63 protein-coding genes and 3 pseudogenes (1 of these 66 running past the window's edge) are annotated in these 94,275 nt (G+C 71.4%); 38 read left to right on the top strand and 28 right to left on the bottom strand.

Features of this window, described 5'->3' with window-relative positions; genetic code table 11:
• Positions 1-254: 254 nt before the first annotated feature.
• The 4 genes and pseudogenes from ACGFIO_RS22410 to ACGFIO_RS22395 form a co-directional block, all read left to right on the top strand.
• Positions 255-707 (top strand): hypothetical protein, encoded by a 453-nt coding sequence (locus tag ACGFIO_RS22410; RefSeq protein ID WP_392828230.1) that lies wholly within the window; start codon positions 255-257, stop codon positions 705-707.
• Positions 708-2,423: 1,716 nt separating this feature from the next.
• A complete protein-coding gene (locus ACGFIO_RS22405) occupies positions 2,424-2,987 on the top strand; it encodes a tyrosine-type recombinase/integrase (RefSeq protein ID WP_392828229.1) in 564 nt (187 codons plus the stop codon).
• 151 nt (positions 2,988-3,138) lie between these two features.
• Entirely contained in the window at positions 3,139-5,349 is a 2,211-nt protein-coding gene (locus ACGFIO_RS22400; RefSeq protein WP_392828228.1) for an ATP-dependent RecD-like DNA helicase, read from the top strand.
• A 181-nt stretch (positions 5,350-5,530) separates the two neighbouring features.
• Positions 5,531-5,997, top strand: a pseudogene (locus ACGFIO_RS22395) (transposase family protein); the annotation flags it as partial.
• Between the two features lie 117 nt (positions 5,998-6,114).
• Here the strand turns inward: ACGFIO_RS22395 and ACGFIO_RS22390 are convergent.
• The 3 genes and pseudogenes from ACGFIO_RS22390 to ACGFIO_RS22380 form a co-directional block, all read right to left on the bottom strand.
• Positions 6,115-7,323: a nucleotide disphospho-sugar-binding domain-containing protein gene (locus ACGFIO_RS22390; RefSeq protein ID WP_392828227.1), complete on the bottom strand. Its 1,209-nt coding sequence runs from the start codon at positions 7,321-7,323 to the stop codon at positions 6,115-6,117.
• A gap of 302 nt (positions 7,324-7,625) precedes the next feature.
• Positions 7,626-8,252 (bottom strand): annotated as a pseudogene (locus ACGFIO_RS22385) (transposase family protein); the annotation flags it as partial.
• Between the two features lie 48 nt (positions 8,253-8,300).
• Positions 8,301-8,999, bottom strand: a complete 699-nt coding sequence (locus ACGFIO_RS22380; RefSeq protein WP_392828226.1) for a hypothetical protein — start codon at positions 8,997-8,999, stop codon at positions 8,301-8,303.
• A gap of 557 nt (positions 9,000-9,556) precedes the next feature.
• On the opposite strand from ACGFIO_RS22380, the gene ACGFIO_RS22375 reads away from it, so the two are divergent.
• From ACGFIO_RS22375 to ACGFIO_RS22365, 3 genes are all read left to right on the top strand, one after another.
• Positions 9,557-10,216 carry a GntR family transcriptional regulator gene (locus ACGFIO_RS22375; protein WP_392828225.1) on the top strand — a complete coding sequence of 220 codons (660 nt, stop codon included), beginning with the start codon at positions 9,557-9,559 and terminating at the stop codon, positions 10,214-10,216.
• A gap of 438 nt (positions 10,217-10,654) precedes the next feature.
• Complete coding sequence (locus ACGFIO_RS22370) at positions 10,655-11,662, top strand: 1-aminocyclopropane-1-carboxylate deaminase (protein WP_392828224.1); 1,008 nt, start codon at positions 10,655-10,657, stop codon at positions 11,660-11,662.
• 58 nt (positions 11,663-11,720) lie between these two features.
• Positions 11,721-12,290 (top strand): hypothetical protein, encoded by a 570-nt coding sequence (locus ACGFIO_RS22365; protein WP_392828223.1) that lies wholly within the window; start codon positions 11,721-11,723, stop codon positions 12,288-12,290.
• A gap of 376 nt (positions 12,291-12,666) precedes the next feature.
• On the opposite strand, the gene ACGFIO_RS22360 is transcribed toward ACGFIO_RS22365, so the two are convergent.
• A complete protein-coding gene (locus tag ACGFIO_RS22360) occupies positions 12,667-14,145 on the bottom strand; it encodes an amidohydrolase family protein (RefSeq protein WP_392828222.1) in 1,479 nt (492 codons plus the stop codon).
• Positions 14,146-14,270: 125 nt separating this feature from the next.
• Between ACGFIO_RS22360 and ACGFIO_RS22355 the strand changes: the two genes are divergently transcribed.
• Both ACGFIO_RS22355 and ACGFIO_RS22350 read left to right on the top strand, forming a co-directional pair.
• On the top strand, positions 14,271-15,629 hold the full coding sequence (locus ACGFIO_RS22355) for a gamma-glutamyltransferase family protein (RefSeq protein WP_392828221.1): 1,359 nt from the start codon (positions 14,271-14,273) through the stop codon (positions 15,627-15,629).
• Positions 15,630-15,773: 144 nt separating this feature from the next.
• Complete coding sequence (locus ACGFIO_RS22350; protein WP_392828220.1) at positions 15,774-15,932, top strand: hypothetical protein; 159 nt, start codon at positions 15,774-15,776, stop codon at positions 15,930-15,932.
• A 217-nt stretch (positions 15,933-16,149) separates the two neighbouring features.
• Here ACGFIO_RS22350 and ACGFIO_RS22345 read toward each other — a convergent pair whose 3' ends face one another.
• The gene (locus tag ACGFIO_RS22345; RefSeq protein ID WP_392828219.1) at positions 16,150-17,208 is read right to left on the bottom strand and encodes an acyl-CoA dehydrogenase; all 1,059 of its coding nucleotides are present in this window, start codon (positions 17,206-17,208) and stop codon (positions 16,150-16,152) included.
• An 86-nt stretch (positions 17,209-17,294) separates the two neighbouring features.
• Here ACGFIO_RS22345 and ACGFIO_RS22340 point away from each other — a divergent pair, with 86 nt between their 5' ends.
• Genes ACGFIO_RS22340 through ACGFIO_RS22330 form a run of 3 tightly spaced genes read left to right on the top strand, consistent with a single transcriptional unit; the run spans position 17,295 to position 20,402 of the window.
• Positions 17,295-18,164: an AraC family transcriptional regulator gene (locus ACGFIO_RS22340; protein WP_392828508.1), complete on the top strand. Its 870-nt coding sequence runs from the start codon at positions 17,295-17,297 to the stop codon at positions 18,162-18,164.
• Positions 18,165-18,222: 58 nt separating this feature from the next.
• Positions 18,223-19,845 carry a serine/threonine-protein kinase gene (locus tag ACGFIO_RS22335; RefSeq protein ID WP_392828218.1) on the top strand — a complete coding sequence of 541 codons (1,623 nt, stop codon included), beginning with the start codon at positions 18,223-18,225 and terminating at the stop codon, positions 19,843-19,845.
• Entirely contained in the window at positions 19,842-20,402 is a 561-nt protein-coding gene (locus ACGFIO_RS22330) for a hypothetical protein (protein ID WP_392828217.1), read from the top strand. The genes ACGFIO_RS22335 and ACGFIO_RS22330 overlap by 4 nt, the downstream gene beginning before the upstream one ends.
• Here the strand turns inward: ACGFIO_RS22330 and ACGFIO_RS22325 are convergent.
• The 5 genes from ACGFIO_RS22325 to ACGFIO_RS22305 are packed head-to-tail and all read right to left on the bottom strand — an operon-like array spanning position 20,390 to position 25,665.
• Positions 20,390-21,811, bottom strand: a complete 1,422-nt coding sequence (locus ACGFIO_RS22325; protein WP_392828216.1) for a pyridoxal phosphate-dependent decarboxylase family protein — start codon at positions 21,809-21,811, stop codon at positions 20,390-20,392. The genes ACGFIO_RS22330 and ACGFIO_RS22325 overlap by 13 nt on opposite strands.
• A complete protein-coding gene (locus ACGFIO_RS22320; RefSeq protein ID WP_392828215.1) occupies positions 21,799-23,127 on the bottom strand; it encodes an LLM class flavin-dependent oxidoreductase in 1,329 nt (442 codons plus the stop codon). The genes ACGFIO_RS22325 and ACGFIO_RS22320 overlap by 13 nt, the downstream gene beginning before the upstream one ends.
• The gene (locus tag ACGFIO_RS22315; RefSeq protein ID WP_392828214.1) at positions 23,124-23,816 is read right to left on the bottom strand and encodes an ABC transporter ATP-binding protein; all 693 of its coding nucleotides are present in this window, start codon (positions 23,814-23,816) and stop codon (positions 23,124-23,126) included. Before ACGFIO_RS22315 ends, ACGFIO_RS22320 begins: the two co-directional genes overlap by 4 nt.
• Entirely contained in the window at positions 23,792-24,622 is an 831-nt protein-coding gene (locus ACGFIO_RS22310; RefSeq protein ID WP_392828213.1) for an ABC transporter permease, read from the bottom strand. Before ACGFIO_RS22310 ends, ACGFIO_RS22315 begins: the two co-directional genes overlap by 25 nt.
• A gap of 2 nt (positions 24,623-24,624) precedes the next feature.
• Positions 24,625-25,665 carry an ABC transporter substrate-binding protein gene (locus ACGFIO_RS22305; RefSeq protein WP_392828212.1) on the bottom strand — a complete coding sequence of 347 codons (1,041 nt, stop codon included), beginning with the start codon at positions 25,663-25,665 and terminating at the stop codon, positions 24,625-24,627.
• Between the two features lie 61 nt (positions 25,666-25,726).
• On the opposite strand from ACGFIO_RS22305, the gene ACGFIO_RS22300 reads away from it, so the two are divergent.
• Positions 25,727-26,203 carry an NADPH-dependent FMN reductase gene (locus tag ACGFIO_RS22300; RefSeq protein ID WP_392828211.1) on the top strand — a complete coding sequence of 159 codons (477 nt, stop codon included), beginning with the start codon at positions 25,727-25,729 and terminating at the stop codon, positions 26,201-26,203.
• On the opposite strand, the gene ACGFIO_RS22295 is transcribed toward ACGFIO_RS22300, so the two are convergent.
• Positions 26,160-27,215, bottom strand: coding sequence for an LLM class flavin-dependent oxidoreductase (locus tag ACGFIO_RS22295; protein ID WP_392828210.1), 1,056 nt, complete (start codon positions 27,213-27,215; stop codon positions 26,160-26,162). The two genes, ACGFIO_RS22300 and ACGFIO_RS22295, sit on opposite strands and share 44 nt — an antisense overlap.
• A gap of 153 nt (positions 27,216-27,368) precedes the next feature.
• Here ACGFIO_RS22295 and ACGFIO_RS22290 point away from each other — a divergent pair, with 153 nt between their 5' ends.
• Positions 27,369-28,481, top strand: coding sequence for a serine hydrolase domain-containing protein (locus ACGFIO_RS22290; protein ID WP_392828209.1), 1,113 nt, complete (start codon positions 27,369-27,371; stop codon positions 28,479-28,481).
• Between the two features lie 115 nt (positions 28,482-28,596).
• On the top strand, positions 28,597-29,253 hold the full coding sequence (locus ACGFIO_RS22285) for a M50 family metallopeptidase (RefSeq protein WP_392828208.1): 657 nt from the start codon (positions 28,597-28,599) through the stop codon (positions 29,251-29,253).
• A gap of 13 nt (positions 29,254-29,266) precedes the next feature.
• Here the strand turns inward: ACGFIO_RS22285 and ACGFIO_RS22280 are convergent, their stop codons facing one another.
• Together ACGFIO_RS22280 and ACGFIO_RS22275 are read right to left on the bottom strand one after the other, a co-directional pair.
• Positions 29,267-30,541, bottom strand: coding sequence for a macro domain-containing protein (locus ACGFIO_RS22280; protein ID WP_392828207.1), 1,275 nt, complete (start codon positions 30,539-30,541; stop codon positions 29,267-29,269).
• Between the two features lie 29 nt (positions 30,542-30,570).
• Positions 30,571-32,613 (bottom strand): prolyl oligopeptidase family serine peptidase, encoded by a 2,043-nt coding sequence (locus ACGFIO_RS22275; protein ID WP_392828206.1) that lies wholly within the window; start codon positions 32,611-32,613, stop codon positions 30,571-30,573.
• 269 nt (positions 32,614-32,882) lie between these two features.
• On the opposite strand from ACGFIO_RS22275, the gene ACGFIO_RS22270 reads away from it, so the two are divergent.
• Positions 32,883-34,115 carry a M20 family metallopeptidase gene (locus ACGFIO_RS22270; RefSeq protein WP_392828205.1) on the top strand — a complete coding sequence of 411 codons (1,233 nt, stop codon included), beginning with the start codon at positions 32,883-32,885 and terminating at the stop codon, positions 34,113-34,115.
• A 99-nt stretch (positions 34,116-34,214) separates the two neighbouring features.
• Here the strand turns inward: ACGFIO_RS22270 and ACGFIO_RS22265 are convergent, their stop codons facing one another.
• Positions 34,215-34,337, bottom strand: coding sequence for a hypothetical protein (locus ACGFIO_RS22265; protein ID WP_392828204.1), 123 nt, complete (start codon positions 34,335-34,337; stop codon positions 34,215-34,217).
• A 159-nt stretch (positions 34,338-34,496) separates the two neighbouring features.
• On the opposite strand from ACGFIO_RS22265, the gene ACGFIO_RS22260 reads away from it, so the two are divergent.
• Genes ACGFIO_RS22260 through ACGFIO_RS22250 form a run of 3 tightly spaced genes read left to right on the top strand, consistent with a single transcriptional unit; the run spans position 34,497 to position 37,229 of the window.
• A complete protein-coding gene (locus ACGFIO_RS22260) occupies positions 34,497-35,903 on the top strand; it encodes a serine hydrolase domain-containing protein (protein ID WP_392828203.1) in 1,407 nt (468 codons plus the stop codon).
• A 12-nt stretch (positions 35,904-35,915) separates the two neighbouring features.
• Positions 35,916-36,353, top strand: a complete 438-nt coding sequence (locus ACGFIO_RS22255) for a GNAT family N-acetyltransferase (RefSeq protein WP_392828202.1) — start codon at positions 35,916-35,918, stop codon at positions 36,351-36,353.
• Positions 36,354-36,410: 57 nt separating this feature from the next.
• The gene (locus ACGFIO_RS22250) at positions 36,411-37,229 is read left to right on the top strand and encodes an SDR family oxidoreductase (protein ID WP_392828201.1); all 819 of its coding nucleotides are present in this window, start codon (positions 36,411-36,413) and stop codon (positions 37,227-37,229) included.
• A 330-nt stretch (positions 37,230-37,559) separates the two neighbouring features.
• Here ACGFIO_RS22250 and ACGFIO_RS22245 read toward each other — a convergent pair whose 3' ends face one another.
• From ACGFIO_RS22245 to ACGFIO_RS22220, 6 genes are all read right to left on the bottom strand, one after another.
• Entirely contained in the window at positions 37,560-38,438 is an 879-nt protein-coding gene (locus ACGFIO_RS22245; protein ID WP_392828200.1) for a sulfotransferase domain-containing protein, read from the bottom strand.
• A gap of 279 nt (positions 38,439-38,717) precedes the next feature.
• Complete coding sequence (locus ACGFIO_RS22240) at positions 38,718-39,380, bottom strand: hypothetical protein (RefSeq protein ID WP_392828199.1); 663 nt, start codon at positions 39,378-39,380, stop codon at positions 38,718-38,720.
• Between the two features lie 55 nt (positions 39,381-39,435).
• The gene (locus ACGFIO_RS22235; protein WP_392828198.1) at positions 39,436-41,424 is read right to left on the bottom strand and encodes an alpha/beta fold hydrolase; all 1,989 of its coding nucleotides are present in this window, start codon (positions 41,422-41,424) and stop codon (positions 39,436-39,438) included.
• A gap of 21 nt (positions 41,425-41,445) precedes the next feature.
• On the bottom strand, positions 41,446-42,105 hold the full coding sequence (locus ACGFIO_RS22230; protein ID WP_392828197.1) for a hypothetical protein: 660 nt from the start codon (positions 42,103-42,105) through the stop codon (positions 41,446-41,448).
• A gap of 109 nt (positions 42,106-42,214) precedes the next feature.
• Positions 42,215-42,691 carry a hypothetical protein gene (locus ACGFIO_RS22225; protein WP_392828196.1) on the bottom strand — a complete coding sequence of 159 codons (477 nt, stop codon included), beginning with the start codon at positions 42,689-42,691 and terminating at the stop codon, positions 42,215-42,217.
• 11 nt (positions 42,692-42,702) lie between these two features.
• Positions 42,703-43,137 carry an OsmC family protein gene (locus ACGFIO_RS22220; protein ID WP_392828195.1) on the bottom strand — a complete coding sequence of 145 codons (435 nt, stop codon included), beginning with the start codon at positions 43,135-43,137 and terminating at the stop codon, positions 42,703-42,705.
• A 204-nt stretch (positions 43,138-43,341) separates the two neighbouring features.
• Here ACGFIO_RS22220 and ACGFIO_RS22215 point away from each other — a divergent pair, with 204 nt between their 5' ends.
• The 8 genes from ACGFIO_RS22215 (at position 43,342) to ACGFIO_RS22180 (ending at position 64,363) form a co-directional block, all read left to right on the top strand.
• Positions 43,342-44,115 carry a hypothetical protein gene (locus tag ACGFIO_RS22215; RefSeq protein ID WP_392828194.1) on the top strand — a complete coding sequence of 258 codons (774 nt, stop codon included), beginning with the start codon at positions 43,342-43,344 and terminating at the stop codon, positions 44,113-44,115.
• A gap of 35 nt (positions 44,116-44,150) precedes the next feature.
• Entirely contained in the window at positions 44,151-45,674 is a 1,524-nt protein-coding gene (locus ACGFIO_RS22210) for a diguanylate cyclase (protein ID WP_392828193.1), read from the top strand.
• A gap of 33 nt (positions 45,675-45,707) precedes the next feature.
• Positions 45,708-46,868 (top strand): acyltransferase family protein, encoded by a 1,161-nt coding sequence (locus ACGFIO_RS22205; protein ID WP_392828192.1) that lies wholly within the window; start codon positions 45,708-45,710, stop codon positions 46,866-46,868.
• Between the two features lie 92 nt (positions 46,869-46,960).
• Positions 46,961-56,968: a LamG-like jellyroll fold domain-containing protein gene (locus tag ACGFIO_RS22200; RefSeq protein ID WP_392828191.1), complete on the top strand. Its 10,008-nt coding sequence runs from the start codon at positions 46,961-46,963 to the stop codon at positions 56,966-56,968.
• 14 nt (positions 56,969-56,982) lie between these two features.
• A complete protein-coding gene (locus ACGFIO_RS22195) occupies positions 56,983-57,321 on the top strand; it encodes a hypothetical protein (RefSeq protein ID WP_392828190.1) in 339 nt (112 codons plus the stop codon).
• Positions 57,322-57,452: 131 nt separating this feature from the next.
• Positions 57,453-59,693, top strand: coding sequence for a hypothetical protein (locus tag ACGFIO_RS22190; protein ID WP_392828189.1), 2,241 nt, complete (start codon positions 57,453-57,455; stop codon positions 59,691-59,693).
• A gap of 78 nt (positions 59,694-59,771) precedes the next feature.
• Positions 59,772-62,045 carry a hypothetical protein gene (locus ACGFIO_RS22185; RefSeq protein WP_392828188.1) on the top strand — a complete coding sequence of 758 codons (2,274 nt, stop codon included), beginning with the start codon at positions 59,772-59,774 and terminating at the stop codon, positions 62,043-62,045.
• Positions 62,042-64,363, top strand: a complete 2,322-nt coding sequence (locus ACGFIO_RS22180; RefSeq protein ID WP_392828187.1) for a hypothetical protein — start codon at positions 62,042-62,044, stop codon at positions 64,361-64,363. Before ACGFIO_RS22185 ends, ACGFIO_RS22180 begins: the two co-directional genes overlap by 4 nt.
• Positions 64,364-64,631: 268 nt before the next feature.
• On the opposite strand, the gene ACGFIO_RS22175 is transcribed toward ACGFIO_RS22180, so the two are convergent.
• A complete protein-coding gene (locus ACGFIO_RS22175) occupies positions 64,632-65,567 on the bottom strand; it encodes a DMT family transporter (RefSeq protein ID WP_392828186.1) in 936 nt (311 codons plus the stop codon).
• A gap of 327 nt (positions 65,568-65,894) precedes the next feature.
• On the opposite strand from ACGFIO_RS22175, the gene ACGFIO_RS22170 reads away from it, so the two are divergent.
• The 6 genes from ACGFIO_RS22170 (at position 65,895) to ACGFIO_RS22145 (ending at position 75,580) form a co-directional block, all read left to right on the top strand.
• Entirely contained in the window at positions 65,895-66,188 is a 294-nt protein-coding gene (locus ACGFIO_RS22170) for a hypothetical protein (protein ID WP_392828185.1), read from the top strand.
• Complete coding sequence (locus tag ACGFIO_RS22165) at positions 66,185-66,775, top strand: hypothetical protein (RefSeq protein ID WP_392828184.1); 591 nt, start codon at positions 66,185-66,187, stop codon at positions 66,773-66,775. The genes ACGFIO_RS22170 and ACGFIO_RS22165 overlap by 4 nt, the downstream gene beginning before the upstream one ends.
• A 30-nt stretch (positions 66,776-66,805) precedes the next feature.
• Positions 66,806-67,102 (top strand): WXG100 family type VII secretion target, encoded by a 297-nt coding sequence (locus ACGFIO_RS22160; protein ID WP_392828183.1) that lies wholly within the window; start codon positions 66,806-66,808, stop codon positions 67,100-67,102.
• 7 nt (positions 67,103-67,109) lie between these two features.
• On the top strand, positions 67,110-71,429 hold the full coding sequence (locus tag ACGFIO_RS22155) for an RHS repeat-associated core domain-containing protein (protein WP_392828182.1): 4,320 nt from the start codon (positions 67,110-67,112) through the stop codon (positions 71,427-71,429).
• Positions 71,426-71,719 (top strand): hypothetical protein, encoded by a 294-nt coding sequence (locus ACGFIO_RS22150; RefSeq protein ID WP_392828181.1) that lies wholly within the window; start codon positions 71,426-71,428, stop codon positions 71,717-71,719. Before ACGFIO_RS22155 ends, ACGFIO_RS22150 begins: the two co-directional genes overlap by 4 nt.
• Before the next feature lie 78 nt (positions 71,720-71,797).
• Positions 71,798-75,580: a hypothetical protein gene (locus ACGFIO_RS22145; protein ID WP_392828507.1), complete on the top strand. Its 3,783-nt coding sequence runs from the start codon at positions 71,798-71,800 to the stop codon at positions 75,578-75,580.
• Here ACGFIO_RS22145 and ACGFIO_RS22140 read toward each other — a convergent pair.
• Positions 75,566-79,792, bottom strand: a complete 4,227-nt coding sequence (locus ACGFIO_RS22140; protein WP_392828505.1) for an FtsK/SpoIIIE domain-containing protein — start codon at positions 79,790-79,792, stop codon at positions 75,566-75,568. The genes ACGFIO_RS22145 and ACGFIO_RS22140 overlap by 15 nt on opposite strands.
• Positions 79,793-79,863: 71 nt before the next feature.
• Between ACGFIO_RS22140 and ACGFIO_RS22135 the strand changes: the two genes are divergently transcribed.
• The gene (locus ACGFIO_RS22135) at positions 79,864-81,375 is read left to right on the top strand and encodes a protein kinase (protein WP_392828180.1); all 1,512 of its coding nucleotides are present in this window, start codon (positions 79,864-79,866) and stop codon (positions 81,373-81,375) included.
• Between the two features lie 5 nt (positions 81,376-81,380).
• On the opposite strand, the gene ACGFIO_RS22130 is transcribed toward ACGFIO_RS22135, so the two are convergent.
• From ACGFIO_RS22130 to mptB, 6 genes and pseudogenes are all read right to left on the bottom strand, one after another.
• Positions 81,381-83,492 carry a transglutaminaseTgpA domain-containing protein gene (locus tag ACGFIO_RS22130; RefSeq protein WP_392828179.1) on the bottom strand — a complete coding sequence of 704 codons (2,112 nt, stop codon included), beginning with the start codon at positions 83,490-83,492 and terminating at the stop codon, positions 81,381-81,383.
• Complete coding sequence (locus tag ACGFIO_RS22125) at positions 83,489-84,607, bottom strand: DUF58 domain-containing protein (RefSeq protein WP_392828178.1); 1,119 nt, start codon at positions 84,605-84,607, stop codon at positions 83,489-83,491. The genes ACGFIO_RS22130 and ACGFIO_RS22125 overlap by 4 nt, the downstream gene beginning before the upstream one ends.
• A gap of 1 nt (position 84,608) precedes the next feature.
• A complete protein-coding gene (locus ACGFIO_RS22120; protein ID WP_392828177.1) occupies positions 84,609-85,583 on the bottom strand; it encodes an AAA family ATPase in 975 nt (324 codons plus the stop codon).
• An 11-nt stretch (positions 85,584-85,594) separates the two neighbouring features.
• Positions 85,595-88,255 (bottom strand): fibronectin type III domain-containing protein, encoded by a 2,661-nt coding sequence (locus ACGFIO_RS22115; protein ID WP_392828176.1) that lies wholly within the window; start codon positions 88,253-88,255, stop codon positions 85,595-85,597.
• A gap of 325 nt (positions 88,256-88,580) precedes the next feature.
• Entirely contained in the window at positions 88,581-89,717 is a 1,137-nt protein-coding gene (locus ACGFIO_RS22110; protein WP_392828175.1) for a glycosyltransferase 87 family protein, read from the bottom strand.
• Positions 89,714-91,198, bottom strand: a pseudogene (gene mptB, locus ACGFIO_RS22105) (polyprenol phosphomannose-dependent alpha 1,6 mannosyltransferase MptB); the annotation flags it as partial. The pseudogene mptB and the gene ACGFIO_RS22110, both read right to left, overlap by 4 nt.
• A gap of 47 nt (positions 91,199-91,245) precedes the next feature.
• Between mptB and ACGFIO_RS22100 the strand changes: the two are divergent.
• The 4 genes in view from ACGFIO_RS22100 to ACGFIO_RS22085 are tightly spaced (at most 35 nt apart) and all read left to right on the top strand, a layout consistent with a single transcriptional unit that may run on beyond the window.
• The gene (locus tag ACGFIO_RS22100; protein WP_392828174.1) at positions 91,246-91,812 is read left to right on the top strand and encodes an RNA polymerase sigma factor; all 567 of its coding nucleotides are present in this window, start codon (positions 91,246-91,248) and stop codon (positions 91,810-91,812) included.
• The gene (locus ACGFIO_RS22095) at positions 91,809-92,873 is read left to right on the top strand and encodes a hypothetical protein (protein WP_392828173.1); all 1,065 of its coding nucleotides are present in this window, start codon (positions 91,809-91,811) and stop codon (positions 92,871-92,873) included. Before ACGFIO_RS22100 ends, ACGFIO_RS22095 begins: the two co-directional genes overlap by 4 nt.
• 32 nt (positions 92,874-92,905) lie before the next feature.
• The gene (locus ACGFIO_RS22090; RefSeq protein WP_392828172.1) at positions 92,906-94,222 is read left to right on the top strand and encodes a helix-turn-helix domain-containing protein; all 1,317 of its coding nucleotides are present in this window, start codon (positions 92,906-92,908) and stop codon (positions 94,220-94,222) included.
• Positions 94,223-94,257: 35 nt separating this feature from the next.
• Positions 94,258-94,275, top strand: the beginning of a protein-coding gene (locus tag ACGFIO_RS22085; protein WP_392828171.1) for a peptidase. 1,122 nt of this gene lie beyond the right edge of the window; the window shows 18 of its 1,140 coding nt (coding positions 1-18); its start codon is at positions 94,258-94,260; the stop codon falls past the right edge of the window.

Here is a 94,275-nt window from a genome sequence, read left to right as displayed (position 1 = left end):
GGCGGGTCTCGGGTTTGCGGCCGGTCGGGTGACGGGTTCTGGTCCGGCGGCGGGTCTCGGGTTTGCGGCCGGGTGGGGGATGGGGTTGCGGTCGGGCAGGCCGAGTGGGGGATGGGTCCCGCTCACGCGAGACTCGCGTTCACGGCCTTGCGCCTTGATGAGGTCGCGGTGTGCCCCGGGGCGGGGTGTTGCGGTTGGGGACACGGTCGAGCGTACCCATCGGATGGTTTTGATCCTGGGGTTAGCCTGGAGCGATGATTGGCGTGCTGGCTCGGATCGCTGCCGCGGCCGCGGGTGCTCTTGCGGGTGCCGCGGTCGCCAAGGAACTCGACAAGCCTGATCAGGAGCGGGATTGGCACGGTGAGATCGCCGGGGTGCCGTACGATTTCCGGGCGCCCGATCTCGACAAATTCCGGCGCGCGGCGTGGGATCCGGACAATCCGAGCGTGGTCGGGCCGCCCGCCTTCGGTGTGGGCTGGAGCATCAACCTGGCCCAGATCGCCGCCATGGTGCAACCGCCGACCGTCACGCCCGCGCCGGTGGGGCCGCGTGAACTGCCGGCAGCCGCGCGACCGGAGCTGCCCGCCGCCGGCACTCCAGCGCTGCCCGCCGCCGCGTCGTCAGAGTCGCCCGCGGCCGGCCGCCCGGAGTCGTCTTCGGCTCCAAGCCACCCGGAGCCGCCCGAGGGCCCGCCACCGTTGAGCTGACGGCCACGGGCTGCTACAGCCCGTTTGCTGTACCAACCGCCGGTTGCAAACGCGCGATAGCAACCGGTGGCTTCGTTTCGTGATTTTGAAGCGCCAGACGTTAGCGACTTTCGGCGCATAGCTGCCGTAGCATGCCAACACGTCCGCGAGAACCGGCACCACTGTGAATCTCCACCGCCGATGGTTCTGGCGGTGACTCGGAGCCGTTCACTCTCTGTGTAGACGATCGTGAAGCGACCGAGGCCCGCGTGCGCGGATCTGGCCGATGTGAGTCGCTTTCGCCGCGAGCCGTGATGAGGCGGACTTCGCTCCTTCCCGGCTTCAGCAATTGCCGGCCGATGACAGCAATACACGCCGCCCGAAGCCGGCTGGCGGATTCGGGTTGTCAGATTGTTTCTGTAGTTTCGGGCGGGTCCGGGTCGGCGTTTGACGCGGTTCCGGATGCACGTAACAGCTTTTCTTCGAGACAGGCCGGTGGGGGTTCGTCCTGTGTGGATGGGTAAGACATTTGCGTCGCCGCTGGGTTTTGCGATTGTCGCCGGTGAGGTCGCTGGAGTCGGCACGGCGAGGTCCGGCATTGCGGGTCCAGTCGCAGCAACGCTAGGCGTGGCGGCTGGGTCGGTCAGGGTGAGGTGGGGCGCGGTGGCCGGGTCGGTCACGGGGACGCTGGTTGTGGCCGCTGGGTCGGTCACGGTGAGATGGGGCGCGGCCGCTGGGTCGGTCACGGCGACGTGGGGCACGGCCGCCGGGTCAATCATGGGGACGCTGGGTGTGGCCGCCGGTTCGGTTACGGCGGCGGTCGCCACCGTTGGCGCGTCCTCGCACGCGGCCGTTTGCTCCGGCGGCCCAACTCCCATCGGCGTCGCGACGTTTGCCTCGGCCGTATGAGTCAGGTCCGGCGACTCCGCCGCCTGGTGTCGAGCCGAAGGTGTTGGGTCCGGCACCCGTGGTGACCGATCTGTGTCTGCTCCAGACCGCAACCGGCGCAGCTTCGTGGCATGCCTCTGTGACAAGCCCCAGACCCGATGACGGGCGTGCTCCCGGCGGAATTCCTCGCCCTCGACAGAATAGTGACGCGATGCAGTTCGATCACGCATGGCGGCCAATCCCGCCGCCGTGAACAATTGAAGCTGTCGCATACCAAGAATTGTTCCGCACGCCGCTCGAACCATCACACTGAACGATCACCCAGAAAGAGCGACGATTCTCACCTCCACACAGACTCGGCCGCCACAGGGGCCGCCTTCGTGCAAAGAAGGGCGCCCCATCTGGCCGCGATCCGCGCCAACGCGACGGGACGATCTTGCGCTGCGAGCCGCACTCACCGCGTCGAGGGCGTTGGTGCTCTTGCTGGCGGTGACGCACCGTGAAGTATGGCTATCTCCTCTGTTTTCTGGGCAGGTCGTTGCCGCTGACGACGAGCGGGTTCTCCGGGTGGCGGTCGCCGCGTACCTGGGCCGGTACCGCGGCGAGTCCCGCGTGCACACCGGCTCCGACCTTAAGGCTTTCCTGACCTGGTGCATGGGGCCAGGAACCTGATCCGCTGAACCTTGGTCGGGTCGAGGTCGAACGCTATGTGCGCTGGTTGCAGGAGGTCCGCTGCTACCAGCCATCGACCGTCTCCCGCCGGCTGTCGGTCGTGGTCGGTTTCTATCGGGTCTGCGTCATCGACCAGATCCTGCCCACTTGCCAGCCGACTAGGTGCGCCGGCGGCTGATGCCCACCGACTCGCCTACTCTCGAACTCGGGCACCTGCAGTTCGAGGCCCTGCTGACGACCGCCCGGCTGTCGGCCAACCGTAATGACTTCGCCCTGACCGCGATGCTCGGCCTGCTCGGGTTACGGATCTTCGAAGCTTGCGGCGCGAAGATCACCGACCTCGGCGAGGAACACGGCCATTGCGTCCTGAAGGTCCGCGGCAAGGGCGACAAGACGGTGCTGGTCCCGTTGGCCCGGTCGATCGAGCACGCCACCGAAGGCCGGGAGCAAGGGCCGATCCTGCGCAACACGCTCGGTCGGCGAACGGACCGGCATGCCGCGACCCGCCGCCTGCAGCACCTGTCCGCGACAGGCGGGATCCGGATGGCGCGGATGCACCCCAATATGCTGCGGCACACGTTCGTCATGACCATGCTGGACGCAGGAGTCAGCCTCCGCGACGTGCGGATCGCCGCCGCGCACGCCGACCCTAAGACCACGATGCGTTACGGCCGAGCACGCAAGAACCTCGACCGGCACCCCAACTACATCCCCGCCGCCGATATGGCCTCCGGTACCTGAACGCCCTGGTCACAGGTGCAGCATCCGCTGATGCCCGACGCCTGCGACGAAGGGACAAGGGCCAGGGGTCACCGGCGTTACGGCGGTTGGGGTACTCCGGTCGTGCGGGTCCGACGCCCGACGCTTCCGGTGGGGTGGGCAGAATGGTCGGGTGTCGGCGGGTGGGGTGTCTCGTCCGGCGCCGCAGGTGTTGGAGGCGGTGCTGGAACGGTTGACGTTCGTGAACGAGGAGACCGGTTATACGGTGGCCCGGGTGGCCACCGGCCGGGGGTCCGACCTTACGACGGTGGTCGGGTCGCTGCTCGGGGCGCAGCCGGGTGAGAGCCTGCGGATGCGGGGCTGGTGGTCGTCGCATCCGCAGTACGGCCGCCAGTTCGAGGTGCTCTCCTACACCACGGTGCTGCCGGCGACCATCCAGGGCATCCGCCGCTACCTCGGTTCGGGGTTGATCAAGGGGATCGGGCCGGTGTTCGCCGAACGCATCGTCGACCATTTCGACGTAGACACCTTGCGGGTCATCGAGGAGGAGCCGGGCCGGTTGGTCGAGGTGCCGGGGCTCGGCCCGAAACGTACCGCGAAGATCACTGCGGCCTGGGTGGAGCAGAAGGCCATCAAGGAGGTGATGGTCTTCCTGCAGGGCGTCGGGGTGTCCACGTCGATCGCGGTGCGGATCTACAAGAAGTACGCCGAGAAGTCGATCGATGTGGTCAAGACCGAACCGTACCGGCTGGCCTCCGACGTGTGGGGCATCGGGTTCAAAACCGCGGATGCGATCGCGCAGGCCGTCGGGATCCCGCACGACAGCCCCGAACGGGTGAAAGCCGGCCTGCAATACACCCTGTCGCAGGCCACCGACAGCGGCCACTGTTATCTACCCGCCGATCAGCTGATCGCCGAGGCCACGAAGATCCTGGACGTCCCGGGCGGACTGGCCGCCGGCTGCCTGGACGATCTGGTCACCGAAGAAGGGGTCGTCCGCGAGACACTGCCGGGCCTGGACGGGCCGATCGCGGCGATTTTCCTGGTGCCGTTCCACCGGGCCGAGATGTCCCTCGCCAACGCTCTGCTGACGCTGCTGCGCGACCGGGCCGACCGAATGCCCGCCTTCAACGGCGTCGACTGGGCCAAGGCCCTGACCTGGCTCAAGAAACGCACTGGCACCGACCTGGCGCCCGAGCAGGAACAGGCCGTCCGGCTCGCACTCACCGCGAAGGTCGCGGTCCTGACCGGCGGGCCGGGCTGCGGCAAAAGCTTCACGGTCCGCTCGATCGTCGAACTCGCCGCCGCGAAGCAGGCGAAGATCCAGCTGGTCGCGCCGACCGGGCGGGCCGCGAAACGCCTCGCCGAACTGACCGGCCAACCCGCCGCGACCGTGCACCGCCTGCTCAAGCTGCAGCCAGGCGGCGAGGCGTCCTACGACCGGGACAACCCCCTCGACGTAGACCTGCTGGTCGTCGACGAGGCATCCATGCTCGACCTGATCCTCGCCAACAAACTCATCAAAGCCGTCCCACCCGGCGCGCACCTGCTGCTGGTGGGTGACGTCGACCAGCTTCCCTCAGTCGGCGCCGGGGAGGTGCTGCGGGACCTCCTCGCCGCCGACACCGTGCCCCGGGTCCGCCTGACCCAGGTGTTCCGGCAGGCCGCCGACTCCGGAGTGGTCACCAACGCCCACCGGATCAACGCGGGCCGCCCGCCGCAGCTGACCGGCATGAGCGACTTCTTCCTGTTCCCGTGCGACGACACGGAAGCCGCCGCGGCCCTGACCGTCGAGGTCGCCTGCACCCGCATCACCCGCAAGTTCGGCCTCGACCCGCGCCGCGACGTGCAGGTCCTCGTCCCGATGCACCGCGGCCCAGCAGGCGCGGGCGCCCTGAACACGCTGCTACAGCAGCAACTCACCCCGGGCCGGGAAGGTCTGCCCGAACGGCGCGCGGGTGGCCGGGTGTTCCGGATCGGCGACAAGGTCACCCAGGTCCGTAACAACTACGACAAGGGCCAGTCCGGAGTCTTCAACGGCACCATCGGCGTGGTCACCGCCCTCGATCCTGACGAGCAGACCCTGACCGTCCGCACCGACGAGGACGAATCCATCACCTACGACTTCGACGAACTCGACGAACTGGCCCACGCCTATGCGATGACCATCCACCGCTCCCAGGGCTCCGAATACCCCGCCGTCGTCATCCCGATCACGACCAGCGCCTGGATGATGCTGCAACGCAACCTGCTCTACACCGCCGTGACCCGCGCCAAGAAACTCGTCGTCCTCGTCGGCTCCCGCCGCGCCCTCGCCGCCGCCATCCGCACCGTCAGCGCCGGGCGCCGCCACACCGCCCTCACCCACCGCCTCACCACCTGAGCGAAAGGCGTAACGCCCGGCGGCCAACCACCTGTCGCCAGCCACTCCCGGACATGCCGAGAACAATGAGCGTTTTCCAACTGGCTTGCGCAGCTGAGGATGCATCTCGGGGTGGGCTGCCGGGCGAGGTGAGGCTCCTGGTAAGACCAGCAATCGATCAAGAAAGTTCTCCTCCCGGGTCACCCGGCTGGCCGCCGGCTTCCAGATCGGTGTGGCCACCGCTTGGCGCTACGTCCGCGAAGCGGTCGTCCTGCTCGCCTCGACCACCGACGATCTGCAGGGGGCCATGGCCCGGATCCGCGTCCTGGCCTACGCGATCCTTGACGGAACCCTGATCCCGATCGACTGCGTCCACCACCAGAAGCCCTACTACTCCGGAAAACACCGCAGGCACGGCATGACGTCCAGGTCATCGCCGACGCGGCAGACCGCCTCGTCTGGACCTCGGCGGCACTGCCGGGATCGACGCACGACCTGACCGCCGCCCGCACACAAGACATCACCTCCGCGCTGACGGGCGCGGAGGTGATGACCTTCGTCGACAAGGCATATCAAGGCGCCGGAGGTGCCATGCGGACGCCGTTCAAACGCCACCGCTACCGGCCGAAACTGTCAGCCCGGCAGAAGGCCGTCAACAAAGCCCGTTCCGGAGGCCTTCATCTGCGGGATCGACCCCGCCTTCAGCCGGGCGGACAGCACCCGGACCGCGATGTCACTGGTGCAGATCTTCCGTGTCCGGGACGGCCGGATCGCGATACTGCGCGACTACTTCGCGCCGCCGGCCGCCGCCGTCCCGTGAGCCGTCAGCTCGGCAATGGCGTTCTCGAGTTCGACGGCTGCGTCGAGGTTGGCGATCTCGGCCTGGAGGCGCCGGGCGGCGTCCCGGTAGGAGGGTTCTTTCAGGACCGCATCCACGGCCTCCCGGACCGCGGCGTCGGTGGGACGTCCGGTGTGCAGGTTGATCCCGGTGCCGGTCCACTCCACCCGGTTAGCCACGCCCGGCTGGTCGCCAGAGTCGGCGGCGACCACCACCGGCACGCCGTGGCTCAGCGCCTGCAGCACGCCACCCAGGCCGCCGTTCGTGACGAGCACGTCGACGTGCGGCAGCAGCAGGTTGAACGGGACGTAGGTGGACACCCGCACATTGGCCGGGACCCGGTCGAACGCCGCTTCGGCGCCGCCAGTGGTCACCACTACCAGGGCGTCGAGTTCCGCCAGGGCGTGCATGGCCGGCTCCAGCAGGGCGGAGTGGTCCTTATTGGCGAGCGTCCCCTGCGTCACCACGACGACCCGTTCGGCGTCCACCACGTCCGGCCACCACGACGGCAACTCGTCGGCGGACGGGGCGGGCCCCGGGACACCGGCGTAGCGGAACATCGCCGGCAGGTCGCTGCGCGGGTACTCGAAGCCGGGCGGGCACAGTTGTAGGACCCGGTCCGGGACATGCGCCATGCCGTCCAGGTAGAACGGGACCGGCGGGGTCACCCCCAGACCCGCCATCTTCTCCTCCAGCCGCTGGTGCGGGGCGGCGAACATGTCCCGCAGCATGGCGGCCATCGCCAGATACCGGGCCCGGGCCTCCGTCGTGTCCTCGGGGAGGGTCATGTCGGTTGGGTCGGCATCCACGCTGGGAATGACCTGGGTGGAGGTGAGGAGCACGATGAACGCGGCCGGGCGGATGCCTGGCGCTCCCAGGGCGATCGGCCATCCGCCGATACATGCCGCGTCGGTGACCAGGACCACGGGTTCGCCGGCCGCTGCCAACTCCTCCTGGATCTGCTGGTGCTCGGCGGTCATCCGATTGACCATTAGCCGTTCGAAATACCAGATCGACACGTCCGGTCCAGGCTCGTGCTCCGCCAACTCGGCAGTGAACTGGGCCGGGTGGACCGCGGCGTCGCCGACGAACGGCACAAACCGGATTCCCGCCTGTTCGATGGCCGGCCGGAAGAACTCGTGCGTCAGGAACGTCACATCGTGTCCACGCTGGACCATCCCGGCGGCAACGTCGCGGACCGGCCGGACATGACCCACCAACGGCACAGTGACGAACACCAGACGCGCCACGGAACACTCTCCTCGCAATAGGTTCCGATCATGCTAATCGACCACGTTGGTCGGGCTGGTGCCATCGAGCCTTCCGCGCAACGTGGGGTGCCCGGACGCCCCAAACACGAGGAATTCCTCCTGGACGGTGGCCCGGCGGGGGTTCTTACCAAGATCGGTGCTTCCGGCTTTTGATCAGTGAGCTTTTTCAACCTCGGTAGATCGGGGTTCTGGAGGTGGTGCAGGGTGAGGATGGCCTGCACGATCGTGGTTGTGCGGGACGGGCTGTAGCGCAGCTTGACCAGCAGCTTCCAGGTCTTGAGGGTCGCGAGGGCTCGTTCGCCGCGGGCGCGGATGCGGGCGTGTGCCTCGTTCACGGCTTTCTGCCGGGCTGACAGCTTCGGCCGGTGGCGGTGGCGCTTGAACGGTGTACGCACGGTGCCACCGGCGCCTTGGTAGGCCTTGTCCGCGAAGGTCATCACCTTCGCGCTGGTTAGCGCGTCGATGATGCCGTGGGTGCGGGCGCCGGTCAGGTCATGCGTCGAGCCCGGCAGCACCGCCGAGGCCCAGACCAGACGGCCTGCCGCGTCCGCGATGACCTGTACGTTCACACCGTGACGACGATGCTTGCCGGAAAAGTAGGGCTCCTGGTGGTGGACGCGGTCGATCGGGATCAGGGTGCCGTCGAGGATCGCGTAGGCCAGCAGGCGGATCCGGGTCATGGCCGTGTGCAGGTCGTCGGCGGTCGCCGCGAGCAGGGTGATCGCTTCGCGGACGTAGCGCCAGGCGGTGGCCACACCGATCTGGAAGCCGGCGGCCAGCCGGGTGAACGTGTCACCGTTGCGAAGGTGGGCCAGCCCGCCAGATTGGGCGATCGCTGGTCGCCGAAATTTCGGCTGTGCCGGTCAAAGGGGCACGATTTGGCCGTGCTCGATCGTGACCGCTACGCCGGTTCTGGCGGTTAGTGCCCGTGTGAGCGCGGTGTCCGCGGCCGCGATGCCTTCGGCCGGTGGATGAATGTATTCCCCTATTACTGTTACGCCGTCGAATTCGATACTGAAGGGGGCGGCGCCGCTGATTCTGAAGTTGTGGAACTCGCCGGTGCCCGACTCGATGGCGAAGATCTGGTTGGCGGCCCGTTCGAGGTCAGCCATGGTGTGTTTGCGTTGCTGGACGGCGATGGGGATGTGCCGGCGCCTGGCCTCGTCGATGATCTGCCGTTGCACGGGGTCGGGCGGCCCGTGCCACACCAGGACGACGGAGCCGTCGACCGGCTCGTTGTTGATACTGGTGACGTAGCCGCTGGTCTTGAGGCCGGGCAGGTCTTCGGTCCAGCCCCTCAGATCGACGAGCCGGTCCTGGCGGTGCCAGAAGGCCGCGTCGAAGCTCGTCGCGGTGGGATCGGGCTGCTTGAGAGCCGGTTCACTGACCGCGGTGGTCGCAGCGTGTGCTGCGGTAACACCGGTGGTGGCCGTGAGGACAACAGCTGCGCACGTCAGGAGTCGACGGCGCTTCATCAGGCCGGCATCGGGCTTCATGCCGGTCGGTGACTCGTCCGCGCTCGCCGGCTCAGGATGTGCCGGGCCGGCATTGCGGACAGTCATGTCGTTCCTTTGATCGGCCAGGCGCGGTTGATCGGGATGGTAGCGCGGGTTTCGTTGATCAGTTACGGTGCGTTTAGTGCGCCGATGCCATAACCGGACGTCAGTGCTTTGCGCCGGTGTAGGTCCACCTGACCGGCTTGAAGGTGGAGGCGAACAGCCGATAGCGGTCATCGTTCACTCGGCTATCGAGTAGGCGCACCTGATGGCGCGTTTACCTCGACCGCCTCAACTCATTTAGCCGCGATCCGCACGGTAGCCCAGGCCCACCGATACTCATCGTGAGCAACTGACGTGTGCTGCCGGGGGCGGTGCAGTAACGCCCCCTCAGCACTACTCGCCAGGGCCACTGCATGCCCGCCGACCCATCCAGCAAGACTGGGCCGTCGCGGCGGTCGCGACGACAACCCCTACCGCGTGACATTCAGATGCGCCGCGACCCTCGCTGCCCCTCCTTACCGGCATATCCAGTGGCATCCCATGAAGCCAGCTCAGCCGCCAGCAACAACACCTTGCGCCTGCCCTTGACTTCGGCGGGTACGCAACGTGCAATATATTGCATGCCGGTACCTGAGAGCCGTGGCCTGATGGCGCGATCGCTCCTGCGCGACGACGCCTTTCGGGCAATCCGTGACGCCATCGTCGACGGCACCCTCGCCCCGGGCGAGCGCCTCAACGATGTCGAGCTCGCCCGCTGGCTGGGGGTCAGCCGCACCCCGGTGCGGGAGGCTCTGGCCCGGCTCGACGAGGCCGGTCTGGTGCAGACCCGGCCGGGGCGCTACACGATGGTCAGCCCGCTCGACGTCCGCGCCGTCCATGATGCCCAGCTCGTCACCGCCTCGATGCACGAGCTCGCGGTGCGCACCGCGCATCTCACCGACACCGACCTCGACCTGATGAGTACGGCCAACGCCCGCTTCGCCGAGGCCCTGCGGGTCAACGACGTCGACGCCGCGATCGAGGCCGACGACGACTTTCACGGTGTCGCGGTCACCGCCTGCGCCAACGTCGCCGTGCGCAGCGTGCTCGACCAGTTCACCCCGGTGCTGCGCCGGCTCGAACGGGCCCGATTCGGTTCACTCAGCGGGCGCGGCTCGGTCGCCCAGCACGACCAGATCATCACGCTCTACGAGGCCGGCGACACCGACGGCGCGGCCGCCGCGACTCGCGCCAACTGGATGACCCTGGCGCCCCTCCTCAACACGGGGCCGACCGGATGAGACTCACGCCCGTCGTAACGACCGTCCCGCCGAACAGCACCTCGGCGGAGGGAAGCGCGGCGGCGGAGGGAAGCGCGGCGGCGGAGGGAAGCGCGGCGGCGGAGGGAAGCGCGGCGGCGGAGGGAAGCGCGGCGGCGGAGGGAAGCGCGACGGCGGAGGGAAGCGCGACGGCGGAGGGAAGCGCGGCGGCGGAGGGAAGCGCGACGGCGGAGGGAAGGCGCTGCGGCGCAAGGACGTCGCCGCAGCGCAGGGAAGTCGTGGCGGTGCAGGAATGGGGTTGCGGCGTAGGTAAGTCGCCGCAGCGTGGAAGGAGCGGGCGCCATGAGGGGGCGCGGCGGCGTGAGGGGGCGCGGCGGCGTGAGAGAGCGCCGCGATGCAGAGAACGGCCCGCTGAACACTGCGGCGCAATGACCCACACCTCGAACACCGGAGAGTGACATGGCCCTGGACGACTTCGCGCGCTACCCGCTGCTCTTCGGCCCCAGCCCGATCCACCCGCTCGACCGGCTCAGCGCCCACCTCGGCGGCGCCCGGGTTTGGGCCAAGCGCGAGGACGTCAACAGCGGCCTGGCCTACGGCGGCAACAAGACCCGCAAGCTGGAATATCTGCTGCCCGACGCGCTCGCCCAAGGCGCCGACACGCTGGTCAGCATCGGCGGTGTGCAGTCCAACCACACCCGGCAGGTCGCGGCGGTGGCGGCCAAGGCGGGGCTCAAGGCGGTGCTGGTGCAGGAGAGCTGGGTCGACTGGCCCGACCCGGTCAACGACAAGGTCGGCAACATATTGCTCTCCAGGATCATGGGCGCGGACGTACGGCTGGTGCGCGACGGCTTCGGCATCGGCTTCAAGGACAGCTGGCGGCAGGCGCTCGACGACGTGACCGCGGGTGGTGGGGTGCCGTACGCGATCCCGGCCGGCGCCTCCGACCACCGGCTCGGCGGGCTGGGCTTCGCCAACTGGGCCTACGAGGTCGAGCGGCAGGAGCGTGAGCTGGGCGTCTTCTTCGACACGATCGTGGTCTGCAGCGTCACGGGAAGCACCCAGGCCGGCATGATCGCTGGGTTCGCGGGGCAGGAGCGGCCGCGGCGCGTACTCGGCATCGACGCCTCGGCCCGGCTGACCGAGACCACCGAGCAGGTGGCGCGCATCGCCCGCGACACCGCCGCCCTCATCGATCTTGGCCGGGACCTGCGCGACGACGAGATCACCGTGCTGGGGGGCTGGGCCGGCGACCGCTACGGCATCCCGGTCGAGTCCACGATCGACGCCATTCGCCTGACCGGCCGGCTCGAAGGCATGATCATCGACCCGGTGTACGAGGGCAAGTCGATGGCAGGGTTGATCGACCTGGTCCGGCGGGGCGACATCCCCAAAACCGCAAACGTGTTGTACGCCCACCTGGGCGGCCAGCCGGCCCTCAACGCGTACAGCGGAGTGTTCTCCTGACACGTTCGGCGGACACCTGGGAACCGGGCGGCGCTTCGCGGCGACTATGGTCACGGGGGTGTCGATGGGTGAGCGGGCGGGTTACGTACGCCGGTGCAGCGTCACGAGGCGCCGCACGGTGCGGGCCCGCGCACGCCTGATCACCCGGCACACCCCGGACGGGGCGATTCTCACCGTACGCCGGCGGTCACCGGCCCGGCCGGCGCCATCGCGCGGGCTGTCGCCGTACCTCATGGTCCTCATTGCTCTGTTGATCTTCGTTGGCAGCGCGGCCGCCCTGCGCAGCGGCGTGACCGCCGCCCCACCCGCGGGTGACTGCCCGGTCCGGATGTCGGCCGTGACGTCCGCCGCCGGTGGTCACACGTTGCGGTTGCGGGCCGAACCCGATCGCGGCGGTAGCTCCGTCGTCCATCTCTGCGCGGACCCGTCGACCGGGCCGATCCGGCACTGGACGATCACCGCCTTCCCGGGCGCGACGGAGGTCGCCGCGGTCCAGCCGGTCGGCGAGCGCCTGGCCTTGGCGGTCATCCCGCTGCCACCGGACCGGTCCCTCGACCTGACTGTCGACCTGATCACCACGGCCGGCGCCTGGCTCCGCTTCACCTGCGACCTGCCCGCCCCGGCCTGACGCACCGCGCGCGACCTGTGGACAGCCGCGGCCGCTCGCCCCGTTTTCCGGCTATGGTCGGCCGCCCACCCAGAGGGTGGGGGAGGAGGTGGTGGCGGCGCGATTTTGAGATCAAGCGTGCGGGGGGAGGTGGTGGCGGCGCGATTTTGAGATCAAGCGTGCGGGGGGAGGTGGTGGCGGCGCGATTTCGAGATCAAGCGTGCGGGGGGAGGTGGTGGCGGCGCGATTTTGAGATCAAGCGTGCGGGAGGGGGTGGTGGCGGCGCGATTTCGAGATCAAGCGTGCGGGAGGGGGCGGTCGTGGCGCGATTTCAAGATCAAGGGTGGGGGAAGCGGAGGCGGTGCGACTTCAAGATCAAGGGCGGGATGTGTACGGGCTATCGGATGGCGACACCGGAGCGGGAGCCGGTCCAGGAGCCGGACGACCAGGCGAGCTCGCCGTTGACGAAGGCCAGGCGCAGTCCCCGCGACCGGGCGGTCGGCTGCTCGTAGGTGGCCGGAGCTTCGATCGCGGCCTCGTCGAACACCGCGAGGTCAGCGGCGTACCCGGGCTGGATGTCGCCCCGCCCGGCCAGCCCGAAGACCTCGGCCGGCCGGGCGGCCAGATGGTCGGCCGCGGTGAGCCAGCCGCCGCCGTCGTCGAGGTAGATCCGCAGCAGTGACGTGAAGGCGGCATAGCCTCGCGGGTGCGGCCGGGAACCCAGGTAGATGCCGTCGGAGCCGCCGCAGTGCCGGTCGCCGGTCGCGATCCGGACGATGTCGTGGCTGGTCGCCGCGCCCCCGGTGACGATCACCGACACCTCGAGCCGGGAGTCGTACAGCAGCGCGACGACGAAGTCGGCCACCGGACGGCCGGCGCGCGACGCGGCTTCGGTGATGGTGAGGCCCTCGTACGCCCGATAGCTGGGATGCCGCGCGTAGCTGATCGTCATCCGGGACAGCCGTTCCCGGTCGAACGGCGGCGTGGTCGTCCGCAGGTCGTCCCGGCCCATCCGCGGCGGCAGGACGTACATGCGAAGCAGGCTCATGGCGGCCAGATACGGGTACGAGTCGTAGGTCAGCGTGACACCGCGGGCGTCGGCCCGGGCCAGCGCCGGCTCGACGCGGTCCCAGCGGGCTCGCAGATGCGAGGCGTGCACCCGGACACCGGCCCGCGCACCGACGTCGATGAGCTCGCCCATGGCCCGGTCGACGTCGGCCGTGGCGGCGCGCAGGTGGGACGCGTACACCTTGTCGCCGGCCCGCAGCGGTTCGCACAGCGCCGCGAGTTCGGCCGTGTCCCCGTACCGGCCGGGAATGTAGTCGAGCCCGCTCGACAGACCGGCCGCGCCGCCCTCCAGCCCCTGCTCCAGCAGCCGCACCGCCCGCACGAGCGCAGCGGCGTCCAGCGGCGCCGAGGACGAGGTGACCAGGGAACGCAGGTTTCCGTGCGGGACCAGGTAGGCCACGTTCTGGGCGCAGCCGTCGAGGTCGTCGAGCAGTTCCCGCACCGTCAGGTCCCGTGGCGGACCGGCCGCCCGCCCGTTGATCGCCGCGAAGTAGTCCTGCGTGACCGCCCAGGTGTCCGCGCTGACCGGCGCCCACGAGCAGCCGTCCTGGCCGAGCACCAGCGTGGTGACGCCCTGGGCCAGCGCCGGTTCCAGGCCGCCGGTCTCGGCCAGCACGCCTTCGGCGTGCACGTGGGCGTCGACGAACCCGGGACACACCACCAGCCCGGACACATCGATGACCTCGGCGTCGGCCGGGCCGAACCGGCCGACGCCGACGATCAGCCCGTTCTCGATCACCACGTCGGCGCGTTCCGCGACCCGGCGGCCGACCTGCACGACAGTCCCGCCCCGGAGGATCGTCCGCATACCCAACCGTAGAGCGGACAACGATTGAGAGCACACCGCGACAGTGGTTGTCTGGGAGCATGTTTCGCTTTTCGCCGGGGCGCGGGCCGGCCGTAGCCGCGCAGGGAATGGTCGCCAGCAGTCAGGTGCCCGCTACGCTCGCGGGTCTGGAGATGCTCCGGGCCGGTGGGTCGGCGGCTGACGCCGCGATCGCCGCCGCGGCCGTGTGTTGTGTGGCCGAGCCGATGTCGACGGGTGTCGGCGGGGACGCGTTCGCGATCGTGTGGGACGGCAGCGCGGCCACCGGGCTCGATGCGGCGGGGCCGGCCCCGGAGGACGCCGAGCCGCTGCCGGTGCCGGTGCGCGGGCCGCGGGCGGTCGACGTTCCGGGGGCTGTGCGTGGGTGGGCGGCGCTGAGTGAGCGGTACGGGCGGCTCGGGCTCGACACCTGCCTGCGGCCGGCGATCGACCTGGCCGAGCGGGGCGTGGCCGCCGGGTTCCACTGCGCGCGGGCGTGGCAGGGCACGGGTCACGCGCCCAAGGAGTTCGGGGCGGCGCCCCGGGCCGGTGAGGTCTATCGGCTGCCCGAGCTCGGTGCCACGTTGCGGGCGGTCGCCGAGGGCGGGCCGGACGCGTTCTACCGGGGGCGGGTCGCGGCCGCCATCGCCGAGGCGAGCTGGCTCACCGAGGGTGATTTGGCGGCGTACCGGCCACGGTGGGTTGATCCGATGCGCGTCACCTACCGTGGGGTGGAGGTCCTCGAACTGCCGCCGCCGACCCAGGGGGTGGTCGCGCTCGAGGCGCTCGGGCTGATCCGCGAGAACAGCTTCGAGGAGCAGGTCCGGGCCGTCGCGCTCGCGCTGGAAGACGCGTTCGCGTACGTACGGGACGACGCCGACGTGTCCCACCTGCTGACGCCGGCGCACCTGGCCGCCCGTACCGGAGAAACAGCGCGACTGGCCCGCGAACCGCAAGGGGGCACGGTCTATCTGTGCGCGCTGGACGCGGACGGCATGGCCGTGTCGTTCATACAGAGCCTGTACGAGAACTTCGGCTCGGGCATCGTCGCCCCCGGCACCGGCGTCGTGCTGAACAACCGGGCCGAGGGCTTCGGCGTCGCCGGTGAGGTGACTCCGGGTAAGCGGCCCTACCACACGCTGATGCCGGGCATGCTTCTCGAACACGGCCGGCTGCGCGGACCGTTCGGGATCATGGGCGGGTTCATCCAGGCCCAGGCCCACGTGCAGTACGTGACCTCGGTGGTCGACGACGGGCTGGACCCGCAGGAGGCGCTCGACCGGCCTCGTTTCCGGATCGAGCCCGAGGGGGTACGCCTGGAGGAAGGCCACTGGCCGCGGGCGTCGGCGCTGCGTGCGGCCGGGCTGACCGTGGTCGAGGACCCGGACCGTGAGATCTTCGGCGGCGGCCAGGCGATCGAGATCCGCGACGGCCGCATCCTCGGCGGCTCCGACCCGCGGAAGGACGGCATGGCCGCCGGCTGGTGAGCGACACCTGCGGCGGCTGATCCGGCGGAAAGGCCGGGGAAAAGGCTCAGGCGGCCCGGGCAGTATCCGTACCGGAAGCTTCGTACGACGCCGTTCGGCGGCCCGCAGCTCGACCTCGCGACCGGCGGTCCGGTTCGCAACCGGGTGCGGGTGTGGCTGCCGCCGGCCTACACCGGGCCGGCGACCGGCTTCGACGTCGTGGCCGATGCGGCCGGCCTGGTCTCCACGGCCACCCCGGTCGGCGGGGGCGTGCTGGTCGACGTGCCCACGGTGGCGTTCGGCTCGGCTCCGGCGCCGCGCTGACCGGCTACCGGGCCGAACTGTGGACCGCCGCGCTCGCTGCACCGCGGCGGCGACCGGTCGCTCGTGCGTGACGCCGGCGCTCACCCCCGGCCGCGCCTACTGGGCGACGGTGAGCGCACTGAACCCGGCCGGGGTGTCGCCACAGCCGGCCCGGATCAGGGTGGTCGTCCGTCGGCCGTGACGGTCGACGCAGCGACCAGGCGGCCGCCCCGCTGCGTCAGGAAACATCACCGGCCAGTAGCGCGCCCGAGCGCTCGACGGCCAGGTAGGGGTTCAGGTGCGGGTGGCGGCTGGCCACGTTGACGTCGCGCCAGAAGCGTTGCAGGGGGTTGCCGGTCGCGAAGCCGCTCGCGCCGTGCAGGTCGAGCATCAGGTCGACGGCGGCGCGGCAGTCGCGGGCCGCGTCGGCCAGATCGACGTGCAGGCGTACGCCGTCCTGGCTGGTCAGGGTCGTGCCGGCGGCCGGGGTGGCGGCGCCGGGCGGGATCGCCCGCTCGGCGTCGATCTCGGCGGCCACGGCGAGCATGGTGCGTTCGGCTCGCTGCACGAGGCGGGTCGCTTCGGCCAGCCAGTGCCGCGCGCCGGGGGATTCGCCCATTTTCGTGTACGCCGACATGAAGGGTTTGCGATCCGAAGCGAACATTCGGGTGATCACGTCGAGCGCGCCGAACGTGCCGCCGACCACCGGGCCGAGCACCGTGAGCCCGAAGAGCAGCATGTCGCTGGTCTTCCCGGGCAGTTGCAGCGGCCCGATCCGGCCGGCCGGCACCAGCACGTCGGTGGCGACCACGGTGTGGCTGCCGGTGCCGCGCATCCCGGCCATCTTCCAGGTGCGCTCGATGGTCAGGTCGGCCGTCGGGATCGCCGCGAACGAGAAGACGCCGTCGACGACCACGCCCAGGCCCGCCCACTCGGCGTCCTCGCAGCCGGAGACGTTGGCCCAACGGCCGGTGACCCGGACGCCGTCCGGCGTGGGTGTTCCGGTGCCGGTGGGGGTGCCCGACCCGCAGACCAGCGTGTCCGGTGCGGCGAAGGGCACCTCGGCGACGGTGGCGGCGACCAGCGTCTTGCCGGTCAGGCAGGCGCCGGCGATCCACGACGTGGACGGGCAGCCCCGGCCGAGTTCGGTGAACAGGCGCGCGGCCTCGGTGGCGCCGCGGCCCACGAGCGCGAAGCCTCCGGCCTCCCGGGCGGCGCGCAGGCTGTCGGCCGTCGGCCGTTCCTGTTCGTCGGTCTTCTCCGCGTTCGAGGTCAGGGTGGCGAGCGTGTCGATCATGAATCAACCCCAGCAGACCACGATGCGGTACGGCCATGTGCGATCGTCCCGCTTTCATACGCATCGCTACCATCCGGACCGTGGACATGATTTCGGCAGCGCTCGGCAGCGTGCGGCTCGACCCGGCCAAGGGCCGCCGGATCCGGCAGTCGGGAGCCTGGGGTGTACGCCTGCCACCGATCGCCGCGCTGGGCTTCCACGTCCTGCTGGCCGGCGAGGGCTGGCTGATCACGGCCGCGGACGAGCCGGTGCGGGTACGCCCGGGGGACGTCGTCTTCACGGCCGCCGGCACCGAGCACGGCCTGGCCCGTACCCCGTGCCGGCTGGCCGAGTTGCCGCCGATCGAGCTCGGTGACCGGCCGGTCGCCGACGAGCCGTGCGACTTCGAGTTCCTCTGCGGCTCGTACTCGATGCGGCCGGGTCAGACCCCGGCCTTCCTGCGCCGCCTGCCGGGCGTGGTGGCACTGACGCCGCGCGACGACCCGACGCTGACCGCGTTGGTCGAGATGCTGCGGGCCGACCTGACCAGCCCGGGCGCGGGCACCGAGGCCGGCCGGTCGGCGCTGGTCGACCTGATGATCGTGCACATCCTGCGGCAGATGCGCGACGAGTGGCCGCTGGCCGCCGACCCGCGGATCGCCGACGCCCTGCACGAGATTCACGGCCGCCCGGAGCGCCCCTGGACGGTCACGCAGCTCAGCGGCGTGGCCCGGATGTCGCGTACGTCGTTCGCCCGGCGTTTCACCAACGAGGTGGGCGTGCCGCCGATGACCTACCTGACCGACTGGCGGCTGAGCTCGGGCGCCCGTCTGCTGCGCCAGACCTCCGACCCGCTGGCCAGCATCGCCCGGCGGGTCGGCTATTCGACCGAGTTCGCCTTCGCGGCCGCCTTCCGCCGCCGGTACGGCCTGCCCCCGGGACGTTTCCGCAGCGCCGGCGCGATGGCCGCCGGCTGACCGGCGGGAGCATCGGGGCGCCGTCGCGGTTCAAAGGACTCGATGTATCGTCCTGCGGGTGACTGATCCGCTGCGCCCGGGGGACCCGGTCGAGCTGGGCGGCTACCAGCTGCTCGGCCGTCTCGGCCAGGGCGGCATGGGCAGTGTCTACCTGGGGCGCGGGCCCGGCGGCAGGCTGGCCGCGGTCAAGGTCATCCGGTCCGAGTACGCGTCCGACCCGAGATTCCGGGGCCGGTTCCGCAGCGAGGTCAACCGGGCCCGGCAGGTCCCGCACTTCTGCACGGCCGAGGTGATCGACGCCGATCCCGACCACCCGACGCCGTACCTGATCGTCGAGTACGTCGACGGCCCCAGCCTGTCGCAGGTCATCGCCGACCAGGGCCCGCTGGCCGCCGGCAACCTGCACAGCGTGGCCGTCGGGGTGGCCACCGCGCTGGCCGCGATCCACGGCGCCGGCGTCATCCACCGCGACCTGAAGCCCGCCAACGTGCTGTTCGCGCTGGGTACGCCCAAGGTGATCGACTTCGGCATCGCGCGCGCGTTCGAGGCGACCAGCCAGCACACGCGGACCGATCAGATGGTCGGCACTGTCGCGTACATGGCGCCGGAGCGCTTCGACACCGACCATCACACGCCGGTCGGCCCGGCCGCCGACGTGTTCGCCTGGGGCATCGTGGTCGCGTACGCGGGCACCGGCCGTACCCCCTTCCAGGCCGACTCGCCCGCCGCGACCGCCGCGCGCATCCTGACCCAGCAGCCCAACCTGGACGGGCTGCCCGCCGCGTTGCAGCACGTCGTGGCCCGGGCCCTGGCCAAGGACCCGGTCGAGCGACCCACCGCGCACGAGCTGCTCGACCTGCTGCTGGACGTGGATCCGGCCGAGACGACCCAGGTGGTCCGCCCGGAGCTGCTGCGTCAGGCCAAGGCGGCGCAGCGCATCAAGCCGCGGAACCGGGTCGCCCGCCGGGTCGTGCTGGCCTCGGTGCTCGCCCTCGCGCTGGCCGGCGGTGGCCTGTTGACGGCTCATTCGCTCAGCCCCCGGATCCGCGACGCGCTCAGTGCCGCGCCGGCGGCGGTGCGGAGGAGTTCGTCGCCGCCGTCGTCGCCGGCGCCGGCCCGGCCGACGCAGCGGGTGCTGCAGGGTCCGTCGTTGTTCGACCGGCTCGACCGGCCGGGCCAGTGGCGGTCCTACCGGGATTCGGGGGTCGGCCGCTGTGGGTTCGCCAACGACCGGCTGGAGGCGGCTACCGACGGCTCGAACTGGTTCGCCTGCCCGGGCCCGACGGACACGTTCGCCGGTGACCAGTCGATCGCGGTGGACGCCGCGGTCCTGAAGAAGGGTTCGTGCGCGGCCGTCTGGTTCCGGAAGGTCGACGAGTCGGGCTATCTGGTGCTGGTCTGCGAGAACGAGGTCCGCGCGGTGCTGGACAACGAGGGTGAGTTCGCCGGTGAGGTCAAGGCGGCGGTCCCGCCGACCGCGCTCGGTCACGCCCGCCGCATCGAGATCAATCTGACCGGCGCCGAGGGCACCGTTCATGTCGACGGCATACAGCAGCTGAACTTTCCGGTCGACGAGCCGTCGTTGGCGGCGGGCCGGGTCGAGATCGGCCCGTACCACGACGATCTGGAGCAGGGCGACACGGGCGTCGCCTTCGCGAACATGGAGGTACGGACGCAGTGAAGCGGGTTCTGGTGGCAGTTGCCCTGGTGTTCCTGGCCGCCGGCTGTGGCACGGAAACGCCGGCCGCCGCGCCGCCGCCCAGCTCGGCGCCGCCGTCGAGCACCCCGTCGATCGCGCCCAGCAGCGCGGCGCCGACGCCGTCGAAGACAACCCCGGCCCCGAAGAAGACCAAGCCGACCTTCACCGACCTGACCCAGGGCAACTCGCGGTCGGTGGTCAAGCTGGTCCGGTTCGACCCGGACAACTCGTCGACGGTCGTGGAGCCGATCAAGTTCCTGACCAACGTGTGCAAGGACGACCCGGAGTGCCACCGCGAGTGGGATTCCGAGGACAGCCACAGCAAGGTCACCGTCCCGCTGGCCGACAAGGTCAAGTACTTCGAGATGTTCGACAAGGACGGCAACCCCTGCGTCACCGACAAACCGGACGACGGCGGCACCTGCCCGACCAACGAGGGCAAGTTCACCGCGTGGGCCAAGGAAAACCCGAAGGGGATGGTCAACGTGACCATCGTCAACGGCGAGATCACCAAGATGGCGCAGATCTACACGCCCTGAACCGCCCGCCGCACGGTGTCGATCGAGGTGGCCACGTCCTCGGCGGTGGTGGCCCAGTTGCTGACCGAGATGCGGATGACCGCCCGGCCCCGCCACCGGGAACCGGACATCCACACTGTGCCCGAGCGGATCAGGGCCGCGGTGACGGCTTCGGTGGCGGCGTCGTCGGCCATGGCGAAGCAGACCTGGGTGAAGGCCACGTCGTTGAGGACCCGCACGCCGGGCAGGGCGCCGATGCCGTCGGCCAGCGCCCGGGCGTTGGCGACGAGCCCGTCGACCAGGGCGGCGACGCCGTCGCGGCCGAGCGATCGCAGCACCGCCCAGACCGGGACGCCGCGGGCGCGGCGGGAGAACTCGGGGGTGAGCTCGACCGGGTCGGGCGGGCCGGCGGCGTCGGCCGGGTCGAGCATGTAGCTGGCGCGCACGCCGACGGCGGTGCGCAGCGCGGCCGGGCGGGTGACGATGGCGATGCCGCAGTCGTACGGCACGTTGAGGGTCTTGTGCGCGTCGGTGGCCAGCGAGTCGGCCCCGGCGACGCCCGCGGTCAGGTCGCGCAGGCCCGGTGACGCGGCCGCCCACAGGCCGAACGCGCCGTCGACGTGCACCCAGGCGCCCCGGGCGTGGGCCAGCTCGATGGCTTCGGTGAACGGATCGTAGGCGCCCGAGTGCAGGTTGCCGGCCTGCAGGCAGACGATGACCGGCCGGTCGCCGGCCTCCGGACATGTCGCGAATTCGGTCCCCGCAGAGGCGCCCTGAATCCGAGTCTGAGACCTGTCATCGAGGGCCGCGGCCAGCGCGTCGACCCGGATCCGGCCCTGGTCGTCGACGTCGACCGGGGTGGGCCGGCCGAGCCCGAGGTAGCGCAGCGCCAGGTCGACCGTGTCGTGGCGTTCGGCGCCGACCAGCACGCGCACTGGCGGTGCCCCGATCAGGCCGTCGGCGGCCACGTCCCAGCCGTGGTCGGCCAGCACCTGGTGGCGGCCGGCGGCCAGGCCGGTGAAGTTGGCCATGGTCGCGCCGGTCACGAAGCCCACGGCCGAGCCGGACGGCAGCCCGAGCAGGTCGAGGAGCCAGTCGCCGGCCACCGCCTCGAGCGCGGCGGTGGCCGGGGTGACCGCCCGCAGGCAGGTGTTCTGGTCCCAGGCGCTGGTCAGCCAGTCGGCGCCGAGCCCGGCCGGGTGCACGCCGCCGATCACCCAGCCGTAGAACCGCCCCGAGTTCATCCCCATCAGCCCCGGCTCGGCCTGCGACAACAGGTCGATCACGGCCGCCGGGTCGGTCGGGCCGGCCGGCAACGCGGAGAACCGCGCGGCGAGCTGATCAAAGCCCAGACGCGGCGGTATGGGCCGGGTGTTGCGCTGGTCGAGCCATTGCCGGGCGTGCGCAGAGGCTGCCTCTAGTGCGTCCACTCCGTCAAGATACGAGGTCGGTCCAGCCCATAGTGCGAGCGCAACGTCGTGCCGGAGTACGAGGTCCGGAAGAGCCCCCGCTCCTGCAGGATCGGCACCACCTCGTCGACGAACCGGGCCAGCCCGGACGGCAGCACCGGCGCCATGATGTTGAACCCGTCGGCCGCCCCGTTGTCGAACCAGTGCTGGATGGCGTCGGCCACCTGCTCCGGCGTCCCGGCGAAGGTCCGGTGCCCGCGCCCACCGCCGAGCCGCCCGATCAGCTGCCGGACGGTCAGCCGTTCCCGCCGGGCCAGCTCGACGATCAGTGTGTACCGGCTCTTCGCCCCCTCGATCTGGTCCTCGTCGGGCAGCCCGTCCGGCAGTTCTTGATCGAGCTGCAAGAGAGTAGGCGAAACATTGAGCGTCTGAGCGAGCTGACGCAGCGCGTACTCGGGCTTGATCAGCCGGTCCAGTTCCTCTTCGAGAGCGAGCGCCTCCCGTTCGGTGGCGCCGATCGCGGGCACGATCCCGGGCAGGATCTTCACGGTGTCCGGGTCGCGGCCGAACGCCAGCGCCTGACGCTTCAGGTCGGCGTAGAAGGCCTGGGCTTCCGAAAGGGTCTGCTGCGCGGTGAACACGGCGTCGGCGTACCGGGCGGCCAGCTCCTTGCCGTCGGTCGACGAACCGGCCTGGACCAGCAGCGGGTGGCCCTGCGGGGAGCGCGGCACGTTGAGCGCTCCGGCGACCTTGAAGAACCGGCCGGCGTGCGCGGGCGGGTGCACCTTGGTGTCGTCCCCCCAGACGCCGGACGCCTTGTCGCCCAGCGGCGCGTCGTCCTCCCAGCTGTCCCAGAGCTTGCGGGCCACGTCGATGAACTCGGCCGCCCGCTCGTACCGGTCGCGGTGCGACGGCAGCTCGTCCAGGTTGAAGTTGCGGGCCGCGTCCACCCCGGCCGTGGTGACCACGTTCCAGCCGGCCCGGCCGCCGCTGATGTGGTCGAGCGAGGCGAACCGGCGGGCCAGGTTATAGGGCTCGTTGTAGGTGGTCGAGGCGGTGGCGATCAGCCCGATGTGCTCGGTCGCGCCGGCCAGCGCGGTGAGCAGCACCGTCGGTTCGAGGCCGCCGGCCGGGCGCCGGCCGATGCTGTTCCAGAGCACTGGGCTGTCGGCCAGGAACAGCGAGTCGAGCTTGCCGCGCTCGGCGATCTGGGCCAGGCGTACGTAGTGCCGGACGTCCACGTGCGCGAAGGGGTCGCTCTCGGGCAGCCGCCAGGCCGCCTCGTGGTGCCCGACCGTCATCAGGAAGGCGTTCAGGTGCAGCTTGCGGCCGGTCATGCGGTGACTCCCAGGGCTCGGAGCAGAAGATCACGAACATCGGAGACATCCGGGCGTACGTCCAGAGCGATCCGCCCCGCGTCCAGCACCACGATCCGGTCGGCCAGCGCGATCGCCTCGTCGACGTCGTGGGTGACCAGCAGGACCGCGGGCGTGTGCCGCCGGCAGAGGTCGCGCAGCAGGTCGTGCATCTTGAGCCGGGTCAGCGCGTCCAGGGCGCCGAACGGTTCGTCGGCCAGCAGCAGTTGCGGCGCGCCGACCAGGGACCGGGCCAGCGCCACGCGTTGCTGCTCGCCGCCGGAGAGCTGGTTGGGCCAGGCCCGTTCGCGCCCGCTGAGACCGACCTCGGCCAGGGCGTCGATCCCACGGGTACGCGCGTCCCGGTCCTTGTGGCCGAGGACGACGTTGTCCAGGACCCGCCGCCAGGGGAGTAGCCGCGAGTCCTGGAAGACCACCGACACCCGATCCGGGATGCGCAGCTCGCCGTCCCCGTCGACGTCGTAGTCGAGCCCGGCCAGCGCCCGCAGCAGTGTGCTCTTGCCCGAGCCGCTGCGCCCGAGCAGCGCCACGAACTCGCCGTCGGCGATGCTCAGGTCCAGCCGGTCGAGCACCACGTGCTCGCCGAAGCGCCGGGTCAGCCCGCGGATCTCGACCGCCTCGCCGATCAGCTGGTCAGGGTTCGGCGCCACGACAGCACCCTCCGTTCGACGAGGCGGAGCAGGGTGTCGGATGCGAACCCGAAGATGCCGTAGACGACCAGGCCGACCACGATCACGTCGGTCTGCGCGTACATCTGGGCCTGCGACATCATGTAGCCGATGCCGCTGAGCGCGTTGATCTGCTCCACGGTGATCAGGATCAGCCAGGAGAACGTCAGCGACAGGCGCAGGCCGACGAACAGGCCGGGCAGCGCGCCGGGGAAGACGACGTGCCGCAGGAAGTCCCACCGGGTGTAGTTCTGCACCTCGGCCAGCTCGACGAAGCGGTGGTCGATGCCGGTCAGCCCGGAGTGCACCGATACGTACATGTAGACCAGCGCGGCCAGCGCGATGATCACGACTTTGAAGGTCTCGCCGATGCCCAGCCACAGGATGAGCAGCGGGATCAGGCCGATGGTGGGGATCGCCCGCTTGATCTGGATCGGCCCGTCGATGACGGCCTCGCCGATCCGGCTGACCCCGGCGATGACGGCCAGCGCCGTGCCGGCCGAGGCGCCGATCAGGAAGCCGAGCAGGGCCCGCTGCAGGGACGCCAGCATGTGCTCCTGCAACTCGCCGGTGGCGATCAGGTGCCCGGTGCTGCTGAAGATCGTCCAGGGCGCGGAGAGCAGTCGCGGGTCGAGCACGCCGGTGGCCGACGCGATCGACCAGACGGCCAGGACCAGCAGGGGGCCGATGGCCCGGCCGTACGGGATGGGCCGTCCGGGCCCGAGCCGCCGGCGCCGGACGTGTCCGGTCGCCGGGGCCGCGTTGCGGGTGAGCACGTTCAGGGTCATCGTCACTCCCGGTACTCGGCCGGCACGGACTCCGCCGCGAGCTTCTCGAAGCGGCGGTCGAACAGGTCGTCGGCGTCGATCGGCCTGAGGAACCCGCCCTCGACCAGCAGGCCGGCGGACTCCTTCTGCCAGGCGATCGCCTTGTCCCAGTCGGTGGGGAACACCGGCTTGTCCTGTACGGCCTCGATGCGTTGGCCGTCGGCCGCGGTCACCTTCTGGTCCTTGACGTAGTAGGCGTCGATCCACGGGCCCTGGTTGGTGTACTGCCAGACCTCGGAGCGGGCCCAGAACGGGATGAAGGAACGGATCGCCGCCACCTTGGCCGCGTCGGCCAGCACCTCCTGCGGGGCCCAGAGGACGGTCAGGTAGTCGACGGCGCTCATCGGGATGCCCTTGGCGCCGTCCTTGGCGTACTCGCTGAGGTATTTGGTCAGCACCGGCTCGCTCAGCGGGGCCACGTCGATCTGCCGGCTCTGCAGCGCGACCAGGAACTTGGTGCTGGGCAGGGCGACCAGCTGGACGTCTTTGGGCGTGAGACCCTGCTCCTTGAGCGTGCGCAGCACCACGACGCCCTGGGCCTGGCCCTGGGAGAATCCGATCTTCTTGCCGCGCAGGTCGGTGACCGCGTTGATGGCGGCGCCGGGCGCGGTCGCGTACGTGTAGATGGGTTTCTGTTTGGTCTGCACCGCGACGATCCTGGCCTTGACGTTGATCGCCGCGGCCTGGATGGGCGGGATGCCGGCGTTGGAGGCGAGGTCGATCGAGTGGGCCCGGAAGCCCTGGATGATGTCCGGGCCGGCCGAGAGGTTGGGCCAGCTCGGCACCTGGAACGGCAGCTTGCCGATCTCGCCCGAGGCCTGCAACGCCACCTGGGTGGGATGGATCGCGATGGTCAGCTTGGTGTCCGGTGGGACCGTGGTCGGCAGTGGAGCGGCGGCGGCCAGCCCTTCCCCGGCCGCGTCGCCACAACCGGCCAGGCCCAGGGCGGTCACGCCGAGCAGTCCGGTGAGCAGAGTACGTCGCTGGACGGTGGGTATGGTCATGCTGGTAACCTACAATGCCTACTGGCTTAATAGGTTATAAGATCTGTTGAAGGAGATCGATATGACGACCCTGGTCGTATCCGGCAACCCGCGCCCCGGCTCGCGCACCCTCAAATTGGCCGTGGCCGTGGGCGAGGCGCTGTCCGGCACCCCGATCAGCGTCATCGACGTCGGCGAGATCGGCGCCGGTCTGCTCACCCCGGGCGACGAGGCCACCGCGGCGGCGGTCGCGGCGCTGCACGAGGCGTCTCTGCTCGTGGTGGCCACGCCGACGTACAAGGGCTCGTACACCGGCATCCTCAAGGTCCTGCTCGACCAGCTCCCGGCCGGCGCCCTGACCGGCAAGACCGCCGTGCCGGTGATCACGGCCGGCGTCCAGCCGCAGGCCGACGCCGCCGCCGGCCACCTGAACGCGCTGCTCACCGAGCTGGGCGCGACGCTGCGCCCGGCGGTGACGGCGACCGAGGCCGAGCTGGCCGACATCCCGGCGGTGGCTAGTCGCGCAGCAGCGGCAGCAACTGATCTCCCTGGCGCTTGATCTCGGGGAGGTACGGCGTGTCCGACAGGACGAAGTGCGTGATGCCGAGGGCCTGGTAGCGGCGCAGCGACTTGGCCACGTCCTCGGGTGAGCCGACCAGCCAGGTGGTGCCCGCGCCACCGCCACCGAAGCGGCCGGGCGCCGTGTAGAGGTTGTCGTCCAGCACGTCGCCGCGGGCGGCCAGGTCGAGCAGGCGCTGCTGGCCGACCGCGGCGTTCCAGAGCTTCGGCCGGTTGGAATCCGTGCCGGCCGTCTGTGCCACCTTGGCCTCGGCGTCGGCCCAGGCCTGCTCGGTGGTGTCCCGGACGAAGGTGGTGACGCGCAGGCCGTACTCCAGGGGTTTGTGCTGCCGGCCGAGCCGGGCGCTCAGGTCCTCCAGCCGTTCGATGCGCTCGCGGACGCCGTCCAGCGGTTCGCCCCAGAACAGCTGCACGTCGGCCTCGGTCGCGGCCACCCGCTCGGCCGCCTCGGAGGCGCCACCGAAGTACAGTGTCGGGTGCCGGCGCTCGCCGCGCGTCACCGGCCGCTGGGCCAGCGTCGAGCGGACCACCTGGAAGTGCTCGCCGTCGTAGGTGACCTCCTCCTCGGTCCAGAGGCGGCGGACGAGCTGGAGAAATTCACGGGTACGGGCGTACCGCTGGGCCTGGTTGCCTTCGCTGTCGCCGTACGCGGCCAGCTGGTCCTGCCCCGACACGATGTTGACCAGCACCCGCCCGCCGGACAGGTGGTCGAGCGTGGCCGCCGCCGCGGCGAAGTTGGCCGGGCGCCAGTACCCCGGCCGGATCGCGATCAGTGGCTGGAAAGACGTGGTGCGGGCGGCGAGAGCGGTGGCCACGGTGAACGTGTCCGGCCGGCCCCAGCCGGTGCCGAGCAGGGCGCCGCCCCAGCCGTGCTCCTCCAGGGCCCGCGCGTGCGAGGTCAGGGTGTCCAGGCTGTTGTGTCCCTCGACCACGTTGTCACCGCGGTGGCCCGGCTCGACCTGGTTCGGGATGTACCACAGGAATTCACTCACCCATAAAGCCTATAGCTTATATAGGCAATGGGTCCACCGGCCGACCCCGAGGTTTCCGCCGTTGACCGCCCGCCTGACCCGTACATCGGCCTGATCTTTTGTTCAGGGTGTTTCCCGATTCCCTCCGGCCAGAGTGGACGCGAAGCTTCGACCATGCGATTTACACCTGTTTACCTACTCGCCGCCGCACTCGTTCTGGTCACACCCGGCTCGGTGCGGGCCGCGCCCGTCCCCGCCTCACTCGACCCGGCCGCCTTGGAGGCCGCGCTCGCCGATGTGCCCGACGACGAGGTCAGCGCGGCCCTGGTCCAGGTCCGGGGAACGGCCGGCGCCTGGTCGGGCACGGCCGGGGTGACGTCCGAAGGGTCGGAACAACGGCCCCGGCTCGACAGCCGCTTCCGGATCGGTTCGATGACCAAGACGTTCACCGCGACCGTGGTGCTGCAGCTGGCGGCGGAGGGCCGGCTGCGGCTGGACGGCACGGTGCAGCAGTACGTACCCGGGTTCCTGCCCGAGTCGTACCCGCCGATCACGGTCCGGAACCTGCTCACGTTCAGCAGCGGCCTCAACGGCCTGGAACTGCCGCACAAGACGCCCGACTGGTTCTTCGAGCACCGATACGACCACTGGACGCCGGGCAGCCAGCTCGACCTCAGCCGCCCGCTCGCCTTCGACCCCGGCACCCACCAGCGCTACGGCAACGCCGACTACATCATGGCCGGCCTGGTCGTCGAGAAGGTGACCGGGCACCGCTGGGCCGACGAGGTGGCCCGCCGCATCATCCGCCCGCTGCACCTGACCGGAACCAGCGTGCCCGGCGACGACGTGCGAATCCCCGGCCCGTACGTGCACGGCTACGAGGCGACGGCCACCGGCTGGCGCGACGTCACCCTGGCCAACCCGTCACTGCAATGGTCGGCCGCCTCGATGATCTCCACGGCCGACGACCTGGACCGCTTCCTGGTCGCACTGTTCAGCGGGCGGCTGCTGCCGGAACCGCAGCTGTCGGAGATGTTCACCGTTCCCGCAGTGTGCGAATACCAGACCGGCGCGCCGGCCGTCCACTCGGCCGGACTGACCCGCAACGAGCTGGGCGGCCTGGTGGTCTGGGGAAAGAGCGGCGACCGACCCGGCTACAACAACGGCATGGGCGCCACCCGTGACCTGTCCCGGCGGCTGATCTACTCGGTCAACACCCTGCACATGGGCGGCGACCAGCCCGTCCGGGCTCAGCGGATCATCATGGCCGCCCTGGCGACTCGGTAGACCTCCCGGCTCACCGGCGCGTTCCTGACGCATGCGTCACGCACCGCCGGTGAGCCGGAACGGGTCGTCCTTCCGCCCGAGCTGTACCAGCCATGAGCGGATCTAGACTGCGGTAATGCCACAAGATCCGGTCATGTGGAAGGCGGCGCTGGTCGCCTGGGTCCTGGCCGTGCCGCTGTGGTTCCTGACCAGATTCTTCGTGGTGATCGCTCACGAGGGCGGTCACGCGTTCGCCGGGGTCGCGCTGCTCAACCAGGTACGCCGGATAACGTTCAACCGAGACGGTGGCGGCGGAACCGAGTTCGTCTCGCCCCCGCCGTGGCCCTTCGTCATCGTGGTCGCCGTCGCCGGCTATGCCGGGCCGTCGCTGTTCGGCCTGCTGGCGGCGGCGCTGCTGCTGCGCGGGGAACCGCGGATGGTGCTCTGGGGGAGCATGGCCTTCCTGGTGCTGATGCTGTTCACCGTCCGCGGAATCATCGGCTGGATCGTCGTACCGGTCCTGGTGGTCGGGCTCTATCAACTCGCGACCAAGGCGCCCGCGGAGATGAGCACCCTCGGGGCGTACGTGTGGACGTGGTTCCTCCTCATCGGCGCCGTCCAGCGCATGCTGGTCTACCTGACCGACAAGACCTACCTGGTCGAGGCGGCCGACACGACACGGCTGCAACAGGTGTCGCTCGTGCCGAGCGAGATCTGGAGCGTCCTACTCCTGCTGGGCACCGGAGCGGCCCTCGTCTGGGGCGGCTCGATGCTGCTGCGCATGCCCAGCTGACCCGTCGAAAGCGTCAAGGATGGTCGTCGACCGTGGTTGGGGCCAAGTGAGGGTTGGCGGCGAGGGCCTGGCCCAGGGCCGCACGTTCCGGGTCGGTGAAGGCCAGGAAGTAGATGCCCCGCAGGTGGGACGCGGGGTTGGCGGTCAGATGGTCGGCGGCCGCCGCGACCAGGTCATTGGCGGTCTGGGGGATCGAAGTGCCGGTCTGCGCGGCGCCGAGCACGGGGAACAGGACGGTCCGGATGTCCGGGTCGTCGGTGGCGAGGCGGTCGGCCAGGGCCAGAGCGTTGGTGACGCACGCGCCGACGTGGCGGACCTGGCGGTAGCCGGCGCCGGGCTCACCCTGCACCGAGGCGACGTGGATGATCCGGCGTACCCCGTTGGTCGCGGCCAGCGCCCCCGACCCGGTCACGAACGCCGCGCCCGGGGCGACGGGACGGTGCCCGCAGACGGCCGAAGCGAGCTCACGGCTGATGACGTCGTCGGTGACATGTCCGGCCGGGTCCCGGAGGGCGCCGTGGTAACGGATGATGCCGGAGATCGAGAAGTCGTTGAACCGGGCCATCTCCATGTCGGTGTTCTCGCTGTTGACCCAGATGTCGGCGTCGTGCACACGCAGGATCCGGCCGATCCGGATGGCCAGCACGCACGCGGTGGCCCCCGGCGCGGCCGGCCTGAACGTCTCCGGCCGGCCCGCGGGCTGAGCCGGCTCGGCGGCCAGGCCGTTCCACAGCCAGGCCGGCCCGTGAAACTCCTTGCTGTGCACGTCGAGCGGCTGGAAGTCGTCGGCGCGCAGGCCGGCGTGGCGTTCCCGGACGGCGTAGGTGTAAAGCTGGTCGGAGACGGCGACGGCCAGATCGGCGTGGGGCCGATCGCCGAGCGCGATGCGCAGCGCGTCGCTGTCGACCATGCGCCCGGCCTGGACGATGGCATCGCCCGAGAAGCCGATCGCGGCGGGGCCCAGCGGGCCGATGACCACGGCCATGCGCAGCCGCATACGGTCGCGGTAGCGGCGGTTGTCCTCGGCCAACTCCTCGGTCGCCGAGCGCAGCAGCCCCGGCAGGGCCCGGTGCACCTCGACGTCGCTGGGCAGGAAGACCACCATGCCGTCGCCGGTGCCGTGATGATGGGTCTGGTCGAGGCGCAGGCCGAGGCCGGCCAGGGTCTCGTCGACGAAGGTAGCCACCCGGTGCTGCAGGTCGACCTTCTGCCGGGCGGATCGGCCGCTGTAACCGGCCACGTCGATGACGAACCCCATCCGTACGGCGGTGGAGAAGGACTTGCTCATATCGTCCAATGTAGGGTCACCGGCCGAGGTCAGAGCCCGAGGGACGTACGGAAGAAGTCGAGCTGGAACTGCCACAGGTTCTTTGCGTAGGCGCCCATGTGCGATGCGCCGGGCAGGGGCAGGACGCTGTGCGGGCGGCCGGCCGCGAGCAGGGCGGCGGACAGCCTCATCGAGTGCAGGGGCAGCACGTTGTCATCGAGCATGCCGTGCACCAGCAGGAGCGGGCGGCGCAGGTGGGGGGCGTCGGCGAGCAAAGAACCCCGGGCGTACCCCTCGGGGTTCTCGGCCGGTAGGCCCAGCGTGCGCTCCTGCCAGTGCGAACTGTAGAGCAGCTGGTCGATGACCGGCGCGCCGGCCACCGCGGCGTGGAAGACGTCGGGGCGGCGTAGCACCGCCAGCGCGGCCAGGTAGCCGCCGGCCGACCAGCCGCGGATGCCGACCCGGGTCAGGTCGAGGCCGGGCAGGAGTTCGGCCGCGGCCCGCAGGGCGTCAACCTGGTCCTGCAGGCGTGGGCCGGCGTGGTCGTCGCCGCGCGCCCGTTCCCAGCGTGGGCCGCGCCCGGGGGTGCCCCGGCCGTCGGCCACGATCACGGCGAAGCCCTGGTCGGCGAACCACTGCGAGCCCCAGAAACGGTTGCGGGCCTTCTCGGCCTTCTGCGCCGCCGAGCCACCGTACGGGTCCATCAGCACCGGCAACCGGGCCGTGCCGGGCGCGTACCCGGTCGGGAAGAACACCGCCGCGCGCAACTCGCGCTCGCCCAGCGTGACAAACCGCGGCCGCGGCTCGACCGGCGACTCGGCGGCGACGCTCCGCAGCTCGTGACCGCCGACGGTGACCCGCGCGCCGTCCAGGTCGGCCGTCTCGACCACGGTCACGCCGCCGGCGCGATGGCCGGTGTGCACGCCCGGCGCCGAGGTGAGCCGCTCGGGACCCGCGGCGGCCGACCAGGTCCACAGGTGGCGCTCGGTCGGCTCGTCCCGCCCGGTGAACAGCACCGTGGGCCCGTCCACGGCCAGCACCTTCTCCACCTGCAGGCCGGGCGGGGTGACCGGTGTGCCGCCGACGGTGAGCCGCCGGGTGTCGCCGTCGTCGATCGTCCACACCAGCGCGCCGTCGCCGAGCCGGGCGGGCACCCCGTCGACGATCGTCGTCCACCGCGGGTCGGTGCTCTCGGCGACCAGTGACGTCGCCCCGGTCGCCGGATCGACGGCGAGCACGCGCATCACGGTCTGCCGCCGGTTCTGCACGACGATCAGCGGGCCGTGCCGGTCCCAGACCACGCGGGTGACGTACTCGAACCCGGCCCGGTCCCACCCGACCTCGACGCGGACGCCGTCCAGGCCGAGGATGTGCAGGCTGACGTCGGCGTTCGGGGTGCCCGCGGCCGGATAACGCAACGCCACCGGCGGCTTCTCCGGGTGCGCCGGGTCGGCGATGTGCCACACCTGAACCCGCTCGTTGTCGACGCGCGCGGCGAGGAGGCGGTCGCCGTCCGGCGCCCACCAGAAGCCCTCGTAGCGGTCCATCGACTCGGCCGCCTCGTGCTCCGGCAGGCCCCAGGTCACCTCGGGGCCGTCGGGCCGGGCGAGCGCACGGTCGTCCTTGCCGTCGCGGCCGACCACGCGCAGGGCGCCGTCGACGACGTACGCGACGGTCCGGCCGGTCGGGTCGATCCGCGCCTCGGTGGCCGGTTCCGCGGCGTCCAGGGCGGTGACCTCGCCGGTCGCCACATCGACGGCGTACAGGCGTCCCGACACGGCGAAGACCGCGGAGTGTACGCCTTCGTCAGCGGCGAACGCCCCGATGCCGGCCGCCCGGTCCCGCGTCCGCTCCCGGCGTGCCCGCTCCTGCTCGGACATCGGCGCATCCTGATCGGCGCCGAGCGTGGCCGCGTCCACCAGCAGCCGTTCGCTTCCGCCGGCCACATCGAACGACCACAGATGGTGTACGCGATCCGTGCCGCTGTTCGACCGCAGGAACAGCACCCGCGAACCGTCCGGTGCGATCCGGAACGAGCGGGCCCGTCCGTACGAGAACCCAAGCGTCTCGGCGAAGAGGTCGGGAAAGGTCATGGCCCCACGGTAATCGGATTGCCCGCCTCGACCGGCTGCTCCTGCCGTGGAGATCACCTCGGCTGACACGGGAAGGGAGGGGCGGATAGCGACGTACTCGTACTCAACGCCGACCTCGGCCCGCTGCACCGGGTCAGCCTGCGGCACGCCGTGCGGTTGCGCCAGCCGCCAAGCAGGCGTGGTGCTCAGTCCGGGGCTGAGTTCGTCGTCGAGACACGGGATCTCAAATGGTGGTGCGGGGAATCGACGCTTGTGTGCATGATCTGCCGGTGCCGAAACTTGACGACGAACTGATCGAGCTCCGCCGGGAGATCCACCGGCACCCCGAGCTGGCCGGTGAGGAGCGGCAGACGGCTGGGCTGGTCGCGGGCCAGTTGCGCGCGGCCGGGCTCGACGTAACGACCGGCGTCGGCGGACACGGAGTCGTCGCGGTGCTCGACGGCTCCGCGGACGGTCCGACCGTGGCGTACCGAGCCGACATGGACGCCGTCGACGCGCGAACGAACGTGCTGCCTATCCCGCGGTCGGGCCTGGTCTTCGACGAGGGCTTCGCCTCGCGCGCCCCCGGCGTCGAGCACCTGTGCGGGCACGACCTGCACACCGCGATCGGCGTCGGCGTCGCTCGGACGCTGGCTCAGGGCGTTGAGCCGGTCAGGGGTCGGTTGGTGTTCGTCTTCCAGCCGGCCGAGGAACCCCTGCAGGGCGCACGCGCGATGCTCGAGACCGGCCTGGTGCAACGCCTCGCGCCGCGCGAGTTCTATGCGGTTCACTGCAGCCCGTTCCCCTCCGGCACGATCGCAGTCTCTCCGGGGTACGGCCTGCCCGGGCTCGACCATATCCGGATAGTGCTGCCGGGCGGTCACGACTCGGCCGTCACCGCTGTCACGGCCGAGGTGGCGGAGCTCGGCACCGTCGAGTTCCCTCGAAGCATTGACGACTACCACATGCGCTTCCACGCGTTGTTGGCGCCGGAGATCGCCGCGACGATCCAGGAATCCGTGAGCGTCGCCCAGTGGACCGAGCACACGACCGATGCGCGTCCGGCCGCCAACGTTCTGCTGCGGGTCTGGCCGCAGGAGCGGCTTCCGGAGCTGCGCACGCGGATCAAGCAGATCGCGGCGGCTGCCGGCGGACACGTGGAGTTCCCCGGCGATCCATTTCCCGCCATGGTGAGCTCCGCGGAGCTCAGCACGGCGGCCGGCCAGTACCTGGCTAAGGAGCTGGGGCCGGAGTCCGTCTTGTGGGCCCGGGCGTCCTGGCCCTTCAACTGCGAGGATTTCGCACTGTTCCTCGATGAGGCGCCCGGCGCGCTGTTTTACCTCGGCGTCGCGGACACCGAGACAGGAATGAACGGCGCACCGCACTCCCCGGACTTCGCCGCCGATGAGCGAGCGATCGGTCACGGCGTGCGCGCCATGGCGGGCCTGCTGACCGATCGGCTGGCAGTCCGGTCGGCCCCGGGCGGCGGCCTCGGGCTCCGGTCCGAGGGCGCAGCACGTTGACTCCGATGTCCGTTCTCAGTGCTGTCAGGGCGCATCTGACGGATCACCCGAGTGCGAGGCGAGGTCCAGAGCGTGCCTGGCGTCGCCCGCGACACGCCCTCATACCGATGTGGACTCGTCGTCGTTGACCCGGGCGTCGCCCTCGGCGAGCCGGCATCGCAGCCCGATGGCGAGCGGCGGCAATACCTGGCTCAGCACCGTGGCCGCCTGTGGCGGCTGCAATCAGCGCAAGGTCGAGGTGCGCATGCCCTGCGGCCCGCACCGGCGGTCCCCACCTGGGCGTCGCTGCCCCCGCACTGAGCCGGTGGTGGTCATCGGCCCGGGCCACAACCCCGGCGATACTCGCTTCGCCCCGGGCGCGGGAGTTGTTAGCGTGCCCGGATGTTCCCGCGATCCACCCCGGCCGCCCAGGGGATGTCGTCCCGCTCGATCGGCGCCCTGCTCGACTGGTTCGGCGAACGCTCGGTCGAGGGCCACTCCATCATGGTCGTACGCCATGGGCATGTCGTCGCCGAGGGCTGGTGGGCGCCGTACTCGGCCGGCCGGCCCACTCTGCTCTACTCGGCGACCAAGTCGTTCACCTCGATCGCGGTCGGGCTGGCGGTCGCCGACGGCCTGCTCGCGCTGGACGACCGGGTGGTCGACGTGCTGCCCGGCCACGTACCCGACGACGTCTCGGCGCAGGGCCGCCGCATCACGGTGCACCACCTGCTGTCGATGACCTCCGGGCACGGCACCGACAGCCTGGCCGAGGCCTGGGAGCGGGAGCCCGGCGACCTGGTCAAGGGGTTCCTGCGGGTGCCGTTCACCGCGGCCGAGGGGAGCCTGTTCGCCTACGACAACGCGACCACGTTCCTGCTGGCCCGGATGGTCGAGCGGGTCACCGGCCGCGACCTGCCCGACCTGCTCGACGATCGGCTGTTCCGGCCGATGGGCATCGAGCACGCCGAGTGGGACAGGGTGGCCAGCGGCAAGGCGTTCGGCTTCCACGGCCTGCATCTCACCACCGAGGCCCTGGCCGCCTTCGGTGAGCTGCTGCTGCGCGGCGGGCGCTGGGGCGACCGGCAGCTGGTCCCGCGGGAGTGGGTGGAGCTGGCCACCCGGGCGCACTCCGACATCCCGCCGTTCGAGGACGACTCGGCGCGGGGGTACGGCTACCAGTTCTGGCGGTCGGAGCACGCCTTCTACGCCGAAGGGGCCTTCGGTCAGCAATGCCTCGTCATTCCGTCGCTCGATCTCGTTGTGGTTGTGACCAGCCACCACCCGCGCCCGCTGACCACGGCCGACGCGGTCTGGAACCACCTGGCGCCCGGGATTGGCCGCCCGGACAACGCGCGGGACGACGAGATCCTCGCCGACCGGCTCCGGCGGCTGTCGTTTCCCCTGGTCACGGGCTCGGGCCCAGGCCTCGTCCCGGGCTCGCCGACCGGTGCGATCAAGGCGACGGTCGTCGCGGCGGCTGACTCCGCGCTGCCCGCCGGGTCCACGGTGCTGGTTGAACCGGCCGGCGACGGATGGCGGCTGCGCCTCGACACGATCCCCGATCTCGAGGTCGGCCACGGCCGGTGGCGAGAGAGCGCACCGCTCGGCCGGCCGGTCGTCGCGTCCGGTGCCTGGCACGGCGACACGTTCGTCGCCGACATCTTCGTCATCACCACCCCGCACCTGGTCCGGCTGGTGATCGACGGCGACACGGCCACGGCGACCTGGAACGTCGTACCCCTGACCAAGCCTGATCTGGCGCTGCACCTGCGTGCGCCGCTGATGACGCGACCCGACGTGGCCTGAAAGGATCCGGTGATGGATCTTCAGCTTCGGCCGGTGAGCCGCCAGGACCTGTCCGCCCTGACCGATCTACTCGGGCAGCTGGGCTATCCGACCACCGAGGCCGAGGTCGAGGAGCGACTCGGCCACTGGCTGGACGACCCGTGGAGCTGGCTCATCGGCGCCGATGACGACGGCGTACTCGTCGGCGTGGCCGCGATGCACGTCAGTCCGCTGCTCGAGGCGACCGGGAAGGCCGCGCGGCTCGGTGCGCTGGTCGTCGACGAGCGCTACCGCAGCCGCGGAGTCGGGCAGGCGCTGGTCGCGGCGTTCGAGGAACAGGCCCGGGCGGTCGGCTGCCTGAAGCTGGAGATCACCAGCAGCCGTTACCGCACCAGAACACATGAGTTCTACAAGCTTCTCGGGTACGAGGACATGTGCGCGAAGTCGGCCCGCTTCCTGAAGGCGGTGTAGTCACCCGGGTCAGCGACGGTTGGTGACATTTCGCCGGCGGTCGGCCACACTCCGGCCATGACACAGCGTCGTTGGTTAATCACGGGATGCTCTTCCGGGCTGGGGCGGGCCCTGGCCGAACGACTGGCCGCGGACGGCGACCAGGTGCTCGCCACCGCCCGGGACGCCGCCCGCCTCACCGACCTCGCCGCCCCCGGCCTGCGCACTGCCGCCCTCGACGTGCGTGACGACGGGCAGTGCGCGGCCGCGGTCCAGCTCGCCACGGAAGAGTTCGGCGGCGTCGACATCCTCGTCAACAACGCCGGGTACGGGCAGTTCGGCGTGGTCGAGGAAGTCCGCGACGACGAACTCGCGGCCCAGTTCGACACCAACGTGTACGGGCCGTGGCGGCTGCTGCGGCACGTCCTGCCGGTGTGGCGGGCGCAGGGGCGCGGGCACGCGATCTTCTCGTCGTCGGTGTCCGGGACGGTGGCGCTGCCCGGCCTGTCCGCGTACACGGCGAGCAAGTTCGCGCTCGAAGGACTGGCCGAGGCGCTGGCGACGGAAGCCGGCCAGTTCGGGGTCAAGGTGACGATCCTGCAGCTCGGCGGGTTCGCCACCGCGTACGGCCGGAACCTGATCTTGCCTTCGAACCCCATCGAGGCCTACCAGCCGCTGGTCGGTGGCATGCTCGACGCGCTGCGCGGGATGGCCGAGAGCGCCATCGTGAGCCCGCCGAGCCTGTTCGTGGACAGCGTGCGGCGGGTCGCGGACATGCCCGAGCCGCCGCTGCGCCTGCCGGTCGGGCCGGCTGCCTTCAGCTTCATCGAGCCGGCGCTGGCGGCGCGGAAGGCCGCCTTCGACACCGCCCGCGACCTGATGGTCCTCCCCGCCTAGACGGTGTGGGTGGGCGGGGCGCTGGTCTGAACTACCACTGTGTCGGGCGGTGGTGGGTGTGGGTGGGCGGGGCGCTGGTCTGGGCTACCACTGTGTCGGGAGGTGGTGGGTGTGGGTGGGCGGGGCGCTGGTCTGGGCTACCACTGTGTCGGGCGGAGGTGGGCGTGGGCGGGCGGGGCGCTGCTCTGGGCTCACGCTGGTCGGCCGTGACGGTGGGCGGGGTGGGCGGCAGCCGGCCCCTTGACGTTGAGCTAGAGGCACCCATTGGTGCGCAGAGCGCTCTGCGCACCAATGGGTGGGTGAGTAGAGCGCTCTGCTCACCGGTGGTTGTCAGTGGCCGCCGGGGCGGGGGGAGGGGACCTGGGGGCGGGCGGGGTAGCCGAGGAGCTCGATCAGGTTGCCGGTGGCGGTGGTGAAGGCGCGGTTGATGTCGTCGTCGAAGTGGTTCTGCCAGTCGCCGGCGGTGCCCTTGCGGTAGTGCGAGATCGGCTGGTTGCCGCGCATCCGGGCGAAGCTGTAGCGCTCGCGCAGGGTGGCCAGGTCGTCCGGTGGGATGGTGATGCCGCAGTGCCGGAGCAGGCGGTCGAGTTCGCCGGCCTGCCGGGCGCCGGTCAGGTCTTCGTAGCGGAACAGGGCGATGCGCTCGTCCTGGGCGGCGGTCACCCAGGAGCGCAGCGCCCGGAAGGTGCCCTTGCGGTTGTGGTGGCCGATCAGGTGGATCAGGCCGTCCTTGACCGGCCGGGCGGATAGTTCGCGGCGCAGCTGGGGGATGTCGCCCATTGGGCCGTGCGTTTTCAGCGTGGAGAAATAGCTCGACACCACCATGTCGCGTGGGTCGCGATAGATGAAGAATGCTCGCCACGGATCCGGTTTGGGAATGGTTTCGAACTTGTGGTGCGACAGGAACATCGACAGGGCGATGCGGTGTCGTGGCGGGGGTTCCGGGTGCTGCCACTTGTAGTAGCGCGGGACATACGGCAATAATCCCGAATAGCGATAGACGAGCGGATCGCCGAACAGCGCGGTTATCCATTGGCTGGCGGTCTTGCGGATCGCACAATGATAGATGTTGGCGAATTCGGTGCGGGTGGTGACCGGGACGGCGAGCCTGAGGCGGACGTTGTGGGCTTCGAGCTGGGCCCGGCGGGCGGCGATGCGCCACGACTCGGGCGTGTTCTGCTTGGCGAAGGTCACGGTGCGGTTGATCATTCCTCGGTCCCTGATCCGTGCCGCCGGGAACGGCTCCCGGCGGCGGTCGAGGTGCTGTCGAAATGGTCGCTGAACGATGGCCGGCCCCCGTTTTGGAGGGCCGGGTTCGTGGGTTCGCGTCAACCGCCCGATAACACGAACCGTGCCGTGACTTTACAACAAAAAACGGTCGCCCGCACTGCTGTCTAGACGTGTGTCGAACAACTTGGTACATGCATGTAAACGGCTCGGTAGGAAAACAAAAAGCCGCCGGATCATCCGGCGGCTTTCGTTGAAGGGTCAGTTGTCGGAGGGCCTGGGGCGGTCGTCGGGATCGGCCGCGATGCCGCCGTCCAGATGCGGCTCCGGTGTGGCCGGCGGCGGTGCGGAGTCGGACCACGGTGACGTGGAGGCGGCCGGCGGCTCGTCGGGGTCGGGCGTGGTGAAGGCCGGCGGCGGCGAGGTCGCGGGAACCGACGGCGTGTCGACGGCCGGAGCAGCAGGCGAAGGTGTGGCCGGGGCGCTGGTGTCGGGGGGTGTGGAGGCGCCCGGCGCGGGTGCGGCCGGGGCGCTGGTGTCGGGGGGAGTGGCGGTGGCGGCGGGCGGAGGCGGGGTCTCCGGAGCGGGCGGCGCCGTCGGGTCGGGCGGCGTCGGCGTGGCGCCCGGCGGCGGGGTGCCGGTGTGCGGCGGGGCCGAGGGCGGGGCCAGGTCGGCGGCCAGGCGGGCGAAGTTCAGGCTCCAGCCCACGCCGAACAGCGGCGGCCCGACCAGCCTCGGGTTGTCGGGGTCCCAGAGCTTCTGCTTGATGCTGTCGGCGGTCGGGGCGCGGAAGTCGTACGGCACGCCGCCGACATCCCCGTGCCAGTCCCGCTCAGCGGTTGGTTTGTCCAGCTCACGTGCGACGGCGGCGCCGGTAAGGACGCCGGCGGCCGCGGCGACGATACGTGCCAGTGCGACGTTCATCCGGCCAGACTACGACGCCTGGTCGAGGGTGGCGCCGGAGAAGACCCGGACGGGGTCAACCCAGGAGCTCGGGCGGCTGCCACTTCTCGCCGCGGACGTGGTGGGCCAGGAAGGCCAGCACGGTCTCGTACCAGACCTTGGCGTTGCCGGGCTTGGTGATCCAGTGGGTCTCGTCGGGGAAGTAGAGGAAGCGGTGCGGGCTGGGCTCGGCGCCGGACCGGGACTGCAGGTCCCACCACAGGCGCAGGGCCTCGCTGATCGGCACGCGATGGTCGCGGTCGCCGTGGATGACCAGCATCGGCGTACGGATGGAATCGGCGAAGCCGTGCGGTGAGCTCGCCGCGGCCGCGACCGGCGGCAGCTCGCGGCTCCACACGTCGGCCGTGTCGGTGGTGGCGCCGAACTGGTCGAGCGCCCACAGCGAGGCGTGCGTGACGATCGCCGCGAACCGGTCGGTGTGCCCGGCGATCCAGTTGGCCATGTAGCCGCCGAACGACCCGCCCATGACCGCGATCCGCGACTCGTCGACGTCGTCGCGGGCGATAGTGGCGTCGGTGACGGTCATCAGGTCGGTGTACGGTTTGCCGCCCCAGGAACCCCAGCCGCGCTCCATGAAGTGGTAGCCGTACCCGGTGGACAGGGCCGGGTCGGGCATCAGCACGGCGTACCCGTCGGCCACCGCGATCCACGGATTCCACCGCCACGACCAGGAGTTCCACGAGTGGCGGGGCCCGCCGTGGATCCAGAGCAGCATGGGTACGGGCGAAGCGGCGCCGGCGTGGTGCGGCAGGGCGAGCCAGGCCCGCAGCGGGGTGCCGTCCTCGGCCGTCGTGGTGATCTCGGTCAGCCGCCCGGGCAGCTCGATCGCGGCGGCGGGGGAGGGCAGCTCTTCGACGCCGGCGCCGGTGAGCGAGACACGGACCGGCCGGGGCTGGCCGTCGATGGCCGACCGCAGCGCGTACGCCCACCGCCCGTCCGGCGCCACCCGGACGTCGGTGTACGCGCCGTCGTCGTCGGTCAGCCGGGCCACCTCGCCGGACTCGACGTCGACCCGCCACAACGGCGACCGCCCCTGGTCGTCCGCGCTGATCACCAGCGCCGCGCCGTCCGGCGTCCACCGGCCGGGATGCGGCCACCGGTCCCAGTCCCGGGTCAGGTCCCGCACCGGCCCGCCGGCCAGCGGCACGATCGCCAGCCAGCCGGTCTGCGACGCCTGGGGGGTGGACCGCCGCCAGACCACCATCGCCACCCGGCTGCCGTCGGGGGAGACGCGCGGCGAGTCGTAGGTCAGCCGGGGGTCGGCGGCCAGGGTGCGCCGCTCGCCGGTGGCGACGTCGATCGCGACCAGCGACACGTGCCGCTCGCCGGCCACGCGGGCGGTCCACGTGGTGACCACGGTCCGGCCGTCGGGGCTGAGGTCCCAGTCGGCGGCGTCGTCCAGCGCCGGCCCGACGTGCCCGGTGAGGTCGCGCAGTTCGCCGCCGGCGCCGGTGACGACCAGCCGGGTCCGGTCCGGACCGAGGTCGTGGTCCCAGTACCGGGCCGGGAACGCGTCGTGCAGGACGGCCGAGACCCCGCCGTCCTTGCGCCGCTCGCGGAGTTCCTGGTCGGCCGGGGCGTCGGGGGCGGACGGCATCAGGCCGGTCCCGAACAGCACCGTGCCGTCGGCGCCGGTGCGCGGTCCGCGTACCCCATGGGGTGGGGTGACCAGCACTCTCGCGTCTCCGCCGTCTCTCGGCTGCACCCACAACGCGGGCCGGGCCTCCGCGCCCTCCTCGGCGTCGGGGTCCGGCCGTTTCGACACGAAGAGCAGGTCGCCGTCCGGCGTGAACGCGGCCGCCGCCTCGCCCTCGGAACTGCGGGTCAACCGGCGGGCCGGTCGGCGCCCCTCCGGGTCGATCTCCCACAGCGCGGTGAGGTAGCGGGTGTTCTTCCGATCGGGTGTGGCCACCCCGACGACGAGGCGGCTGCCGTCGGGGGCCAGCCACAGTCCGTCCACGCGGGGAAGTGCGACGTAGGCGTCGAGATCGGCGAAAGGGACCATGCCGCTTTCATACCACCCGGGTCAGGTGAGCAGGACCTCGCGCATCTGCTTGCCCGGGTTGAAGGTGCCGAGGGGGCGGCCGGAGCCGGGCTCGTACACCTGCAGGGTGTTGTTTCGGCGCATCAGCTCGCGGATGGACAGGGCGATCGGCGGCGGCTCGTCCATCGCGTCGTGCAGGGCGCGGGCCGACGTGATCAGGCTGTGGGCCAGGCCGGCGCCGTCGCTGTCGACCGGTACGCCGAAGAACTCCCACCCGGCCACGGTCAGGTCGAGCAGTTCGAAGAGGTGGTCCAGCACCGGGGTCGGGTCGGACACCTTGGTCAGGCGCTTGGCCTGGGCGCCGACGACAGCGGTGGCGCCGGCGATCTGGGCGTACGGATGAAAGCCGCTCCGCAACTCGAACATCGGCCAGCGCAGGTAGGGTGCGGCGTCGCGCCACAGTGGCCGGTAGTTGCGGCGGTCGACGGCGAACCAGTGCCCGGTGCGCTGGTGCAGGTCGGTCACCTGACCGGCGATCTGGGCGTGGGCCTCGTCGGCCGACTGGTGGATCACCTCGGCCGCCACGGCCAGCCCGTCGTCGCCGGCCAGCATCCGCGTCACGGTGTCGGCCTGGTCGGCGAACCGCATCATCACGGCGCCGCCGAACTGCGTGCGTACGTCATGCAGAAGCGCGTCCCGCACACCCGGATCGTGCTGCACCGGCTGCCGACCCGCGCCGCGCCGGAACCACCGCATATCGCCTCGTCTCGCCGTCCCTGGCCGGTCGCGGCAATGCTAGTCGCCGCAGTGATCACATGTTGGAGAGGGCCACCGCGAAGACCGCGCCCGAGGCGGCGAGCAGGCAGCACATGGTGCCGCCCATCACCAGCAGGGCCGGGCGGATCCGCAGGAACAGCCGCAGCAGCAGGTAGACGCCGGCCGCGCCGATGAACGCCATGACCGCGAGGTACGAGACGAAGACGAACGCCGCGCCGATCACGACCGCCACGCCGATGGCCGTCCCGGTCGCCGCCCGCTGGTCGAGGTCGGGGCGCAGCACCAGGTAGGCCGCCGCACCGGTGAACAGCAGCACGACCACCGCGGTGGCGCCGACGTGGACGCGGGCCAGCAGCAGCATCAGGGCGAAGGCCAGCACGACGGCGGCTACGACACCGACCCCGGCCGCGACGGCCCGCTGGAGACCCAGCCGCCGGACCAGGGCGGGCAGCGACGTGGCACCGGCATAGCAGGCGGCCAGCCCGATCATCAACGCGAGTGAGGAGTCCATGGCGGTCGATGCTACGAGGTGCGCGCACCCCCGCCGTCGGCGACGATCTCGAGGTCGATCGGAGTGCCCTGCTCGACCGTGCGGCTGACCGTGCACTCGCGCTCGACGGCGGTGCGCAGCGCCTTCACCACCCGGCCGCGCTCGGTGTCGTCCAGTCCGGCCAGATCGACGTCGAGCGTGACCGAGATCCGCTGGTACTCGTGGGTGCCCGGGGCGCGGTCGCGGTCCACTGTCGCGTTCACCCGGGCGTCCGGCCCGGAGCGGCGTACGACCATGTCCTCGATCGTCACCGTCGAGCACGAGGCGACGGCCAGTTGCAGCAGCTCACCGGGCGAGAAGGCGCCGGCCACCTCGTCGGTGCCGATGCGCACCTCGGCGCCCCGTTCGTTGCGCCCGATCCACGTGTGCGTGCCGACTCGCTCCACGCTGCCACCATGACCTGCCATGACGCCTCCTCGATGAACGGTTCGGGTTCGATTCTGTCGTACGGGCCGTCGTCGCTGCCGGCCGTGCCCGCGCACACGTCGACGACTTCCGGAAACTTTCGAGGATGCGAGACGTTGCGGGGTGCACGAAACCGTCCTGAACGGGGGCAAACATCGGCCGACCGGATGAGCCGGACCCTTGCGCCGGGACCGCACCATGACCTCGTGTTGCGAAAAGTCCTCACCCTGGTGCTGGTCGGCGCAGTCGCCTCGGCCGGGCTCGTGGCCAGTGGGTCGGCCGAGGTCACGGCGGCCCGATCGGCGGCCATCGACGTGCTGTTCGTCGGCAACAGCCTGATCGGCACCCGGGCCATCACCGGCGCGGACACCCCCGACGTGATCCGTGAGATGGCCCGCGAACGTGGCCGTACGATCCGGGTGACCAAGGCCATCCGCTATGGCAGCACGCTGCAGAAGAGCTGGGACACCGGCCTGTCGCAACGGCCGCTGACCGCCGGCCGCCGGTACGACGTCATCCTGCTGCAGGAGTTCAGCGTGCTGGTGGCCACCGACCCGGGCCGGGTGCGGCGGACCCTGCTGGCCACGTACACCCAGGCCCTGGCCCGGTCCCTCAAGCCCGGCGGCCGGGTGATCCTGTTCAAGAACTGGGCGCTGGTCAACCCGAGGCCGTTCGGCTCGCGGGCCGCGAACGTGGCCGCGATCGACACCAACTATGCCCGGCTGGCCGCCGCGCTGCCCCTGCCGGTCGCGATCGCGCCGGTCAGCGACGCCTTCGAGAGCGTGGTGGCCCGCCGCGGCACCACCCCGCTGATCGTCAAGGACGGCAAGCACCCGACCGGTCAGGCCATCTACCTGGACGCCGCGATCCTGTACGGGATGTTCTTCGGCGAGTCGCCGGCCGACCTGCCCAACCTCTACCTGAGGGCGGACACGGCCCGCTACCTGCGCGAGGTGGCGAGCCGAACGCTGGCCGCCTAGCTCAACTCACGGTTCCGCCGGCCGATAAGCGGGGCGTGCCCCTTCCCGTGCCCGCCGACTCCCATGGGGTGCTGTTCGGCTGTGCGCTGGAAGTGCACAACCTCACCATGAACGGGCGGCACCACGAGGCGCTGGTGCTCGGCGACCGGGCCGAGGCGGTGCTGCTGACGCTCGGTGACCGCCCGGCGTACCTGCTGGCCCGCCAGGCGCGGATGTACGCGCTGCTGGGCCTCGGCCGCCTGAACGAGGCGCTGTCCATCAGCGAGGAGCTGGCCGCCGCCCGCCGGGTCTCGGGGCCCCGCGCCAACTACGTCAAGATCCTGGCCGACCAGGCCGACCTCTACGTCAAGCTGGGCCGGACCGACGAGGGCCTGCACCTGCTGGCCCGCGCGATCACCGAGCTGGAGCTGTTGCCCCACCAGGGCCGCTACTTCTCGGCACTCTGCTCGATCAGTGACGCCGCCCTCGCCGCCGAGCTGTACGAGCTGGCCGACCGGTGTGCCCGGGACTCCGGCGCCGACCCGGTGTTCCAAGAGAGCCTGCGGCTGATGCACGCCGAGATGCTGCTGGAGTGGGGGATGCGGCTGCAGCAGCTGGGTGCGGCCGGTGAGGCCCGGTCCCGGCTGACCCGCAGCGTCGAGCTGGCCCGGGAGCACCGGGCTCTCGACCCGGACGCGCCGGTGGTGGTCGCGCTGCTCGCGGTCGGCCTGGCCCGCACCGGCCGGCCGGGCGAGGCGATCGAGCTGGCCGAGGAGCACCTGCTGCCGCTGCGGGCGCAGGGGTTACGGCACGAGGCGCGGCTGCTGCACATCGCCTACGGTTCGGCGTTGCACGAGCTCGGCGACCCGCGCGGCGCCTTCCGGGAGCTGACCGCGGCCCTGGAGCTGTCCGAGCAGACCGGTCAACGGCTGATCATCCGGTACGAACTGGCCCGGATCGCCGCCGCCATGGACCCCGGCGCGGCGGCCACGACGATGCTCGACACCCTGCGCGACCAGCTCGCCCTGCTGTGGCGGCAGCGTCTCGACCGGCGGCAGATGCTGCGGCAGGCCCGGCGCCGGGCCGAGCTCGAGGCGGCCCGCGACCGCGCCGAGGACGTCGCCGTCTCGGACGCGCTGACCGGGCTGGGCAACCGGCGTGCGTTCGACGCGCGGCTGGGCCGGACCGGGCGTGGCACCGCGCTGATCCTGGTCGACGTGGACCACTTCAAGGACATCAACGACACCTACTCGCACGGCGTCGGCGACCGGGTGCTGCACGCGGTGGCCGACGTGCTGCGGGCGCACTGCCGGCAGGGCGAGGCCGCGGTCCGCTTCGGCGGCGACGAGTTCGCCGTCTTCCTCGACGCCGACCTGCCCACCGCGGCGGCGATCGCGCGGCGCGTCCGGGCGGCGGTCCGCGGCTACGACTGGAACACGCTGATGCCGGGCCTGCGGGTGACGCTGAGCATCGGGGCCGCGGTGTGGACCGACGGCATGCGCGGGCCCGACCTGTTCGACCAGGCCGACCGGCAGCTCTACGCGGCCAAGCGGCAGGGCCGGGACCTGGTCGTCGCCTGAACCCTTGGGCGGCCGGCTACGTGATTACCGGGTGTGAGCCAAGCCGTCCTCGAGCACCCCGCGCCGGCCTCGCCGTCGGCCCCGACCGGGCGGGTGGCGGGACTGGACGGGCTCCGCGGCCTCTGCGCGCTGTACGTGCTGCTCTTCCACTGCTGGGCGTACACCTTCAAGGGCTTTCCCAAGAGCACCGGCCCGGCCTGGCTGGACTGGCTCGGCCTGGGCCGGCTGGCGGTGGTGTTCTTCCTGGTGCTGTCCGGTTTCTCGTTGGCCGTGGGCCCGGCCCGCAACGGCTGGCGGCTGGGCGGGCTGGGCCGGTTCGCGCGGCGCCGGGCCTGGCGGATCCTCCCGGCGTACTGGGCCGCCCTGGCCTTCAGCCTGGTCATCACCCTGACCGTGGTCCGGATGCCGCACTCGGGCCCGCCCAACGGCAAGTCCGTTGTCGTTTTCGGCCTGCTCCTGCAGGACCTGGTCCGCGCGCCCACGCCGAACGGCGCCTTCTGGTCGATCAGCGTCGAGGCTCTGCTCTACCTGACCTTCCCGGCGCTCCTGCTGATCATCCGGCGGGCCGGCGTCACCGCCATGCTGTTTACCGCAACGATTCCGGTCGTGCTGGCCGGCCTGATCTTCGCCCCGGCCGGTGCAGCCGCCCGGTACTTGACCTGGCAGCTGCTCCCGGTGTTCGCGGCGGGGGTCGCGGCCGCGGCGATTCTGCCGGCTTCTTCGACGGTACGCCGGGCGGCATGGCCGGCGATGACGATGGCGGTGGCCCTCCCGGTCGCCGCGCTCATCGTGCTCGAGGGTGGTGGCTGGGTCGTCGCCCACTACTTCTGGGTCGACCTGGCCGTCACCCCGGCTCTGGCCCTGCTCGTGGTCACCCTGGCCACCGGCCGCCCCGCGCCGCTGGTCCGGCTGCTCAGCTCACGGCCGCTGGCCCGGCTGGGCTCCTTCTCGTACAGCCTCTACCTGATCCACCTGCCGATCGTGGTGGCGTTCAGCCTGACCGTGGTGGCGCCCCGGCTCGGTCACGGCCTGGCCGCGTTCGCGGTTACCACCGCGGTTACCGGGAGCGTGTCCCTCGTCACTGCCTGGCTGTTCGCCAAGCTCTTCGAGTTCCCCTTCCAGCGCCGCCGCTCGATCACCGCCCTGCTCAAGCGCACTCCACTGTCGACTTCCGGACCGTCCGGGCAGTCTTGACATTGAGCCATCTCACTGCTTGACGCCGCCCGGCCCGACTGTCATTGTCTCATCGGCGACTTTCGAACCAGTTCACCACGGGGGCGGACTAAATGCTGGTCGGGCGATGGCACGCGTCTGCCTTTTTCAGGCGCGCGGCAAAACGGCTCACTTCTCGTCTTTCCGCGGCTCGGCCGCACGGTCCGCAGACCTATTGGCGGCAGCCGCGTAAGGCGCTCTGGCGGCACAGCACACGGCTGGCGATCGCCGCCGCGCTGGCCTTCATCCTGGCGCTCAACCTGGGCGGCTCCGGCATCGCGCCGACACCGGCCGCCGTGCGCGACCGGCTCCAGGCCGCCGCGCACAAGGCGCAGGCCAAGCCGTCGCAGCGCTGGGGGACAGCCGCCGGCGGCGCCAGCGTCACCGGCAAGAACGGCAACCACACCATCCCGGCCTCCGAGCGTGGCCGCTACCCCCTGTTCAAGGGCCAGGCCGCGCCGAAGGCACCGGCCAACAAGGCCTCGGTCACCACCGGTCCGGCCGGCCGCAAGGCCGGCTTCGACCGCCGGACCAGCCGGGTGCAGGCGCCGCGCAACGCCACCGAGCGGATCTACGACAACGCCGACGGCACCCAGACCACCGAGTTCTCCGGCACGCCGATCAACTACCGGCGGCCCGACGGCAGCTGGGCGCCGATCGACAGTGACCTGGCCGCGGACGGCGCCGGCTGGAAGAACACCGCCGACGCGGTGGACGTCCGCCTGGCGCCCCGGGCCGACCACCCCGAGCTGGTCAAGCTCACCCTGGACGCCGGGCACGTCTTCGCGTACGGGCTGGCCGGTGCGGCCGCCGCGACCGGGCGCGCCGACGGCGAGTCGATCAGCTACCCCGGCGTACTCCCCGATGTGGACCTGAAGCTGCGGGCCGAGCCCGGTGGCAGCAAAGAGACAATCGTCCTGCGCTCGGCCGGCGCGCCGCGCGTGTACGACTTCCCGCTGCGCCTGACCGGGCTGACCGCACGCCTCGCCGGCCGCCAGATCGAGCTGGTCGACGCGGCCGGCCAGGTCCGGGCCGTGGTTCCGGCCGGTTCCATGGAAGACTCGGCCGATCAGCCGGCCCGCTCCGACAACGTGAGCTACGCGCTGCGCGACGGCGGCCGGACGCTGCGGATCACCGCCGACGCGAAGTGGCTGGCCGCGCCCGAGCGGGTCTTCCCGGTCCTGCTCGACCCGACTGTCGGCCCGCCGGTCGAGCCCGGTGCCGGCAACGGCGCCATGTACGTGCGCGGCAGCTCCACCGTCGGCGGCGGCACCGAGCTGCTGGTCGGCAACGACGGTCAGAACGCGGCCTCGTACATCAAGTTCGACGCGGTCAGCACCAAGCTGGCCAACCACACGATCCTCGGCGCCGGCCTCAGCCTGATCAACTTCGACGCCGGCTCCTGCCGGTCCCGGCCGATCGCCGTGCACGGCGTCACCCAGTCCTGGTCGGCCGACGGCAACTACAGCTACCCCGGCCCCAACGTCGGCGGCTCCCTCGGCTCGGCGTCGTTCGCGCACGGGTACATCCCGTTCGGTGCCAGCTCGTCGCCGTGCCCGGCGGCGGCCGAGTTCATCGACCTCGGCGACGGCGGTCGCAAACTGATCCAGGGCTGGGCCAACGGCGGGGCCAACAACGGGCTCTCGCTGCGGGCCAACACCTCGGACAGCAAGAACTGGAAGAAGTTCGGCGGCACGAGCACGGCCAACAAGCCGACGCTGTACGTGACGCACAGCCCGTACAACGCCAAGTACGAGATCCCCAACCCCGTCCCGGTCCCCGATGTCACCCAGGTCCAGGACGGCAAGGTCAAGGTCACGGTCACCAACACCAGCGCCGAAGGCTGGACGCCGAGCACCTACTACCTGGCCTACCGCGCCTACAACGCGCAGACCGGCGCCGCGGTGGGGCAGCAGCGCGCGGCCACACTGCCCGGCAACGTCGCCCGCAACGGCAAGGTCACGCTGGACGCGACCGTCAAGCACCTGCCGCCGGGCACGTACTTCCTCGACTTCACCATGGTCCGCACCGGCGGCGCGGTGTTCACCGACTACCAGGTGCCGCCGGCCCGCATCGTGCTGCGCATCATCGACATCCCGGCGGTCATCGCCGAGCTCTACCCGCCCAACGGCTACCAGGCCCAGACCCTGCAGCCGTTGCTCTGGGCCCGGGCCGTCGACACCGACGCGCCGCCCGGGCAGACCCTGCAGTTCAAGTTCGAGGTCTGTGACGTCGACGCCGACGGCAAGCCGGTGTCCTGCACCAACTCCGGCTACCAGACCAAGCAGGCATGGACGGTTCCGGCCGGCCGGCTGGTCTGGGGCAAGAGCTACCAGTGGCGTACGACGGTCAAGGACAACAACAACGAGACGGTGGCGCCGTACTCGACGATGTTCTCCTCGGTCCCGCAACCGGACGTGATCTCCAAGGTGGCCGGCGCTCCGTACGCGGAGAAGGGCCGTGAGTTCGACGCCAACACCGGCAACCTGAGCACCGCCGCGGTCGACGCCGTGGTCGCCACGGCCGGCGTCGACCTGAACGTCGCGCGCACCTACAACAGTACGGACCCGCGGACCGACGGCGCGTTCGGCGCGGGCTGGTCGTCGCGGTACGACATGAAGGTCGTGCCGGACACCGACGGTTCCGGCAACGTCGTCATCACCTATCAGGACGGCCAGGCGGTCCGGTTCGGCAAGAACCCGGACGGCACGTTCGTCCCGCCGTCCGGCCGCGTCGCCAAGCTCACCACCAACAGCACCAGCTGGGTTCTGCTCGACAAGAGCGGCACCACCTACACGTTCAGCCTGGGCAGCGGCAAGCTGAGCAAGATCACCAACAATTCCGGCAGCTCGATCGTCTTCACCAACGACACGAACACCGGGAAGCTGGCCAAGGCCCAGGTCTCCAACAGCCAGACCAACACCGCCGGCCGGGCGCTGAAGTTCACCTGGACCGGCAACCACGTCACCCAGGTCACCACCGACGTGATCAACGGCGCGGCGCTGGTATGGAAATACACGTACGACGGTGACCAGCTCAAGACCGTCTGCACGCCCGACTCCAAGTGCACCACCTACGACTACAGCCCCGGCTCGCACTACCGCACGGCCGTGCAGGACGCCAAGCCCGAGTCGTACTGGCGCCTGAACGACAGCGCGTCGTCCACCGGCGCGGTCAGCAACGTCGGCGCGGCCAGCGACGTCGCGGTCAACCTGGGCAAGGACGCCGGCACCTACCAGAACGTGACCCTCGGGGCCGACGGTGCGCTGGCCGGCACCGACAACAAGGCGGCCTCGTTCAACGGCACCAACTCGTCGATCACCCTGCCCAAGGGCACGCTGAAGAAGAGCCGGGACGCCGCCGTCGAGGTCTGGTTCAAGATCGGCCTGACCCAGACCGGTGGCCCGCTGATCGGCTACCAGGACAAGGCGCTCGGCACCACACCCACCAACGGTGTGCCGATCCTCTACACCGGCACCGACGGCCTGCTCCGCGGCCAGTTCGCGGTGGGCGCGATCGACCCGATCACGTCGTCGGCGACGGTCAACAACAACGTCTGGCACCACGCCGTGCTGACCCTGCTCGGCGGCACACAGACCCTGTGGCTGGACGGCAACAAGGTCGGCGAGCGGACCAACGTCAGCGTCGACGCCAACCTGCTCTCCGAGAACCAGATCGGTGCCGCCACGGTCACCACGCCCGCCTCCTGGAAAAACTGGGGCACCGCGAACCAGCGCAGTTTCCAGGGCGTCATCGACGAGGTGGCGATCTACAACCATCCGCTCGGTGAGGCCACGGTCAAGGCGCACAAGGCCATGTCGTCGCCGGCCGCGCAGCAGCTGAGCCGGGTGACCCTGCCCAGCAACAAGATCGCGTCGCAGATCGTCTACGACACCGACACCGACCGGGTCAAGGAGTACACCGACGGCAACGGCGGCACCTGGGACGTCGGTAAGCCGGCCGTCTACGGTGACGACGACGACCTGCGCCGCAGCATCCAGGTCAACGACCCGGCCGACCGCCCGTACCTCTACGAGTACGACGCCATCACCGGCCAAATGCTGCGCTCGGGCACCCCGCTCGGCCTGGAGACCCGGCCCGAGGACCTGCCCCGGCCCAGCACGCCGCCGTCCGACCCGCCGGTCGAGCAGTGCTCCCAGCCCGACCCGCAGGACCCCGGCTTCTGCACGATCATTCCCGACGACTCGGGCGGCCCGATCTTCGTCCGGCACGATCTCGACGGCATGGCCATCCGCAGCTTCAGCTACAACGCGCAAGGCTTCCAGAACAAGGTCACCAACGAGAACGGTGACAGCGTCGAGATGACGTACGACAAGCGGGGCAACGTCGTCACCCGCAAGACCTGCCGTACGCAGTCGCTGTGCTTCACCTCGTACACCACCTACTCGACGACCATCACCGACGAGTTCGACCCGCGGCGCGACCTGGCCGTGGAGACCCGCGACTCGCGGTCCGCGTCGGCCACCGACGCCAACTACGACACGAGCTACACCTACGCGCCGGTCACCGGAAACCTGCTGCAGCAGAACAACCCCGACGGCAGCTACGCCAAGCACACCTACACCAACGGCGGCGAGCCGGCGGTGGGCGGCGGCAACCCGCCGTCCGGTCTGCTGGCCACCACCACCGACGCCCGGGACAAGACCACCCAGTACGCGTACTACCAGAACGGTGACCTGGCCCGGGTCACCGACCCGATGGGCCTGATCACCGAGTACACGTACGACACGCTCGGCCGGAAGGTCTCCGAGAAACAGACCTCGGACACCTTCCCGAACGGCGTCACCACGGCCTACTCGTACGACGCGCAGGGCCGGATGCTCACCGGCGTCGGCCCGGCGACGACGGACGCGGTCACCGGGGTGAAGCACCAGACCCAGACCGCCAACGTCTACGACGCCGACGGCAACGTCACCAGCACCACGGTCTCCGACCTGCTGGGTGGCGACCAGCCGCGGACCGCGCTGACCGAGTTCGACGAGTACAACCGCCCGATCCGCCAGGTCGACCCGCTCGGCAACGAGACCACCGCCGCCTACGACCGCTTCGGCAACAAGGTGTCCGAACAGGACGCCAACGGCAACCGCGTCGACTACGCCTACACCGCCCAGAACAAGATCGCCGAGGTCCGCCTGCGCGACTGGCACAGCGACCCCGAGGGCGCTCCCGCCACCGGCACCGGCGACTACCTGGTCCTGCAGAAATACTCCTACGACTTCGCCGGCCGCCAGGCCAGCGTCACCGACGCCATGGGCCGGCGCCTGGAATACCAGTACTACAAGGACGACCTGCCCTACCGCACGATCCTGAAGAACTTCCACAACCCCGACGGCACCACCCGCGACTTCATCGTCGAGGAGAACGAGTACGACGGCGCCGGCAACGCCATCAAGAAGACCCTGAACAACGGCCAGCAGTCGGTCGCCAACGAGGTCGACGCGGCCGGCAAGGTCGTCAAGACGACGTCCATGCCCGGCACCAACGTCGAGCGGGTCAGCACGTTCAAGTTCGACCTGAACGGCAACGTGACCCTGACGACCCAGTCCGGCAAGCCGTCCAACCTGCCCTGGCTGGTGGCGGCCGAGACGCAGCAGGTCGCCTACGTCTACGACGACGGCAACAAGATGACCAAGGAGACGGTCACCGGCAGCGGCGGCAAGACCCAGGTCACCACCAACAAGTACGACAAGCGTGGCCTGCTCGTCTCGTCGACCGACCCGCGCGGCAACGTGACTGGCGCGGACCCGGCGGCTTACACGACGGACGTCACCAACGACGAGCTGGGCCGGCCCACGGTCACCACCGATGCCCCGGCGAAGGCGGAAAGCAACGGCCAGCCCGCCACGACGGTGCGGTCGGTGTCGAAGGTGGGCTTCAACGCCTTCGGTGAGCAGGTCGCCACGCAGGACCCGCTGGGCAACATCTCCCGGGCCGAGTTCGACCTGAACGGCCGGCCGGTGAAGGGAATCGCCCCGAGCTACACGGCGCCCGGGGCCAGCGAGGCGGTCATCCCGGTCACCGAGACCCGCTACGACCCGGCCGGCAACGCGATCGAGACGATCGACCCCGATGGCACGTCCACGCGGTTCAACTATGACCAGCTCAACCGGTTGACGGTCAAGGACGAGCCCGGGCGGACCAACGACGACCGGGCGATCACCCGGATGACGTACAGCCGTACCGGCAAGCCCCTGGCTGTAGTCGGTCCGACCGGAGCAAGGGTCGAGACGACGTACGACGACCTGGACCGGACCGTCACCAGTACCCAGGTCGAGCGATACCCGGCGACCGACAACTTCACCACGCGGATCACCTACGACGACGCCGGCAACGTGGTGGCGACCAAGTCGCCGAGCGGCGCCACCACCCAGAACGCCTTCGACGGTCAAGGCCAGGTCATCAAGACCACCTCGCCGCAGGGAGTCGTCACCCAGTTCGGGTACGACTACAGCGGCCGGCAGGTGCGGGCCACCGACGGCAAGGGCCGTACGACGCGGGTCGGGTACGACCTGTTCGGCAACCGGATCAGCGACTCGAACCTGAACGCCGCCGGTGACACCCTTCGCACGACGACGTACGACTACGACCCGACCGGCAACCTGGTCCAGTCGACCGACCCCTACCAGACCAAGACCACCTACACCTGGGACGCGGCGAATCAGCTGGTCAGCCAGACCGAGCCGGTCACCGACACCAAGTCGATCACCACGTCGTGGGGATACGACGCCGCCGGCAACCGCACCCGGTACACCGACGGCCGCGGCAACTCGACCATCTACACCGTCAACAGCCTTGGACTGAACGAGTCGACGATCGACCCGGCCACCACAGCGCAGCCGGCCACGACCGACCGCACGTGGTCGGTCGCGTACGACAAGAGCATGCAGGCCGTGCGACTGTACGCGCCGGCCGGAGTGATCCGGACCCGGGGATACGACGCAGCCGGCAACATGACCAGCGAGACCGGCGCCGGGGCGGAGGCGGCCACCACCGCCCGGACGCTCGGCTACGACACCGTCGGACGGCTCACCTCGGTCAGCGCACCCGGTGGCACCGATACCTACAGCTACAACGACCGCGGCAACCTGCTCGGCGCCTCCGGGCCGTCAGGCAATGCCTCGTTTGCCTTCGACGCGGACGGCAACCAGACCAGCCGCACCGACGCCGCGGGCACGGCGGTCTTCGCTTACGACCGAGGCCGGCTGGACACGGTCAAGGACGGGCTCACGGGAGTCACCGAGAAGCTCGGCTATGACAGCGCCGGCATGCTGACCAGCATCGCGTACGGCGCACTGTCCGCCCGGACGTACGGCTACGACGACTATGGCCGGATCTCCAGCGACACGATCAAGAATTCGGCCGGACAGACGGTGTCGTCGATCGCCTACGGCTTCGACCTCAACGGTCAGGTCACCAGCAAGAACACGACCGGCACGGCTGGTTCTGGACAGAACACGTACGGCTACGACAAGGCCGGGCGGCTCACCTCATGGACCAGTGCGGCCGGCACGGTCGCCTACGAGTGGGACGACTCGGGCAACCGGGTCAAGGCCGGATCGAAGACAGCTACCTACGACGAGCGGAACCGTCTGCTCTCGGACGGCGACTACACCTACGCCTACACCGCACGCGGAACTCTCAAGTCGCGCACCAGCTCGGGGCTCACCGAGCAGTACGCGTTCGACGCCTTCGACCGGATGGTCACCGGCATCGGGACGAACTACACCTACGACGGTTCGGACCGGGTCGCCGCCCGCAACGGTATTCGCTGGACCTATGGCGGCGGCAGTGACGACCCGGTGTCCGACGGTGCGGAGACGTTCGCCCGTGGTCTGGGCGGCGAGCTGCTGGCCGTCGGGCAGGGGCAGCAGGCGCGGTTGACGATCGCGGACGTGCACGGCGACATCGTGGCAGTACTCGACCCGACTCAGACGTCGGCGACCAAGCCGGCGTCGTCTACCGCCTACGACCCGTGGGGCAAGGTGCTCGCCACCGACGGCGACACCGGAAACCTCGGCTTCCAGGGCGACTGGACCGACCCGGACACCAAGCAGATCGACATGGGTGCCCGGTGGTACGACCCGGGCACGGGCACCTTCGACTCACGTGACACCGTCGACTACTCAAGCGGTGACTCGATCCTGGCCAACCGGTACGCGTACGGCGCCGGAGCTCCGCTGGACTACAACGACCCGGACGGTCACTGGCCGAACTGGAAGAAGATCGGCAGCTCGATCTCGTCCGGATGGAACACGGTCAAGACCGCCACCGTGAACTTCGCGAGCAGCGTCGCCTCGACGGTGTACAACTCGGCTGTCAGCTTCGGGCGCACGGTGTGGAGCGGGATCAAGGCGGTCGGCTCGGCGATCAAGCACACCGCGGTCGCCTTCTACCACGCCAGTGGTCTGGACCGGGTGGTCAACAAGGTCCGCGAGGGCTATCACGCTCTCAAGAGCGGCAACTTCAAGGACTGGGCCAAACAGCAGGCCCGAGCGGCCGCGAAACACCTGAACGAAGTACGCAAAGCAGTCACCGCCAAGGCGAGGGCCGCGGTCAAGGCGGCGATCAAGTACACGCCGATCCCGGCGATCATGGCGGCGGCCAAGCCACTGATCAAGATGGCCGGCAAGGTCATCCAGAGCGCGGCCAAGATCGCACCGGCCCTGGTGTCGATGACCGTGCAGGCGGTCACCGACCCGTCGAAGTTCGCCACGAACCTCTACAACAAAGCGGTCGAGTCGGTCGGCGCTGTGGTGGCGACCGTCTCCAAAGCGGCCGACGCGGTCGGCCAGTTCGTCCAGGAACATCAGGACGCGATCATTGAGGGCCTGGCCATCATCGGCGGTATCGCGGCCGGTGTGGCCTGTGGCGCGATCACGCTGGGCGTGGGCGCGGTCGCCTGCGCGGTCGGCGCGGCCGCTCTGATCAACCTGGGCAAGGACGCCGCCCAGGGCAACATCCACAGCTTCGGCGACGCCTTCAAGTCGGCCGCGATCGGCGGTCTGCAAGGACTGGTCGGAGCCGGAGCCGGCGCGATCGGCGGCAAGCTCGCCGGTGCGGTGCTCGGCAAGATGGGCGGCTTTGCCGGCTCGGCCGGCGGAAGGGCCCTGGGCGGCGCCATCGAGGGCGGCGTCAGCGACAGCATCACGCAGTACGCGACCACCGGCAAGGTGGACCTCGTCGGCGTGGCCATGAGCACCGGCATCGGCGCGGCCACCGGCGGCTTCGGCCGATCCGGTGGTGGCAGGCGATCCGAGGGTGGTAGTTGCCGCACCCCGAACAGCTTCGACGGCGCAACCGGCGTACTCATGGCCGACGGTTCGACGAAGCGGATCAGTCTGGTCATGGTCGGGGACACGGTAGTGGCCACCGACCCGACGACGGGCCGTACCGAGGACCGGGTCGTCACCGACGTGATCGTGGGAACCGGCGAGAAGCACCTCGTCGAGATCACTGTCGACACCGACACGGGCCTGCAGCGGATCGTCGCCACCGACGAACACCCGTTCTGGGTCACCGATCTCCAGACGTGGGTGTTCCCGAAGAACCTTCGTCCCGGATACCGGTTCGAGACGGCCGATCATCGTCAGGCGACCGTCCACAGCACTCGGGCGTGGACCGAGAACACCACGGTCTACAACCTCACCGTCGACGAACTGCATACGTATTACGTGGAGGCCGGCAACACTCCGGTTCTGGTCCACAACTGTGGCGAAGACATCTACGACAACCAGGGCCGGACGAAGCACGGCCGGGAGCAGCGCCAGACCAGCCGCGGAGTCAGCGGTGCCGAGCCGACCGACGGCCAGGCAGCGTTCGAGAACTCGATCGAGTGGACCCCCGAGGCTCCTGGACAGGCTCCGCGACGGATCGGCGTCTCCAATGGAGAGATCGTTATTCTGGACCGAACCGAGCAGAGGGCGTGCGGTTGTGGTGCGCAGGAGGACGGATACAACAACATCTGGCACGGCCACGTCCGACCTTGGGACGAGCTCAAGGACAACATGAAAGAAGCTCTGAAGAAGGCCAAACTGGTCGACAAGAAGGGCCGGCAGAGATAGTGGAGGAGCCCGTCGTGTCTGAGGAAGCCCCCGATGATTGGCGTGAACGTACGGCTGCGATCGTGCGTGGGGACGACACCACGGAGGCGACGGGCGCCCTCCTCGCACTGACCTTCGATGAACCCGATCGTGCCTGGATGGAGGCCTTCCTGCTCGACCTGGTGGACAACGCACACGACCCCCAGGTAAGGGCCCTCGCCGTCATCTGCCTCGGTCATCTGGCTCGAATTCATCGCGCCACGACACCGCTGGTTATCGCGAAATTGCAGGAATTGAAGAATGACGCAGATCTGCGCTCGAGAGCGGTGAACGCTTTGGACGACATTCAGTCCTACACCGCTCATCGGGTGTGATGTCGAGCCGACTTACGGCTGCGGCATACGACATAGGCGAATAATACGGGGAGGAAGACATGAGACGACGTCGGCCGTGGCGGGGGATCCGCCACGCGTTACTGGCGTTAGTGGTAGGAGCTGGGGCGGCCGTGGCGCTGCCGATGGCTCCGGCCGCGATGGCCGACGCGGCCGGGGTTGGCGGCGACTATGTGCCGCTGACCTCGGACACGCGGGTGCTGAACACCGCCAGCGGCGTTGGGGCGCCCAAGGGGCCCAAGGGACCGGGGACCACCACCTCGTTCCAGGTGACCGGCGTGGGCAGCGTGCCCACGACCAACGTCAGGGCCGTCCTGGTCGACATCGCCGCCCAGGGGCCGACGGCCAACACGTTCCTGACGATCTGGAACAAGGACGCGGCAGCGCGGCCCATCGTCGGATCGCTCAACGTCACCACCGGTGAGCAGATCTCCGCCACGGCCATCGTCGAGGTCGGGTCCTCCGGCCAGCTGAGCGTCTTCAACAATGCCGGGAACACCGACATCTTCGTCGACGTGATGGGCTACTTCACCACGGTCAAGACGGCCACCGGGCCGGGTGGGTTCGTACCCGTCGTCGGCAACCCGACCGTGGTCAACGTGACCGGCATCGCGGCCAACGGCAGCAAGGTCGTCAACATGGGCGGCGGCGTGGTTCCGGCCGGGTCGCCCGCGGTCTTCGTCGACCTGCAGGCCGGCGCCGCGCAGAAGGCGGGTTGGATCGGCACCGTTCCGGGTGGCGGCACCGTGCAGACGAGCAGCCTCGAGTTCCAGCCGGGCACCACGTCCTCGGGGGCGGTGGTCCGGGTCGGCAGCGACGGCTCGGTGACGGTCAACAATCACAGCACCGGAACGGTCAACGTGCTGGTCCGGCTGCTCGGCTACTTCACCAGCTCGAACAGCACCGGGGCGGGCGCCCGGCCGCTGGCCCGGCGGCTGATCGACACGACGCTGCCGGCCAACGGGTCGGTGGACGTGGCGGTTGGCGGCACCAACGGGCTGCCGACCAAGAACATCGCCGGAGCCGCCCTGTTCTTCACCGCCAACAGCCCGACCGAGTCGGGCTACTTCAAGGCGTGGGGCGTCGGCAACACCGAACCGGGCAGCTCGGTCTCGACCTGGCCGGCGGACAAGCAGCGTGGTGGCATGGCCATCATCAAGCCCGGAACCGACGGCAAGATCAGGGTCAAGAGCGTCTCCACCGGTACGGTCCGGCTGACTGTCGACCTGCAGGCGTGGTTCGCCGACCCGATCGCCCCGCTGCCGATCGCGCAGTTCACGCCGGTCTCGGTGGCGCAGGGCGGCGCGGCCGCCGGTTCGTCGCTCGGGTCGCTGGAGTACGCGTACGTCGACAACATCGGCGTCCCGCGCCTCGGCCACCAGGCCGACCCCGACCAGATCACGGTTCAGTGGAGCCCGGCGGCGACCGACGGCTCGTACACCGGGCAGCCGGGCATCAGCACCTACACCGACGGCCGGACACAGGTGACTGTGCAGCGGACGTCCGGTGACTACTGGGCCGCGAGCCAGACCGCGGTCGGTGCCGCGACCTACAACGCCTGGGGCAACCTGGGCGGCACGATGGCCTCGCCGCCGACCCAGATCACCCTGGCCACCGGCACCACGATCAACCTGGCGGTCGACTCGGACGGCGCCCTGTGGCACCACCGGATCGTCACCGGCACCACCTCGTACTGGCGCAACCTGGGCGACCAGGATCTCGTCGGGCCGGTCACCGCGGTGCCGGTCGCGCAGGGCCAGCAGCTGTTCGCCCGGGACACCTCGGGTGCGGTGCGTACGGTGCTCTACGCCAACGACGGCACCATGGGCGCCTGGGTCAACCTGGGCGGCAACGGTGTGACCGACCGGCCCGCCGTGGTGGCCTACCCCGGCCCGCGCCTGCGGGTCTTCGCCCGGGCCGGTGACGGCAGCGTCCAGACGAAGATCCAGAACATCGACGGCACCTGGCCGGAGGACTGGGCGCAGGTCGGTTCCCAGATCGCCGCCGGCGCGCCCGCCGCGATCCTCGACCCGGTCCTGGGCCGGACCGCCGTGGTCGTTCGCGGTGCCGACAACGAGGTCTACACGGTGTTCGAGACCGCCGCCGGCTCAGGCACCTGGGGCCAGTGGAAGCTGATCAGCACGGACGGGAACTCCGACCCGGCGGCCAGCGACCCGACCATCGCCCCGATCCGGAAGGGCTCCGGTCAGACGTTCCTGATCGCCTTCCGCAACCCGAACGACACCACCCGGGTCTACTACCGCCAGGACCAGGTCGCCCTGGCCAAGGCGAGGACGGCCGCGACACCGGCCTTCACCGGGTACTCGTTGCCCAAGCCGCCGGCTGGGCGCTGACGCAACCGCTGTACCGGGGGAGCAGGCCAACGGCCTGTTCCCCCGCACCCATGCCATTTCCACGGGGAGGAACGAATCATGAGGCGTCGGTGGAGAGTCCGCCACGCGCTGCTGGCACTGGCCGTCACGGCCGGCGCCACGATGGCCTTACCGGGCACACGGCCCGCTCTGGCCGACGACGCGGGCAAGGGCGGCGACTACGTCGCGCTCGCGAGCGGCATGGGCCGGGTGCTGAACACCCTCACCGGGGTCGGCACGACCAAAGGGGTCCGGGGTCCGGCCAGCACCACCCAGTTCCAGGTGCTCGGGGTGGCCGGCGTGCCCACCGGCAACGTCCGCGCGGTCATGGTCAACGTGACCACGAAGGCGCCGACCGCCGCCACGTTCCTGACCCTCTACAAGGGTGACCTGACGTCGCGTCCGGGCATCGCCACCCTCAACGTGGCCGCCGCCGACAACCTCTCCAACTCGGCGATCGTCGAGGTGGGCTCGAACGGCAAGCTGAACCTGTACAACAACGCCGGCAACATCGACGTCCTGGTCGATGTGCTCGGCTACTACACACTGACCCGGGGCACGAGCGGGCCGGGCGGCTTCGTACCCGTCATCGCCAACCCCACCGTGCTCAACGTGGCGGGCATCGCGGCCAACGCCAGCCGTACGGTCAACCTGCTCGGCGGCATCGTCCCGGCCGGTTCGCCCGCGATCTTCGCCGACCTGCAGGTCGGCGGGGCCACCGCCGAGGGCTGGGTCGGCACCACACCCACCGGCGGCAGCGGCGAGACCGCCAACCTGGCCTTCGACACCGGCACAACCTCGTCCGGCACGCTGATCCGGCTGGCCGCGGACGGCCGGATCAACCTGGTCAACCACAGCGCCGGCACGATCAACGTGCTGATCCGGCTGCTCGGCTACCACACCAACCTCAGCGTCACCGGCGCCGGCTTCCGTCCGCTGGTCAAGCGGCTGATCGACACCACGCTGGCCGCCAACGGCACGGTCGACGTCCCGGTCGGCGGCACCAACGGCCTGCCCACCCGCGGCATCGCCGGGCTGGCGCTCAATTTCGAGGCCAACAGCCCGGCCCAGAACGGCTACTTCAAGTCCTGGGGCGTCGGCAACACCGAGCCGGGCAGCTCGACGGCGACCTGGAACGCCGGCAAGTCCCGGGCCGGCCTGGCCGTCATCCGCCCCGGCACCGACGGCAAGATCAGGGTCAAGAGCGTTTCCACGGGTACGGTGCGGCTGATCGTCGACCTGCAGGGCTGGTACGCCGAGTCGCTGCCGAAGCTGCCGATCGCCCAGTACTCGCCGACCTCGCTCATCCAGCCGGCCAACCCGAGTGGTGCGCCGGGCACGATCGAGTACGCGTACGTCGACAACGACGGCCGGCTCAACCTCGGCCACCAGGCCGACCCGGACAACTTCAGCGCGGTGGACTGGAGCGTGGCGCCGGCCACCGAGGAGCCCTACGCGGGGCAGCCCGGGGTCAACGCGTACCCGGACGGCCGCATCCAGGTGACCGTACCCAACGTGCTGGGCAACTACTGGGTGGCCAGCCAGACCGCGGTCGGGGCGGCCACCTACAACCCGTGGGGCAACGGCGGCGGCACGATGGACTTCGCTCCGACGCCGGTCAGCCTGTCCAACGGTGTCAACGTCAGCTTCGGCGTCGACGACAACGGCGCCCTGTGGCACCTCCGGTTGGTCACCGGCACCACCTCGTACTGGCGCAACCTGGGCGACCAGGACCTGGCCGGCTCGGTGACGGCGGTGCCGGTCTCCGGTGGCCAGCAGTTGTTCGCCCGGGACTGGTCCGGCGCCGTCCGTACGGTCCGCTACAACGACGACGGCACGATCGGCGCCTGGACCACTGTCGGCGCGGCCGGTGCCGAGGACAAGCCGGCCGCGGTGATCTACCCGGGTGGCCGCCCGCGGGTGTTCGTGCGGGCCGGTGACGGCACCGTCCAGACCAAGCTGGCCAACACCGACGGCACGTGGCCGGCGGCCTGGCAGACGATCGGCTCGTTCACCGCGGCCGGCGCACCGGCGGCCATCGTCGACCCGGTCACCGGCGGCGCCGCGGTCGTGGTCCGTGGCACCGACAACCAGATCTACCGGGTGCTCGAGACCGCCGCGGCCTCCGGCGAGTGGGGCGCGTGGACGCCGCTCGACCCGACCGGAACCGATCTGGCGGCCACCGACCCGACCGTCGCCCCGATCACCACGAGCGCCGGCTCGACCTGGGCCATCGTGTTCCGTACGGCCGGCGACGCGACCCGCGTCTACACCCGTCAGGTGACGACGGCGGCCTTCGCCGCCCAGCCAACCAACGAAGGAGTGCACAAATGACGAGGCGTCGGTGGAATCTCCGCCACGCGTTGCTGGCGCTGGCCCTGACGGCCGGGGCCGCGATGGCGCTGCCGGCCGCATCGCCCGCTCTGGCGGACGCGTCCGGCAAGGGCGGCGACTACGTCCCGCTCACCAACTACGCGCGTGTGCTCAACACCGTGAACGGGACCGGCACCACCAAGGGGGTCCGCGGTCCCGCCAGCACCACACAGTTCCAGGTCCTGGGCACGGCCGGCGTACCCACGACCAACGTCAAGGCGGTCTTCGTCAACATCACCACGAAGGCGCCCACGGCCGTCACCTACCTGCAGCTCTACAAGGGTGACCTGACCTCGCGGCCGGGCGGCCAGCAGGTCAACGTCGCGGCCGGCGACAACCTGTCCAACGCGGCGGTCGTCGAGGTCGGGTCCAACGGCAAGCTGAGCCTCTACAACAACGCCGGGAACATCGACGTCATCGTCGACGTGATGGGCTACTTCACCTCGATCACCGCGGCCAGTGGGCCCGGCGGTTTCGTGCCCGTACCCGCCAACCCGACGGTGGTCAGCACGGCCAGCGGCATCGGCACCCCGGACGGGACCGTCCCGGCCGGCGGCAGTCGCACGGTCAACCTGCTCGGCGGCGTCGTCCCGGCCGGCGTACCGGCGGTCTTCGTCGACCTGCAGGTCTCCGGCGCGACGGCCGACGGCTGGATCGGCACCGTGCCCAGCGGTGGCAGCGGCGAGCATCCGGTCCTGGCCAACGAGAACGGCACCACCTCGCACGGCGTCTGGATCCGGGTCGCCGCCGACGGACGGGCCAACCTGATCAACCGTGGCACCGGCGCCGTCAACCTGCTGGTCCGCCTGCTCGGCTACGCGACGCCGACCAACAACACCGGCGCCGGGTTCCGTCCGCTGCTCAAGCGGGTCACCGACACCACGCTGGCCGCCAACGCGACGGTCGACCTGCCGGTCGGTGGCGTGTTCGGCCTGCCGGTCAAGGGCATCGCCGGCGTCGCGCTCAACTTCACCGCGCAGAGCAACACCGAGAACGGCTACTTCAAGGCGTGGGGCGTCGGCATCACCGAGCCCACCAGCTCGACGGCGACGTGGAACGCGGACCGGACCCGAGCCGGTTTCGCCATCATCAAGCCCGGCACCGACGGCAAGATCCGGGTGAAGAACGTGTCGACCGGCTCGGTCCGGCTGATCCTGGACATGGAGGGCTGGTTCGCCGAGCCGGTCACGCCGCTGCCGATCGCGCGGTTCTCGCCGATCGCCGCGGTTCAGCCGCCGGCCGTCGGTACGGCGCTGGGGACGATCGAGTACGCGTACGTCGACAACATCGGCGTGACCCGGCTGGGCCACCAGACGAGTCCGGACGACTTCGGTTCCGTGCAGTGGAGCGCGGCGCCGGCCTCGGAGGACCCGTACACCGGACCGCCGGCCCTGGCCGCCTACACCGACGGCCGGGCTCAGGTCACCGTACAGAGCACCGCCGGCGCCTACTGGGCGGCCAGCCAGACCGGGGTCGGTACGGCCACCTACAACGCGTTCGGCACCCTGGGCGGTTCGCTGGCCTCGCCGCCCACGCTGGTGACGCTGTCCACCGGTGTCGTGGTCGGCTTCGGTGTCGACGCCGACGGTGCCCTGTGGCACCACCGGGTCGTCACCGGCACCTCTTCGTACTGGCGCAACCTCGGTGACCAGGACCTGGTCGGCCCGGTTACCGCGGTGCCGGTCGCGCAGGGCCAGCAGCTGTTCGCCCGGGATTCCGCGGGTGCGGTGCGTACGGTGCTCTACGCCAACGACGGCGCGATGGGCGCCTGGGTCAACCTGGGCGGCAACGGCGTGACCGACCGGCCGGCCGTGGTGGCCTACCCCGGCTCGCGCCTGCGGGTCTTCGTCCGGGCGGCCGACGGCTCGATCCAGACCAAGGCGCAGGACAGCGCCGGTGCCTGGCCGACCGGCTGGGAGTCCATCGGCACGGTGGCCGCGGCCGGCGCGCCCGCGGCCATCCTCGACCCGGTGCTCGGCCGGACCGCGGTGGTCGTCCGGGGCACCGACAACGAGCTGTACCGGGTGTTCGAGACCGCCGCCGGCTCGAACACGTGGGGCGACTGGTCCCGCGTCAGCCCCGACGCGTCCGACCAGGTCGCGACCGACCCGACGATCGTCCCGCTCCGCAACGGCTCCGGCCAGACGTGGGTGATCCTCTTCCGCAACATCAACGACACCACCCGTCTCTACACCCGCGAGATTCCGGGTGGTGCGCTGAAGAAGGCGTCGGCGGCCACCTTCACGGGCCACACCCTCCCGGCCCCGCCGGCGAGCTAGTGGTTCGCGGCTGGGCACCCGGTTCCGCGAGCCGGGGCCCAGCCGACCCACAATCAAGATCAGATTCAAGGACTGGTCGTAGCGGGGTGGGTGGTGCTGACCGTCGCTCACGCCGAGGGTCGCTCCGCTCCACCTGCGTGCGTGGTTGCGCCCAAGAGCGGCCGGGTCGGTGGGATGGGCGGGCGCGAGAGGCAGGCCCGTCGGTGGGATGGGCGGGCGCGAGAGGCAGGCCCGTCGGTGGGATGGCCGAGGGCGGGAAGCAGGCCGGTTAGTGGGATGGGCGGGCGAGCGCGACAAGCATGCCGGTCAGGGTGACCGCGGTCGCGGCCAGCTGCACCGGTGCCGGCGGGTCGGCGAGGCGCAGGATGGCCGAGCTGATGCCGACCACCGGCGCGACGGCCAGGCCGAGCAGCGCCGCGTAGGACGCTCCGGCGGAGACCAGGATCTTGTGCTGCAGAAGGTACGCCGGCACGTAGATGACGGTCCCGAGCACGGCGAGCAGCGCCACCGTTGACCACCGAACGTCACCGACAGCCGGGTCGGTGGCCGCCCAGATGACCAGCGGGATCGCACCGACGGTGAAGATCGGCAGGATCCGGGGAGCCATGGGCCCGCGATAGCCGCGGTTGACGGTGGCGAAATAGAGGCCGTAGAAGGCCATCGACACCATCGCGCCCGATGCCGCGACCGCGCCGAGGAGCATGTTGTGGCCCGCGGTCGAGGTCAGCCGGGGCAGGACGTAGAGGACGGCGCCGGCGACAGCGACCCCGGTGCCGAGCAGCGCGCGCCCTGACGGACGGGCTCGCCGCAGGAGGCAGTCGGCGATCAGAACCACGGCGGGCGTCAGGGACACGACCAGGCTGGGCAGCGCCGGACCGGCGAGGGCGATCGCGACGGTGGAGAGCACGGTGTAGGCGGTCACACCGGTCAGGCCGAGCAGTGTCGTCCGGGTCAGCGGGGGACTGGTCTGGCGCACAGTCTCAGGGGCACCGGATCGCAACGCGGGCACCCACGCGAGCGCGGCCAGACCGATCACGGTGAACCCGGTTCGCCCGGCCGACACGGTGGCCGCGTCCGCCGTCTTCAGCGACGTCCCGACGATCAGCCAGGTCGTGGCCAGCAGCGCGGTCAGCAGGACGGACTGCAGGCCCAGCCGGGAGCCGGCGAGAGTCCTGCGGAGGAGGACGGCGGGCCGCCGGGACACGGGCCGTCCTTCCTGTCACGCGGAAAGGCGCCGGCGCGGCGTGGACGACCAGCCGTCGCAGTCTATCGCCGAGCCGCGGTACCCGGGCAAGTCGTCCCGTACCCCGCCGAGCCGCCTGATTCGGGTGCCGGGCGCGCGGCCGTAACCGAATTCTGGACGGCGCGTTGATGATTCTGGCGGGCCAGGCGGCGTCGCGTTCCGATCGTCCGAGGCCTGTCCCTTTTCGGCACGGGCGGGTGGTACGGACGGTTGGTTGTGTGCGCATCGGTGCGTCGATAGGAATGGTTCACGGCGCCGGTGGACGTCCGTGACATTGAGAGCGAGAGCATGGCGAACACGTTCAGCGTCGATCCCTGGTTGGCCGGGCAGATAGCCCGTGAGCTGGGCGAGATCCGCACCGAGCTGTCCTCGCCACCGTTGTCTTCGGCGAGCGATGTGCTGGTCGCCGGCTCGGAGAAGATCGCGACGGCGATGCACGAGTTCTTTTCCGATTCGACGGAGTCGCGTACCCGGATGGGCAATTTGATCGAGCGCGCCGCGGGTCTTCTCGGGCAATTGTCGGAGGGCACGCTCGAGGTCGATCGGTCGTTGGCCGCCGCGTTCGAGGAGGGCGCCCGGTGACTGCCGCCGGCACGACCGGGTTCGCGCTGCGTGTGCCCGAGTCGTGGTTCGAGTTCGACATCTGGCGGGCCACCCGGACCGGCGACCTGGCTCGGATGCTCGACGCCCGGATCGCCCAGGCCCCGGAGCTGGCGCAGCACCGCAAGCCCCTGCTCCGGCTGATGCGGGAGGCCGCCGAGGAGGCGGAACGCCGCGGCGCGCGGTACTGCGCGGTGTCCGGGGACCTGACCGACGACGGCGACCAGCTCGCCGCGGCCCTGGTGGTGCTGCAGACCGACGGGACCGGCGACCCCGATCTGGACCGGCCCGAGGCCATCGCCGCGCAGATCACGGCGACGGCGCCGAGCGCGGGCTCACCGTTGTGGCGGCAGGTCGAGGTGGTCGAGATCCCGGCCGGCACGGCGGTCCGGACGTACGGCGTGGACAGCGCGGGCGAACGCAGCCAGGCCGTCGTCATGCAGACCCTGATCCCGGTGCCGGGCCGCCCGGTGATCCTGAACGTCGTACTCACCAGCCCGCAGACCGTCCTCGCGGAACCGTTGCTCGACCTGTTCGACGCGATCAGCGGCACGCTCACCTGGGCCTGACCGAACCCGTAACCACGAGAGGTTGTCATCATGGCGAACGTCCACATCGACTACACCGAGCTGCAGAACAGCGCGACCCGGCTCTCCGCCGCCCAGCGCGACGTGGAGGACAAGCTCAACCAGCTCAAGACCATGATCGACAACCTGGTCGCAACCGGGTTCGTCACCGACCAGGCGTCGGGCCGGTTCCAGCAGTCCTACGAGCAGTGGACGACCGGGGCGCGCAACGTCATCGGCGGCCTCGACGGCATGACGCAGTTCCTGCGGGCCGCGGTCAGCCAGCACCAGAACCTCGACTCGCAGCTCGGCAACGCCGCGGGCAACTGAGCCGGGCATGAGCGACTGGCACGTCCTCGACCTGCCCGCCGATCCCGTCCCGGGCGACTCGGCCGGCACGCGTGACCTGGCCAACCGGCTGCTGCGCGAGGCCGAACTGGCCGAGAGCAACACGTCCCGGCTGCGCGCGATCGCGGCCGGCCGCGGCGACCTGCGGATGGAGGGCGACTTCGCGCCCAAGTTCCGGCAGGTCCTCGGCGAGCTGCCGGATGAGCTCATCAAACTCGGCCGGGCCTACCGCGGCGCGGGCGAGGCGCTGTCGGCCTTCGCCGGCTCGCTCGAGGACATCAAGACGCGCGCGTCCGGGGCGCTGCGCAAGGGCACCGACGCGTACGCCTCCTACCAGGGCGCCGTACGCGAGGTCCGGGCCCTGCTGCCGCCGGACCGGCAGTATGCCGTCGCCTCCGGCCTGTCGCTCAACCAGCACACCATCGACGCCGCGACGGTCGGCCTGGACGAGGGCCTGCGCCAGCAGATCCGGTACGCGGTCCAGCGCGCCCGCTTCGCCCAGGACGACCGGGACCGGGCCCGCCGCCTGGCCCAGGACGCGGCCCGGATGCGCGGCGAGGCCGAGAACCAGTGCGTCAAGCGCATCCACGACGCCCTCGACGACAGCGGTATCAAGAACCGCAGCTGGCTTCAGAAGGCCTGGCACACGGTCACCGAGCACGTCACCTGGGACGACTTCGTCGACTTCTGCTCGCTCGCGGCGACGGTGCTCACCGTGGTCGCCCTGATCGCCACCGGCCCGTTCGCCGCCGTGCTGGTCGCGATCGCGCTGGCGCTCAGCGTGTTCGTGTTCGCCAACACCCTGGTCGACTTCGTCCGCGGCCGGGCCAGTCTCTTCGACGTCCTCAACGAGGGGATCGGCATCCTGCCCGCGGGCAAGGTGGCCAAACTCGTCGCCAAGCTCCGTGGCACGACCAAGGCCGTAGTGCCGGCGGGCAAACTGGTCAAGGGCGCGATCCGCGTCGGCGCCAAGTCGCTGCGCGAGGCCGTGGTCAGCGTACGGAAGAACGCCATCCCGCTGGCCCGGAAGGTGCTGTGCCGCGACCCGATCGACGTGGCCACCGGCGCGATGGTGCTCGCGCAGACCGACCTCACGCTGCCCGGGGTGCTGCCGTTGACCCTGGAGCGGGTGCACCTCTCCGACTACCGTTCCGGCGGCTGGTTCGGCGGATCCTGGATGTCCACCCTCGACCAGCGCCTCGAACTCGACCCGCGCGGCATCCTGTTCGCCGCGGCCGACGGCTCGATTCTGGTCTACCCCGATCCGGGCGACGGACCGGTGCTCCCCGAGGAGGGGCCACGCCGGCCGCTGAGCCGTGCGGGTGACGAGTTCGTCGTCACCGACCCGGCCACCGGCCACACCCTGCACTTCGCCGCGGCCGGCCCGATCGCCACCACACTCAACCTGGTGGGATTCGGGGACCGCAACGGCAACCGCGTCGACGTCGCCTGGCGCGACGGGGCACCGGCCGAGCTCCGGCACATCGGCGGCCAGACCGTGCTGGTCGAGACCGCGGCCGGCCGGATCACCGCGCTGCACCTGCCCGACGCCGGCGTGACGGTCGTCCGCTTCGGCTACGACGGGACCGGCCGGCTCACCGAGGTGTACAACTCCTCGGGGCGGCCGTTGCGCTTCGAGTACGACCTGGACGGCCGGATCGTCGCCTGGCACGACCGCATCGGTACGTCCTACCGCTACACCTACGACGCGCACGGCCGCTGCGTGCACACCTCCGGCTCGGACGGGTGCCTGGACGGCGACCTCGACTACGGGGTGGACGGCGACCGTACCGTGGTCACCGACTCGCTCGGCCACGCCGTCACCTACCACCTCAACGATGCCGCGCAGGTCGTCCGCGAGGTCGATCCGCTCGGCCACACGGTGACCAGCGAGTGGGACCGCTACGACCGGCTGCTGTCGCGTACCGACGCGCTCGGTCGTACCACCGCCTACCGCTACGACGAGCACGGCAACGTCGTCGAGGTGCTGCGGCCGGACGGCAGTGTCCTGACCGCCGAGTACGACGGCCCGGGCCAGGCGGTCACGGTGGTCGACGCGACCGGGGCGCGCTGGCTCCAGACGTACGACCGGAACGGCAACCGCACCGGCGTGACCGACCCGGCCGGCGCCACCACCCTCAGCCGGTTCTCCGAGCGCGGCCATCTGACGGCGGTGACCGACGCGCTCGGCCGCACCCGGCTGATCGAGACCGACGCGGCCGGCCTGCCGGTCGCGATGACCGAACCGGGCGGCGCGACCACCCGCTGGAGCCGGGACGCGTTCGGCCGCATCGTACGGATCACCGACCCGCTCGGGCTCACCGCCGAGGCCGGCTGGACCGTCGAAGGCAACCCGGCCTGGTGGACCGGGCCCTCCGGCGGCACCGAGCGCTGGTCCTACGACGCCGAGGGCAACGAGATCGAGCACACCGATCCGCTCGGCGGGCTGACCCGCACCGAGGTCGGCCACTTCGACCTTCCGGTCGCCCGGCGCGTCGACGGCGGCGCCGGGCTGGCCTTCTCGTACGACACCGAGCTGCGGCTGGTCGCGGTGACCGACGCGCTCGGCCGGATGTGGCGCTACGACTACGACGCGGCCGGGAACCGGGTGGCCGAGACCGACTTCGACGGCCGCCGGACCGGCTACCTGTTCGACCCGGCGAACCAGCTGGTGGCCCGCGAGACCGGGCCCGGGACGCGGGTCGAGCTGGAGCGTGACCTGCTCGGCCGGGTCGTCCGGCAGGATCAGGCCGAGTTCGCCTACGACGCCGAAGGGCGGCTGCTGCTGGCGGCCGGCCCGGACGGTCGGGTCGAGTTCGAACGGGACGCGGCCGGCCGGGTGCTCGCCGAAACCGTCGACGGGCGGACCGTGCACAGCCGTTACGACCTGCTCGGCCGGCGTACCCGGCGGGTCACGCCGGGCGGGACGGTCAGCGAGTGGGAGTACGCGGCCGACAACAGCACGCTGACGTTGCGGACCGCCGGACGCGAGGTGACCTTCGGCTACGACGCCGCCGGTCGCGAGGTCAGCCGCCGGCTCGGTGACGCGGTGCTGGCTCAGACCTGGGACGCGGCCGCCCGTCTGTCGGCGCAGTCGTTGACCACCCGCGGGTCGCGGATGGTGCAGCACCGGTCGTTCACCTACCGGTCTGACGACCTGGTGACCGCGGTCGACGACCACCTCGACGGGTCGCGGCGGCTCACCCTGGACCCAGGCGGACGGGTCACCGCGGTCGACGCGGGCGACCGCAGCGAACGGTACGCCTACGACCCGGCCGGCGCCCTGGTCCCGGCGGCGGACGGCGCCCGGCACGAGTACGACGCGCGGGGCCGGGTCGTACTGCGGCAGCAGCGTGTGCACTCGGCCAAGCCGCGCACCTGGCACTACACCTGGGCGGCGGATGACCGGCTGACCGGTGTGCGTACGCCCGACGGGCAGGAGTGGCGCTACCGCTACGACCCGCTCGGCCGCCGCGTCGCCAAGCAGCGCCTGGCCGACGGCGCCGTGGCCGAGGAGACCATCTTCGTCTGGGACGGGCCGGTGCTGGCCGAGCAGGTCCGCACCGACTTCACCGGCGACGGCGAGGCGGGTCGCCGGACCACCGTGTGGGACTTCGAGCCCGACGGTTTCCGGCCGGTCACCCAGCACGAGGTCGACGAGGCGTTCTACGCGATCGTCACCGACCTGGTCGGTACGCCGACCGAACTGGTGACCGCGGACGGCGAGGTCGCCTGGCGGGCGCGGCAGTCGCTGTGGGGTGTTCCGGACGGGCGGCCGGGCCAGGTCGCGTGCCCGTTGGCGTTCCCGGGCCAGTACCGCGACGACGAGAGCGGCCTGCACTACAACTTCTACCGGTACTACGACCCCGGAACGGCCCGCTACCAGAGCCCCGATCCGATCGGCCTGGCCGGCGGCGTCCACCCGTACGGCTACGTGCGCAACCCGACCGCGTGGTCCGACCCGTACGGGCTGGCGCCCTGCAAGCTCACGTTCCCGCATACCAGCGACGAGATGAGCCGCCTGCTCGGCCAGGATCCGATCAAGACGGGCCTGACGCCGGACGGCACGCCCCGGGTCACCTGGGAGGTCAACCCGACCAAGCGGATCCGGATGGAGAGTCACCCGGACGGCCTGTCGCCCGGCGATCCCGGCTTCAACCCGCGGCATCACGGCGTGCACTTCCACGTGACGATCCGCCTCGACACGACGCTGAGCTGGAACAACCCCGGCAACGTACGCAAGCTGCACCCGCCGGGCTGGACTCCCGGGTCGGGCAGTGGATTCCTTCCGGGAGAATTGATCCCATGAGCGTTCCCGACGGCGTCGTGCTGGCCACCGGCGACGCGACGATGAAGTCCTATGTGCGTACGTTCGACACGCTGACCATCGAGCTGACGCTGTGGAACGAGAAGACACAGCGGATCGAGGCCACCGGCGTGACCAGGCTGGAGGACGACGGCACCTGGGAGGCCGAGGCCCTGATCCGCCTGCCCGCCCTGGACGGCCCCGGTCGCGAGGGTTTCGCCGTCATCGACGTCGAGGACAATCCCACCCTCCGCTTCGCGGCCACCGGCCTACAGATCGGCGACCCTACCTAGGCAGGTCGCTCGATCACGGCTACCGGTCGGGCGATACCTGTCCGGCTGACCGGTTCATACGATGACGCTGTGTCATCGATGAAGGCCACCGCCCGCCGTGTCCTGTTCGCGGTCCTGCTGCTGGCGGCCGGCGCGGTCGCGCTCAGCCCGGTTGCGATGGGCTGGGAAGGCGCCTCGTTCGTGGCGGCGGTGGTGGGCGGCGTCGTCGCCATCGCCTGGACCGCGACCGAGCTGGCCGACCGTCTGCGCCGCGCCGAACGCTCGCTGCCCACGACCGCCGAACTGGTCGACCAGCTGGCCGAGGTGGTCGAGGGCGAATGGCGGCAGGAGGCCAGGTCGCGGCGGCTCCGCGATCCGCAGGTGCTGCCGTTGATCTGGAGCACCCGCGCCGAGTACTCGGACGCGCCGGCGGCGGTGTTCGGCCGCGGCGGCGGACAGGTGACCAAGCTCAAGCTGGACGGCCGCCTCGACGAGGACTTCGAGGCGGCGATCACCGGGCTGGCCGAGGGCTTCGCCCGGCTGCCGAGCCGCCGGCTGGTCGTCCTGGGCGAGCCGGGTGCGGGCAAGACCGCCCTGTCCCTCCTGCTGACGCTGGGACTGCTCCGCCGGCGTACGCCCGAAGCGCCCGTACCCGTGCTGCTGTCGGCCTCTTCCTGGGACCCGGTGATGCAGCCGCTGGACGACTGGGTGGTGCAAGCGCTGGCGGCGTCCTATTACGGCGGACGGACGGCCACCCCGGCCCGGCTGCTCGCGGCCGACCTGCTCCTGCCGATCCTGGACGGACTGGACGAGATTCCCGAGTCGGCCCGGCGCAGCGCGGTCGGCGCCATCAACTACGCGACCAGGCAGGGCCGTCCGGTCGTGGTCACCTGCCGGTCGGCCGAGTACCAGGACGTCATCCGGGACGGAGCGCCGGTGTTGCACCGGGCGCCGGTCGTGGAGATCGAGCCGGTACCGGTCGAGGACGCCATCACCTACCTGTCGGCGACCGACTGGCCTGCCGAGACCGGATGGGACCGCGTCTATCAGCACCTGCGCCAGGCCGACGGCAACGCCGCCTCGCCGGTCGCTGTCGCCCTCTCCAGCCCGTTGATGATCTCCCTGGCCGCGCTGGTCTACCGCCGCAACGGCGGCGACCCGGGCGAGCTGCTCGATCCGGACCGCTTCGACACCCGGCACAAGGTCGAGGATCACCTCACCGATCAGGTGATCGAGGCGGCGTACGCCCCGGAACGCGGGCCCGGCGGCGAGGTCGTCACCGCGGGCGAGCCGCGCTGGTCGGCCGCCGACGCCCGGACCTGGCTCACGTTCCTGGCCCGCGACCTGCACCGGCACCGCGAACGTGACGTCGCGTGGTGGCTGGTCAGCCAACGGCTGCTGTCGCCCTGGGTCGTGCCCGGCATCAGCCTGGGTGTGGGCCTGCTGCTGCTGGCCGCGGTGGCGCTGTGGGTGACCGTGTTCGGCGGGTCGCCCGGCGCCGTCGCCGCGGACGAGTCGAACCGGCTGTTCTGGATCCTGATCGTGGGCGGCGGGGTGGCGGCCGGCTTCGCCGTCATCAGCATGATCATCTGGTACGCCGGCAACGGGCGTCCGCCGGGCCAGCTGACCATCGCGTGGCGCGGCTCGCTGAGTCGTCTCCGGCGGGGCTTTCTGGCCGGGCTGGCGGTCGTCACCCTGCCCGGCGGCGCCGTCCTCGTGGTCGCGGCGGCGGTCATCACCATCAGTCAGCAGTGGACCATCCAGAACATCGATGGGTTCACCCGGGGGATCGTGGGCGTGGCCTTCGGCGCCGTCAGCCTCGGCCTCGCCCTGGCCGGGCACGCGTGGCTGGACGCGCCGCCCGAACGGGCCGCGCAGTCCGATCCACTCGGCTCCATCCGGCAGGACCGGCGGTCGTCGCTGGCCGGCGCCGGTGCGGCCGCGATCATCGTCGCCGCGTCGGCCTTCGCGCTCACGGTGGCCGGGCTCGCGGCCGGCAGCCTGGCGGTCCAATCCCTGACCGGGTGGTCGGGCTGGCCGGGGGAGCGGAACCTGGGCCAGACGGTCTCCGCGCAGTGGCACGCCGCCGCGACCACGATCTCGCCGGCCCCGACGGTCGTCGTCGGAGCGGTCGTGCTGCTGCCGGCGGTCTTCGTGAGCCTTCTCGTGCTCCTGACCCGGGCCTGGCCGCGTTTCGTCCTCGCCCGCGTGGTCCTGGCCGGCCGTGGACTGCTGCCGCTGCGACTTCCGGCCTTTCTCGACGATGCCCGCGACCGTGGCGTACTCCGGCTGGCCGGCGGCGTCTACCAGTTCCGGCACGTCCGGTTGCAGGAGCGGCTGGTGGCCGGGGCCAGGCACCAGCCTCAGGCCCGGCCCGGAGACAAGGTCGGCGTACGCCCGAGGCCGCGATCGATGCGGCGCCCGGCCGTGGCCGGGGCGGTCCTGGTGCTGCTCGTGGCAGCCGGCGCGGTGTTCCTGCCGAAGGACACCGCGTTCCGCACCTTCGCCGCGACGTACGGCAGCGGCCACGAGGTGACCTTCAGCCCGGACGGCTCGATGCTGGCGATCAGCGGGTACGTCGACGGACTTCAGATCCGGCGGATCGTCGGCGACGATCGGTGGATAGATCTACCGGCCAAGCTCCCATCGGGTCTGCTCGGTGTCTTCCCGAGCACTGTCGAGTTCAGCCGGGACGGCCAGGCGCTCGCCGCTGTCGGCTACGACAGGCGTTCCGCGGACACGAGGGATGGCCCGGTGCTGTTGTGGCGGAGAAGCGGTTACCGGTTCGACCTGGTCCCCATCTCGACCCGGCGATCGTCCCGGGGTAGTTACCTGTTGCGTTCGCGCTTTCTGAGTGACGGCACGCTGCTTTCGGTCAATTGGTCGGACTTCGAATCGGAATTGTGGGACATCCGGTCCGCGGTGTCGGCGCGACGGGTGGACACGCCGGACGGCTTCAGCGAGGGGAATTTCAATGCGGAGGGCACACATGTGGTGATGCCGGGGCCCGACGGCAGACAGCGGCTGCTCGAGGCGGCGGCGCTGATCGGTCCCGATCCTTCGCCCACCGCCATTCTTCCCGCTGCCGTCGAGGACGCCGACGACGTTCGCTTCGGGCCGGACGAGCCGTCTCCGGGCGGCGCCGGCGGAGTGCGTCCGAGGTGGATAGTCACGGTGGACAAGGTCGGCTCGGTCGCGCTTCTCGACGGCCGGGGCAAGATGCTCCACAAGCTTGGCTCGGTGGGCGAGTCGGGTGATTTCTCCAACCGGTTCACCGCCGATGCCGACGGCGGACGTCTGGCCTTGCTCGACGAGCACCGGAAAGCGTCGGTGTGGGACCTCCGGGATCTGAACCGACCGCGGCAGTTGTCCGTTCCGGCCGGGGCGTCGACCGTCCTGTTCGACAGCACCGGCCGGGTGCTGGCGATCGGTGGCAAACGATCGATCGTCCTCCACAACCTCGCGGCCGGCCCGTCGGCGATGCGCTCGATATCGTTGCCGGCGGAACTCTCCGACCTCGATCTGAGTCCCGGAGGAAAGCTGGTTTCGGCGTCGATGGCGTTCGACTCGGAGCGGAAAACCACGACGTGGATCGTCGGCGAACCCATGCGGCCATGGCCGGGCCCTCCGCTGTACACCGCCGACGATCGCCAGGCGTTCACGCGGAACGGCTGCCTGTTCGTGCAGGGACAGGCTGAAGGCAGCCTCCAGGTCTGGAACCTCGAGTCCCTCTCGCCGATCGAGCTCGCCGGTCATGGCGGCGCGGTGACCGATGTCGAGCTGAGCCCGACCGACGACCGCCTGGTGGCGACGAGCTCGCTCGACGGCACGGTCCGCCTGTGGCGGCTCCCCTTCACCGGGAACTGTCTAGGCCCGCGCTGAGAGGCGGCCCAGTTGGATCACCCGGACCTGTGAGCCCACGGCCAGGTGCCCGCGCCCGGGCGGGCCGGCGAAGAACTGGTCCGGGTCGAGGGTGAAGCCGTGCATCCGGGCCGTGTGCGGGTTCATCGGGGTCAGCAGCAGCCGGGTGCCGTTCATGACCTCGCTGACCAGGCGGCCGAGCCGCGGCTTGGTCCCGTCCAGCACCGGTGTGGCGTCGCCGCACAGGACAAGCGCCTGCCGGCCGAGCGCCATCGGGCCGATCAGGTCGTCGAGGAGGGTGGGCAGGTCCGTGTAACCCTCCTGCGAGGGGCTGACCGTGACCTGGTGGAAGTCGTCGACGACGACGGCGAAGCGGCCGTCGGCCACGTCCTTGACCGCCTCGCGCAGGTCGGCGTCGGCGAACACCGCGCCGGTCAGCACCCGGACCGGACCGCCGGCCGCCACGGCCGGCCGCGGCCCGATCACCAGCACCGGGATGTCTTGGGCGGCCAGCGCGGCGGCCACCGTCGCGGCCGCGGTCGACCGGCCCGACCCGGCCGGACCGGAGATCATCATCAGGTTGGAGCCACCGCCGAACAGGTCGACGGCGATCGGGGCCACGTCCGGCCCGCCCACGCCGATGGTCATGCCCTCGGCGGCCGGCAGCTGTCCCAGCGGCACCTCGGACGGCAGCGGCGCAAACCGGCGTGGCGCGCCCGACCCGGCGGCCGGCCGGAACGACGGCGACGGCAGGGCGATCTGCACGTGTACGCCGGTCGCGGCGTCGATGGCCCGGCCCGGCACCCGCGGCGGCGAGGCCACCCCGCCGGCCAGGTGCGAGCGCCGCGTCTCCTCCTTGGGGAACGGCAGCAGCAACCGCCGTGAGTAGTCGTTGGCGGCCTTGCCGTTCAGCATCGCCTGGCCACCGATGGCCACCACGTGCACGCCCAGCGGGGGCCCGGCGGTGACGACGCCACGCAGCAGGCCCAGCAGCCCGGTCTCGACGAAGTTCGGATCACCACGGTTCTCGAAGTGCTCCCAGCCGTCCACGACCAGCACGATCGCCGGTTCACGGTCGCGTTCGGGCAGGAAGCGGGCGGTGGCCCGCCGCTGGACCTCGCCGTCGAGCCAGGTGATCAGGCGCCGGACCCGGTCGCGGTCGGCCGGCGAGAAGACGCCGCCGCACTGTGGCAGCTCGGCGAAGGTGTCCAGCCCGGCCGGCGTCTGCTCGAAGACGTACAGGTGCAGGCGGTCCGGCCCGAACCGGCCGGCCAGGCTCTCGATCAGGGCGCGGGCGAACGTGGTCCGGCCCGACTGCGGGCCGCCGGCGACCATCAGCCGGTCCGGACCGGCCAGGTCGACGACGGCCGGTGGTTGCGCCTGCTGCGACGGTTCGTCGACCAGCCCGTACGGTGCGCCGGTGGCTTCGGCCGGTGGCAGGTCGTCGAGCGTGAGGGCGGCGGGCAGGGGCGGATGGAGTGGACGGAACGGCGCGACCAGCCCGGCCCGGGCGGCGGCCGACTCGATCGCCCGGACGGCCAGTTGCAGGTCGGTCGGGGCGTCGCTGGCCTCGGCGCGCTGTTCCGGCCGGGGCAGGCCGGCCGCCGGCCAGTCCACCGTACGCACCGTCGCGGGCGGGGCGCCGCCGGCGACCGGCGAATCGCCCAGGTAGCCCGACTGGAACGCCCGAGGGCCGGACTCGCCGCCGACGATGTTGACGATGCCCCGGCCCCGCAGCCGGCGTGGGATGTCGGCGGCGTCGGGGATGCCCAGCACCTCGGTGCTCTGCACGGCGTCGTTCTGGCGCAACGTGATCCGGATGCTGATGTTGTTCTTCATCTCCTCCGGGACCTTGCCGGCCAGCGACTGCGTGGCCAGCACCAGGTGCTCACCGAGGGCGCGGCCCTTGGCGGTGACCGCGACCAGTTCCTTGACGAAGTCGGGCGCGGTGTCGAGGACCCGCGCGTACTCGTCGAAGATCAGCACCAGCCGGGGCAGTGGCGGCATGGCCGGGTTGGCGCGCCGGGCCTTCCAGTACTCGTCGATCTCGCCGCCGAACGGGGCCAGGGCGGCCTCCCGCCGGTTGGTCTCGGCCCGCACCGAACGGATCACCCGGTCGGCGGCGGCCTGGTCGAACACGTCGGCGGCGGTCGCACCGGTCGACCGGATCAGGCCGACGACGTGCGGGCAGTTCTGGAACGGCAGGAACGCGCTGCCGCCCTTGAAGTCGACCAGCACGAGGTTGAGCTCCTCGGGCGTGTTGGCCAGCAGCAGCGCGGTGACGAGCGTCTGGAGCAGCACGCTCTTGCCGGCGCCGGTGGTGCCGCCGAGCATCGCGTGGGTGCCCTGCTCGGCGAGGTCGACGACGACCGGTCCGGAGGCGTCGGCCCCGATCACCGCGGCCATCGACGGCCCGGGCACCCGGCGCCAGAGCGAGGCGACACCGTCCGGCGTACGGATGTCCACGTCGTACAGGTCGGCCTGGCGTACCGGGAACGGGATGGCGGTCTGCGCGGCGGCCAGGGTGAGCCGGTCGCGCATCGGGGTGAGCGCCCGGGCCAGCCGGGACACGGTCGCCGCGTCCACCCCTTCGGGTCGCACCGGCCGGTCGTGGTCGGCGCGGTCGCGGTTCAGCGACATGGTGGCGGCGTCGTCGATCCGGCACACGCCGTGACACTCGTTCATGTCGTTGCGGTCCACGCAGATCACGTAGACCCCGGCGGACGGCCCGTCGCGCAGCACGTCGCGCATGCCCGGTAGGTGCCGCAGCGCGAGTGCGCCGTCGAGGACGACCACCACCTCCTCGCTGTACCGGGCCGGCTGTGAGCCGTTCTCGCGCCGTCGCGCCTCGACCAGCTCGCTGAGCTCCTTGACCCGGGCGGCCCGGGTCGCCGCGGTGTTGCCGATCCAGCACGGGGTGTCGATGGCGTCACCGGCGTCCAGGTGCGGCAGCCAGCGGGTCCAGCCGAGGGTGTCGTCGTCGCGCGCGGTCACCACGACCAGCCGCAGGTCGTCCGGGCTGCGCAAGGTCGCGAGCTGCAGCAGCAGCCAGCGGACCAGGGCGTCGGCGTGCTCGCGGGGCCCGGCCACGCCGAGCACGCCGGTCGCCCGCAGGTCCACGGTGGCCGGCACGCCGCGCAGCGTCGGCGTCGCGAAACCCGGCCACGGCCGGCCCTGCAGGTCGACGGTGGCGGGCTCGTCGGTGGTGCCGACGCGCAGGGTGAGCCCATCGGCCGCGCCGGCGTTGCGGGGCCACAGGCCGCGGCGGGTGCCGGCCGCGATCGCCTCGAGCTCGCCGGGCGCCGGAGCCAGACCGCGGCGCAGGGCCTCCTCGCGCTCCACGGCGGCCGCGATCTCCCGCTCGGCGGCGGCCTTGCGGCCGGCGAAATCCCGCTGCCGCGAGCGCCTCTGGTGTCGTTCCACCAGGTACGCGGCGACGGCGGTGACCGGTCCGAAGAGGGCGATCATCAGCATGCTGGGCTGGCGCGTCACCATGGCCATGACGACGCCGAGGGCGACCGGCACCACCGCCGACACGATCACGGTGGCGAGGTTGCGCGGCGTCGTCTCGTCCTCGGGCAGGGTGATCCGGGCGGCCACGATCGCGGGTGCCGGCGCGAACGCGCGATCGAAGTAGATCAGGCCGTCCCGGCTGCGCCGCCCGACCGGCCGCCGATCGTCCGGTGGCGGCGCCGGCTCCCAGCGCAGCACCGTGTCGCCCATCTCCACGGTCTGGCCGGCGGCCAGCGGGACCGGGGCGGTGGCGTTGCGGCCCTCGACCAGGGTGCCGTTGGTCGAGCCGAGGTCCACGACGGCGGCCCGGCCGTCCGGGGCCACGTCGAGCTGGGCGTGCCGGCGCGACATCTCGGGGTCGCGGAGCACGGCCGTGCCGGTGGTGCCTCGGCGCACCTCGTGGCGGCCCGGGGTGAAGTGGGCGGTGGTTCCGGCGTCAGGGCCGGACAACACACGTAACGCCCCGGCGTACACGGGAATCATCGCGTCGGTGTCGGGACCGGGCGCGCCGACGCTGATCACCGCGCCGGCGACCAGCGGGCTGTCCGCGATCGAGACCCGCGGGTCGAGCGGCCGGCCGCCGGTGAAGCAGGGGCGGTCACCGACCCGGATCGGGAGGGCGGCCAGCAGCGGGCCGACGACGCTCTCGGGTTCGGCGCTCACCTCCGCGTCGTGGGCCTCGCCGGTCGCGGAGTCCTGGACGGTGAGCCGGAGAATCATCACGGACAGCCAGTCCTTTCCCGTCGTGTGAACGACGCGGCGCGGCCCGGGCGGCCGGTAATGTCGCGCAGGTGATCGGTGAGCAGGGCCGCCCGCAGATCCCCGGTGTCACCGGGCTGGTGTGGATCGGCAGCGGCGGCTTCGGTGAGGTGTGGAGCGGCTACCAGGAAAATCTGGATCGGCAGGTCGCGGTCAAGGTGCTCCGGGTGCACCGGCTCGACCGCAAGGCGCTCAGCGGCTTCGACCGGGAGACCAAGCTGATGGGCCGGCTCGCCTCGATGAACCGGAACGCTCTGGCGGTGCACGCCAAGGGGGTCCTCGACGACGGCCGCCCCTATCTGATCATGGAATTCTGCCCCGGCGGGACGATCGCCGCGGCCGGGGCCCTGCCGATCCCGCAGGTCGTCGCCCACGGTGCCAAGATCGCGGCCGCGCTCGCGGTGGTTCACTCGCTCGACATCGTGCACCGTGACGTGAAGCCCGAGAACATCCTGCTGCGGCACGACGGCGAGCCGGTGCTGGCCGACTTCGGCCTGTCCATCCGCCCCAGCCTCGATCAGAGCTACGGCCTGGACGCCTTCTCCCCGATGTACGCGGCCCCCGAGACCCTGCAGAACGCCGAGTACGGCCCAGCCACCGACATGTACTCGCTCGGCGCCACGCTCTACGCCCTGATCGACGGGGAACCACCCTTCCGGTACGGCCCGAACGAGGCCGCCATGGGCTTCCTGAGCCGGGTCGTGCACGAGCAGCCGCCGCCCCTGCGTCGCGCCGGTGTGCCGGACGCCCTGCGCGAGCTGGTGTTCCGGCTGCTCGGCAAGGACCCGGCCGGGCGCCCGGCGGCCACCGACGTGGCCCGCGCCCTGAGCGCGATGGCGGTCGCGCCGACCGGGCTCCTCGACGAGACCCGCCCTCGCGCCCGGCGCCCGGACCACATCCCGCCCGGTGCCACCCCGCCCACGGCCGGCCCGACGCACACGGGCCCCGTCCATCCCGGCGCGGCGCACGCCGGCCCCGCCCAACCCGGCCATCCGGCCCCGCCCTACGCGGGACCCGACCCGGCGCACGTCGGCCACGGTTTCGCCGACCCGACCACCTCGCGCCCGGCCGTCGACGATCCCGCCCTCGTCGCCGCGACGATCCACCGGCCGGTCCCGGCCCGGCCCAAGAGCCGGTCGGGCCTGGTCATCGGCGCCGGCGTGGCCGCGCTCGTCCTGGTCGCGGGCGGCGTCACCGGCTGGGCCGTGCTGCGTGACGACACCACAACGACGCCGCCCGGCAGCCCCAGCGCTCCGGCGAGCACGGCCGGCGCGTCCGCCGCCCCCGAGGTGGTCCTGGCCGTGCCGGTCGACCACGGCGACACGGTCGACCTGACCTGGACCGGCGCGGACGGCCTCTCGTACGCCGTGATCGTCGGCGCTCAGGGCGAGAAGGCCACCGCCGAGTTCGCCGGCCGCACCACCAAACGCACCGTACAGGTGCGACCGGCCACGCCGTACTGCTTCCTGATCCAGGCCACCCGCGGCGGCACCCCGGTGGAGAGCAACGTCCAGGCGATCCGCGGCGCGGTCTGCCGGTTCTGATCCGCTCATCGGCGGGGCCGGCGCAGGCTGCGCACGGTCAGCGCGGCCCGCGCCCGATGCCGCAGCGGCCCCTTGGCCAGCGCCGATCGCATCGACCGGACCTCACGCCAGGCGTCGCCGGCCGCCTCGGCCGGTGCCGCGCCGCCCGACCACAGCGCCCGGTCGGCGCACGCGCCCAGCCGCGCCAGGGCCTGCCGGCCCTCGGCCGGCACGGGCACCACCTCGGCCAGTTCGCGCAGCGTGGCCCCGACCGGCACCTCCAGGCCGTGATCGATGAGCCGGTCGCGGGCCTCGGCGCAGGCCCCGGCCACGGCCGCGGCGGGTTCGCCGGCCCGGCGGCGGCGACGGCGCGCGACCTTGGCCAGCGGCACCCCGACCGGCCAGGCCAGCAACAGCACGAGGACCGCGGCGGCGACCGCGAGCAACCCGGCGTGGTCGCTTTCCGGCGGGGGCGGCAGCACCTGGTCGCGAGGCTCGTCCGGCTCGGTGTCACCGGTGCCGCCCGTGGCCGGGTCCGGAGCCTTGCGGGCCTGCTCGACCGCGCCGGCCATGCCACCCTTGTCGGTGGCGGCGGTGCCGGCCTGCGCGGTCGGATCGAGCGGCACCCAGCCGGCCCCGGCCACGTGCACCTCGGGCCAGGCGAGCGCGTCGGCGCCGGTCACGGTGTAGGAGCCGTCGGCCCCGGCCGACGCCGGTTGCCGGTACCCGACGACGAGCCGGGCCGGGATTCCGGCGCTGCGGGCCAGGACGACGTACGCGGCCGCGAACTGCTCGCTGGTGCCGCGCTTGCTGGTCCGCAGGAAGTAGTCGAGTTGCGCGTACCCGTGGCCGGTGGGCAGACTGGTGCCGGTCGCGACCCGGTAGTTCTGCCGCATCCACTTCTCCAGGGCGAGCGCACTGTGGAAGGTCGGCGCCGCGTCGCCGGTCACCTTGGCGGCCAGCTGCCGGATGCTCTCGGGCAGCCCGGCCGGCGGGCCCGACTCCGGTCCGGCCACCAGCCCGGCCGCGGTGAGCTGCTCCGGCGTCACCCGCGGCTCGGCCCAGGTGACCTCGTAACGGTCGGCCGCCCCGTCGGCGACCACGGTCCCGGTGGCGTCGTCGATCAGGGCGCCAGCCCCGGTGAGCGCGACCGGATGACCGGGCGTGGGCAGCCACGGGCCGGACGCACCGGCGTCCAGTCGCACCGTCGCGGTGTGCTCGGTCGCCGCCGGCGCATCCGTCCCGGCCCGGAGCCCGAGCGGCCGGTAGCGGGCCGACGACGTCCAGGCCTGGCCGTCGAAGCGGTCGAGAACGACCAGCGGCCAGCGGGTCACCGGCGCGTCGGTCCGGTCGTGGAAGACCACCGCCTCGGGCTCGCTGAGCCGGTCGGCGATCTGGTCGAGCGGGTTCACGGCGGCACCGCGCCGCGGGTCGTTCTCCTGCTCGTGGTGCACCGTGACCGCGTCGTCGGCGGCCGGCCGCGCGGCCCAGGCGGCGGTACCGGCCGCGAGGACGGCCACCACGGCGACGGCCACGCCGGCGAGATCGCGGCGGGACGGCCGCAGCAGCATCAGCGCCGCGCACATCGCGTAGCCGAGACCGGCGGCCAGGGCCGTGGTGCCGGCGGTGGCCGAGAACAGCTGGGCCAGGCCGCCGAGGGCGAGGCCGGGGAGGATCGCGGCCAGTGGCGGCCCGGAACGCAGCAGTTCGACCGCGACGACGGCGGCGAGCAGGGTCAGCAGCGGAACGAACAGCATCAGTTCCGGATCCGGGCGGGCCGGCCAGGTCGACGCCAAGGTGAGTTGCCAGCCCTGGGTGACGGCGGTGCGTACGGTCGTCATCGGGTCGTCGACGCCGCGCAGGGTGAGCACCGCCAGCCCGGCCAGGGCGAGCACCAGGGCCAGCGGAGCCCGCCAGGCCCGCGCCCCGGGCCGGCCGGCGCTGAGCTGGTCGGCGAGCAGCACCGGCAGCGCGCTCACGGCCAGGGCGGGCAGCAGGGCGGAGATCGTGAACACCGGGGCGAACAGCGCCCCGCCGAGGGCGGCGGCGGCCACCGCGCCCAGACCGGCGGTCCGGCCGGTCACGACAGCAGCGGCGCGCCGGCGGTCAGGCCCCAGTCCGGCGGTCCGGCTGGTCACGACAGCACCGCCGCGCAGGTGGTCAGGGCGTCGACGGCGGACTTCGCGCGTACCAGAGCGGGGTGTGCGGGCCCGGCGGCGGAGAGGTCGACCGCCACGAAGGTCGCGAAGCGGCGGCGCAGCCGGCCGAGCGCGGCCACGTCCCCAGCCGCCGCGGCCCCGGTCAGCAGCACCACCCGCACCGCGTCGCGTTCCTGGCCGAGGGCCTGGAACGGTGCCTCCACCACCCCGTCGACCTGCTGCACGTCGCAGAACCAGGCGGCCATCGGCTCGGGCCGGATCGCGGTGTCCACCCCGGACGCCACGGCGGCGCTGACCCGCACCTCGTGCCCGGCGTGTCCAGCCGCCGTGGCCAGCGACGCCGCGACCTCGACGGCCTCCTCGAACTCGTCCGGGGACAGCACCGAACCCCGGTCGTCGAGCAGCACGACCAGGCGCGGCCGGTGCGGGTCGGTGAACTCGCGGACCATCAGCTGGCCGGTGCGGGCGGTGGACTTCCAGTGCACGTGCCGGGGCTCGTCGCCGACCACGTACTCGCGCAGGGAACGGAACTCGGTCGACCCGCGGAACGCGGTCTGCGCGGCCGGGCCGCCGAAGCCGTGACCGACACCGCCGGCACCGACACGCACCGGGTGAGTGCGCGGGCGGACCGCGACCGTCCGGGCCTCACCGGCCTCGACCGTTCGCCGGAGCAGCCCGAGAGGATCCTCGCGGAGCAGGCGCAGCGGACCGAGCCGCAGCCGTCCCCGCCGCGAGGTGGGCAGGTCGTACGTGCGCGGCGCCGACGCCCCGGCGGCCAGCGCGGGCAGGTCCACCTCGATCGCCAGGTCGGCGCCGAGCCGGTCGGCCGCCCGCAACGATCCCAGCCGGCGCCGGCCGGTGTTGCGTACGACCAAGCGGGCCAGAGCCGGCTCGCCGCGCTCGACCTCCTCCGGGTGCACATCGCGCCGGACCGCGATCCGCACCGGCCGTGCGACGGTGACCACCGCGGCGACCAGCCCGCCCAGCGCGGCCCCGCCGAGCAGCCGCAGGATCGGCAGGTCGGCGACCACACCGAGGGCGACCAGGGCCACGGCGGCGACGGCGACGACAATTCCCCGAGCGGTCGGACGCATGTCAGACGCGCGCCCGGGCCACGGCGGTGACACCCATGCCCGGCACCGGCACGGACGCCAGCACCTCGGCCAGGACCTCCTCGGTGCCGCGGCGGCGCAGCTCGGCCTCGGGCTTGAGGATCAGCCGGTGGGCGAGCACGGGCGCGGCCACCTGCTTGATGTCGTCGGGGGTGACGTACTCGCGGCCGTAGGTGGCGGCGAACGCCCGGGCGGCCCGGATCAGCGCGACCGAGCCGCGGGGGCTGGCCCCGAGGGTGAGGTCGTCGTGCCGCCTGGTCGCGGCGGCCAGGTTCACGGCGTACCCGGCCAGCGCCTCGTCGATGTGGATCCGCCGCACCGCCGCGATCACGCCGCGCAGGGCGTCGAGGCCCAGGACCGGCCGCAACTGCTCCGGACCGACGCCGGCGGCCTCGTCCAGCAGCACGCGGATCTCGGCCGCCGGGTCGGGGTAGCCGACGCTCAGGCGCATGAGGAACCGGTCGAGCTGCGCCTCGGGCAGCCGGTAGGTGCCCTCCATGTCGATCGGGTTCTGGGTGGCCACCACCATGAACGGCCGGGGCACCGCACAGCGCTCCGAGTCGACGGTGACGGTACGTTCCTCCATCACCTCGAGCAGGGCGGCCTGGGTCTTCGGCGTTCCGCGGTTGATCTCGTCGGCCAGCACCACGTTGGCGAAGACGCCGCCCGGGTGGAATTCGAAGCGATTCTCGCCCTGGTGGTAGACCATCACGCCGGTGACGTCGCTGGGCAGCAGGTCGGGCGTGAACTGGATGCGGCGCAGCTTGCCGTCGACCGAGGCGGCGAGGCTGCGGGCCAGGGTCGTCTTGCCGAGCCCGGGTACGTCCTCGACCAGCACGTGGCCCTCGCTGAACAGGCAGACCACAGCCAGCCGGACCAGGCCGGGCTTGCCGTGCAGGACCTGCTGGATGTTGCGGGCGACGCGTTCGTACGCCTCACCGGGGCTGATCTGGTTCACTGCGTGTCCTCTCACCAGGTGAGGTGGTTCGATTCGAAGCCGCCGACCGTGACCCAGACGGCCCGGCCGGGGAAGCCGTAGTAGCACCGCCCGCTGGTCACGGTGAGGCTGCCGGACCCGTCGGTCGACTGGGTCCAGTGGTAGTAACCGCCCTCCTCGGTCGGTGCGCGGCAGGTGATCGTGTAGCTGGTCGAGGCGGGCAGGTTGCGGGCCGACACGACCACCCAGGCACAGGCCGAGGAGGTGCAGTCGGCGGCCGTGTGCCGGGCGCCCTTGGAGACGGTCACGGTCGGCGCCTCGTTGGTGTGCACGCCGCGGTGCTCGCTCACCCGGCCCAGCCCGAAACTGTTGCCCGGCTGCACGTACACGTCGTAGTCGGTGCCGTAGGCGAGCCCGCCGATCGGGATGTCCTGGGTGCCCGAACAGCCACCCGACCAGACCTGCGTCCCGTTGAAGATGAGCTGGCAGGTGACGGCGCCGCTGGACCGCTCGTCCACGGCGACGCGCACGGTCACCGTACGGTCGCCGGTCAGCGTGACGCTCTCCAGAGCCACCGACGGGACGGTGCCCGGCTTGGCCGACGCGGTCGCGGTGGCGCCCTCCACCGTGGTCGGCGAGGTCTTGCCCCGGGTGACCGCCCGGACCGTGACCGTGTACTCGCGGCCGTTGGTCAGCCCGGTGAACTCGGCCGACCGATCCGTCGTGGTCCGGTCCAGGTCACCGGCGATCACGTAGTGGACCAGGTCGCCGCCGCCCAGGTCCGGCTCGGCCCAGGTCAGCTTGACGGTGCCGTCGGAGACCTCGGCCTTCAGGTCGCCGGGCGCTCCGGCCGGTGCGTAGGCCGCCGCCGGTTCGCTCGCCGCCGACGCCGCGCTGGTCAGCCCGAGGTCGTTGGTCGCGGTCACGGTGAAGGTGTACGGAACGCCGGCGGTGAGGGTCACGGTGGCCGAGGTTCCGGTGGGGCTGGCCACGACCTGCGATCCGCCGCCCGATCCGGCCGTCACGGTGTAGCCGGTGATCGCGTGTCCCTGCCCGTTCGCGGCCGCCCAGGACACCGCGATGGTGCCGTCGGTCCCCGCGGTCGCGGTCACCCGCTCCGGTGCCGAGGGCACGTCGGCGCTGGGCATCACCGGCGCCGACGTGCCGGGCGGTCCGGCGCCGACGCCGTTGCGGGCGATGACGGTGAACACGTACGTGGTCCCGTTGGTCAGCCCCGGCACGACCGCCGTGCGGGTGCGTCCGGACACCGACGTGCTTCCGGCCGGTGCGGTGCCGCCGGCTTCGACCCAGCTGATGTCGTACGCGGTGAGGGCCGACCCGTTCGCGGCGGCCGCCTGCCAGGCAACGGTGGCCTGAGCGTCCCCGGGCTGGGCGGTGACCCGGCCGGGTGCGCCTGGCGCCTTGGCCGGCGTCTTCGGTGGCCGGTTGGTCTTGGGCCCGTTGCCACCGGGCCGGTTGGTCTTCGGCGGTTTCGTGCCACTCTTGGGTTCGTCGCCCTTGTCGTTGCTTCCGTCGTTGTTCGACGGCGGCCGGACCGGGTCCGGTGCCTCGTCGGTGTTCTGCGGCCGGGGTCGCGTGGGCACGTCGGTGCCGCCGACGGTGACCCTGGTGACCTGGCCGTCCGTGTCGACGACGAGGCTGTGCGCGCCGTCGGCGTCGTCGACGTAGACCCGGCCGTCGCCGGACCGGGTCAGCCGCACGTCGGCCGCGGGTGGCGCGACAGCGGTCGAGCGGCGGCCGGTGCCGTCGGTTCGGAAGGTCATCAGGCGGGCGTGCGCGGTGTCGAGCACGGACACCGAGCGGTCGGTCGCGACCGGGCTGCGGAAGGTGCCGGCGCCCAGGTCGACGCTGATCGCACCGGCGGCTTTGGCGCCACCACGGGCGACCCAGGACGTGTCGGCCAGCACCAACCGGCGACCGGCCAGGACCGGCAGTCGCCCGGCGGCGTCGTTCGAGGCCACCTCGGCCGCGCCGGGCGCGCCGTCCATCACCCGTACCGCCGCGCCGAGGTCGTTCCCGGTGAGCATGGCGAGGGTGCCGGCGACCGGGTCGAGCAGCCCGACCCGGTCGTTGACGACGGTGAGCGCGGAGGGCCCGGCGGCGGAGTTCCGGCCGCCGCAGCGGAAACGCTGGGCGGTGACATCGAGCGAGCAGACAGCGCCGGTGTCGGAGCGGCGTACCCAGACGGTGCCGTCACTGGTCGCCACGGCCGAGGTCACCGGCCCTCCGACCTGCACGGTCAGCGCCGGGATGCCGAGCCGGACGAGGCTGCCGGCGGTCCGGTAGACGAGGTACGGCCCGCCCGGGACCTCGAGGGCGATCGGCTGCTCGCCCGGCCCGGTGGTGACGGCGCCGGACACGGTCAGGTCCGACTTGCCGAATCCGACGATCTGGGTGCCGTCGACCACGAAGCCGTACTTGTCGCCCTGCACGACCAGGCCACCGTTGGCGATACCGGGCGCCGCCACCTTGGCGTCGACGTCCTTGGCGCCGCCGTGGATGTGGAAGATCGTCTTCAGCCGTTTGTTGAGCACCCAGTGCCCCGCCTGCAGGAAGTTCAGCGCCTTGGCCGGGACCGAGGGCGCGAACACCACCGGGACGGTGACGACGGCGAGCACGAGCACGATGGCGAGTGCCCCGCCGACGCGTCCACGGGTGAGCCAGGCTGGCATCGTCCTCCGTTCCGATGGGCCTCAGGTGCGGTCGGTGTCAGCGTGCGGTGGGCCCGGAACTCCGAATCGCCCCGAAAAACTAACGACGACACCATGCGCGAAGGATCGGCCGTCCGTGCCGGACCTTGGGGCCGTCGGGCGCGGCCGGGGTCGGCCCGGCCGACTACCAACGGGTGAAAAAATCAGACGATCATCCGTCGTCCGGCGACTCAGGGGATGGTGTTCAGCACGGCCCAGGTGTTCGGCCGGCCGGGCCGACGTCGTTGAGGCCGCGTCGGCGCTGGAAGTCATTGAGCACCGTCTCGATGCGCGACCGCACCGACCGTCAGCGCAGTTCGGCGCGATTGCGGTCGGTGGCGGCGCGGATGGTGGGGTAGCCGACGGCGATCATCAGGCCGATCGTCACCCAGACGTAGGCGTTGCTGCCCGGGAAGGACAGCCAGCCGAACGGCTTGTCCCACCACAGCCAGACCAGGCTGCTGCTCATCAGCGCGACCGCGCCGAGCACCGCGGCCAGCCGGCGGGGGCGGTCCAGCGACTGCTCGATCAGCAGGAACAGCGCCGGCAGCAGCCACACCAGGTGGTGCACCCAGGTGATCGGGCTGATCAGGCAGGCGACCATGCCGGTCAGCGCGAAACCGGTGCGGTGGTCGGCGTTGCGGGCCGTCCACCACCAGAAGGCCAGGACCAGGGCGACCAGGGCGAGCCAGGCCGTCTCGGGGGCCTGGAGGCGGGCGATCACGCCGTGCAGCGACTGGTTCGAGACGTACTCGGTCCTGCCCACGCGCTGGGTGTCCCACAGGGCCTGGGTCCAGAAGGTGCGGGACTCGTCCGGGGCGACCAGCAGGGTGATCAGGGTGGCGCCGGCCGCGGTGCCGACGGCGGTGGCGGCGGCGCGGTACTGGCGGCGGATGATCAGGTAGCCGATGAAGACCGCGGGGGTCAGTTTGATCGCGGCGGCCAGGCCGACGCCCCAGCCGGAGAGGCGGTTGTTCTCCAGGTTGCGCAGGTCGGCGCCGACCAGCACGAGCAGGACCAGGTTGATCTGGCCGTAGCTGAAGGTGTCGCGGGACGGTTCGAAGAGCAGGAAGGCCAGAAAGACGAGGGGTACGACGGACCAGGCGGTCCACCCCCGCGAGCGCAGGGCCGGCAATACGTACCAGCGCATCAGCAGCCCGACCATGGCCGCGTTGACGACGAGGCCGGCGGCCACCGCCACCGGCCAGGACGTCCAGGCCAGGGGCGCGAACACGATCGCGGCGAACGGTGGATAGGTGAAGCCGTACTCGGTGCCCTGGTAGCGGTACCGGTAGAGGTCACCGTCGTGCAGCAGCCACGACTGCACCGCCCCGCGGTAGACGCCGAGGTCGAAGAAGTGCCGGAAGGTCGGGATGGTGGCCAGGAAGACGCCGACCGCGAGGGTCGCCCCGATCACGATGGCCCATTGGCGACGGTTGGTCATCGGGTGCCCCGAGCCAGTCGCAGCGAGGGCAGTGCCGCTCCCAGGCGTACCGTCGTGAAGGTCGCCATGCCGATCACCGCGCCCAGCGTGGCCAACAGAAATTCCTTCGTGTCGGGGGCGAAGCCGTCCGGCAGGACGGCCAGGACGAGCACCACCGACACCCCGGCCAGAACCTTGGTGACGCGGCGGTCGGTGGTGGCCGCGGCCAGCGGGGCCAGACCCCAGATCAGATACCAGGGGCGCAGCGCCGGGCCGAAGACGACCACCGCGGTGAGTACGATGCCCAGCCCGTAGACCTCTCCGAGGCGGGCCCGGTACGTCCACACCAGCGCCGCCACGATCAGCGTGGCCAGCAGACCGGCCCAGCGCCACACGTCCCGGGCCAGCGTGGCGCTGATCTCGCCCTCCAGCAGGTGGGCCGTCACGCGGCCGAGCCCGCTGGTCAGCGACCAGTTCTGCGGCGACATCGGGGTCTGCAGAGCGCCGATCCAGCCGTACCCGGTGCCGGCCGCCGCGGTGATCAGAGCGGTCGCCGCACCCGCCGTGCCGGTGACCGCGGCCACGGCCCGGACCCGGCGTACCCGTCCCTTCATCTGGTGCGCCCAGATCGCGGCGACCGCGGCCAGGCCCAGCACGGCCGGTGCCTTGACCAGCGCGGCCGCCACGACCAGGACGGTGGCCGCGACCGGGTGGCGGCGGACCGCGGCGGCCAGGCCGGCGGCGAGCAGGCCGACCATCAACGCGTCGTTGTGCGCGCCGCCGACGAAGTGGATCACGGTGAGCGGGTTGAGCACGACCAGCCAGGCCGCGGCGGTGGGCCGTACGCCGGCCGCCTGAGCCAGGGTCTGCACCGAGACCGCGAGCAGGGCCAGGCCGCCCACCGCGACCAGCCGCATCGCGACCACGCCGAGGAGCAGGTGCTCGGCCAGCGGGGGAGCGATCAGCTTGGCCACGATCAGGAACACCGGGCCGTACGGGCTGGGGGTGTGCTGCCAGATCTCCGGTACCTGGTCGGCGATCACGCCACCGAGCACGGACGGGCCGAAGTGGTAGACGTCGATCCCGGCGTCGACCATCTGTCCCTGGGCGAGGTAGCTGTACACGTCGCGGCTGAACACCGGCGGCGTGAACAGCAACGGCGCGCTCCACAGGGCGAGAGTGCGCCAGATGCCGTCCGCTGCCCCGGCACCGCCCTTGTCGCGGCTGAAGGCTGAGTTGAGAGCCCCGGTGCGTCCGTACCACCACCAGCCCAGGACGAGCAGGGCCAGCCCGCAGTAGACGGCGACCAGGCCGATCCGCGCGTTGGTGCCGCCGGCGAAGAACGGGATGCCGACCGGGAGGGCACCGGCGCCGAGGCCGCCCGCCGCGATCAGGACGGAGCCGCCGAACCCGGTTGCCCGGGACAGGGCGACGTGATCTCTGCGCACTGAGAGATCTTTGCCATCAATCGTGGCGATTGGTGAACCATTGCATGACGCGCAGGTGCATCTGCTGTCACGATGGGGCCTCGGCCGGACATGGAGTACATGTGAGCGCGACTCCCGGCGATGAAGCCCGGTTCCGAATACTGTACGCGGACAACTTTCCGTTGCTGCTCGCGTACGCGCTGCGCCGGGTCGAGCAGCCCGACGACGCGGCCGACGTGGTCGCCGAGACCTTCCTGGTCGCCTGGCGTCGAAGCCGTGAGCTGCCGCCCGAGCCCGAGGTCAGGCTCTGGCTCTACGGTGTCGCCCGGCGCGTGCTGGCCAACTTCCACCGGGGCGGGGTTCGTCGCGAACGGCTGGGCGAGCGTCTGCGGGAACGGCTGACCGCGGTGTTCGCCGCCGACCCGGGTGTCGAGGTGCCGGAACGCCTGGCCGTGCGGGCGGCCCTGGCCCGGCTGAGTGAGCCCGATCGCGAGGTTCTGATGTTGACCGCCTGGGAGGGGTTGGAGCCGCGCGAGGTGGCCACCGTTCTCGGGGTGAGCGCCGCGGCGGTGCGTACCCGTCTCTCCCGGGCCCGTTCCCGGCTCCGCGAAATGACCGGTGACGATGCCCGTCCGGCCGGACATGTACTGGATGTCCTGACCACACCCGCCCCGAAGGAGGCCCGATGACCGACGAGCAGATCGATCGGATGGTTCGCCAGGCCGATCCTGTTCCCGAGGCCGGCCGGCTCGCCGGTCGCCTCGACGGGGCGGAGCAGCATCTCCTGGAGGAGATCATGTCCGAGCCTCAACCGCGTCGCGGCGTGTTCCGGCGCGCCACGTTCACCCTGGCCGCCGCGGCCGTGCTGATCACCGTCGTCGCGGTCTCGCTGGCGTTCCGGTCGCAGCCCTCGCACCCGGCCGCGATCGTGCCACCGGCGGCCGTGCCCGAGCGGAAGGCCCAGGCCATGACCCCGGCGGCGTGGATGAAGCTGGCCGAGAACAGCCCGCGACTGCTGATCGACGCGCCCGGCTGGAAGGTGACCAACGCGTACGGCTTCGCCGACCAGAACGGCACCCTGGCTTTCGCCAACAACAAGCAGACGTTCGAGATGAACTGGTATCCGGCGAAGGACTACCAGGGCTACCGCACCGACCGCGACCATGTGAGCGCGCCGCGACCGGCCACGGTGGACGGTTGGCCGGGCAAGACCGTCACCTATTCCGACAACGACTTCGCGACCATGCTCGAGCCGCGCAAGGGTGTCTTCGTCGAGGTGCGGGCCCAGGGCGTCGCCGGTCGGGCGGCCTACGAGGAGCTGCTCACCCGGGTCAAGCAGGTCGACGTGAAGACCTGGCTGGCCGCCCTGCCGCCGGAGATCGTCACCCCGGACAAGGCTCCGGCGGCGGCGGCCAAGCTGCTGGCCGACATCCCGCTGCCGCCCGGGTTCGACCCCAAGAAGATCGCGTACGAGGGCACCAACGATCCGTACCAGTTCGGCGCCCGGGTCACCTCGGAGGTCGGTTGCCGCTGGATCGAGGAGTGGGACCGGGCCCGCACGGCCGGCGACAAGAATGCTCGGGACCGGGCCGCCGCCGCTCTGAAGGGCAGCCACCACTGGAAGGTCCTCAATGACATGAACGCCCTGGGGGACTGGCCCGAGGTGTTCTGGGACTACTCGGACAAGATCGCCGGCGGCGAGCTGCCCCGGGACTACAAGGCGGGACTGGGCTGCGGTACCACCTGGTAAGACGAGCAACACATTGAATAGTATCGATCCCTATGGAGGAGTTCGCGGGCCGGTTGGCGCGGTGGCGCCGGCTGCGCGGGCTGACCCAGGAACGGCTGGCCGACGCCTCCGGTCTGAGCGTCCGCGGGATCCGTGAACTGGAACGCGGCCGGGGGCGGGCACCCCGGCCGCGTACCGCCGCCCTGCTGGCCGAGGCCCTCCGGCTGGCCGGCGCCGACCGCGCCGAGTTCCTCGCCCTCGCCACCCGGGTCCCGCCCGACGCCGGACCGGCGCCACCGGGCGAGCTCCCACCCGCGATCAACGACCTGACCGGCCGCGACGGCGAACTGGCCCGGCTCGCCGCGCTCGCGTCGCCCGCCGTCAACGTCCGCCGCCCCGGCCCGGCCGTCGTGGTCGTGCACGGCCTGACCGGCGTCGGCACGACCAGCCTCGCGATCAGCGCCGGCCACCGGCTCCGCGGCGGCTTCCCCGACGGTCAGCTCTTCATCGACCTGCTCGGCGGCACGCCGAAACCACTCGACCCGGCCGTCGCGCTCGGCCGGTTCCTGCGCTCGCTGGGCCTGCCCGACGAGCAGATCCCACCGACCCGGGCCGGCCGGATCGCGCTCTACCGGACAGTCACCCACGACCGGCGGCTGATCGTGGTGCTCGACAACGCCGCCGACGAACGCCAGGTGCGCTCCCTTCGACCCGTTGGCGGCGGGTCGTTCGTGCTGGTCACCAGCCATCGGCCACTGGCCGGGCTGGAGGCGGTGGAGCGGCTGGCGCTGGGCCCGCTGACCCACCCGGCCGGCCGCGCGCTGCTGCGAATCATCGTCGGGCCCCGCGCGGTCAGCGAACCGGACGCCGTCGCCGAACTCGCGTACCTCTGCGGGAACCTGCCTCTGGCCCTGCGGATCGCCGGCAACCGTCTGGCCAGCCGCCCGTCCTGGAGCGTGGCCAGAGCGGTGGGTCAACTTCGCGACGAGGGTACGCGGCTGAGCACGCTGACCGCCGGCGACCAGAGCATGGCGGCCGCCCTGGCCGTCCCGTACGGCCGGCTGAGCCCGGCGGCGGCCCTCGCCCTGCGCCGCTGCGCCGTGCTCGCCCCCGCCGACCTCGACGCCGCCCGGGCCGCGCTCACCACCGGCCTGCCCGAGCCGTGCGCCACGGCGGCGCTGGAGGAATTGGTGGACTTCGGCCTGTTGTGTCCGGCCGGAGAGCGTTATCACTACCCCGACCTGGTTCGCCTGTTCGCCGCCGAGCAGCCGCCCGGCTGGGTCCTTCCCCGCGCCGTGACACCGGTGACCGGCACCTCCGGTTATGCCGGTCAAGTGCCTGGTCCGGGTGTTGATCCGGTGGTCAGCTGAGGTCCATCCCCAGCCGAACCTCGAAAGGCATCCCCATGAAGAGACGCCTTGCC

Source organism: Actinoplanes sp. NPDC049265, from assembly GCF_043197135.1.
Lineage (GTDB): Bacteria > Actinomycetota > Actinomycetes > Mycobacteriales > Micromonosporaceae > Actinoplanes.
Note: the sequence above shows the minus strand (reverse complement) of the source record. Positions and strands in the feature narration are given on the sequence as shown.

What these genes read in the sequence shown, in the direction of transcription:
- ACGFIO_RS22360 (WP_392828222.1), bottom strand. Translation starts at nt 14,145, where the DNA reads ATGCGGACGATCCTCCGGGGCGGGACTGTCGTGCAGGTCGGCCGCCGG.
- ACGFIO_RS22250 (WP_392828201.1), top strand. Translation starts at nt 36,411, where the DNA reads ATGACACAGCGTCGTTGGTTAATCACGGGATGCTCTTCCGGGCTGGGG.
- ACGFIO_RS22320 (WP_392828215.1), bottom strand. Translation starts at nt 23,127, where the DNA reads ATGACCGGCCGCAAGCTGCACCTGAACGCCTTCCTGATGACGGTCGGG.
- ACGFIO_RS22095 (WP_392828173.1), top strand. Translation starts at nt 91,809, where the DNA reads ATGACCGACGAGCAGATCGATCGGATGGTTCGCCAGGCCGATCCTGTT.
- ACGFIO_RS22340 (WP_392828508.1), top strand. Translation starts at nt 17,295, where the DNA reads ATGATTTCGGCAGCGCTCGGCAGCGTGCGGCTCGACCCGGCCAAGGGC.
- ACGFIO_RS22145 (WP_392828507.1), top strand. Translation starts at nt 71,798, where the DNA reads ATGAAGGCCACCGCCCGCCGTGTCCTGTTCGCGGTCCTGCTGCTGGCG.
- ACGFIO_RS22115 (WP_392828176.1), bottom strand. Translation starts at nt 88,255, where the DNA reads ATGCCAGCCTGGCTCACCCGTGGACGCGTCGGCGGGGCACTCGCCATC.
- ACGFIO_RS22285 (WP_392828208.1), top strand. Translation starts at nt 28,597, where the DNA reads ATGCCACAAGATCCGGTCATGTGGAAGGCGGCGCTGGTCGCCTGGGTC.
- ACGFIO_RS22240 (WP_392828199.1), bottom strand. Translation starts at nt 39,380, where the DNA reads ATGAACGTCGCACTGGCACGTATCGTCGCCGCGGCCGCCGGCGTCCTT.
- ACGFIO_RS22300 (WP_392828211.1), top strand. Translation starts at nt 25,727, where the DNA reads ATGACGACCCTGGTCGTATCCGGCAACCCGCGCCCCGGCTCGCGCACC.
- ACGFIO_RS22345 (WP_392828219.1), bottom strand. Translation starts at nt 17,208, where the DNA reads ATGATCGACACGCTCGCCACCCTGACCTCGAACGCGGAGAAGACCGAC.
- ACGFIO_RS22260 (WP_392828203.1), top strand. Translation starts at nt 34,497, where the DNA reads ATGTTCCCGCGATCCACCCCGGCCGCCCAGGGGATGTCGTCCCGCTCG.
- ACGFIO_RS22110 (WP_392828175.1), bottom strand. Translation starts at nt 89,717, where the DNA reads ATGACCAACCGTCGCCAATGGGCCATCGTGATCGGGGCGACCCTCGCG.
- ACGFIO_RS22235 (WP_392828198.1), bottom strand. Translation starts at nt 41,424, where the DNA reads ATGGTCCCTTTCGCCGATCTCGACGCCTACGTCGCACTTCCCCGCGTG.
- ACGFIO_RS22180 (WP_392828187.1), top strand. Translation starts at nt 62,042, where the DNA reads ATGACGAGGCGTCGGTGGAATCTCCGCCACGCGTTGCTGGCGCTGGCC.
- ACGFIO_RS22220 (WP_392828195.1), bottom strand. Translation starts at nt 43,137, where the DNA reads ATGGCAGGTCATGGTGGCAGCGTGGAGCGAGTCGGCACGCACACGTGG.
- ACGFIO_RS22280 (WP_392828207.1), bottom strand. Translation starts at nt 30,541, where the DNA reads ATGAGCAAGTCCTTCTCCACCGCCGTACGGATGGGGTTCGTCATCGAC.
- ACGFIO_RS22245 (WP_392828200.1), bottom strand. Translation starts at nt 38,438, where the DNA reads ATGATCAACCGCACCGTGACCTTCGCCAAGCAGAACACGCCCGAGTCG.
- ACGFIO_RS22410 (WP_392828230.1), top strand. Translation starts at nt 255, where the DNA reads ATGATTGGCGTGCTGGCTCGGATCGCTGCCGCGGCCGCGGGTGCTCTT.
- ACGFIO_RS22155 (WP_392828182.1), top strand. Translation starts at nt 67,110, where the DNA reads ATGAGCGACTGGCACGTCCTCGACCTGCCCGCCGATCCCGTCCCGGGC.
- ACGFIO_RS22275 (WP_392828206.1), bottom strand. Translation starts at nt 32,613, where the DNA reads ATGACCTTTCCCGACCTCTTCGCCGAGACGCTTGGGTTCTCGTACGGA.
- ACGFIO_RS22170 (WP_392828185.1), top strand. Translation starts at nt 65,895, where the DNA reads ATGGCGAACACGTTCAGCGTCGATCCCTGGTTGGCCGGGCAGATAGCC.
- ACGFIO_RS22380 (WP_392828226.1), bottom strand. Translation starts at nt 8,999, where the DNA reads ATGACTGTCCGCAATGCCGGCCCGGCACATCCTGAGCCGGCGAGCGCG.
- ACGFIO_RS22375 (WP_392828225.1), top strand. Translation starts at nt 9,557, where the DNA reads ATGCCGGTACCTGAGAGCCGTGGCCTGATGGCGCGATCGCTCCTGCGC.
- ACGFIO_RS22090 (WP_392828172.1), top strand. Translation starts at nt 92,906, where the DNA reads ATGGAGGAGTTCGCGGGCCGGTTGGCGCGGTGGCGCCGGCTGCGCGGG.
- ACGFIO_RS22150 (WP_392828181.1), top strand. Translation starts at nt 71,426, where the DNA reads ATGAGCGTTCCCGACGGCGTCGTGCTGGCCACCGGCGACGCGACGATG.
- ACGFIO_RS22225 (WP_392828196.1), bottom strand. Translation starts at nt 42,691, where the DNA reads ATGGACTCCTCACTCGCGTTGATGATCGGGCTGGCCGCCTGCTATGCC.
- ACGFIO_RS22305 (WP_392828212.1), bottom strand. Translation starts at nt 25,665, where the DNA reads ATGACCATACCCACCGTCCAGCGACGTACTCTGCTCACCGGACTGCTC.
- ACGFIO_RS22370 (WP_392828224.1), top strand. Translation starts at nt 10,655, where the DNA reads ATGGCCCTGGACGACTTCGCGCGCTACCCGCTGCTCTTCGGCCCCAGC.
- ACGFIO_RS22125 (WP_392828178.1), bottom strand. Translation starts at nt 84,607, where the DNA reads ATGCGTCCGACCGCTCGGGGAATTGTCGTCGCCGTCGCCGCCGTGGCC.
- ACGFIO_RS22310 (WP_392828213.1), bottom strand. Translation starts at nt 24,622, where the DNA reads ATGACCCTGAACGTGCTCACCCGCAACGCGGCCCCGGCGACCGGACAC.
- ACGFIO_RS22255 (WP_392828202.1), top strand. Translation starts at nt 35,916, where the DNA reads ATGGATCTTCAGCTTCGGCCGGTGAGCCGCCAGGACCTGTCCGCCCTG.
- ACGFIO_RS22185 (WP_392828188.1), top strand. Translation starts at nt 59,772, where the DNA reads ATGAGGCGTCGGTGGAGAGTCCGCCACGCGCTGCTGGCACTGGCCGTC.
- ACGFIO_RS22160 (WP_392828183.1), top strand. Translation starts at nt 66,806, where the DNA reads ATGGCGAACGTCCACATCGACTACACCGAGCTGCAGAACAGCGCGACC.
- ACGFIO_RS22290 (WP_392828209.1), top strand. Translation starts at nt 27,369, where the DNA reads ATGCGATTTACACCTGTTTACCTACTCGCCGCCGCACTCGTTCTGGTC.
- ACGFIO_RS22405 (WP_392828229.1), top strand. Translation starts at nt 2,424, where the DNA reads ATGCCCACCGACTCGCCTACTCTCGAACTCGGGCACCTGCAGTTCGAG.
- ACGFIO_RS22200 (WP_392828191.1), top strand. Translation starts at nt 46,961, where the DNA reads ATGCTGGTCGGGCGATGGCACGCGTCTGCCTTTTTCAGGCGCGCGGCA.
- ACGFIO_RS22140 (WP_392828505.1), bottom strand. Translation starts at nt 79,792, where the DNA reads ATGATTCTCCGGCTCACCGTCCAGGACTCCGCGACCGGCGAGGCCCAC.